The organism is Tolypothrix campylonemoides VB511288_2 (assembly GCF_045999855.1).
In the GTDB taxonomy this organism is placed as follows: Bacteria; Cyanobacteriota; Cyanobacteriia; order Cyanobacteriales; family Nostocaceae; genus Scytonema; species Scytonema bouteillei_A.
The window spans coordinates 1-115,343 of the sequence record NZ_JBFPMW010000004.1 but is presented as its reverse complement, the minus strand read 5'-3'; the positions used below and the strand labels follow the sequence as shown (position 1 = coordinate 115,343).

Here is a 115,343-nt window from a genome sequence, read left to right as displayed (position 1 = left end):
GATTCAAAATATTTTTGAGAGGGTTGAGGTGAGGGTTGATTATCCCATTCTTCCCCAAGTAGGGAACCTCGATGATTTGCCAAAGCTTCCAAATTTAAAACTTGAAACCCACTCAGGCGCATTTTGCGTAGGATATGAGTCTTACCACTACCAGTTAAACCACACAAGACTCGGTAGGTAAATTTTTCTGGTATTTTTTCTAACCGATCGCGAACGTAGGCGCGGTATGTCTTGTAACCGCCTTCAATAAGGGTGACACGCCAACCAATTTGGGTCAGTACCAAAGCCATACTGTTGGAACGCTGTCCGCCTCTCCAGCAGTAGATCAAGGGTTGGTAATCTTTTCCTTTTGTTTCAAAATGCTGGCTCAGATGCTGAGAAATGTTTTTGGAAACTAAAGCAGCACCAATTTTTCGAGCAGTGAAGGGAGAATCTTGTTTGTATACTGTTCCTACGCGAGCACGTTCTGCATCGTTGAGTACTGGTAAATTGATGGCACCAGGGATATGGTCTTCAGCATATTCACTAGGAGATCTGACATCAATTATTTCACTGTAAGTTTCTATCCAAGGTTGTTTGGTGTATGTAGGTAAGGGTGGCATTAAACAATCGTAATTGAGATTCGGTTCGGATCTGCAAAAACCCCGACTTCTTCAAGGATAGAGCTCGTCAATGGAGAAGAACACCTCTCATTTGCCACTCTCGTCTCTCGCTCTGGTACCTTTAACTGGGGATGCAGACAGTGAGAGCCTTGCGAGGACACCGAGTATCGAAAGCGGAGCTTCTCAAGAAGGCATTCCCAGGCGGAGCTACCGGAGCGAGGTGGGGGCTTAGATCCACCATTCGCTAACAGCGTCCTTAAAGAAGTCAGGAATCTGACTAACACTAGCTATCAAACACTATTTTTCTTAATTTTGACATTGGTCAGGGGAATGGTATTATTACAGCCGACACTCTCTTTTTCATTAAAGTACTTCTTTTGATAGATGCTAACTTTTTCAAAAATTAATAAGACTTCATGTGTTGCTTGCTATCCAACACTGTAAGCGCAAGGTTATGCAATGAAGTGTTGAAATTTATCCTTTTAACTAAAATACGGCAGGTATGAGATGAAAAAACTTGGATTACCTATATGGTTGCCTTACCCTAATGCATGGTTGAACGCTTTGATAATCTCAGTTTTTATGGCTGGGTTGGGGGCTTTTGTTAGGCGTAGCAGTTTGTTAGACTACCATCTAGATAAGTGGTCTCAACAGCCAGAACTGTCTTCTGTGGTGTTGATATTGTTGCTGATCTCTCCAATACCTGCGATCGCCTTTTTCCATCACTTTTTTCTCAGCCGCTTTATTTCTGTTATTCCTGGCGAACGAGCAAAAACACCTCAAGGATTCCTACCTGGGATTATGAGTTGGAGGGAAAGTTTGTATAGTTGGTTGGTGTTTGTTCTATCCACCCTGATAGCAACGTTAATTTGTATTCCCTTCCTGTCTCTATTTAAAGTTAATTATGAAAATCTTATTAACACCTACGATCGCGCTCATAGAACTGTACAAATTCTCTTTGCTGCTATCTGGATTATTAGTGCTGCTTTCCTATATCAGGTTGAATATCTTTTCAAAGATCGCTTGCTTTTTATGGACGACTTTCCAAGCGAAGAAACTAGTGTAGGTCAGGAACACACAGTAGAGATTCAACCAGAAAACCTACAAGCTGAAGCGATCGCCACTCCAACACCGATTACTGAAATTTCACCTCAGAAGAAAACTAGTATCACTGACGTAATTACAAAATATCGCAAATTATTGCAAAGATTTTTTATAATTTTATTGGTATCTATAGCAGGTTTATGGATGTATTTCTTTGCTAATTTACCAAAAGTGAAAAAAACTGTATCAGCAAATTTATCCTATATTGAAAAACAACTAGCAGTTCCCTCTGCAACTCCTGTTCCAGAAGATAGCACTTATCAAAAAGGTTTGAATAAAGCAAAGTCTGCAACCAGGCTAACAAAGTCAGCGCAGTCTGAAAATGAATGGCGAGTTGTTTCCCGTCGTTGGGAAGAAGCTATTAAACTTATGGAAAGTGTACCAACCTCCAGCCCCAATTACTCACTAGCACAACAAAAGATTTTACAGTACCAATTGCATCGAGAATTTGCCCAGCAAATGCATTCCAGTAACTAGCGATCGGCGGCTAAAGATCTAATTATCATGCATAAAAGTGTTGTATTTGAATAATTAATCAATTTTTTGGTTTCAATAAATTATTTAGTACTTAATACGGTATATGTAACTATTCATCAAGTGTGAGTTACCGATTGTCAGTTGCTGAATTAAGCGATTGCATCTCCATAGTGGAGCGCTGAAAAAACAGTGGATAAAGCAAAAATTGCCAAAAAGCAAAAATTTCTAAAATTTTTTGAATCTATTTTTGGGATTATTCGTCTCTCCTATTAAAGTTTATTTTGGTAAACTTTTTATTTGCTTTCCAACCTAGCAACAAGATTACAAGTGAGTTACTACGATTTTAATAATCATTTCTGGTCTCCCCAGATGGTTTGCTGTCAATCAGGATTAGCAAAGCCAAGGCAAAAAAATGCGAAATCTCGCAAATTATTGGGGGTACTGAGTCTGATGTGCGTTGCTGTTTGGGCTCCTTTACTAGTCCAACTCCTAGCGCCAACAAACAATCAAAATCAGGAAAATATTTCATTAAATAATAATGAAGTTGGTAGCGATCTCTTTATGAAAAGAGAACACTACTACTTTTTCTACCGATCGGTACAAAATCAATAACTGATAAAGCTACAATTTCGTTAAGATGCAATGGGGTGCAGTTACTAGACTATATGCACATTTAGATTTCAAAAAAGACTTCTTCATGAATCAAGAAATACAAACTCCATCGCCCAAACTGCAACGCGATCGCAACTCCCAATCCAAAATTCAAGTAGAACAGCATATTAGACTTTTAGATGTTGATAAACCGCAAGGACGTGTTATTTGCGAGTGCTGGAACTGCAAACAGGGGCTATTGATTCAGCATGAGAGAGAACCACAGCTCGATACTAAAGTGACTTGTCCAAATTGCGGTAGGGTAGCTGTCAAATTGCAAGTCGCAAAAGTTTTATCAGTCATTACTATTCCTTCGCCCTGGGAAGTTTAGAACCTAGAACGTAGGTTGGGGAGTCACTCGCGTGCGGAGAGCAGCACTGCTCTGGGTTCCCCTCGTTGAGCGATGTGGCGTTTGAGGAACGAAACCCAACATTTATCAGAATTCGTTAGATTTCGTTCTCTAACCCAACCTACAATTTCCTTATCCAAGTAGGCTTGTAAATGTTGGATTCAAGAACAAAACTAAACCTACACAATTTCACTTTTCAACCCTTTAGTTCTTCGTTCAATAGCACGCGGATCGACACCATAATAACGAGATGCGTGAGACATATCAAATGTCAAATTTTTTTTATTTCCCAGAGCTTGTATAATTTTAGGCTTCTCAGGACATAAACCGAGAACTTTGATAATTTCTGAGGCTACTGCTTTTGCTAATAAAGGTGGAACAGAGTTCCCTACTTGTCGAAATCCGTGCCATTTTGTTGTATGAAATCTAAACCAATCTGGATACGAGTGCAAACGTGCTGCTTCGCGTACAGTAATACATCTTGGGGTAAACGGGTGAATTGGTCGAGGAGAAGTAAACGCTCCTCTGTTACTTGGAGTTCCGGCTCTTAACGTATTACAAATTCCTTGGGGATCGAGTTTGAGAAAGCGGCTGATAGGTTCTGTTTTGCCATATGGAGTCGCTTCAAATCTTTTGATAGATTCTAAAGAATGTCTTGTCCTTAAACTTGAAGTCAGAATTCGAGGATCGTACTGGCGCGGATAGGAATAGTCATTGTTTGCAGGGGAAAAACCGCGAAGCTGTCTCCCATAATGGCTCGGTTTTCCAAAATTTGCGATCGCCCAATCTTGTTTAAACAGTTCTATATAGTTTTCTACTTCCGGTAAGTCCCCGATCGCATCCCAAACTGTAGGGCTGGTAGGGAGTTGATTGTTTGAATTAGCTTTTTTGGAGCCAACGGATTTAGCGATCGGCTTGGGATACTTTGGTAATTCTAACCCGTAACGGCTACCTAACAAAAATAACCTTTCACGATTTTGCGGCACTCCATATTCTGAAGCATTTAAGACTTTATAATCTTGACGAACTTGATATCCATTTTCTTCAAATTCATTTACGATCGTTGAAATAAATTCTTTATGTTTACCAACAGTCATTCCCTTAACATTTTCTAAAACAAAAAACTTGGGGTTTAACTCTAAAACTAATTTTATATAATGGCAGACTAAAGCGTTACGAGGATCGTCAAAAATACGTTTGCCTATTAAGGAAAATCCCTGACACGGAGGACCACCAAATACTACATCTATTTCGCGATCGCCAATACAGGAATTCTTTCTAATTTCTTCTGCTGTAATCTCAACAATACTTTTGCAAAAAATTTTCCAAAAAGGAAAATTAAATTCGTGTATTGCACAATGAATTGGATCGATTTCAACAGATGCAAGCACGTCAAATCCCGCTTGTTCAAAACCAAGTGTCATACCTCCAGCACCAGCAAATAAATCCACAGCAATGGGACGGCTGAGGATTTTAGAGTCCGGGCTTTGGGTTTGGGATGCTGAGAATAACAATCGTGGACTTGAGGTATAAAACACTAAGAGACATCGATCGTAGTGTCTCTAAAATAAAACATGAGTACTAGTTTACCCCAAAGCCTAAAATTAAATTTTAAAGATTTGGTAGCATTTGTAAAATTTCTTTAGCAGCGCGATCGCAAACGCCAATTTCACCTAAAGACTGCTGCATAACCTGATAATCTGCTTGCATTTGCTGCTTGCGTTCTGGATTGAGCAACAATTCCATGGCTGCTACAGTCAAATTTTCCGGAGTTGCAGTTTCTTGGATAAACTCTGGCACAATTGACCTCATGACTACCAAGTTTACAGGTGAAGCAAAGGGGACAGAAATTTTAAAGATGTTTCGAGCCACCCAATAAGTCAATGAATTGAGACGGTATAAAACGACTTGCGGTGTGTTCAATAAAGCCAATTCCAAGTTGACAGTACCGCACTTGGTAATTGCCAAGTCAGCAGCAGCTAGTACTTGTTGTTGTTGACCGGAGACTACAGTCGCTTGCAGACCAAACTGTTGTATCGCTTTTTCAATAAATTTTCGGTATATTTCCAAAGACAAAGGAATCCAAAAATGCACTTGTGGTAATTTAGATTGAATCTCTCGTGCTGCTTGAAACATCACTGGTAGCAGATACTTCAGTTCTTGGTAGCGAGAAGCAGGAATAAGAGCAACGTTTATGGTATCGCCTTTAACTCCCAACTCAGTCCTTGCAACTTCACGGCTTGGAAAATTTTTGATTCTATCTATAAGGGGATGACCGATCCACGTTACGTTTGCTCCTTTGTCTCGGAAGTAACGTGCTTCTTCTGGAAAAATTGCAAGCACCTTATTACTGACGTTCAGAATTCTTTCAGTGTCGCTTGGCGTAATTGAAGCTACCCATACTTGTGGTGCAATGTAATAAACGATAGGGACTTGTGGCAAATGACGGCGAATATAACTGCCGATGCCCAAATTAGGTCCCATATAATCGATAAGCACTACTAAATCGGGCGGATGTTGTTTGAGGTAAGCAATTGCCCGTCGCTGAATTTGTAGTGTTGGGACAACAAAGCGTAACGATTCTATAAGACCAAAGGAGCCAATGTGAGTGGTATTTCCCAGTAAAGTAGCTCCCTCAGATGCCATTTTTTCACCACCGAGTGCCACAATTTCTAGTGGGAACCCTGCGATCGCAGCTTGTTTTTTAAGTGCGGAGATGAGTAGCGACCCTTGTAAGTCACCAGATACTTCGCCAGTACTGATAAATATACGCATATGAGGATTGGGGATTGGGGATAAGGGAGAGGGGGTAGACAAGGGAGAGGGGGTAGACAAGGGAGAGGGACAAGGTAGACAAGGGAGAGGGGGTAGACAAGGTAACAACGGAGAAAATATACTTCGTCTCTCTTGTCCTCCTTGTCTTCTTTGTCCTCCTTGTCTCCCTTGTACTCCTTGTCCGCCTTGTCCCCAATCCCCTATTCCCTATCTCCATCACTGCTAGCAGCTTTCCCTTTACCTGGAACCAAACCGCGTCTCCCTGGCATTTGGGAAAGCAGGAGAAAGCGGCGCAAATGCTGTAGCTGTGAGGTTTCTCCCAGTTCTTCGAGATGTTCTATGGCTTCTTTAAATGTCAACTCCGAACGGTAAAGAATGCGAAAAGCTTTCTTAAGGATTTGGAATTCATTGAGATCCATTCCAGAACGTTTCAGCCCTACAAGGTTGAGAGTGCGTATCCGTGCTGGATTCCCCTCTACTAACATATATGGAGGCACATCTCTGTCAATCCGTGCCATACCTCCCACCATTGCGAGACTTCCAATATGCACAAATTGATGGACTCCCAACACTCCACTAAGTCTTGCACGTGACTCTATATGGACGTGTCCGGCTAAAGCAACGGAGTTGGCAATTATTACAGAATCTTCAATAATACAGTTATGACCTACATGGACATAAGCCATAAGCAGGTTACCGTTACCAATGCGAGTTTCTTCACCCGCACCAGTTGCTTTATTAATGGTGACGTATTCTCTTATTGAGTTATCGTTTCCTATTTTGACCCAGCTGTATTCGCCAGCATATTTTAAATCTTGAGGTTCCATGCCAATAACGGCACCGGGAAAAATTTGATTTCGCGCCCCAATTTCTAATGGTCCTTCTAATACGGCGTGAGCGCCGATTACGGTTTCAGGACCAACTTTGACATGCCCTCCAATCACAGCATACGCACCGACTTGCACCGTGGGGTGCAAATCTGAATTAGGATGAATGACAGCAGTAGGATGAATTAGCGTTTTCAAGGGTGCTCTCCAGAAAAGTCTTTGCTGTGTCCAAACACGCAATGCGCGTCTGCACGTAAGATTAGGTAGTTTTATCGGTAGCTAAAGTGTGAGAGTAGCTAGAGGAGAGTGTGAGGGCGTCAAAAGTTGAGCAGGATGCTGTTGTTGCTTGTTTCTTTTATTGATATCCTAAATTGGACTTGAAGAAAGGCACGTCACGGTCGTGCCCCCCACAAAAACAAGCGTTTAGGTCGATAGGGAAAACATAAGTTCGCCTTCAGCCGCAAGCTGACCGTCAACTTCAGCACGCGCTTGCATCTTACCGAAACGACGCTGTTTTACCCACAACAGTTCCACTGTCATGACTAGTTGATCTCCCGGTACAACTTGACGGCGGAAGCGTACTTTATCTATGCCAGCAAATAAAAAAAGCCCACCCTCCATTTCTGGAAGCTGAGTGAGAACAACACCACCAACTTGTGCCATGGCTTCTACTATAAGCACTCCTGGCATAATAGGTTGTCCTGGGAAATGCCCTTGAAACTGAGGTTCATTAAACGTGACGTTTTTTATACCTACAGCGCGTTTTCCTGGAAGATAGTCAATAATCCGATCGACAAGGGCAAATGGATATCTGTGGGGTAGAAGTTTGTGGATGTCTTCTACTGAAAAAATGACTTTGGAGTCATTTTTACTTGTAGCTGAATTATCCGATTGGTTATTAGATGCTGGTGCGGAAACATCAATGGTATTCGCTTGTTCGGTGACGATTGTCATTGCTCCTGCTGTTTATTTGATATTTTGATTATGTTAGTAGGTGTTTGATATGACCCTCCCTATAGATTTTGGATGCTAATAGCTGATGGCTAATGGCTAATAGCAATTAGCCATCAGCTAGCTCCAAAATTCTTTGTGCCAGTTGAATATGTAAATTATGGCTGGCTTTGTATGCTAAGACATGAGCACAAGGGAAGGTACCTAACAAACTCAAATCTCCTACTAAATCCAAGATTTTATGACGTACTGGCTCATTTGCAAATCTTAGTGGTGGATTTAACCAACCTTCAGGTCCGCAAACGAGAGCGTTATCTAAGCTTCCACCTTTAATTAAACCCGATTGTTGTAACTGTTCGATTTGATGTAGCAACCCAAAAGTGCGGGCTGGGGCAATTTCGGTTAAAAAACTTTCGGCAAAATTTGTGCGAGATGCGCCCCGCGCAGTAGCGAAGCTATCGCTCCCTGGCGACCAACTGTACCATTGGTTGCCAATAGCTTTTACGTCAAAATCAATACCATAAGTAAACCGTACTTCTTCAGATGGTAGGGCACAAACAAAAGCATCGCCCTGACGCACCCAAATTGGCTCTTCTAAAACACGAAGAACTCTATCCTCACTTGATGGCTGTGATACTAAGCCAACAGATGCGATCGCAGTTGCCCACTCCTTTGCCGAACCATCCAAAAGTGGAACCTCCGGACCATTGATTTCAATTCGAGCATTATCCACTCCCATAGTAGCTAGAGATGCAAGCAAATGTTCAACTGTACGTACATGAGCTTCACCCTTACCTAACTGCGTTGAGAGCACAGTTTGATTAACTGCTGCTACCTGTGCTGGAATTATCGGTGTATTTGGCAGATCCACGCGTACAAAGTAGCGTCCGCTACCAGCTTCCGATGGTCGGATGCGAACTTGAGTTGAGATACCGCTATGCAGTCCCACTCCAGTTTGGTTGATTTCACTTGCTAAAGTATGTTGCATTTTTTTAATTGCTAATTGTTAATTGCTAATTGCCAAGCTTCATTAGCCATTAGCTATTAGCTATTAGCCATTAGCCATTAGCCATTAGCCATTAGCTATTAGCCAAATCAGAACCTCTCTCCAATACCAAAGTTAATGCGGCTATCACCATCGTCGTTAACACCATAGTCAATACGAATTGGTCCTAAAGGAGATTGCACTCGCACCCCAATACCAAAGCCGTAGCCAGTACCATCTTTATTCAACAACTCAGCAGCCCGAGTACTTGTTCCCAAATCGCTACCAACATCAAAAAATAAAGCACCGCTCACAACAGAAAAGACGGGGAAGCGATACTCAACTGATGCTTGGACAAAACTGCGCCCGCTACCCAAACCTCCTTCTTCGTAACCCCGTACAGAGTTACTACCACCAAGAGAAAAGGCTTCATAAGGCGGGAGATCGCCTAGTATCGTTCCTGCTTGAACGTTAAAAGCAAGAGTTTCCGGTCCTTTAGTAAAGTTTGTAAAATCGATGGGTAAGTATGTGCTATAGCTACCACGCAATCTTGTCAGGAAAATATTTCCCAATCCTATAGGTACGGATTGGTCAACGCCAAAACGCAGGAAAGAACCACTTGTGGGTTGTAAGGGATTATTTCTCAAGTCCCGTGCGAGTCCCAATTGCAAGAGTAGTAAATCGTCTTTCCCTTTTCCAGATTCGCTGAGTTCCACAAACTCATTTGTACCTTCAAGGCGTCCCAGCCTAGCGGTCTCCCCATCACCTCTGATCGTCACTCTCTGATATTGCAAACCAGCTGAGGCTGTCCATTCTGCTCTTTCATAAGGATTTCTAGACAAAGGACGGGTGAAATTGACACCACCCCCCAAGCGTACAACGCGAGGGGTATCACCATCTTCGTTGGGGTCGTTCACGTTTTGAACAGTTTCAATATCTCTATCGTCGCCTTCAAAGATTAATGAAATGGATCTCCGACGGAAAATATTGGCTGTGTAAGAAGTGCGGTAAGGATCGCCAGCAATCCAAGGGTCTGTAAAGCGGAGGTCAAATAACAATTCTCTTTGTCCTACTTGTACCTCAGCACCCAGTTTTTGATTTCGTCCATTGAGGTTTTGCTGCTGATAGCTGACAGTACCAAACAAGCCACTTGCAGAACTAATACCAGCACCTGCTGCAATAGAACCGCTGTTACGTTCAACAACGTTGACGACTACATCCACTTTGCTAGGATCGCTACCGGGATCGAGGGAAACGTTTACATCTTCAAATAGTCCCAGCCCAAATACCCTTTGCAGGTCTCTTTGCACTGTGTTTCGGTTAAAAACATTTCCGGGCTTTAGTTGTAGTTCTCGTGTCACGATGTAGGGCTGTGTTCGTCCGCGAATTGGTTGTCCCTTGTCGTTTGTTGTTTGACCTTCTTTATTGCGGAACTGAACTCGAATATCTTCTACCACACCCTCTGCAACTTGCAGGGTAACAACTCCATTTTCAGAAACTTGAGGCGCACCAATAACGTTCGCTAGTGCATAACCTTTGTCTTGATAGCGTTTGGTGAGTTGTTTGATCCCTTCTTGTAGATCGCGCAGGTTAAGTATCTTACCATATTGTTCTTTAAATATCGTATCTGCAGTATCAGCTGGTAGTACGGAAGCAACATTTGTGCCGGGATTCGCTTGCACTTGCACTTTAGTTAAGACCGGATTGGGTTGTACCACAAAACTTACCCGTACACCTAATGGGGTATCTTCTGGTACTGCTTGAACATTAGAGAAGAACCCTGTAGCAAAAACGGCGTTAATATCTTCTTGCAATTGTGTACGAGTTGTGGTTCTCCCCGGTTGGGTACGAATTGCTCTATAGATTTGGTCTTCCAACTCTGGTGCGATCGCTTGTCCGGCTTCAGAGCGAATCAATACTTCAGAGACAAGCACCCGAGGTTCTGTTGCTGCGGGAGATTGTTCTGATGGAGTTTCTTGTTGAGTTGGCGGAGGTGTTTGTTCAAATGTAGGTGGATTTGTGTTCTCTGGTGCTGGTTGTTGATTTCCTGGGGCTGGTGTTTGTTGTTGGGTTTCTGGGGCTGGTGCTTGTTGCTGGGTTTCTGGGGCTGGTGCTTGTTGCTGGGTTTCTGGGGCTGGTGTTTGTTGTTGAGTCCCCGATGGTGAATTGTCAAAATTGGGCAGTTGTTGGTTATTTTGTACTGGTTCCTGAGTTGGCTGGGTTGTCTCCTCTGGTGTATTTGTACCCGGAGATGATGGGGCTTGTTGCTCAGTTCCCGCAGGCTGATTCTCAGGATTTGGAGTTTGTTGAAGGTTTTGTGCAATTGTTGGTGTTGAGATTGTTGGCACTATAACTTCTGGCTTGGTTACCGCTCCAGGCACAACTGCTGGGAATACCCCAACAACGACTTGCTCTGGATCTGTTGTAGGTGCTGTAACCGCTGCTGTTTTTGGTTCTGTTTTTAAATCTTTAGCGGTTTGTGCATTCACACTTAGCGAATTGCCCAATGGGGCTGCGATCGCTACAACTGTAAATATAAAGGGAGATAAGCGCATTTTATTTAGATTCCTCTTCACGTCCACACACCATCACAAGGCAGTCATGCTTATATGCGACCAGTAAAAGTAAAAACTTTATTTTTACTTTTGCCTTTCTAATTTATATGCCAAATTGCAAAAGGCAAAGGATAGGGGTTGGGGGACTGGGGCTGGGGGTTAGTTGGTATTAACTGAATTCCTATTGTTTTATTCCCTACTCCCTACTCCCTACTCCCTACTCCCTAATTCTTCCACCGCTTTTAGCACTCGTTGTAAAACCTCCTGATATGCATTTTCTATATTTCCCAAATCTCGACGAAAACGGTCTTTATCAAGAACTCGACGATTTGGATCGTCTCCGGCGGAATTATCCCACAATCGACACGTGTCAGGGCTGATTTCATCTGCCAACAGCAACTGCTGCTGTGAATCCAAACCAAACTCTAGTTTAAAATCTACTAAGGTAATGTCACACCTTTTAAAAAAGTTGATGAGAAAATCGTTGATTTGCAATGCTAGATGGGTAATACCATCTACTTGTTCCGGTGTTGCTAATTCTAATAACAGTAAGCGATCGCGTGTTAGCAACGGGTCACCCAAGGGATCGTTTTTGTAATAGAACTCTACCAATGGCTGTTTGAGCACGGTTCCTAAGGGTAATCCTGTTTGTTGACACAAACTTCCGGCTGCAATGTTCCTGACAACGACTTCGATAGGCACAATCTTGACTGCTCTTACCCTCATCTGATTGGGAGTGGGATTGTCAATATAGTGAGTTTTTATGCCGTGTGCTTCCAGTTGTTGAAAAAGTTTGCTGGAAATGCTACAATTAATAGCCCCTTTGCCTTGGATACTTCCACGCTTTTGGGCATTGAAAGCAGTCGCATCATCTTTAAAATCAGCTAGTAGAATATCAGATCGATCCGTTGTATATAGGACTTTTGCTTTGCCTTCGTATAATTTTGTTAGAGCAGACATGGCTTAAGGTTAAGTAATAGGCGATAGGTAGCTTTTATGCTTGCAGGCTAAACCATTTTATATCTAAAGGGACTAAGCAGTAGGGAATAGGAGCCAGAATCAAATGTTGCACTATAACCGATAGAAAAAGTCTAGTATTTGCTGATACTAAAACTTGTAATATTTTTTCATGGAACAAAATGCTAAAATAATGAAATTAATGTATAGAATCATACATTATTAATAACGTTTTTCAATCAAGTTGAATAAGATCGTACTTCTCACATGAAAGTGCAAACGATTAGTTCATATCACAAGTTTTTGATAGGTCGGTTTGCTTGAACCTCCAACTTCTTGAAGAAGTTGGAGATGTTGCAAGGGTTGATAAAATTTGAAATTTTAACAATGGAGAAAACAATGGTTAGCAGTAAAGAGAATTTTATATATCCACGAGGGCATTATTACGGTCAGGTAAAGCCAGAAAATTTAGTTTTTAACTCCAATTTACAGGAATTTGCCCAAAAAGTTAGTTATATTTGTAACTTAGAGACTGCTGGGAAAATATCTCCAGAGGATGCTTACGAACGAGTAAAAGAACTTTGGAAAACTTTGAAACGGTCAAAAAAAGAATTGGGGATAGGAGAAGACCCCTTCCGTACTGATGAAGGCGGGCACAGCGCTGAGTAAACTCGTTACTTGGAAGCCATTGTCCACACTCCATCCCATACACAATCTGGGGGATGGTTAAGATAATTACAAGCGCGTTCTAGATGCATATTGACAGCTTGGTCTGTAGGTCGGATATTTTTGGCAGATTGAAAAAAATCAATTGCTTTTTGAAAGTTGCGTTCCGTGTACGCAGTACGTCCTTGGTGGTAGAAAAACAAAAATTCTTGCGTGTTAGCATCCAGAGTCATGCTGCGATCGCCAATCAACTCGTAAATGTTAACGGCTTGATGTTTTCCTTTGACCCTGATTCTATCCAATTCACGTACCCAAATGCGATCGCTACACAATTGATAAGTAAATTCGCTTAAAATCATGTCGCAGCCGTATTCTTTTGTCACTCCTTCGAGACGCGAGCTTAAATTGACACCATCTCCAATCACGGTATAGTCCATCCGTTTTCGAGACCCAATATTCCCAGAAACAACTTCTCCAGAACTAATTCCAATACCGATGTGAATGAGGGGCTGTGCTTGGACGATACGTCGTCGGTTAAATTCAGCCAGCCTTTGTCGCATTTCCAAGGCTGATTGTACGGCTCTCCACGCATGATTTTCTGTAAGTGGGAGTGGCGCACCAAATACGGCCATTAAGGCATCACCAATAAATTTATCTAATGTGCCTTCGTGATTAAAAACCGCTTCAACCATCGTTTCAAAGTACTGATTCAGTAACGATACCACTTCAGCTGCTCCTAAATTTTCTGTCAGCGTGGTGTAACCTCTGATATCAGAAAATAATATAGTTACCTCTTTTCGTTCACCCACCATCAATGCATCTTCTCCGAGTACCATCACTTGTTCTGCAACACCAGGAGTTAAGTAGCGGTACATGGTTGTTTTCATCCGTTTTTCTTGGCTAATATCTTCTAACACTACCAAACCTCCTCGGACACCTCCTTCTGGATTGGTTAAAGGATTGACTGTAAGATTAATACTTCGGTCAATTTTTTGAATTAACGACTCGTGAAGTAAGGATGAACGAGGAGTAAGAGGTTGGTTCCAAGGAAGAAAAATTTGCGGGTTATTGCGATCGCGTATTGCTAAAATGCAATCCCCTATTTCTTGTACGGCTATGGTTGAATCTTGTATGGGTGTTGCGTATAAAGTCTCCACATACAACCCAACTGATAAACTTTGTTCTGGTACGTAATGCCTTGCGCCACATTTCAAGCTATCTTGCAGTCTGATTTGTAAATTTTCAATAGGTACAACTTCCCAAACCAAACGACCTATCAAATGTTGTTCCCAATCATACTTAATATTTTTCCCGTTAGACTCCGATAAAGGACAGCCCAATAACTGTAGCGCTGCATCGTTAATAGTTACTATTTTTCCTTCCATATCCGTAGAAATTACGGCGTCAGAAAGACTTTGTAAAATATCTTTTTGATACTGTTTTTCTAATAACACATTTTCAAACAAGCGTGCATTTTCCAAAGCAATTCCTGCTTGAATATTAAAAGCTCGCATAAATTCTTCATCAGAAGCAGTAAAGCTACCTTGCTGCTTGTTAATTAATTGTGTAACACCAATGAGTTCATTGGCTGAATTAAAGACTGGCAAACATAAAATATTGCGAGTTATATAACCTGTTTTTCGGTCTATACTTGGATCGAAACGCGGATCTTTATAAGCATCGGGAATATTTAGCGCTTCACCTGTAGACGCGACATAACCAGCAATACCTTTACTGGCAGATATACGAATTTCTATCATAGTTTTGCCATCAGCCGCTGCCACTTTAGTCCACAATTCCCCCATTTCTTTACGATATAAAAACAGCGTGCTGCGGTCTGCCTGCATTAAAATTCGGGCTTGTTCCATCACTATTTGCAAAGTTGCTTCCAAATCTAAACTTTGCCCCAGTGTTTGAGTCGCCCGTAAAAGAGCTGTTGCCCCTCGTTGATTGCGGGCAGCTACATAGAAAGATTGACAGCTTTCCAAGATAATACCAATTGATGCAGCGAAATCTCGAAACCGTTCTTCATCCTCGCCATCAAAAGGAATATCTCCTGCTTTATTTGCCAGTTGTACAACCGCTACAATTTGATTTTTGCTACTTAAGACGGGCATACATAAAATGTTATGCATTTTGTAGCCCATTTGTTTTTCTAATTCCGGACTAAAAAGGGGATGGGAATCCGTTTCTACGATATTTAGACATTCACCTGTACTTGCAACATGACCGGGAATACCAACATTAATAGGGGTGCGAATTTCTAAAGGTTTGTAAATATTTTCTTGCGGTACTTTTGACCATAATTGACCTTTGTCGCGATCTACAAGAAAAATTGTAGTATGCTGGGCTTGAAGAATTTGACCGATTTTTAGCGTAATTGCCTCTAGAACCTTTTCTAACATGGTTTCTAGGGCTTCGTTATTAATAAGTTCGATCGCTCTAAGGAACTGCTGAAATTCAGCAGTTATAAAATCTAGCAAGCAAACAAATTCGTTAACGGATAGATCTTTGACACGGCGCAATAGAGCGTTTGTGCGGTTGACTTGAGTAAGTTCTGTTAATGTAGCCAGGACGCTACCAGTATTTAGGAGTGTCATGGAATAGCTTGTTGATAGTAAGTTTGTAACTGGCGTGTTGCAGCTGCCCAGCCCCAACGTTCTGCTTCTTTTCGGGCATTTTGACGGATAGTTTCTCGTTCTTGTTGCTGTTGTAAAAGACGCATAGTGGCTGCAACAGCACTTTGAACATCTGCTTTGGGTTCAAAAAGATACCCATTAACTCCATCTGTGACTATGTCTGGAATGCCACCCGAACGTGCAGCGACAACCGGACACCCCGCAGCCATTGCTTCTAGAAGGACTAATCCTAATGTTTCTGTACGGGAAGGAAAAATAAAAGCATCAGCGCTCGCAAAAGCAGAAGCTAATTCTCTGCCAACAAGATAACCAACAAAATGTGTATTTGTTCCGGCAAAATGTTTCTCTAATGCTTGACGGTGAGGACCGTCCCCTACTAATGCTAACCGTGCTTCGGGTATAGCTTCTAGTATGGGTTTGATCCGCTCAATTTCCTTTTCAGCCGAAAGACGACCCACGTATAGTAATAATGGACTTTCTGGGTGATTTTGCGATAAGCGCGATCGCATTTTTTGGCATAAATTATCTGGATGAAATGATTCTGTATCTACTCCTCTTTGCCATAAATAAACCCTTTCGATACCGTGTGAGGTTAATTCCTCCATCATTGCTGTAGAAGTACACAGATTCAAAGATGCTTGATTGTGAGCTGTTTTAAGCAATTCCCAGAGTAATCCTTCTAACATTCCCAAACCATAATGTTGAAGATACTGTGGTAGATGTGTATGGTAAGACGCTACTAAAGGGATATTGAGGTATTTGCTATGGAATATACCAGCTAACCCCAAAACCGCTGGATTTACCACGTGAATTATATCTGGCTTGAATTCCTCTAGAGTATGACCGATTGCCGGACGAGGTAGTGCCATTTTTAACTCTGGATACAGTGGTAAGGGGAAACCTGAGACTCCATATACTCTAGCTCCTTTGTATTCAGTTATGCCACCATCAGGGGCAATCACTAGAACTTGGTTTCCATTACGCTGAAGATGGTCAATGGTATGACGCAAGCGCGTCACTATGCCGTCTACCTTAGGCAGAAAGGTTTCAGTGAAGAGAGCGATTCGCATATAAAATAATTTCAGTACAGCCAACACAACCCGTAACAAAAGGATGAAGGATAAAAGATGAAAAAGAAACACAATTGGTACACATAACCAAAATTGTGTTTTGACTAGATGTATACATCTATACTTTTTAATCTTCCCATCAATTGAGAAGTCTAATTTTAGACTTCATACTTTATACTTCATCCTTCAGATTGCCCTAATTTCTTCGCCAAGAGACTTTAGGCAAAATTTGTTGTTTGTCAACTCGATTTTGGTACTTAATGGAGAAATTCAGTAGAGAATCGAGCAAAGAGTCAGAAAGATAATGAGGTTGTAACCCAAGATCCAAAAGCTGGGTATTTTTGGCGTTGAAGTAATGCTCTTCTTTCTCAATTCTGGGATTTTCTAAGTGATTAATTTCTACATTCAGTCCGAGTGCATTACCAGCTTTCTTCACCATCATTGCTAAATCACCAACACTGAATAGTTCAGTGAATTGGTTAAAGACGCGGAATTCACCGGGTTGCGCTGGATTGGCTACAGCAATTTCGATACACCTTACTGTGTCTCGAATATCCAAAAATCCTCGGGTTTGACCGCCTTTGCCGTAAACTGTTAGGGGATGTCCGATAGCTGCTTGGATACAGAAGCGATTCAGTGCCGTACCGAATACACCGTCGTAATCCAGGCGGTTAATCAACAGTTCGTCCATGCCTGTTTCTTCAGTCAAAACACCGTAAACAACACCCTGATTCAGGTCTGTGGCTCGCAATCCCCAAATCCGACACGCAAAGTGAATGTTATGACTGTCATGAACTTTGCTCAAATGATACATCGAGCCGGGTTGTTTGGGATAGGGTAGAGTATCTTTCCTCCCGTTGTGCTCGATTGTGATATACCCTTCTTCGATGTCGATGTTGGGTGTTCCATATTCTCCCATTGTTCCCAGTTTGACTAAATGGCAGTCTGGGAAGTCTTCCCGCATGGCGTACAACAAGTTTAAAGTCCCAACTACGTTGTTAACTTGGGTAAAAACTGCGTGTTCGCGGTCAATCATTGAATAAGGCGCAGATCTTTGTTCGCCAAAGTGTACGATTGCTTCTGGCTGAAATTTGTGCAGTGCTTTACTCAAGAACTCGTAGTTAGTGATATCGCCAATCAACAGGTCAATAGATTTACCTGTCAAATCGTGCCAGCGTTGAATTCGATGTTGAATTGGTGCGATTGGAGTTAGAGTCTCCACTCCCAACTCGTTGTCCCAATGCCGTCGCACTAAACTATCTAAAATACCAACTTCATAACCTCGATTAGAAAGGTAAAGTGCGGTTGCCCAACCGCAATAACCATCGCCACCAATAACCAGGACTTTCATTTTCACCAAGTTTTTACTCGCTGATAGCTAAATCTATCAGGTTTATGGCACCTCTAATCATGAAAGATTGGGGATTGGGGATTGGGGATTGGGGACTAGAGGCTGGGGGACAAGGAAGACAAGGGAGACAAAGGAGAACAATTAACTACAGGGTGCGGTAGTCTTGCGCCCCTGCTTCTTTAAAATTAAGAAATGTTACAAAAATGCTGTCAAAACGTCTTAGTAGGTTGACAAGTAAAATGCCAGCCGATATCGTGAAATACATACCCGGGTAAGACCGCAAAACAGTAATATGCAAACTAAGCAAAAGGTTACTTTGTATTTGTCGCCGGAACTTCATAGGAAACTCAAAATTCGTTCAGCAGTTGACTCGGAACCAATGTCAGAGTTAGCGGAACGCGCTCTGGTTTTCTATCTGGCACATTCAGAATTAGTAGATGAAGCTTCTTATGGAAGATCTCATAGAGTGTATTCCTGCCCAACCTGTGAGAGTTCGCTAGTCCTTAGGGATGGGGAACTTGCAGCGCTTGGCAAGCAGCCAGGAATAATTGGACAAGAACGTATATCCATTGAAGAAATGGATGAAACAAATCAGAAAGGCGAGGAAGAGTTGGTTCCTTGCTAGGTGGGAATTGTGAGTAGTAGAGATATTTTTCATAATTCTCTCCCCCCTATTTTAATGTTGGCGATGTCTGTACTGTCTGTAAAGGTCTCAAGTAGGTCGAAGTATGAAAGAAGAGCTCAATATACTCATTCAAGCTCAATACCCTCTAATCTACCTTGTGACCTCCGAGGAAGAGCGGGCTGAGCAAGCAATTTCACATATTGCTCAATCATCAAAGCCGCAGCGAAAGGTCTATGTTTGGACAGTGACTCACGGCATCGTGGAGTACGGTCAACCCCGGAATGTCACCCAACACAACACTGTATCGCCAGAAGCAGCCATTGAATGGATTATTCGGCAGAAAGAAGCTAGTATATTTATTCTTAAAGATTTACACCCCTTTATAGATGCGCCCGCAACAACCAGATCGCTAAGAGATGCGATCGCGAGTTTCAAGGGTACGCAGAAAAATATTATTTTAATGTCTCCAATGCAACAAGTTCCTATTGAGTTGGAGAAGGAAGTTGTTGTTCTTGACTTCCCATTACCAGATATGGGAGACTTGAACAAAGTATTGACCCATCACATAGATCAAAACCGGGGACGGCGGTTAACGACTGAAGCCAGGGAAAAGCTTCTAAGAGCGGCTTTAGGATTAACCAAAGATGAAGCTGAAAAAGTTTACCGCAAGGCGCAGGTCACATCAGGGCGTCTGACAGAAGAAGAAGTCGATATAGTTTTATCTGAGAAAAAGCAACTCATTCGCCGAAATGGTATACTTGAGTACATAGAAGAAGATGAAACTATAGACGGTGTTGGTGGTTTGGAAGAGCTAAAAAAATGGCTCAAGCAACGTTCCAACGCTTTTACAGAAAGAGCGCGGGAGTATGGTTTGCCTCAACCTAAGGGAATGTTAATTTTAGGGGTTCCTGGTTGTGGGAAGTCGTTGATTGCTAAAACTACCTCTCGACTTTGGGGTTTACCGTTATTGCGGTTGGATATGGGACGTGTCTATGATGGTTCCATGGTAGGACGTTCGGAAGCCAACTTGCGGAACGCGTTAAAAACGGCTGAATCTATTTCCCCAGTCATCTTGTTTATAGATGAATTGGACAAGTCTTTTGCTGGAAGTGCGGGGTCTTCTGATTCTGATGGGGGTACTTCTAGCCGTATATTTGGCTCTTTCCTCACTTGGATGCAAGAGAAGAAATCTCCAGTGTTTGTGATGGCAACTGCTAATAGAGTTGAGCGCTTACCTGGGGAATTTTTGAGGAAAGGTCGATTTGATGAAATTTTCTTTGTTGATTTGCCCATAAATGAAGAACGTCAGGATATTTTCAAGATTCACCTGAACAAGCGCCGGAATGACATCTCGCGGTTTGACCTCGAACAGCTAGCTAAGATGTCAGATGGGTTCTCTGGGGCAGAAATTGAACAGGCGATCGTCGCGGCTATGTACGAAGCTTTTGCCCAAGATCGCGAGTTCACTCAACTAGATATTATTGCTGCACTGAAGGCAACACTGCCGCTGTCTCGAACGATGCAAGAACAGGTAACAGCCCTAAGAGATTGGGCTAGACAGCGAGCAAGACCTGCTGCAGCCTCCGTTGCTGAATACCAGCGAATGGAGTTCTAAAAGCTTTCTCCTGCTACCACAGGGGGAAAGGCTAGCATCAAAGGCTAGCAGTTAAAAAAAAGGCAGTGCCTTATAGGGGTTTTACTCCGCTATAGCTACTGCCACCCGCGTTCTGCCAAACGCGGCTTTGCAAAAAACCGTTGTCTTTCTCTACTTTCTCATTGGAGGAAACCCAAATGTCTCACTTTAGCACTCTGCGTACCAAAATCACCGATGCTGAAATCCTCAAGGCTTCCCTGCGCGACCTCGGCATCTCCGTGAAGACTGAAGCAGATGTTCGTGGTTACAACGGTCAGCGTGTTCGTGCTGACTTAGTTGCTGTTCTCGAAGGCGAATATGACCTCGGTTGGTCTCGCAACAGCGACGGTTCTTTTGACCTGATCGCAGACCTGTGGGGCGTTGCTAAGAAGCACAACCAAACCGAACTCATCAACTCTATCAACCAGAAGTATGCTGTTAACAAGACTCTGGCTGAAGTGAAGCAGCGCGGTTTGCAAAATGCCAACGTTAAGTTGGTATTGCAATAACCATTACTCTGCGCGTTCCCAAAGCTGCACGGGTTAACCAAGCTCCTTAAACGGTTAGCCCGCTTTTTTTACCGGGCTGGAACTGATTCCAGTCCGCTAATTTTTTATTGGGTTTGTGACCTTAGATTACCCTCTCTGAAATTAAACATAACAGAATTTTGGATCTTTTAACAAACTTTATAAATCAAGTTTTTATTTTTTTTAAGTTTTGTATCTATATTATACGTTTTAAGTTTTTTCTCAAGACTTAGTAGCTGGGCGGAAAACTTTTTCAATATGTAACGAAAAGCAAAATTTCTGTATTTGGCTCGCACTAGCCTTATTCCATCCCTACAGCAAGCAAGGGCGACGAGCGCACGCATCCCCGCTCAACACCAATGATAATTCTTTGCGCCCACCTAGCCTCAATAATATAGTTAAAAATGAGCAAATTAATCGTTTCCATGAGAAGCTGTTTGATTAATTGCTCTGAAGCATAAAAATGTCTGTAGTTTCTTGTGCCACTATTACTGTCCCTGCAACGACTGCTAACTTGGGACCGGGGTTTGACTGCATTGGTGCTGCTCTAACTCTATATAATGAGTTTAAGTTTACTCGCCACTCTCATGGGCGAGGGGTCATAACTGTGACGGGTGTTGAGGCTGAACGGGTTGTGACTGATGATAGTAATTTACTGTATCAGGCTTTTGTCAAGTTTTACGAGTCTATAGAGCAACCTCCACCATTTGTGCAGATAGATATTTCTCTTGGCGTACCGTTGGCCAGAGGTTTGGGGAGTTCGGCAACAGCAATAGTTGGTGGATTGATTGGTGCGAATGTATTGGCTGGTCAACCTCTGAGTCAGTCGCAGTTGTTAGAGTTGGCAATTGCTTTAGAAGATCATCCAGATAATGTTGTCCCTGCTTTTTTAGGTGGATGTCGTTTGGCAGCGACGGGAGTGGAAAATCAATCGCTAAGAGAAAAAGAAAGTTTGTGGGAGATTTGTGAGATTCCCTGGAGTCAGGAAATTGTTTCGGTGGTTGCAATTCCGGATTTTGAGCTTTCAACGAAGGAAGCCCGACAGGTGTTGCCATCTGAGGTGAGTCGTGGAGATGCTATTTTCAACACGGCGCATCTCGGCTTATTATTGCGTGGTTTGGAAACTGGGAGGGGCAGTTGGTTGAGGGCTGCATTACAGGATAGGCTACACCAGCCTTATCGAAAGGTTTTGATTCGAGGTTATGATGCAGTGAATTCTGCTGCTGTTGCGGCTGGTGCTTATGGAATGGTCATTAGTGGTGCCGGACCAACTCTTTTGGCTTTGACGGATAGGGTTTATGCTGATGCTGTAGTTGGAGCGATGGCAAATGCTTGGTTAAAAGAGGGCGTGAAGGCGGATGTGCGATCGCTTTGTGTTGATACTCAAGGAGCTAGAGTTGTCATTGAGTAGTTGGGGAACGCGAGCGAAAAATCAGCGTCTTTTAAATTGAAAATAATCTAATAGTGTACGGACAACCTGGGGTAGAAACTTTTTTCACAAAAGTTACCGGGTTTCTCAAACTACTAGAATACTATTTTGTTTCCTTTGTTCGTTTAAAAAGCAAAATAGTTTGCAATTTTGTCAACTGTATTGCAGAACAATAAAAAAGTTCTCATATGTACCTTTTTGCATAAGTAGATATCAGTCTGGCGAGAATAAGTCTATCTTAGGATGCAATTAATATTAAGTTTTGTAACGGTAGCAAAAGCTGCCGTTTTTTGTTGTCGTTGTAAAACTTTACAATTAGAATGTATCTAGTCAAAAAAATAAGTATTTATCTCTATGAATTCTAAAGATTTGGTTTTAACTGGAAGAATAACGTTTACAAAAGTAACGATAGCTTAATATAATGTAATTAAAAGCAAAAATAAAAACCGATTGTCAGTGATGAATGCTTTCGAGTTCCCTTGGCTAACAGCCATAATTACCCTGCCTCTGGTGGCTACCGCAGCCATCCCCTTCATTCCAGATAAAGAGGGCAAAACTGTCCGCTGGTACGGTTTGGGAGTAGCACTTGCAGATTTTGCGTTGATGATTTATGCCTTTTGGCAGCATTACGATTTTCAAAGTTCAGCATTCCAACTCGTTGAGAAGTACGCCTGGGTGCCTCAGTTGGGAATGAACTGGTCTGTAGCAGTCGATGGTTTATCAATGCCTTTGGTACTGCTTACAGGGTTAATTAATACTCTTGCAATATTCGCGGCTTGGAAAGTAACCAAAAAGCCGCGATTATTTCATGCTTTGATGCTGGTCATGTACAGCGCCCAGATCGGGGTGTTTGTTGCCCAGGATCTGCTGTTGTTCTTCCTCATGTGGGAAATTGAGTTGGTGCCAGTATACCTGCTGATTTCTATCTGGGGAGGAGAAAAGCGCCGTTACGCAGCCACAAAATTCATTCTTTACACTGCTGCTGCATCAATCTTTATCTTGGTAGCAGGTTTCGCAATGGCATTCTCTGGAGACACTGTCACTTTCGACATGACAACTCTGGGAATGAAAGAATATTCAAACACATTAGAATTACTCGTCTACGCTTGCTTCCTCATTGCCTTTGGCGTCAAACTACCAATTTTCCCCTTACATACCTGGCTTCCCGATGCTCATGGTGAAGCATCTGCACCTGGTTCAATGATTCTTGCTGGTGTGTTGTTGAAGATGGGTGGATATGCGCTCATCCGCATCAACATGGAGATGTTGACCAATGCTCATGTTGTCTTTGCCCCAGTTCTCGCGATTCTGGGTGTCGTAAACATTATCTACGGTGCTTGTTGTGCCTTTGCTCAAAACAACCTCAAGCGTCGTCTAGCGTACTCATCCATTGCCCACATGGGATTTGTCCTGATTGGTATTGCCTCCTATTCCGAAATGGGCATCAGTGGTGCAATGCTGCAGATGGTTTCCCACGGTTTGATTGCTGCTAGCTTGTTCTTCCTATCTGGTGTGACTTACGAGCGGACTCACACTTTAATGATGGATAAGATGGGTGGTATGGCAAAAGTTATGCCTAAAACCTTTGCTCTTTTCACAGCAGGTGCGATGGCTTCTCTAGCACTCCCTGGAATGAGCGGTTTTGTAGGTGAGTTGATGGTCTTCCTGGGACTTGCTACAAGCGATGTTTACAGTTCAAGCTTTAAAGTTGTTGTTGTGCTTCTCTCCGCTGTTGGTGTTATCTTGACTCCGATTTACTTGCTATCCATGTTACGTTCCGTCTTCTACGGCAAGCAAAATCAAGAGTTGGTTTTGGATGCGGTTGTACAAGATGTTAAACCCCGCGAACTGTTTATTACGGCTTGCTTGTTAATCCCCATCATCGGTATCGGCTTGTATCCCAAGCTAGCAACACAAGCTTATGATGTGAAAACAGTGGCAGTTGCAATGCATGCCCGTCAAGTTCTACCTGTTGTTGCCGAACAACAACCAACAAGCTTATATTCTCAAATTTTTACAGCCCCAACATTGGCTGATTCCGAAGTTTCAGGTTTGGTTAATATTGCTGAGTAATTATCTGTTCCCAGAGGCTGGTGCTATTAATTCATAAGAGAAAAATAAGGTGGGGGTGATGAGTGCAAGTTTTGCGATCGCTCCCATTACTATTAACTTAAGAAAGTCGCTGTTAAAAATTGCCGCCATGACAAGGTAGATAGAAGAGGACAGCTATGGTGAAGGGAAGAGGTTTTTAGGCAAATTTACTTTTCGTTACATACTTTTTTTTTGCGCCTCTCTACTTAGATGACTGTAAAAATGACTAATGAAGCTAGGAATGCGCTTATTAAGATTTAGTAAAATTACGTTGTTTGGCATTCAAAAAATAAAGTATACAATTATCAAAAATCTTGCTGAGAATAATAGCGTTCCATCAATTCAGATTAGTTATGCATCTACTTCAAAAATTAATGCAAGAATTCTATTTCACAAAAACAAGACTATCGATGAGCAATTTAATCAAATATATCCAGGCATAACTGCTTGGTAAGGGCGAGGGGTTTTGGCACAAAAGTCCTTGTTAGAGGAGAATTAATTATCAGATCCAAAAATTCCGTATAATCACCCTCTTTGGAATATTTATTATATAGAAAGTTTCACGTGATAATATTTTTGTAATATTAGTTTATCTGTTACTTAATTAAGACTTTAGGGAATCCTAGTGAAGTCAAAGCGCTCTTCCTAAACCAATGACTTCTCTAGCACGGCAATTTCCAAATATTTCTGGCTATACCTTGGTTGAGCAGCTGTATCTAGGTTCTAGGACGGCTGTCTATCGAGGAGTGCAAAAGTCACAGCAATGTCCGGTGGTGATCAAGACACTGCGGCACGACTATCCCAGCTTCAACGAATTGGTGCAGTTTCGCAATCAGTATGCGATCGCGAAAAGTCTCGACATCCCAGGTATTGTCCAACCGATGAGTCTAGAACCCTATGCCAATGGCTATGCTTTGGTAATGGCAGACATCGGTGGCATCTCCCTACGTCATTACATCCAGGCTTCTCCTCTAAGTATCGAACAATTCTGGCCAATTGCCCTACAAATTGTGGATGTCCTCCACCAACTCTATCAGCAACGGATTATTCACAAAGACATTAAACCAGCCAACATTCTGATCCAACCACAAACTCGGCAGATTAAGCTGATTGACTTTAGCATTGCCTCCCTGTTACCCCGTGAAACTCAAGAGATTCAAAATCGCAACGTTCTAGAAGGCACCCTGGCTTATATCTCACCGGAACAAACCGGGCGGATGAACCGGGGAATTGACTATCGCAGCGATTTCTATTCCTTAGGAATTACCTTTTTTGAACTGCTCGCGGGAAAGTTACCATTCCAAGCTGACGAGCCAATGGAAATGGTTCATGCCCATCTAGCTAAGCAACCACCCTCTGTCTGCGATCTCAACCCCGATCTGCCCATCATGCTCGGTGAAATTATTAGCAAACTCATGGCTAAGAATGCTGAAGACCGATATCAAAGTGCCCTCGGTCTCAAGCACGATCTCATGAAATGCCAGGAAGAGTATCGTGTTGCGGGCAAACATACCTGGTTTAAGTTAGGCCAACGGGATATCAGCGATCGCTTTTTGATCCCCGAAAAACTCTACGGACGAGAACAAGAAGTTCAAACCTTGCTCGATGCTTTTGGTCGAGTTGCCAATGGAGCCTCCGAATTGATGCTGGTGGCAGGTTTTTCCGGCATTGGCAAAACCGCCGTCGTCAATGAAGTACATAAGCCGATCGTGCGTTGGCATGGCTATTTCATCAAAGGCAAGTTTGACCAATTCAACCGCAATCTTCCTTTTAGCGCGTTTGTCCAAGCCTTCCGCGATCTTATGGATCAACTGCTGAGCAGTGACGACAAGCAGTTGCAAGAGTGGAAAGCGAAGATCCTGGCGGCAGTTGGTGACAATGGCCAGGTGCTTATCGAGATGATTCCCGAACTTGAACAGGTCATCGGCCAACAACCCCCCGTACCAGAACTCTCCGGCAGTGCTGCTCAGAACCGTTTCAATCTGCTGTTCCAGAAGTTCATCACGGAGTTCGCCAAGCCAGAGCATCCACTGGTTATTTTCCTGGATGACTTGCAGTGGGCTGATTCAGCTTCTCTGAACTTGCTGAAGCTACTGCTGACAGAACGCGATACTTACGGCGGCAAGCAACGTGGTTACCTGTTCATCATTGGAGCTTATCGGGATAACGAAGTGTTCCCGACTCACCCCTTGATGCTAATGCTCGACGAGATCAAAAAAGCCCAAACCCCGATCCATGCCCTTACCCTAGAACCCCTGAGCCAAACGGATGTGACTCAGTTAACGGCAGATACGCTAAGTTGTTCTGTTGAACTGGCTCAGCCGCTGACGGAGTTGCTCTATCAAAAAACCAAAGGTAATCCCTTCTTCCTCACCCAATTTCTCAAAGCACTGCATGAGGACGGCTATATTTCCTTTGACTTCCACTTGGGACATTGGCAGTGCGACCTGGTAACGGTGAAGTTACTTGCGCTCACCGATGATGTCGTCGAGTTTATGGCACTTCAGTTGCAAAAATTGCCTGCTGCAACCCAGACTGTTTTGAAACTAGCAGCTTGCATTGGCGCTCAGTTCGATTTGGCTACCCTGGCGATTGTCAATGAGCGATCGCCCGAAGATACCGCGATCGACCTCTGGAAAGCCTTGCAAGAAGGAGTGATTTTACCCATTACCGAGGTTTATAAGTTTTATCAGCCATCAGAGCTTAAGGTGGCAGAAGTCAACTCTTTAACAACGTTTAACTGTTCTTATCGCTTTCTCCACGATCGCGTTCAGCAAGCAGCTTATTCCCTCATCCCTGACGAGCGAAAACAGACGACTCATTATCAGATCGGACAACTTTTATTACAACAAGTTTCTTCAGCCGCTAGAGAAGAGCGCATTTTTGAAATCGTCAATCAGTTGAACTATGGAACAACGCTTGTTGAGGAACAACAGGAAAGGGACGAACTCGCCCAACTCAACCTCACTGCTTGCCGCAAAGCCAGACTGGCAACTGCCTATCAAGCAGCCCGTGAATATGCCACAGTGGGTCTGAAACTGCTGGGAACAGACGCTTGGCACCGACAGTACGAAATGACCCTATCCCTGCACGACTTAGCTGCCGAGGTCGCTTTCTTGGTTGGCGATTTTGAGCAGATGGATTGGTGGATTGAAGCGGTGATTCATTTTGCGAAAACGCCTTTAGAACAAGTGCAAGTCTATCAAGTCAGAATTCAGGCGTTGGTAGCCCGCAATCAATTTTTAGAAGCGATCGCGATCGGTCAATCAGTCTTCCAAATGTTGGGCGTGAACCTGCCAGACAGCCCAACGTTAGAGGATATTCGACCGATCAAGCTGGAAATCGATGCCTTAATTGAGGGTCGCTCGATTGAGTCATTCATTCATCTGCCGAAAATGACAGACCCCCAGCAGTTAGCCATTATGCAAAATGCGGCTCGGCTGACACCCGTCTGTTACATGACTGGCTCAATGCTCTATTTCCTAATTGTTGCGCTACAGGCCAAGTTGTCAATTCAATTTGGCAATAGTCCTGTTTCGGCGTATTGCTACGCCGGTTACGCCTTCCAACTTAGAACCCTGTGGGGAGAGATGACAAAGGTGCCTCAGTTCGGGCAATTAGGATACCAACTCGCCTCAGAACCAGATGCCAAAAATATTCTACCGGCAACAGCCCTGTTAATGGGAGGATATGTTGGTCATTGGACTACCCATTTACAAGAAACACTGCCAATTCTTCAAGAAGGATATCAAGCAGGATTGGAAACCGGCAATCTAGAATTTCTTGGCTACGATGCTCAGTTGTTCTGCTTGAATGCCTACTGGTGCGGTCAACCGCTCGCTGAACTCGAACCCCAAATTCATGCCTATTACCAACAGTTGTGCGACCTCCACCAATTCACGGCAGCAAACTGTGTTTTGGCTTACTGGCAGGCGGCTCTCATTCTGCTGGGTCAGTCAGAGAACGAGATTCCCTTACGCCAGAATTCCTATGAAGAAAAAATCCTTGCTGAAGCAAAAGTCTCCAATGATTTTTACCGATTATGCTACTTTTACCTGTATCGATTCACATTAAATTACTGGCTTGAAGACTTTGCTAAAGCGGAACACGATGCTGCTCAAACCCGACAGTATTTGGCTGGGGGTATGGGAAATATCGTTGAACCGATCTTATATTTCTATGATTCTCTCACCGTGCTTGCTACTCCGCCGGAATCGATGTCGGAATCGGAACCGCGATGGCAGCGATTGCAAGAAAATCAAGCAAAGTTAAAAGAATGGGCGCATTATGCTCCCATGAATTACTTGCATAAATATCATTTAGTTGAAGCGCAAAAACATCAACTCCTCAATTGTAAAACACAAGCTCTAGAACTTTATGACCTGGCGATCGCGGGTGCCAAAGCCAATGGCTACCCTCAGGAAGAAGCCGTTGCCAATGAACTGGCGGCAAAATTTTACCTGGATTGGAACAAAGAGCGGGTCGCACAAGCCTACATGATTGAAGCCTACTATGGCTATGCTCGTTGGGGGGCAAAAGCCAAACTCTCCGACTTAGAAACTCGCTATCCTCAACTGCTCGCTCCTATCCTCCAACAAGCGCAGATACCACTCTGTGTTGACGAAACTTTATTTGCCACTGGAACTTTCAGCTCGACTAGTGCTTCTTCCACTAGTCTTTCTGATACCCTGGATCTAGTTGCCATCCTTAAAGCGTCTCAAACCCTTTCCAGTGAAATTGAGATCGAGCGGTTAATTGGCACTCTCTTGCTGACAGTAATGCAAACCTCAGGTGCTACGCAGTGCGTTTTGATGTTAAGTGAGGGGCAAAATCTCACGGTTCAGGCTAGGGCAGCACTGACGGAATCTCGAAAAATCGAAACGCAGATTCTGCATCCAACGCAGTCGCTTGTCGATAGTGGTGTAGTGCCCATCAGTCTGGTCACAAAAGTCAAACGCAGCTTGCAACCAGCTGTGATTGCCAACGCCGCGCAAGATTCGGTATCGAGCGCTGATGTCTATATCCAAAACCAACAACCTAAGAGTCTGCTGTGCAGCCCCATTTTACAACAAGGCAAGTTGCTGGGCATGGTCTATCTGGAAAATAACCTGGCAATAGGAGCCTTTACCCGCGATCGCGTTGAGTTGCTGAATCTGCTCTGTGCCCAAGCTGCGATTTCACTGGAGAATGCTCGCCTCTATCAGCAAGCCCAAGCCTACGCTCAACAGCTTGAAGAATCTCAGCTTCAGATTGTGCAAAACGAAAAAATGGCTACTTTAGGTAACTTGGTGGCTGGAGTTGCTCACGAAATTAATAATCCAGTTGGCTTCCTTAACGGCAGTATTAACAATGCTAAAGATTACGTACAAGACCTGTGTGAGTATCTAGACACATATCAGCAGCACCAGCCCCCTACTGGTTCGGTGGCTGAATTGGCTGAAAAGATTGACCTGGAGTTTCTATTGGAGGATTTACCCAAGTTAATTGACTCGATGAAAGGCGCGACCGATCGCATTAAGGGCATTAGCACTAGCCTGCGTACTTTCTCTCGCGCCGATACGGAACACAAAGTTAGCGCCAACTTGCACGAAGGGTTAGATAGTACGCTGTTGATGCTCAAGTATCGACTCAAAGCGAATGAAAATCGACCTGCTATTAAAGTTATACGAAACTACGGTGACATCCCCGAAATTAATTGCTTCCCCGGTCAGCTTAACCAGGTGTTTATGAACATTCTGGCCAATGCGATTGATATGTTCGATGAAATGGCACAGCAAACAACCTTTAAAAAGTTAGAAAATCATCCCCAACAAATCACGATTCAAACTGTATTATTATCCAAACAAAATACGGTCGAAATTCGTATTGGTGACAACGGTAAAGGTATGAATGAGGAAGTCAAATCTAAGATTTTCGATCGCTTGTTTACCACTAAAGAGGTTGGCAAAGGAACGGGGTTAGGCTTAGCGATCGCCCGTCAGATTGTGGTCGAGAGACATGATGGACGGCTCGAAGTCCAGTCGGAATTAGGACAAGGCACTGAGTTCTTCATCTCGCTCCCAGTTCGGGGTTAAGTCATCTATCAAACTCCATCTAGAGTTTAGAGGAGGGAAATTTCTCTCCCTCGCGCCTTAGAAGTGCAATACGGTGACAATTTCAGGTTAAGCAATACAAAGCAACGTAGAGCGATCTTTTGATAAAATCGGCTGACAATCCAAAGATTTTTGCTTCTACTTGCAGTGTTTACTGACAGCAGGCAAAGTATTCACCAAACAAGTAGTGTTTAAAAACAATTCAAAATTACGCACGCCTATTGCAGTCACAGCAATCGACATGATAATTATCAAGATAGTAATATTCCCAGAGTTTTGCCTATACATAAATCACTTCCAAAGAACGGGTAGCCGTCTAGAGAGAGAATAATTAAAGCGAATAGAATTGGCTGCTATACAAACAAAGTCCGCCTAAGCGCAAAGCGCACGCTACGCAATGCCGCAGGCTATGCCCGTAAGGGCTATACGCGGACTAAGGTAAAAACGGGAGTTCAAATTTTCTTTGACGAAAGTGATAAAAGAGGGTTAATAAGGACAATTATTTTTTCTGTTTGTACTTCTTTCTAATTCTTTGTATCTGCTGTTGAAACTCAGCGCCTTTTTCAGGATTAACCATGACTACAAAATTAGCAAAACCACTGACTGCAGCCAGAACATCTGAAGAATTTCCCCAAGATTTACCTTCTAGTCCATCTTTCTCTATTTGATAAAGGGTTGCACGGAATTGCTTTAAGGTTTTCTTAGAGATATTGAGTTTGTCATTGACAACAACTCCGGTGACTTCCTGCTGACTGGATTTTCGTAAAATTCTGGTTTTCTCTTGGTTGATGGCAAAACCTTCATAAATGACTGCGGATTCTGTACGTTTGAGGAGATTACAGATATGACGCAAGCTATCTCCGGATGCTGAGAAGGTAAGGTCATCAGCATAACGGGTGTAACTGAAACCTAATTCTTGTGCGATCGCTGTTAAGCGTTTGTCGAGACGGCGACACAGCAAGTTAGTGATTGCTGGACTGGCGGGGGAACCTTGTGGGAGGTGGCGTTCTTCGAGTGCGACATAATATGTCTTGCCATCGAGTTCTAGTTCTTCAACCTCAGCAGCCGTACACAGCAAACTAAATATTGTTGCTGCTGCTTCAGAATAACCAAAGGAGCGGAAAAGCCCTTTAACTCGTTTGTAAGAAATAGAGGGGAAAAAATCTTTGAGGTCAAAGTTGATAATGACATCAGCACCAACATGGGGGGTGGCGTTGGTGACTATGGAACGATCGCACCGAAAACCGTGTGCAGCTTCGTGAACTTCTAACTTTTGCAAAATATTTCCTAAAATCCAATGCTGTGCCTGTTTTAAACTGGGTAGGGGGGCTGATATCAACCGTTCTCCTCCAGTTTTTTTGGGCATTTTGAAACGGATATAGTGGCTGACTGTGGAGGTTTTGCGATCGAAGGCTAAAAATCTCAATTTTCCTACGTTTATGCCCATTGCAGTAGCAATTTCATTGGCTGTGTTGCAGAGTGGTAAGCCATAGCTTTGGAGCCTTTCGCTATCACCTTCAGTCTCATTTAAGCCAGCTGAGACTCCCTCACCAAGATAAACAATCTCTTGCTGTTTTTTTTGCTTCCAGGCTTCCGCACGTTCTTGTCTTTCCCGTTCCCGCCGTTCCTTGGTTTCCTGGCGCTTGCGCCGCGACTCGGCTAAGCGCTGCTTGAGCATCTCTTTCCGCAGCTCCTTTTCGTTGTGGAGACGGCTGCTTTCCTGTCTGAGTTCTTCCAGTTCCCGCCGTATTTCTCCAACACGGCGAATTTCATCCGCAGGGTCTTGAGGTATTGTACCTTCAGCGGGCCAGAAACCGTAACGAATCATTTCTTCAAGGATAAATTCTTCTCTACCTATTTGACGGATACGTTCGTAGAGTTCTTGGCGGGTACGGGGTTGGTCAGTCATCCTGGTTATTCGTACTCTTTTGATTTTGGTAGAGGTAATTGGGGCTTACGCAACCTCAACCCATTTTGGAGATTTTACAGGTTGTCGATCCCCCCAAACCCTCTTAAAAAGAGCTACGGTGGTGTACACAAGTTTCTTAAAATGCCTTCTAGCAGTTTCGATCCCCCCTAACCCCCCTTAAAAAGGGGGGAAATTCTTCAATCGCCCAATTTATTGGGCGATTTAGGGGGATCTCTAAAGATGCGTACACCACCGTTTCCTTAAAAAGGGGGGTTATGTGTAAGTCTTTTGGTGTAAAAAAATAAAGGGGGCTATGCGTAAGTCTTTTGGTGTAAAAAAATCACGCAAGTTTAATAAGTTGGCTTTCCCTTCGTAAATCCCTCAGGACTAGACAACTCAACTCAGCGGTCACGGTACTACCTGGGTCATTCACTACATGGATGTCAACCCGGAATACCATGGTAGTACCGTAAGACCGCACAGTCAAGAGTGGGCTAGTGATGTATGGCTAAACTAAACGCACGGACGGCGATCCACCGCCCAGATTGCAAGGATTTTTTACCAACAATTAAGTGCGTGATTTTTTTTACTGACACTGACGAGCATATTGCATTCGCAATGCCAGAATGTGTTCGCAAGGACCTTTGTACAGCTTGTTTTGCTGATGCCATTTGCAGGTACACTCTGCATTAATTATACGCTCATCTCTATCGATCGTCAAAGATGGACTATAAGTTTTTTCCCAATCTTTTACAGTGCCTTCTAATACTAAGCTATCGTTACTGTTATTTACTGATGTCACTTGCACTGCTCTTTGACTCAAAAACCTTGTTGCATTTTCTTCCCGTTCGTTGGCAAACCGCAAACGTTCTACTGGTAAAGGTTCTCGGCTGAGTTCCCGCACCCGATAGACTTGTTTGTTTAGATCGTAAATAACACGTCCGGCTTGCGTATAAGCACTTAAAGCTCCTAGAACTGAAGTACGGCTTAAATTTAAGCGCTGTGCAAGGCGATCTGCAGTTTCTACCCAATTTTCTCGCAGCCCGTCAAATATAATTTTTTGCGTCCATTCGTCAACATCAGCACGGGGTGCCATTAAATCAAAGTTACCAGATTGCGACCAATCATTCGCCGTCCATCCCGATAAACCGAGGGTAAAGGACATATCTCCCAAGTCAGCAACGTAGAATGAAGGCATACCCGTACCTAACAGATGAACGGTAAACTTTTTGGCAACGGGAATGAGGCGTTCTAAGATGTGAAGGCGTCGGCGTCCCCAAACCCGAATGGTTTGCGGTTCGTTTCCCAAGTAGGGCGATCGCGGACAAACGACTTCTATCTCCCAGGGTTCAAACACAACCCGCACGGGTTCCCCCGGTTTTAGGTGATAGCGCATTCCTCGCGGTCCTTGTTTCTCTTTATGGCGACGCAAGACAAAACAAATATTGTGGATGTCCATTGGGTGTAAGTCAAAGCGTGTTGCGGGTAAAGACATCGCCGAACTCACTTGTAAAAACCCTCTCACCCAACTATCTGGTAGATCGATTTTGACTTCTTTGTAAGCTGCTTCATTGGTTGTTTGAACTTCAAAACCCGAAGGGTCAACTTGCAACTGGGTTGTTTTATAACTGCGGACTTTTTGGAACTCGTCATATAGTGCTGCTGAGTAATCAACATTTGTTGTACCGCAAGCAAATTCACTGATATTTTTAAAGACCTCGTAACTTGCACCCAGCCGCCCATAGCTAGATTCATCAACACTAAAGCATTCAAAAAAGACTTCATCAGGATGAACAGTAATCACTGGATCGAAAACAAAATAAAAATCTAGCCGATTTTCCCAAACATATCGCTGGAATTCTCCCCTAGCTTTATAATAAGGTCGCAATCGTTCGTAGCTTTGCCTGTTTAGCTCATTCAATTCCTCTCGCAATGTTTTGATTTGTGTTGCGACATCTTGCCGCCTTGCTGTTATTAAGTCCCAATTGATTTCTTCTTGTTTGGCACGCCATTCTTTGTATGCTGTTTTATCTTTAGGTTTGAACCGCATATCGGAAACAACGACATCGTGTAACGCACTTATTGCTTCGCGAAATGCCACGTTTTGCCGCAATTCCCCGATAAAGTATGTTGGTGGACGTTTGGTGTCTGGGGAAAAGGACATTTGCGTGCTTGTCCCATTTCCTGAAACTTCTGTACTGCCTTTATAGGTGTAGTTAAATTCCATGTTAAACTCCTTTTATTAATTTTTTAACCGCAGAGGCGCAGAGAGCGCTGAGAGTATTTTTTGAATATTATCTGGTTGTTTCAAAGCCTGATTTCTGATACGTCTTTGATCTGGATGGGGACAGACAAATGAGGATATTTTTTGTGGATTTTTAGGAGGATTTGTATGCTTTTTGCTTTGTCTCCTATTGCCATGGTAGCTGAGTGACGTGTCATAATTTCTGCAACTATTCTTGCTGTTTCTTCATTTTTTTGTGCTTCTGATTCTAAAAAATGAAAAATTCTTTGCTTGGCTACTCTTCCGCGATTGACAGTTGATAATACCGTGATAAAATAAGACGTCAACTCGCGCAAGTGTTTGGGCTGATTTCCTGCATACTCTTCTAAGTAGTTGGTGACAAACATTTGCATATCGCCTGATGGATGTTCGCTGAATTTCAACAAATATTCTTCACTGTCAGATATTTGGAAGTTGCGAGTTAATAGATCGCGCCCCAGTCTTCTCGCCTCTTCCCTCACACTATCGCAGATAGATACTAAAACTTGAGGGGTGAATTCACGAGCACCAAATTGTGTTGTAAAAATTTTGAAGGCAAATTCGCGTGAATCTTCCCACTTCGCCTCTAACATCCTCACAGCTGCTAACATTTCTTCAGAATGGGAGCGCACCCGCTCTAAGATTTGTGAAAACATTTGCTGTGCTGCTTTCCGCACCGATACAATTTCGTGGTTGGCTAATTTGACAATTTCGCTAGTGGTGATTTCTGAAATCCAACTTTGGCTGTTGGCTTCAAGTACCAAACCACCAAGTTCCTGTGTAGCAGAAGATTGCGCTCTCAATAACTGCAAAGCAGTGTCTTTACGAACGCTTGTCATCCATCCTGATAAATCTTCCCGGAGAAGACGCGCCAAGAAGTTGTGAACGCCTTCATGTTGTTCCGGAGTTAGCAAAATTTCGATAAAATCTGATGCTAGCTGTACGGCAAAATTGGGGGAAGATGTTCCCAATCGGCGAATAATAGGTTTGATTGCATTGCGAATCTCTTCTACAGGATTCACTGCGATCGCTACTATCAAAACACTCTCCTCGCCCATAAGTTTCTCATCTGGTAGCTGTCCAAACAATCTGATACCGAGAACCCTTAATGATTCATGCGGTGAAGCAAGGAGTGATTCAATGATTTGCGGCGGTAAATTTTCAGCCCTCGTTTCATGATTCAGTAAAATACGAACGCCTATTTCTTGAATTTCTACCAAAGGATGAGCGAGTAAATCATTAACAACACCCAAACCTAAAGTTCGTAATTGTGGTGTAAAACTCAAGAGAAGAGTCTCGCCAATTTCTTTCGCTAACTCGCCTCCCTTATCTGGTGTCAATGCTAACAACTCAGCAATAATACACCCAATCAAAACTCTAGTTCGATTGTCATTAAGAATGGAATAACCTAAAAGTCTACGAGCAAAGAGGCGTGTTTCTGTTTGTTTGCTAGCAATTAACGCTGCTATAAAATTGCTGTCTTCAAGAAAATATTCGCGGTTTTCCTCAACCCAACGATAAGCTTGGGTACGAGCGCTTGGTAACAAGCAATTTGCTACTGCAATTACCAATTCTTTGTTTGGTTGTTTGGAGTTGTAGTTAAGAAACGCCAATTCAAAACCCAATTGTACTGTGACTACGTAAGGTTTCTGAATCAGTTTTATTAGAGTATCTACTTCAATAGATAGACAAAAATGATAACAATGCCTTAAAGATTTGGTCGCAAAATGATGTACTGGAAGACATTGACTTTCTAGTAGAAGCTGGAGCAATGCTTGTGGGTTTTGTTCCCAAAGTTCTGGAAAAGCCTCGTCTCTCGTTGTTGGTTCTGCATCATCGTTATAATCTCCTTTCTGATACCTCCAAGTCCAAGTTCTAGAATTCGGAATTAACCGATAGCGGGAACTGTTTTCATAGAGGATATGATTGAAGGTTAAATACTCAGCATATTTAAACCAGTTACTTCTCCAAGAAAAGATTGTCTCCCTAACACATTCAACATCGGAATACTGAAGAAGAATGCTAACAGCCATTCTGATGTATTCAGCATCGCTCTCTTCTCCTAGTTTTTTGAGAGTGCGCCACACGCGGCGACATAGATATTGGCGAGTGTTGCTGCTGTAAGCAATTCTTGATTGAGGATTTTTGAGTTCTTCTTCTATTTCATTTTTTATAACTTCAAAGCGTCTCGTAACGCTGTTATAATTGCCATAAAATCTTTTTCTAAGATGGGTTTTGTCTGGCAACCTTACAGAGTCTTTTTGGCTAGAAAAGTTTGCTCTCACACAGTCAAAACGATAGGCAAGGATACCAAATACTTCCGCATCATGGCGGTATTCAGCTACTTTAAAAATGTGGCGCAATCTTTGGAAGTAATTTGGTTTTAAAGGTGCATGAGAGATAATATCGAGCAGTGCTGGGCGAACGTATTGGTTATCAATTTGATAAATTTTATCGAGAACTTCATAACGCCTGTAGTCGTGATGATTTAAATAGTGATTTAAAGCTGTTTTAAATTCTTCAGCCGCACCATTTCTCGCCAATACACGCAGTTCTACTGGCAAAAACTCAATTAATTCCATTTGCCAAGCTGCTTTTGCTTGTGGAGTTGAGAGTTTCGCGATCGCTTCAAACGCAATACGTTTGATAAATTCAGGAGTTGAAGGATTTTGATATAAATGCATGAGTGCGGGAATCGCTTCTCCATCGCCGCACCAACCTAATGCCCAAGCAATACAATAATCTCTCAGAGGTGCGCCAGTGCCAATCAGCTGGAGTAGTAAAGGGGTGGCTTCACGAATTCTCAGTTCTCCAGCACGCCAAATCGCCCTCTCTAGCTTCCACTTACTGGGCTGATTGTTTGCAAGACGGTTAAGAATTGCCTGCGTGCGCGGATCTTCGCTGGTAGGTGGTGCTGTATGTACTGGTTGAATCTGGGGAGTGGTGCTCGTTACTGGGATAGAAATATCGCGGTATCCTTTCTTTGTTTTTTCTTCAACGAGTTTATTAAATGCTTTTTCTGCTTCTGCTATGGATACAGGCTGAGTCGTTTTCGTACCTTCTTTAAGATTTGTACCGCGCCGCCCGTAGCGAAAATTGACGACATAACGCCCCTCATTGATTTGGCACAAATCCACTTCGTAAACTTTATCTGATGTCCCTTCTTGATACTGAAGGGTTGTACGTTTTATGAGTTTCATTTAACACCACTCACCCACTGACTCTTGTAACTTTCTATTGTCGCTTGCTTTTCTTAGAGTCGCCAGATCGTTGATGGATTTTGAGAAATAAAAAAAATCACGCGCTGTTTGCCATTGGTTCTCCCTTCGTAAATCCCTCAGGACTAAACGTCTCAACTCATGCAGCAGGAGTACTCCTATTTATCACTTCACGGAAGTCAAACCGGATAGTAGGAGTACTCGCGCCAAGTTACGAGACGGTTAGTGAAGTTGTTTCACAACTGAACGCAAGGACGGCGATCCACCGCCCGTATTGCAAGGATTGTATACCAACAGCGAGCGCGTGATTTACCGACACTAAGAAGCATATTGTATTTTTAGTGCCATCACATACTTGCAAAGAATCTTGTACTAATTGCAAGTAAACTCTTGCTCGATTATATGCGCGTATCTAGCGATCGTCAAAGATAAAGATAAGTTTTTTTTGAGGATGTTGTTAAGAATGGTGGTTGAGGTGTTCAAAAATTTAGATCCCCCTAAATCCCCCTTAAAAAGGGGGACTTTTTAAGTATTTTCCCCCCTTTTTAAGGGGGGCTAGGGGGGATCCAACGGTATGCTTTACAAATAGGGAGCACATTGCCCTCAGAATAGAATACTGGGTAGGTTTGCTGTGTTTGTACAGGCGCGATTTGCAATCGTCGGCGTTTTTTCACTCATTGGGATGCTCCCTACAAATATTCTGTCAGTCTTGACTCCTATCCTACCTGAAGATTACTTAATGAAATGAACCGCAAAGACGCAAAGTACACGAAGAAAGAGGAGAAGAACGTTAGTAATTTGATGGCGGAAAGGGAGTAGTTTTCTAATGTTCTTGGCGATATCCAAATCTTCTAACTTCTCACTCTTGAGACGGGTTTTACCTCAATAGGTAAAGACAAATAAGGATACTTTTTGTTAATTTTTAACATAATTTGTATAGCCTTTGCTTTATCTCCTATTGCCATGGTGCCTGAGTGCCGTGTCATAATTTCTGCTACTATTCTTGCTGCTTCTTCAGTTTTTTGTGCTTCTGATTCTAAAAAATGAAAAATTCTTTGCTTGGCTACTCGTCCGCGATTGACAGCTGATAATACAGTGATAAAGTAAGGGGTTAACTCGCGTAAGTGTTGGGGCTGATTGATTACATATTTTTCTAAAAAGTTTGTCACATATCTTTGCATATCGGCTGATGGATGTTCGCTGAATTTCAACAGATAGTCTTCCCTGTTAGCTGTTTGGAAGTTGCGAGTTAAGAGATCGCGTCCAAGTCTTCTCACATCTTCCCTCACACTATCGCATATAGAGACTAAAACCTGAGGTGTGAATTCACGAGCACTAAATTTTGTGGTAAAGATTTTGAAGGCAAATTCGCGTGAATCTTCCCATTTCGACTCTAACATCTTCACGGCTGCCAACATTTCTTCGGAATGAGAACGTACACGCTCTAATACTTGTGAAAACATCTGCAGGGCTGCTTTCCGCACCGAAACAATTTCGTGGTTGGCAAGTTTAACAATTTCGCAGGTAGAAAATTCCCTAGAGAAATCTTGGAAATTCGCTGTTAGCAATAACCCACCCAATTCTTGTATCACAGAAGACTTAGCGGCAAGTAGGTTTATGACTGTTTCTCGATTGATGCTTGTCATCCATCCATCTAATTCTTCTTTCAGCAAATGCACAATATAACTGTAAACACCTTCATGCTTTTCAGGCGCAAGCAAGGCTTTGATAAAATCAGATGCAATCTGAAGGTTTACAGTTGGGTTATCGGTTGCTAAATGCCGAACTTTGTGAAAGTAGCGAGCGATTAAATCTTTTCCTAATGTTCTAGCATCTTTGTTTGTGCTATCGCAAATACAAACTAAAGCTTTTGGTGTCAAATCTTCTACCTTTAACTCTTGCGTAAATATTCTGAAAGCAAAGTCCCAAGAGTCTACCCGTTCTGCATCTAGCAAACGGACTGCTGTTAACATTTCTTGTGAGTGCGATAAGCCGGGTACGGCGGCGCTACCATGCGATGCTGCAAAGGAGCCGCTTCGCGATCTCACTCGCTCTAGGATTTGTAAAAACATTTGCCGTGCAGCAACTCGCACTGATAAAATATCGTGATTCGCCAGTGAGACTATTTCACTAGTGGTAAATTCTGACGTCCAGGCTTGAGAATTTGCACTTAGCAATAAACCACCTAATTCCTGTCCAGCTAAAGATTGCGATTGCAGTAGCTTCAACGCGGTTTGCTTGTTAACACCAGCCATCCACTCTGCTAAATTTTCCCATAGCAACCGCACTAAATAACTCAGCCAGCCTTCGTGCTTTCTGGAAGTTAGCAAAATTTCTACAAACTCAGATAGTATTTGAGTGGCAAAAGCTGAATTATCCAAGCTCAAACGACGGATTTCTGGAATATAGCGAGTTAATAAATCTCGTCCCAATTTTCTAGCGTCTTCGTCTTTGCGATCGCAAATGCTAGCCAAAATCTTGGGAGTAAATTCCTCCAAATGGAACTTTGCTGTCAATACTTTATGAGCAAATTCCCGTGAATCAGACCATTGTGAATCTAACAAATCCACATATGCTAACATCTCTTGAGAACTTCTACGGTTACGCTCTAAGTTCTGTAAAAACATCTGTTGCGCTGCTTCTCGAATAGAATAAACTTGGTGATTCGCTAATATAAGAATTTCATCGGTAGTTAATTCGCTTGTCCAGATTTGGTAATTTGCTCCTAACATCAAACCACCTATTTCTTGTGCAGCAGAAGAATTGGCTGTTAGTAATCGAACAGCAGTTTCTTTATAGAGATCGGTCATCCACTCCTGCAAATCTTCCTGCAACACAGTGACTAAATAGCAGTGAACACCTTCATGATTTTCTGGATTCAATAGAATTTCAATAAAGTCCAATGCAAGCTGAAGGTTGAATTCTGGATACGCTTTTACCAAACGGCGAATAATGGGTTTGATTGCATTGCGGATTTCTAGAATAGGACTAACTGCAATCTGTAAAATTAAGTGTCTTTCTTGGGAAATTAGTTTTGTGTTATGTAATTCACCATATCTCTGAATAGCAATCAGTTGTACTAAGTCGTAAAGAGATGAAAGTTGTGGGGTAAGATTATTTTTATGATTTTGTATAACAATGAGAGCGCCTAATTCTTGAATTTCTAAAGTTGGATGTGCTAGTAAGCCCAGAATAACATTCAACTCTAATTGCAGTAACTGAGGTGTAAAATTAACAACTAAAGTATCTGCTATATCTTTTGCTAAATCGGGTTCAGTTTCTGGAAGTGATAACAATTCTGCAAGCAAACGTTCAAATAATAGCTTAGCCGTTGTCTCACTAAGAATATAAGAGCTAATAAATTTACAGGTAACAGACCGAATTTGAGTATCTGGACTGGTGGCTAAAGTGGCAATTAAACCACTATTCTTTAAAAAGATTTGGTGTCTCTCATCAGTGACCCACTGATATTTTTCCTCAGAAACAACTTGAAGAAAACGATTGGCAAGTATGAGAGTTAAATCTCGGTCAGGTGAAGTCGGATTGTAAGAACGCAAAGCAAGTTCAAACCCAAATCCTGCTGTTGTTTCGTAAGGTTTATTGACAAGTTGAACAATTGTATTAATATCAAGGCGATCGCAGAAGCTTTGATGTACGCGCAGTGCTTTAACAGCAAAATAATGAACGGGAAGACACTCGCTTTCTAAGAGTAGCTGTAGCAGTGCTTCTGGATTTTGCTCCCAAAGTTCGGGAAACGCTTCTTCCCGCATTTTTGGTTCGATCTCTCCAGATTCATAACTTTTCCGACGACACCACCCATTGGAATAGTAAATATAGCGCTGACTGTTGGTGTAAAGGATGTGGTTGAATGTGAGGTAGTCGGCATATCTGTCCCAAAAGCGATTGACTGTTCGGGTGTATTTATCCCATTTGTCGAACTTTGAGCGCCTGAGCGGTGGTTCATCTGCATCAGAATACTGAATTAGAATAGCTGTTGCCATTTTTGTATAGTCGCGATCGCCCTGTTCGCCCAATTTTTTCAGTGTACGCCACACCCGTCGCCGCAAATATTCTTGGGTTTGGTTGCTATATGCCAAAATTGGCTCTGGATGCTGAAGTTCTTCTGTGTAAACTCGTTTCCCAGAACTATGATATTTACCCGTGACTTCATTCCATAGTAGATCTGTCAGATCGTTATTAAACTGACCTATTTCTCGTTCAAATCTGTAAGCAAGAATTGCAAAAACTTCAGCATCCCGACGGTATTCTGCAATTTTGAAGATATGGCGCAGGGGTCGGAAGTAGTTGGGTTGGAAAGGCGCAGTACGTAAAATCTGAAGTATTGCGGGACGCAGAAATTTATTATCTATCTGGTAAATTTTATCAAGAAATGCAAAAAGATAACTCGGACGTGCTGCTGCAAATTCCTCAAAGGCTTCTACCGAAGTACTGCTGGCTAAATTTCTTAATTCTGGTGGTAAAAGCTCAATCTGTGTTGTCTGTAAAGCGGCTTGAGTTTCTGCATCGGAAAGTTTGAGCAATGCTTCAAAGGCTATACGCTGTACAAATTCTGGCGTTGATGGGTTTTGATACAAATCTGTGAGGCGTGGAACTGCATCATTATCCCCACACCAACCTAATGCCCAAGCAATACAGTAATCTCTCAGAGGCTCACCAGTATAAATAAGTTTTATTAACAAAGGTGTGGCTTCACGAATTTTGAGTTCTCCAGCACGCCAAATTGCCCTTTCTAAGTTCCATTTGCTCGGCTTGTTGTTAGCAAGGCGATGGAGAATTGCTTGCTTGCGTGCATCTTCATTGGTAACAAATTTCTTCTTCACAGGTTAGTCTCTTAGAGAGTACTCTCCATTGTCTTCTGCTTTTATCAGAGTTACCAGATGTACATGGCTTTGTTCGGCTGATTCCAACCAAGCAGCTTTAGCGATCGTGACTTCATATAAAGCTTCATCTGATGTAGCACCCCAAGCAGAACAAATATAACTAAAAATATTTGTATCCAATAAATAATCCACCATTTTATTTTCTTTCTACCGCTTCATCAAAAATTTTTATTTGCTCTGGAGTTAAATCATTTAGAGTACCTGAAACAGCTTCTAGAGTTAATAACTTCTTAATTCTACTTGTTAATTCCTCCTCTGAAATCGTCCGAAAATCTTCAGGTGATAATTCACCAAAAAGGTTGACTAAATCTGTAATTCTTTCCTGCTTTTTCAAGCGTACCGTATAAAAACTGCTACCTTGAAATAACTTTTCTACAATTGGCGAAATGCGGTTGGTAAGTTCTTGATTATAGTTAGATACTTCTTGCATAACATCGATCAATTCTCTATGTAAGGGTTATTCAAAGATTTTCATCAAAAACGCTAGGTTCTGTAAGTAAACGACGCAAACGGGGTTTGTCCTGTGGGGGACGCTCAAGAGCAGCTTGAAAAGCTTGCCATTGCTCATCATTGAGTACAAAAAGGTGGCGATTCGCTAATGTTTCTGATGCTGCAATCAAACCATGCTCTAGCAAGAACTCGCTCACATTTTTGTGAGATGCTGTTGCTGATTGTTGCAATAACTTTTTCACTGCTGGGCTTGTGCGTATATCTATCCGCTCAGATTTTGATTCAGAGAAGCTTTGCATACTCTGAGTGTGTTTGTGTAAATGGTTTATATAGAGTTGATTATGCACACATTGTCCTGACAAAGCAATCTAGTGGTCGGTTTCATGAGTTTTGATAAGTAAGAGTGCTCAGATATCCTACTTCCTTCAAGAAGCTGAGTATCTTGCAAGCCTTCACAATTAACGAAAATCGCTTTCTTGTGGTTCCAAATCATACCAGCCATACCAATGACGAACTGCAAGCCAAATTGCTGAAAGAAACCCAGCAAGACTGAGGGTGAGACCGCTATAGGGTACTAACAACCCAAAGATGGGAAAAATAGCACCGGAAATTGTGCAGATAATAGCAGCTAGGGAAGCATTACGGTTTGACCCCAAACCCCAAGTTAAAAATAGCAAAATGAGTGCAATGAAAGTCCAAGCAACTGGGGGGCTCATGAGGCGGCTGAGATAGGTCAAAGTTAGCAAACAAGCAAAGAAAATTCCACCTGCAATTGCGGCGTTTCTTAAACTTATTGGTAGCGATAAATATAGCAATAATATCCACCAGAGAAATATTGCTGGCGCTAATAAAAGCAAGCGGGGAAGGACACCTGTATCGCGAATGGGATTGGTGTTGGTAAAAACTCCAAATGGGTTTCTCACAGAAACGTTATCGTCAAAACTCCATGTAAATTTGGTGCTTCGTCCATCAGTTTCCATCTGACTTGGTACGATCCCACTGGCAAAATCGGCTCCAGCAAAGTTTGCGATCGCACTCAAGCGAAAGTTAGAAAGCAACTGTCCGTTGGAGTTATAAACCCAACGCGGTGCTCCTTGAGCTTTGTAGGTGACTCTCAGACTTGTTTCTTGACCGGGCTGTAGTTGGATCGGAAAGCTATAATTGTCTGTATTTGTCTGTTGCAAGCGAGTTCCATCACGTTCGACTTTATAGCTTTGCAACAAGGAATAACCAACGGGCGGTTGTGCTTCAAAGAAAAAATTATTAATATCTTTAAGAGAATTAACTATTTTATAGTCAGCAATATAATCGACTTTATAAATTGCACGGCGAGCTTGAACGTCTGCGCTTTGATCGATCTTGACTTGAATTTGCGAACCACTTAAGGTAAGGAAACGGTTGACTTTTTGCTTATCGTTGACTTTGATTATTTTGCCATTAACTTGAGTCGTGTACGTATACGGTTCTTCACTGATATAACGCACTTGCGGTGCCATTTGTTCTAGTCTTTCACCTGCAACACTTTCAGCTACTTGGGCGACTTTTGCCTGTTCCCAATGATGGTATCGATTGCCTAAAGTAGAACAGAGAAAAAATCCTCCTACAATCAGTATTAATATCAGGGTTAGATGTTGCAATCCTTTCAGGAGTTGGGAGTAACTAACAGCCCATTCTCCAATTAAAATGGCTTGTTGCTCTTGGTTTCGCCGCAGGGCAAAACTTAATAGGGCAAGTGCAATTCCTAGAGCGATCGCTAGAAATACTAGTAATAGCGAAGCTTTGAGGAGATGATTTCCGAATTGAATCAGTTCGGTAGGATGCGTTAAGTCAGGCAATCCTGGGATGCCTTTGGCAGATTCAAACATGGGCGAGTGCTTGAGTAGAGTATAGAAGAAGACTCAAGATATATCTCAAAAGTTTCTGGCTGTTGTAATTTTTTAAACCGCATCCTCAGTGCAAAGGAACGCAGATGAAAATTAGCCACCACTCGCTGATGTCGAATCGTTTTTAATTGATTTCAATCTTCTGATGTAATTATGTTTTTTGATTGTCTGATTTAAACCGACCGGCAACAAACTCTCGCTTTTGCGCGTGCTTGGTTTTTCGTCCGGTCACTCGTTCACGCCACATCCGAAAACTAGATGCTTTCATTTCACGGCGCATTAAAGCAATAACTTCTTTTTCTTGCAGTCCAAATTGTTCTTCTATTGCGTCAAATGGTGTTCTGTCTTCCCACGCCATTTCAATAATGCGATCGATTGTGTCGGAATTGAGTTCGGGTAATTTCATAAACAACTGTGAAGAGGGATTAGGGGTTAGGGAAGAACCGAATGTTTGTTGTATTTTGGTACGAGCAGTTTATGATGCTTGTCTGAATTATAGATTACAAAGGACACAATTGGAAATTATAGACTTCCAAGCGTGCCCTTGAGCTTTGTTTGGTAAATGAGGAAAAATATTCTTAGTGAAGGAAGCCGTAATAATACGCTGTTGCAAAAAGGAGAAGGGCTAACACTCCTAAGGAGATGTTGAGCGAAAGCTCTATAGGAAGGCTTTTTTCACGGTCGTTCTGTCCGTGGTCTTGAACGGTGGATATACTAGCGGGTCTTGGATCGTAATAGGGTGGTGCTGGACGATCTGGAGTGGGATTTTGGTGAGTTTGACGATCTTCAGTTCTCATAGCGCTCTTCATGGATGTTCATCATCCAATTTACTTGTGCTGTCGTAAACTTCATCTAGCGAAAGAATTATGCCGCATGTATACTTTTACCCAGCGCCAACAACCAAATCCAGATACAGTCGTGACTCTAACTCTGGCTTTAACTGCAGAGGAACGGACTCGCAGCCGTCACCGCTTTGAAACGGAGGACGGACAAACAGTCTTTGTTCGTTTACCGAGAGGGATGGTGTTGCGAGACGGAGATATTTTGCGAGATGAAACCAGTGAGAGTTTGGTGAGAATTGCTGCCAAACCAGAACCTGTTTTGACTGTGACTGCCCGCACGCTGTTAGACTTACTTAGAGCAGCTTACCATTTGGGCAACCGTCATGTACCTGTAGAGATAGCAACTACTTATCTACGGTTGTCTCCCGATCCAGTTTTACGCACTATGCTCGAACAACTTGGGCTAGAAATCCAAGAAGAAATCACTTCATTTCAACCTGAATTTGGGGCTTACGGACACCATCATGCTCGCTGAAAATCATCTTTTGTGTCTTTTACAATTGGCTAGCCCGACTTTGCCAGTGGGTGCTTACAGCTATTCTGAGGGGCTGGAAACGTTGGTAGAGAATGGCACTATTCAGGATCGCGCTACCTTGCAACATTGGTTGGAGTCAGAACTGCGTTATGGGGCTATTCGCTTAGAAGGTGCTGTGATGGTACGGGCTTACAGGTCTGTGAAAACAGGCGATTTAAAGGAGTTATCCTATTGGAATAGCTGGTTATCTGCGGCTCGTGAAACTGAGGAGCTTCGGGCTTCTAGCTGGCAAATGGGGCGATCGCTCATCCGACTTCTGGTACAATTGGTACCCCGAATTGCGCCGATTGCAAATGCTGTTGGTAATCCTTGCAATTACGCTGTTGCTTTTGGGATTGCGGCTGCATATTGGAACATTGACGTACAAGCAACACTGTTAGCTTATTTACAGAGTTGGACAAGCAATCTCATCACTGCTGGTGTAAAACTCATTCCTTTAGGACAAACAGCAGGACAGCAAACCTTGCTCTGTTTACAAGAATTACTTGTTGTTGCAGCAGGGGATATTGTGAAGTTGGAAGATGATAATCTTGGCTGTTGTAGTTGGGGCTTGTCTTTAGCAAGCATGGCTCACGAATCTCAGTATACAAGGTTGTTTAGAAGTTAGTGGTTAGTGGTATTTTTAGCTAATAACCACTAACTATCAACAACAATGAGCGCCTTTCGAGTCGGTGTTGCGGGACCTGTGGGGTCGGGAAAAACAGCTTTAGTTGATGCTTTGTGTAAGGCAATGCGGGATCGCTATCAAATTGCGGTGGTAACTAATGACATTTATACTCAAGAAGATGCTCAGTTTTTGGTTCGTTCTCAAGCTTTGGCGAGCGATCGCATTTTAGGGGTAGAAACGGGAGGGTGTCCTCACACCGCTATTCGAGAAGATGCTTCCATGAATTTGGCTGCGATCGAACAGTTGGAGATGCAGTTTTTGAACTTAGATTTGGTGTTTTTGGAAAGTGGCGGAGATAATTTGGCAGCTACCTTCAGCCCAGAATTGGTAGATTTAACGATTTACGTCATAGATGTTGCGGCTGGTGATAAAATTCCCCGTAAAGGTGGTCCTGGAATTACCAAATCCGATCTGTTGGTTATAAATAAAATTGATTTAGCTCCCTATGTTGGTGCAGATTTAAGCGTCATGGAAAGGGATGCTCAAAAAATGCGTGGCAACAAACCTTTTATTTTTACGAATTTGAAAACTAAAGAAGGGCTTGCAGAAGTTATTCAATTTGTCTCTGGAAATATGTGTTAAATAAATATTAATTTGTTTGGAATTTTTGACAGAGCCTAATAATTTCTAATAGCAATCCTATTTGAGATCTAAATAAGGGCGACAAGAAGTATTTGTAACTCCTGCACGGGCTGCTACATGAGTCAGTGAATATCATAATAACCTAAAAACAGTTAAACTACAAGCCTGAAAAGTACTGTATAAAATATCGGTTTAAGAAAACTTTATTGTTTTTTTTGATTTCTTTATGTAATTTTTTTAAAAAGTTTTCTAATGTACTTAAGTAAGTAATCTATCAACTGACTGCTAATTTCATAGAAAGTCAGATATTAAGAAAATTCTAATATTTTTTGGAGTTTTAAATGCAGGTATCGTTATCGGGTAAAGAGACCGAACAAAGGTTACATCTTCATTACTTAGACGGCTTGCGCGGACTAGCTGCCTTGTACGTCATGTTGCTTCACATACATAGATATATGGGACAAGACCTTCCAGTCTTGTTACTAGCATTGGGAAAAGTTTTGCGATATGGACATTTTGCTGTCGTAGTTTTCATTGTTCTTTCAGGCTACGTTTTAATGCTACCAGTAGTCCGTTCGCATAGTGGTTACTTGTCAGGAGGTTTGCTGAAATATCTTCAGAAGCGATCGCGAAGAATTTTACCACCTTACTATGTAACCCTTGCATTTAGCTTGCTGTTGGGAATTTTAATAGTACAGTTAGATAAGTTTTCGATTTTTCCATGGCATGAATCTGTTACTTATGGAGAGTTTCATCCCAACTTTTCTTTTAATGATGTATTGACTCATCTCCTACTCATTCATAATTTCAGTCGAAGTACACTTGGTTCTATTAATGCACCCATGTGGAGCGTTGCTGTTGAGTGGCAGATATATTTTTTATTTCCTCTATTATTGGTACCTATTTGGAGGCGTTTCAATTTATTCTCAGTCATTGCTTTTGCTTACTTCATTGGCTTAGTCCCATTCTATCTTGTGAAAGGATTTGATGCAGCGCACTCTTGGTTTTTAGGCTTATTTGCTCTAGGAATGGTAGCTGTAGATATTGGATTTTCTCAGAAACCTCAGTTAATTAAAATAAGAAAATCTTTACCTTGGAATTGGTTGGCAATAATATTTACTATTTTTGCCTTCATAACAGAGTGGCAAAAACTGGGATTGGATGAATGGATTGGCGATAGCTTCTGTGCGTTAGCAACTGCTTGTTTGCTGATTTACTGCACTCATTGCATTACGTTAGGAAACAAGAAGCGACCCATCGTTTTACGACTTCTTGAAACTCGCTGGCTAGTTGTACTCGGAGGTTTTTCCTACAGTCTCTACCTCACTCATGGAGTCACAGTCACAATAGTAGGCAATATTTTGCTGAATCTTCAATTATCCCCAGTTAGCTTTTTCACTATATTTTATTTAGTAGCTGTACCACTATCAGTACTAATAGCGTACTGTTTCTATTTAGCATTTGAGCGACCGTTCATGTCTAATTTTTTGAAGAAAAATGTTAGTACTTAGTAGTTAGTATCTCCGAACGGGAAAACAATGGCAACTTTTGAAGTTATAGAGAAGGAAGGCTTGCGGCTAGTCAAGGCTATTTTACAAAACGAAACAGTTCGGACGGAATCTGGCGCTTTGTACTATATGCGGGGTCAGATTACCATGCAGTCTAAAACACCTTCAGCAGGTGGTTTTCTGAAATCTTTAGCAACGGGCGAAAATATTTTTCGCCCTACTTATACAGGAACTGGAGAGTTATATTTGGAGCCTTCTTTATCTGGATTCCATATTATGCAATTGGACGGTACAGAGTGGATTTTGGATAGTGGAGCTTATTGGGCAAGTGATGGTAATGTAGAAGTCGGTGTTGAGCGCAATAAACTTCTATCTGGTTTGATTGGCGGTGAAGGCTTGTTTCAAACAAAAGTCAAAGGTAGGGGTCAAGTGGTTATGATGGCGCAAGGACCTGTAGAGGTGGTTCAATTGAAAAATGACCGTCTGGTGGTGGATGGTAATTTTGCGATCGCCCGCACAAATACGTTAAATTATCGTGTTGAGAAAGCGACCAGATCTCTTTTAGGTTCGATGACTTCTGGTGAGTTTTTGGTCAATACTTTTGAGGGAACGGGTACTATACTACTTGCTCCTGTACCTTACTGGCAAGTGAAATTGCTTCGTGAGATTACAGCAGCAATTCCTAAAACTTCAAGTTCATAATAAGCAAACCTAATTTAGTAACAAAAGGAATTAAAAATTAATATTTAATAACAACACTATATATTATTTCCAATTCAATTTTTAATTCCTTTGTTGAGTACAATACACGCACTACCATGGCTCACCACATTCTTCAAGCCACCAAGGAAACCGTACATTTAGGTGGATTCTCTCATCTTTTGCAACCAGTTCTAACAATTGATTCTGGTGATACGATTGACATAGAAACTTATTCTGGTTATTACGTTTGCGACAAAGCACCACCAGCATTTCTGACGCCAGCCTTCCTTGACATTTGTCAAAATCTTTCACAAGAACGCAAAATTGCAGCAGGACCTCATTTACTAACGGGACCAATATATGTACGAGATGCAGAACCTGGGGATGTGCTGGAAGTCAAGTTAGAAGCAATTACACCAAGTTTACCCGTAGGCTTTAATGCTATTCGTCCGGGTTGGGGGGCTTTACCACAACTCTTCCATCAATCTGCTTTAAGATTCATATCTCTTGACCTAGAGAACAAGATTGCAGAGTATCCTCTTGGTAGCGGTATTAAAATTCCCCTCAAACCCTTTTTTGGAATCCTCGGTGTCGCCACAACAGATTCATCTCGAAGTTCGGTTCCTCCTAGTTCCTATGGTGGTAACATCGATAATCGAGAACTCCAAACGGGTTCTAGATTGTTTTTACCCATTTTTGTTCCCGGTGCTTTATTTTCTATTGGGGATGGTCATTCAGCACAAGGTGATGGTGAAGTTAATGTTACGGCTATTGAAACTTCGATGAATGGGACTGTTCAATTAAACCTTTACAAAAATTTACAACTTACAACACCAATTGCTGAAACTCCCACAGATATTATTACGATGGGATTTGGTCCTACATTAGATGAAGCATTAGAACTGGCTTTAAAAAATATGATTCATTTCTTGCAATGCTTTGTAAATTTGACACCTGAAGATGCTTATGTCTTATGTAGTTTAGCTGTGAGTTTTCGGATTACTCAAGTAGTCAATCATCCACAAAAAGGTGTTCATGGAATGCTCCCTAAGTCAATTTTACCTAAAGATTTTTCGTTTCTTTAATCTGTTAGAGGATGTTTTAAAAGTAGTGGCTGAGGTATCCAAAACTTTAGATCCCCCCTAGCCCCCCTTAAAAAGGGGGGAAAATAGTCTTAAAGTCCCCTTTTTTAAGGTAAACCACTGCGTTAGGCGGGTTTTCCGCACTCTGGTGACTGGCATAACTTCGCATCGCGTAGCGCCTGCTGTCCACATTTCTAATGTGAGGAAATTTTAAGCGCAACCTCTACCAAAAACTCTAAAGTAAAAATTGGGTATTTTGATACTAAGGATGGATATAGTTGCAGTTATGATTAGAGTAATATAGGCAATCTACCAACCAGTTTTATGTCTAATATTGTCATTCAATTATTGGTCATTGGTTTTGCTGCTGGCGTTGCTGGTGGTATGTTTGGCATCGGTGGCGGTGCAATTATGGTGCCTGCAATGGTACTGTTGTTAGGTATGGATCAAAAATTTGCTACTGGTACTTCTATCGCTGCTCAAATATTACCAATTGGGATTTTAGCTGCATTGGTGTATTATCGGAATGGAAATTTAAATATCAAGTATTCAGTGCTTATAGCACTGGGTCTAATAATTGGGAATTTTTTTGGAGCTTTATTTGCCAATCAACCATATATCAGCAGTGAAACCATGAAGAAATTATATGGTATCTTTTTGTTGATCGTTGGTTTGCGCTATTTATTTGTACGCTAGCAATAATTTTCATTTGTATGCATTTGTAGGGTGAGAAAATTCACCCTATGGTTACAACAAAATGTATTTACATAGTTACCACTTTTAATAAAAATAAAATCTACTCATCTTTTTCATATTTTTCTATTATGTAAGACGCTGATTCCAACCAAGTGGGACGGTTTCGCTCTTTTGTGTTTTTTATGGTTAAAGTTGTATATACTTTTGGTACAACCAAGCCAATGAAAAGCAAAACGAATAATACACTAAAAGGCATTGCTAGTATCATAATTTATAGAGTGTGAAAGTAAACAGTCAGTTGTTATCAAAAACTCTTTCAAAGAATTACAGGTAGCGATGCAGATCCCATAAAGCTAGGCATAGCAGTTTTGTCTGAAAATATATTAAGTAAAAATAGATTATTTCTACTTATATAAGATAAATCTATCAAATTTTAGTCTGATATGCTTTTATATACACCTCGGCTAAAAAAGATTCCGGATGTAGGGAAGATTCATTTTAGCAAAAATTATTACAATTATCATAGAAAAGTTACTTAGTACGTGAAGGCGGAGGTATGCAGGCAGAGGAGCCACTGCGGTGGACGGGTTTCACAGGCTACAGCAAGTGGCGTGGCAGAAGGCGCAAACTCTTATGACTGAATCTTTTCTTTCAATTCTAATGGTCTAGTTATTTCCGCCATGATGTACTAGTTACAGAATTTTTTCTAAGTACAATCCTAGACCACTCTAGTATTGCATTTGTATAAAATAGCATTAATAAATACAATTAAGATAGGCACGACGTTGTCGTGCCTGCACTTCTCACACCTCACTCCATCCGGAGAAGGCTTTCCGTAACCACATAGAATCGCAATTGCTACAAGTAGAGCATCCTACCATACATTGGACGTTATTCACGCACAAATGTTTCTTTATATATAAAACTGGAAAAGGTTTATGGATGCACTGTCTTCCCGCCAGACCTACTACAAAACGGCAACGATCATAACCAGTTAGATTTAATACCTAATTCGCGGATCTACATAAGCATTCAATATGTCAATCACTATACTGGCAATGACGACAATTGCAGCAAAAAATACAAGAATCCCCTGTACTGTAGGATAATCTCGCAAGGCAATTGCTTCATATAGTTTCCCTGCCAATCCGGGCCAAGAAAATGTTACCTCAGTCAAAATAGCCCCACCTAACAGAGAAGCAAAGGTCAACCCCAAAACTGTAATCACGGGAATGAGTGCATTTTTTAAAGCATGGGAAACTAAAATTTTATTTTCAGGAATCCCTCTTGCCCTTGCAGCTTCTACGTAATCTGCTTGTAAGGTTTGCTTTAAATTCACGCGCACAATTCGCTCAAAAATACCGCTTAGCAAAACCCCCAAAGTAATACTGGGAAGGGCAAGATAATGTAAAGACGCAAAAAATTGACTGAGATTTCCAGTTAATAGACTATCGATAGTATACAAACCAGTGATAGGTGTTGGAGTGAGTAGAGCAGCAGGAAAACGAGTTCCAGAAGGAAACCATCCCAACTGGACTGCAAAAATCAATTGTAGAACCATACCAGCCCAGAACATGGGTAACGAGTAAGTGATAATACCAAACAATCTTCCTCCAGCGTCTAAAACTGTTCCGGGACGAGAAGCCGAAAGAGTGCCAACTCCAATTCCAACGACTAAGGCAACTGCCATGCTACAAACCGCTAATTCTACTGTTGCTGGGAAATGTTGCCGAATGACTTCCCATACAGATTGTCCGCCACTTGTCAGGGACGATCCCAAATCGAAACGCAACAATTGTCCCATATAGTTAAAGTACTGCAGCCATAGAGGAAGGTCTAAACCCAGTTGTTTGCGTAATTCCTCTTTAGCGCTTTCCGGAGCACGTCCACCAAGAATAGCATCTGCTACGTCTCCCGGAGTGGATCTCAGTAAAAGAAACACAACTGTCGTGACTGTCCACAGCATCAATGGAGCTAGGAGCAGACGGGCAATAATATAGTATTGTAAAGCTTTCGATCTAGACATGATGAGTTTGCTAATGGCTAATGGCTAATGGCTAATGGCTAATAGTACAATTAGCTATTAGCTACTAGCCATTAGCATTTATTTCTTAATTTTTTCGTAAACTAGAATTTGGTTGGGGTTGAGTTCTACGCCACTCACTCCTTTTCGGGCAAATGCATAGTCTTTGCTTTGCCATAATGGAACGTATGGAACATCAGTTGTTACCTGTGCTTGTATGTCTGCAAAGATTTTCTTGCGGGCTTCAGGGTTTTGCTCTTTACGTTGTTGTTCGATAAGTTTGTTGATCTTTTCGCTGTAGTAGAACGATCCCTGAGTCTGACTTCCCCCTTGTTTGCATCCCTCGGTATCCGATCCCTTAGGACATTCTAGAAAAGGTTGAATGTAATTGTCTGCATCCATAAAATCTGGATACCAGTCAAGTAATGCTGCTGGATAGAGCCCTTTGGATATAGATTTAAAGAAGGTTGCTCCTTCTACGGTGTTGATTTCAAATTGCAGCAATCCATCCATTTTTTCTTCAGCATAACCTTTCAAAATCTCTGCTGCTAAACTCCGAGTTGGGGAACTTGAAGGATACCAAAGGGCTACCCGTAAGGGATTTTGCGGGGAAAATCCGGCTGCTGTTATCAATTGTTTTGCTTTCTCTATATTACCGTCACCGTATTTATCTTTAAACAATGGTTGAGAAACATCGAATGTTGTCGGTACCATACTGTAAAGCGGCTCGGCTTGATTAAACAAAACTCGCTCGTTAATAACAGGGCGGTCAATGACCGATGCGATCGCTTGTCTGACTTCGGGTCGATCTAAGGGTTTTTGATTGCGATTTAACACCATGTAACTAACAACACTGCCTTGATTTTGGATAGATTGCCAATCTCCTTTTTTAGCACTATCATCTAAACTCCGAATTTGATCTGGTTCTAATGATAAATATGCGACATCTACTGCACCAGTCCGGAAGGAGTTAAATAAGTTAGCGGGACTTGTAAGAATTTGTAAATTAATGCCTTTATTAACTGGTTTTTCTCCCCAATATTTATCAAACACATCAAATCTTAGGGAATCTGTACCGTATTGCGCTAATTTGTAAGGACCAGTACTAACAAATATATTTGGCTTAAATTTTCCCGGACCAACTTCATAAGCTTTTGGTGAGAGAGGACACACTCCAGGAAATGCTAGCAGTGATGGAAAAGCTGCAAATGGTTTTTTCAGTTTTATAGTTAATTCATACTCACCTGTCGCTTTTACCGTGTCTACCACATCAGCAAGTAAAAATGAAGGCTTACCTCCATTTTTGATAAAGCGTTCTATACTAAACGCCATTGCTTGTGCGTTAAACGGTGTGTCGTCGTGAAATACGACTCCCTGACGCAGGGGAATTGTGTATGTCAATCCGTCTTGGCTGACTGTAGGTAATGCAGTGGCTAACTGCGGTGTAATTTTGGTGGTTCCTGGTTGGTAATAGTAGAGGCGATCGCTCATGTTATAGACTAATCCAAGGGATGCTAGTTCATAGGCATCAGCTGGATCGAGGGTACGTGGTTTTAGACTTGTACCGACAGTAATGCGACCATCTCCACTTGGGGTACTTCCGGAACCAGATGAAGTTGTTGTTTGCTGACCCCTAGCGCAACTGACAACTAAAAGCAAACATACACAAAACAGAGAAACAAATTTAGCTATTCGAGTCCACTGTCTTGCTGAGAAAGAAAACCAGGTCATAGCATTGGTCTTTTTGAACTTAGTGGTCAGACATTCTACTACATATTCAGCAAATTGCCCTAAAGAAAATAGGAGGCTGTTAGCTCTCCGACTGCTTGCAAAAGTTGGGGAGCAGGTTTGCACGAGCGAATTTAGCAGAAATAAAGATGGTTAGACCAAAGGGTAACGTTTGATGTTCCCAATGTAACTGCATCTTTGAGCAATATTGCAATCAGTTTACGAAATTACAGTATCAGTTAGTGGCTGTTGCGCTCGTATTAGAGTTAGTTATCAATGGGTTCATTAACTCAGTTATACACCTAACATACAAATTAGGCATACAGTTTGTACAATTTCAGCCAATATTTCAATACCATTAATGCAGAGATGAACAATTCGATCGGGACAGAAAATGATGATATCCACCCATATGTACGCGAGTTACAAGCAAATTTTTGGTGCGATCGCGAAGCTAATGGCACCCATCCGAATCGCTTGTCTTGTATTATCCATTCCTGAAAATTGTGCAATAAAAAAACATGAATTTTTTATAGAAAAATTATCTAAATATGTATGAAATTAACAAATCTTATCATAAAAGTTTGCTAACCTTGTCCCGTAGTCAATACAGTACTCATCCAAATATATTGGTCTGGTGCATTCCAAATACAGGGAAAATACCTAGTCTACGGAAAATATCCGCTACACTTAATCTCTACACATACTTCAAGGATTAGGTTGGTATGGTGCGATCGCAAATCTTAAGATTTGTACAGTACTGACTGGTGCTACCGAAATATTCAGCAACAAGCAAATTAGAGTCCAAGAGTGAGAGAGTAAAAATTGTGAAGTACTTCTTTTTATCTGAAGGTTGGACGGTTGGCAGAGTGTGGGCATCTGATGGACAGTGGCAGGTGTCGGCATGGCGTCGTCAGCCAGAGATTCACCGATTGAATATCAGTTTATTAGAACAAAACGAGGTCATGTGGCTTTATCAGGTAGAGGACACGGTTCTCATGGTAGAAGTTAAGCCAACAGCACAAGTACAAGTTGGAAAATCAGGTCAAGCTATTGGTCAAGTTGTGCTTAAGCGATTAATTAGTGCCGAACAAGTTATAGAACGCTTGGGAACAGCATCTGCTCGCTGTCAGCTACAAAGTCTTGAAGCTGTGGTTTAGGAGGGACTGGGGATTGGGGACAAGGGAGACACGGGAGATAAGGGAGAATGACTAATGCCCAATGCCCAACGCTCAACTCCCAATCTCCAATCCACAATCTCCAACCCCCAATACGCTTGCAAACAGCTCCATCAAAAGTTACACTTTTTTAAACATTCTCATTTTTCTCTTGGCAATTGTAGCCTTACGGAGTCATACTCCAAAAGTAGTGGTTACACAATTGTCAGGCACCGCACTGTCTGACTTATAAGACAAGGTGGTGAGTCAGTGTCCGCTTGGCGATAACAAAAACTGAAAACTTGACTTTGTAAACAAAAATCATCGAGGAGGAGCGTAGTCGATGGGACTACCCTGGTACCGAGTACACACAGTCGTTCTGAACGATCCAGGGCGACTGATTTCTGTACACCTGATGCATACAGCTTTGGTGGCAGGCTGGGCAGGTTCAATGGCATTGTACGAATTAGCCATTTACGATCCCAGCGATCCAGTTCTTAACCCCATGTGGCGTCAAGGCATGTTCGTGCTGCCCTTCATGGCACGCTTGGGTGTAGTTGGCTCTTGGGGCGGTTGGAACGTTATTGGCGCTCCTAGCTACGACCCTGGGTTCTGGTCATTTGAAGGCGTCGCTGCGGCTCACATCGTTCTTTCTGGTTTGCTATTCTTAGCAGCCGTTTGGCACTGGGTTTACTGGGATTTGGAATTATTCCAAGACCCGCGTACAGGTGAACCTGCTCTTGACTTGCCAAAAATGTTTGGCATTCACTTGTTCTTATCCGGTCTGCTTTGCTTTGGTTTTGGTGCTTTCCACCTGACCGGCTTATTTGGACCCGGAATGTGGGTTTCTGATGCTTACGGTTTGACGGGGCATGTCCAACCGGTAGCACCGGAATGGGGACCCGACGGGTTTAACCCATTTAACCCTGGGGGTGTAGTCGCTCACCATATTGCGGCTGGTATTGTCGGTGTTATTGCTGGTTTGTTCCACTTGACAGTTAGACCTCCTGAAAGGCTCTACAAAGCCCTGCGGATGGGTAACATTGAGACTGTACTTTCTAGCAGTATCGCTGCTGTATTCTTTGCAGCATTCGTCGTTGCTGGTACCATGTGGTACGGTAACGCTACAACCCCAATCGAATTGTTCGGTCCTACCCGCTATCAGTGGGATCAGGGCTACTTCAGACAAGAGATCGATCGCCGGGTACAAGCAGACCTAGCACAAGGTGCAGGCCTTTCTGAAGCTTGGGCGCAAATTCCTGAAAAACTGGCGTTTTACGATTATGTCGGTAATAGCCCAGCCAAAGGCGGTCTATTCCGTACAGGTCCAATGGTCAAGGGTGATGGTATTGCCCAGTCTTGGCAAGGTCACGCTGTATTCAAAGACGCAGAAGGTAGAGAGCTGACAGTACGTCGCCTCCCCAACTTCTTTGAAACCTTCCCTGTCATATTGACCGATCGAGATGGCATTGTTCGCGCCGACATTCCATTCCGTCGGGCAGAATCACAAAATAGCTTCGAGCAATCTGGCGTTACCGTTAGCTTCTACGGTGGTGATTTAGATGGACAAACATTTGATGACCCAGCAGAAGTGAAGAAATGGGCGCGTAAGGCTCAAGGTGGAGAAATTTTTGAATTCGACAGAGAAACCTTAAACTCTGACGGTGTCTTCCGTACTAGCCCCAGAGGTTGGTTTACATTTGGACACGCTGTCTTTGCTCTGTTGTTCTTCTTTGGTCATATTTGGCACGGTTCTCGGACAATTTACCGAGACGTATTCGCTGGTATCGACCCAGACATCGAAGAGCAAGTCGAATTTGGTGTCTTCGCTAAAGTGGGTGACTTGTCAACCCGTAAGAAGGAAGCTTAGGCAAGCAACGGTGAAGTGTGAAGTATGAAGTATGAAAAAGAACTTGGTTTTACAAGAAGTCAGGCAAACTCGTTTTTTCATCTTTCGTGCTTTCACCTTCATCTTTTTTACCAAGTCTTGTTACACTAGAACTAGTAATCGGTGGGTAAGTAGGCAGGAATTTGACTTATGGAAAGCGTTGCTTACATTCTAATTTTGACATTGGCTATAGGAACTCTCTTTTTTGCGATCGCTTTTCGCGAACCTCCTCGCATTGAAACCAAAGAGAAGAAGTAAACAGAAGTATAAAGTGTGAAGGATGAAGGATAGAGGCTCATAGCTCTACCCTTCATCCTTTTCACTTTTAACAGCCATTAGTCAAGATTCATACTTAAAATCTCTAAACCCTAATTTCTAAAACACGAGCGAACATTTGTTGGTAAAATAGGTAGTCGTAAAGATAGTAAAAATTAATTTCCTTATTTTCTCCGGAAGATTGACAGATATCAAAAAAATATCTGGTATAATGTTTGATCTGGAAGTGAATGTGTTCAGATCGGCTCTTTTGCGCTAATATGAACAGGGATGTAGGTGTGGAATGCCTGAAAGTGGGCGCTTGCATATACATCGCTAGGAGGCAAAACATTTACGGAGAAAAATAACTGGGAAACAATTAGCATGGTCAATCAGAAATTAACCGCTCCTGAAATTGGGTTTACGCATGACGATTTCGCTGCTCTACTAGACAAATATGATTATCACTTTAGCCCAGGTGATATAGTGCCTGGTACAGTATTCAGCATAGAGCCGCGCGGCGCTCTGATTGACATAGGTGCAAAAACGGCAGCATACATACCTATACAAGAAATGTCTATCAACCGGGTAGATAGCCCGGAAGAAGTATTACAGTCTAATGAAACGCGGGAATTTTTCATCCTCACTGATGAAAATGAAGACGGTCAATTAACACTTTCCATTCGCCGTATAGAGTATATGCGAGCGTGGGAACGAGTGCGGCAGTTACAAGCAGAAGATGCAACTGTCCGTTCTGGTGTGTTTGCTACCAATCGCGGAGGTGCGCTGGTTCGGATTGAGGGATTGCGCGGGTTCATCCCCGGATCTCACATCAGCACTCGCAAACCAAAAGAAGAGTTGGTAGGTGAAGAATTGCCGTTAAAGTTCTTAGAGGTAGATGAAGAACGCAATCGCCTTGTTCTCTCTCACCGTCGAGCGCTAGTTGAGCGTAAGATGAACCGTCTGGAAGTTGGTGAGGTGGTTATTGGTACTGTGCGCGGTATTAAACCTTACGGTGCATTTATTGATATTGGCGGTGTTAGCGGTCTACTGCATATCTCTGAAATCTCCCACGAACATATAGATACACCACACAGCGTGTTCAATGTTAATGATGAAGTAAAAGTCATGATCATTGACTTGGATGCAGAACGCGGTCGTATTTCACTATCTACCAAGCAGTTGGAACCAGAACCAGGTGACATGATCAAAAATCGTCAGTTGGTATATGATAAAGCAGAAGAAATGGCTGCCAAGTATAGGGAACAATTGTTGGCGAAACAACAAGGTCAAGCTGCAGCACCCGCCGTTGAAGATATTGCTGTTGTTGCTGAGGAAATACCATCAGCAATTGAAGAGGAAATACCAGCAGCAATTGAAGAGTAATCCGTTTGTCGTTGCGATCGCGATCGCAGCGTTAAAAAAAATTTTTTATGAAAGAGGGGTTAACCCTCTTTTTTTGCACTTAAAGCTTCACGCCCCGAATCGAATAATCCAACAACTCAATTGGGTGAGCGATCGCAATATCCTTACCTTGAGATTGCAACGCCTTACGAATTTGCAAAGTACAACCGGGATTTGCAGAAGCAATCAACTCCGCACCCGTGTCAAGCAAATTCTGTGCCTTTTGTCTACCCAATTCCTCAGCCACCTCTGGCTGCAACATATTATAAACACCCGCACTACCACAACAAATAGCAGCATCAAGCGGCTCGCGTAACTTCACCCCAGGAATTTGCCGTAACAACTGACGCGGTTGGACGCTAATCTTTTGACCGTGCAATAAATGACAAGCATCTTGATAAACTAAAGTCAGAGGTCGGTCTGTCAGAGGAGACAATTTTGCACTCAAACCAACACTCATCAAAAACTCCTGAACATCTCTCACCTTAGCCGCAAACTCTTTAGCTTTGTCGCGATACTCTAAGTCATCCTCCAAGATGTGACCGTACTCCTTCAAAGTATGACCGCACCCTGCAGCATTAATGATAATGAAATCTACACCAGTATCAGCAAAACTATCAATCATTTGCCTTGCTAAGGCTTTCGCCTGTTCCGTTTGTCCCTGATGTTCCGGAAGCGCCGCACAACACCCCTGACTTTTAGGAATAACCACCTCACAACCATTAGCCGTTAAAACTCGCACGGTCGCCTCATTCACCGGAGAGAAAAACAGCCTTTGCACGCACCCCAAAATCATTCCCACTCGGTAGCGTTTTGCACCTCGAGCAGGAATAATACTCGGCAAATGACTTTGAAACGATTTTAGAGTAATTTCCGGCAAAATTGACTCCATCGCAGCCAACCGAGGAGACACCCGTTTCAACAACCCAACATTCCGCACCAGTTTTTGCAAACCTAACTTCTGATAAACAAACAATGGAACCAGCAACACCCTTAAAACATTAGGATAAGGAAACAAAGAAAAAATCAGTTTCCTAAAAAATTGCTCCGACAAACTGCGAGGATAATTCCGTTCCACCTGGTGACGCGTCGCAGAAATTAACTTGTCATACTGCACCCCAGAAGGACAAGTCGTCACGCAAGCAAGACATCCCAAACAACTATCAAAATGCTGAGCCGTCGCTTCATTCAAAGGAATCTCACCCTCATTAATCCCATCCATCAAATAGATACGTCCTCGTGGAGAATCCATCTCCTTCCCAAGCACTCTATAACTGGGACAAGTCGAAAGACAAAACCCACAGTGAACACAAGTATCAATCAACTTTGGTTCGGGAGGATGGTTCCCATCAAACCCAACCTTCTTATCCAAAAAACCTTCCGAAACTTCCACGATCTTATGACCCTCCCCTCTCTTTCTTCGCGAACTTTGCGACACCAGGTGCTTTAACAGGGGGAACCCCCCTCCGGGTTCACTAGTCCCGGTGGTCGCGGGAAACCCGCCTCCAGGGCTGGATTCACCACGCCGCACTGGCTCGTCTTTGCAGTTCAAATTTCCTAAATCCCACCCACAAAACGACCGGGACTAAAAATATACCCAGAATCAAACTGTTCTTTAATTCGACGCATTAACGCCAAAGCATTACCACCATAACCCCACACATCCAAACTTTCCTTCACCCTCGCTGGTGCTACCAAAACAGTCACAAACCCGCCATTCCTTTGACACAGATTCCGCATCTCCAAAACCTTCTCAATCTTTTCACCCTCAAACCGCAATACCCCCAAACCACTTGCAACATGAATCCAACCCAACTCCGAGCGAGTCAAAACCTCAACAGATGAAGTCGGTAATACTCCTATTTTGCAGGTAATTGCAGGCGTATGAGAAACATCATGAATTTGTTCTCGCAATCTCAGCCATAAATCCGCTTCATCCGTCCCCGAATAAAGCATCCCCCGCAGACCCAGTTGCTTTCCAACTTCCAAAAGTTGATTGGACTGTTCTTTCACACTCTCAGCGATACTTTGAAAACGAACCATCAAGCCCAATCCTTGACCCAAACCCAACCCAGACACCAATTGAAGCGACAGTAAATCGGACTGAGTTGGTGTGAGCGCAGAACCCCGCAAAGTATCAGCGGCTTGAGATACAGCCGATGCATCCCCAACTAAGACGACCGTAGCTGATGCTTCCAAAAAAGGATACAAGCGAAACGTAACTTGAGCGATCGCACCTAAAGTACCAAACGAGCCAGCGAACAACTTCATCAAGTCGTACCCGGCAACATTTTTCACCACTCGTCCCCCAGCTTTAGCAATCTTACCATCAGAGCGAACAAAAGTTATACCCAGTATTTGATCCCGCACGCTGCCATAACGCTGTCTTAAAGAACCCGTATCAGCAGTAGCAACAATACCACCAATAGTTGCTGACTCTTGTGAAGTCGGGTCAATTGCCAGAAATTGTTTGGAGTTTGCCAAAATTTTTTGCAGGTGAGAAAATTTCATTCCTGCTTCCACTGTAACAGTCAAATCACCAACTGCGTGTTCGAGCAGTTGGTTTATCCGTTCGGTACTGATTACGACATCTATACCCTTAGCTAACCCACCCCAGTTGAGTTTGCTACCACTCCCGCAAAGTAAAATGCGCTGCTTCTTACTGTGTGCTTCTGCAATGACTGCTGCTAGTTCTTCAATTGTGTTGGGAGAAATGAGACAACCAGGAGGGCTAGAGGATGCGATCGCTTCCAAGATAGAATTTTGCCTCTCGACTGGTAGACTTTCCCAAAGTTTGTTCATTGTTACTAGTTAGTAGTTAGTGGTTAGTAGTTAAAAAGTACCACTAACCACCAACCACTAACCACTAACCAACTGTCTGTTATCCGCAGGTGCGTAGTACCCGCTCTCAGTAGCTTGCATGACTTCCTTCCCGGTAATCAATCTAGCTCCACGCTTGCGGGTGAAATAGTTCCAGCCCCACTGAATCATCACCAAGAGCTTGTTGTCAAACTCAATCAAGAAATAAATGTGAACAACCAGCCAGAATAACCACGCTATAAAACCTGTAAATTTGGCAAAACCTAAGTCTACAACCGCAGCATTTTGTCCGATCACCGCTAGGCTACCCATGTCAGTATAGGAAAACTGTGGCAGTGTCTTACCTTTCATGCGCTGTTGAATTAATTGAGCAACGTATTGTCCTTCCTGCATGGCGACAGGAGCAACACCAGGTAGGGGTTTGCCATTCTGATGGGCAAAATGTGCTAAGTCACCAACCACAAAAATATTGGAAAACCCTTTGAGACTCAAATCTGGCTCAACAATCACTCTTCCAGCGCGATCGCACTCAGATCCTGTCCGCTCTGCTAGCAACTTACCCAGAGGAGAAGCTTTGACACCAGCCGCCCACAACACTGTTTTGGCTGCAATCTGTTGGAACTCATCTCCTTGCTTTAGAGTAATCAGATCGCCTTCTATATTCGTCACCAGCGTTTTTGTCTGTACGCTCACACCTAACCGTGTAAGAGACGCTTCTGCTTCTTTGGATAATTCTGATGCAAAAGGAGGAAGAACGCGATCCATTCCTTCTAGAAGAAGAACTTGTGCTTCAGACGTATCGATATTGCGGAAATCCTCTTTCATCGTGTGGTAAGCCAGTTCTGCGATCGCACCTGCTAGTTCAACACCTGTAGGACCACCACCAACAATAACAAAAGTTAACCAAGCTCGGCGTTTTTCAGGGTCAGTTTCCTTTTCAGCCGCTTCAAACGCCATAAAAATCCGACGGCGCATTTCAATCGCATCTTCCACTGTTTTTAAACCAGGTGCAAATTCTTCCCATTGATCTTTCCCAAAGTAAGAGTGTTTTGCACCTGTAGCAAGGATCAGGGAATCGTAGTGTATTGCTTCTTCGCCCAAAGTCACTTCTTGTGCTTGAGGATCGATGTCGGTCACTTCTCCAAGCAGCACTTTTGTATTTTTGCTCTTACTGAGAATCGAACGTAGGGGTGAGGAGATATCAGCAGGGGAGACAGTACCAGTAGCCACTTGGTATAACAATGGTTGAAATAGGTGAAAATTGCGCTTATCAATTAAAGTAACTTTTACATCAGCACGTCCCAGTGCTTTTGCGGCATATAAACCCCCAAATCCTCCGCCTACTATAACTACATGATGGGGTGGCTGGCTATCAACGGTGTTCATCATAAGATTTACTTCCTAGGGTAATCCTTTGTAATCCTTCTTAACAAATTTTCAACATTGTTGTTAGAGTAGTTCTGCTTACCGCAAACATATTAAGAAATGTAAAAGTTTTTTACGATACAGTCAATTGGTAAACAGAATAATATTGGTCACAAAAATAACACCATTAGGCACTTATCCTGTGAGTGTACGAGCCAAACCCCAAGCCAATCTCTATAGTTACCACTACACTGCCTAAATGAACTTTTCCAGATTTGTTAGTGATAATCTTTTTATACACTATGCACCCTCAAAACTACTGTAGCCAATGGATCGGCAAGCATAAAAAATTCCAGAATTAAATTATTAATATTTGTAACAGTCTCTTCAAGCAGAGAGCATCTATCTTAGGGTGTTAGAAATAAGACTTAAGTTGGTATAAAAACTGCTTTTGTTACCTAGATCGTGGCTAAGTAAAAAGTATTTCATCTACTTCTTGTAAATAGACATTGAGTGAACATTCCCAGCCTATCCAATGTAAGGACGGGCTAGGAGTGACACTTTATGCAGACAAAGAAGTTTTGACTTGACCAAAACGACGATCGCGTCTTTGGTAACTGAGTAAAGCCTGATGAAATGCCGAGCGATCGAAATCGGGCCAAAAAATATCAGTAAAATACAATTCTGTATAAGCCATTTGCCAGAGGAGAAAATTACTCAATCGCATTTCACCACTTGTGCGAATCAATAAATCGGGTTCGGGAGTCCCTGCGGTGTAAAGCGTTTGTTCGATTAAATTTTCTTCAACATCTTCCAGGTTAACTTCCCCCTGTTGCACGAGTTGTGCTATTCGACGACAAGCTCTTGCGATCTCACTGCGACTGCCATAATTGACTGCAACAGTAAAATGAAGTGCTTGATTGTGCAAAGTCTCTGCCATTGAACGCTCAATCTCAGCTTGTAAAGAGGTAGGTAGAATTGACAAATCCCCAATAAATGAGATTCGCACCCCTTCGCGATGCATTTGAGCTAATTCTTGGCGCAACAATTTTTCAAACAGAAGCATGAGAAAATCTACTTCTTCAAGGGGTCGCCGCCAGTTTTCAGTAGAAAAGGCATAAGCTGTTAGCGCTTTTATTCCCCAATCTTTACAACAGCGCAACAATTCTTTCAGGGTTTTTGCACCCTGACGGTGTCCGGCGATGCGGGGTAATCCTCGTTGGTTTGCCCATCGACCATTGCCATCCATAATAACAGCGACATGTTGGGGTAAGCGATGGGGATCTAAATCTAAAGGTAGTGTTGAAGTCATGGTTAGTTGTTAAGGGTTAGGAGTTAGTAACGTTGTATGGTCGAACAAGCCTTGTAAATACTTTGGCGTTAAGCGATCGTTCCAAATCCACAAACGACGCATTGCATAGCTGAAAGCAAACAAGAGAGTTATTCTGTTGGTCAAAGACCAAGAACTCCAGTTCAGTGTACCCATCATGCGTTTTAAAGTACGCATCAGGCTGTTGCGTTTGTAGTCTTTATGGCGTGTTTTCAGAAGCGTGTGTCCTACCTTTATTAAAGAAGTATCTGGAAAAGCCCAGACACCAAACCCCCAGAATTTACTCATGTGATTGATTTCATCCTGAACCAATTCCTCCAAAACATCTTGAAGTGCGCCTGTTGTATGCGCCATCAACCATAAATAGAGACAAGTTGCGCCGTATTCAGTGGCAACACGATGCAATCCATGGCGATATAAGTCTTCATGTGGGTCGTCAGTAGGGAGATAATCTCTAACCGTGCGGAAAGTTGCGGTAATCTTCTCACCCGTTAATTGGTAATAGACTTTCATCAAAGCGGGAGTGTGCTGGCGCTCTTCTTTTTCCCACAATCCAGGTTCGATTAACTTTCCCGTTTCATCGACTGTTCCGCCCACAAATCGCGCTAGCTGGGGGTGTAAGTTTTCCAAATATTGTCGGCTGGTTTGAGTATATGCCCGAATGGGAGCTTCCGTGTCCATTGCACCTCTCAAGATGGACAAAAAGACTTCTCTGTCTAAGCCTATAATTTGATTTGAAGAAATAGCTTGCCAGTCAATTTGTTTCCAGGGACGGGGTTGTGGATTTTCAAACTGAATGGGTAAATCTTGCAAGCGATCGCACAGTTTCTCAATGGAAAGATAATTATCTGCAAGAGAACGAATTCGGTGTAGAAGTTGAAAGTAGTGCGTGGGAGAAGAAGCCAGTCCTACCTGAGACATTGGGCTGAGGGTGTTAATCATCCGTTTTCACCTTGATTTTTACCTCTTTGCTCAATAGCTTAAGCAACTGTAAGATTCCTTGTCAGTCGGTTGAAGTCGGGAAAAAAGTCGGGTACTCACAGAAGATACAATCGGAGAAAAGCTCAATTTGTGAATGAGTTGCCATGCAGCCAACTAACTTCTTCATCCTGCCAGCAAATCCACCCCTACCGCCAAAACTGACACTACCAACGATGTACGATCTACCCAGTGAAGATGCGGAGGAACCTGGTTTGCCTGATGAATTTCACGATTTGCAGCCGCAGCTGCTCAGTCGAACAATCCGATTGACAAATTATTCTTACGAGCGAATATTTACGGGGTCGGATTTAAATCTGTACTATGATGTACGTCATACTCAGTGGTACAAACGCCCGGATTGGTTTTTAGTGCTAGATGTACCGAGATTGTATGAAGAAAAAGACTTGCGTTCTAGCTATGTAGTTTGGCAAGAAGGAGTCAATCCTTTTGTAGTGGTAGAACTGCTATCACCAGGTACACAAAAAGAAGATTTGGGCGATTATGCAGAATTGGAACCAATGTTCGGAGAAAGGAGTACAGAAGATGTCAGCACAATGAGTTTGGCATCAGAGTCCAGCAATGGGCAAACTCTGAAACAAGTGCCGCCGAGAAAATGGGATGTATACGAACGTATCTTGCGAGTACCATACTATGCAGTGTTTAGTCGCTATAGCAATCGCTTGCGTGGGTTCAAACTGGAGGGAGGACACTACCAAGAGCAAACTATAGATGCTGAGAATCCTCGGTTTTGGATTTCAGAGTTAAATTTAGGATTGGGAGTGTGGCAAGGAGAGTTTGAAGGAATTATTCGTCAGTGGTTGCGCTGGTATGATTCAGAAGGCAACTGGATACTCACAGATACAGAACAAGCTGTGAAAGAAGCAGAACGAGAACGTCAAATGAAGGAACAAGAACAGCAAAAACGGCTGAAATTGGCTGAAAAACTGAAAGCGCTTACTCCAGAGCAGTTAGGAGCTTTGGGGATTAACCTGGAGGAATTAGAATCATGAGAGATGCTAGCGGCTGAACGAGCAGGCGAAAAAATTGCAGTTGAAATTAAGAGCTTTGTTGGGGGGTCAAATGTCTCCTAATTTCACACTGCTCTTGGGCAAGTTCTGAACTACCAATTTGCTCTTGAAGAATTCGAGACACAAGCTGTTTTAGATATCTCTCGCGATCGCTACATTTTATGACACGCAAGTTGACGCGATAATAATCAAACGCATGCATGCACCATGCACCTTGAGATCAAAGACAGTAAAATTTGGATACAGCATGATGGTACTGAAGTCGGTATCGCTACACTACTGCTTGAACAAGGCGTGCCTAAAGAAGATATAGTTTTGGGCTTTCACTGAATTTGCTACCCATTCAATTTCTTAAAAGATTTACAGAAACTTATCAGAAATTGCCAAGAGTAGAGGTGTAGACTAGACAAGAACTGACGCAACAATTTGAATATATATCACCTCGTCGTAAGGCAATGGACGCCGAAGCAGTACTGTCTTGGTTAGAAACTGTAATTCCTGCTCAAACCGGCGAACGGTTGAGCGAGCTGCAAAAAGTTATTCTTCAGCAAGTTTGGCAAGGTCGAAAATACCTGGAAATCGCTAATTCTTACGGTTGTACGGAAGGACATGCCAAAGATGTTGGCTCTCATTTGTGGAAACTTCTTTCCAAAGCGTTGAGACAGAAGATTACTAAAAGTAATTGTCGCGCTACCTTGGAGCGATATTGGAAGAAAACTAGCGTTATCTCGAATCTACTGGATACCTCACGCTTTGCTGAAAACTTCACTATAGGGAAAGAGCAACCTAGAGCAGAATTCATCACAAAACAAGAAAATGTAAATTTTCTCGGTCGAACAGAAGCAATTTCTCACCTCAATACCTTAGTCAATCGAGGTGTAAAAGTCATTGTTATCCAAGGTGAGGGAGGAGTAGGTAAAACAACTCTAGCCCAGGAATACTTACAAACCCAAGGATTTGATTTGGTCTTGGAACTCCTTATGGCAAAGGAGACGCAAAATATCACGGCGGCGGAACACGTCATTGAAGAGTGGTTGAAACAGGATTTTGATGAAGAACCGGGAATTGAATTTGGGGTGACGTTGGGACGATTGAAGCGGAAACTCCATACCTGTCGGGTTGGAGTTTTGATTGATAATTTGGAACCCGCACTAGACAGACAAGGACGGTTTATTGCCAAGCACCGAAATTATGTAGAATTCTTACGCGTTTTAGCAGACGCGAGAGTGCAATCTGTGACATTAATTACAAGTCGCGATCGCCTTTGCGAACCTGAAGTGAACGTGGAGCACTATCGTCTCCCCGGACTGGATCTAACCGCTTGGCAGCAATTTTTTACCAAAAGAGAATTACCTATTGACTTCGCTACTTTACAAAGTATGCACCGTGCTTATGGAGGAAATGCCAAAGCAATGGGTATTCTATGCGGTTCAATTCGGCAGGATTTTGATGGTGATACCATTGCCTACTGGCGAGAACATCAAGCTGAACCACTGGCTGTAGTTGATTTAAAAAATTTAGTTGTCAGCCAAATTAACCGTTTGCAAGCTTTAGATCCTCTAGCATATCGCCTGCTTTCCCGTTTGGGATGTTACCGCTATCAAGATGTTCCCAGAATTCCCAAAGAAGGAGTTTTTAGTTTATTATGGGATGTTTTACCTTGCCAGCACCAACAAATTTTAACTTCCTTAAAAAATCGGTCTTTAGTAGAGTGTAGTAAAGATGAGTACTGGCTTCATCCAGCGATCCGTTCTGAGGTTATTTCTCACTTGCGGATAAGTGATGAATGGGAAATAACTAACCGTAAAGCAGCAGAATTTTGGACGGAGAGCATACAAAAAATCACTACATTTAAAGATGCTTTGCAAGCCTTAGAAGCTTACTATCACTATGTAGAAATTCACGAATTTGAATGGGCTGGTACAGTCATTCTTAAAAGTAGAAATAACCAATGGCAACAATTTTTACCATTAGGAAGTACGTTATATCGAATGGGATGGCTGCAACCTTTAATTGCAGCTATTACAATCATTATTAAAAATGTTCCGTCAGATAAAAATCTCAGCGAACTTTATAATATTTTAGGCGATCTCTACTGGATTATTGGGAAAGTACACGCAGCAATAGAATGTCAGGAAAAATCTATTAACATAGCATATCGGGCAATAAATTCTCTATCAAGAATACGGGAAAACAAACACAAATTCTACTATTACAAAATGTTAGAAGTAGATGCTCTACTGAGCATTGGTCTTTATAAAATTGATTTGTGGGAACTAGATGCATCTGCCCAATTATTTCAACAGGTTATTGACTTAGCTCAGGATACCGACCATCATCGGTGGGCAGAAAAAGCAACTGTATGTTTGGCTCTAGTGAATTCTTATTTGGGAATTTTAGAAGAAGCACGTGTACTGGCTGATAAAGCTTATCAAGCGATCGCAACACAACAACTTGTTAAACCTAGTGGCAGATTTGCTTATTTCATGCAAATTTTAGGACAAACATATGTTAATTTGAAGGACTTTGCTAAAGCGGAGGAAATGTTCCGTATGGCTTTAACTTTTGCTGAAGAAAGCCACTACACGCAAGTCCAAGCAAAAACGCTTTGCGGTATAGCAGAAATTTATCGACAACAAGCAAAATTTGAATTGGCAATTGACAATCATTTAGAAGCTATCGAACTTTTGAATAGAATCGGAGCCAAATGCGATCTGGCGATCGCTGACTTTCAATTAGGATTAACTTTTTCTAAAATAGGTAAGAAACAAGAAAGCAGAATTCATTTCGATCGAGCCATCCGACTGTTTACCGAGATGCAAGCCCCAAAACAAATTGAAAAAATTTTTAAGTATTTGCAAATATGAAACGTAAAATTTTTAACTTTGTTTAGAGGATGTTTGTAAAGTTTATCGCTGTATCAAGAGACCCCTTAAAAAAGGGGATTTAAGAGTATTTCCCCCCCTTTTTAGGGGGGCTAGGGGGGATCTAAAGTTTTGGAGACATCAGCCACTACTTTTAAAACATCCTCATAGCAAGTTATTCAGTTTCAGAAGCCATACGAGTGCCAAGATGCTTTTCGGCTAGAGTTCCAAAAAGTACAGAAAGCAATAATGCACTGAATCCGAACAACTACAGAACGAAACAAGGGACGTGCAATTATTCCCACGGGTTTCTATTTAAAATAGTATTGGTCTAAATGATTTCATTTTAGCAATGCAATTACGGCAAGCAAACATAGATGATATAGATTTTATACTCTCACAAGAAAGGAGGGATGAATATGCAACTTTTATCACCCTTTGGAGTCGAGATGAACACAACAAAAATATTACCAATCCTGACAAAAGATACTTCATCATTGAAAATGAATCGGGACAGCCAAGTGGTTATGTTATCTTGTCTGGTTTACAGTCGCTCAATCGTAGTATTGAGTTAACTCGAATCGTCGTTACTAAACCAGGATCAGGATACGGTAAAAGGGTTTTACCCATACTCATCAAAATGATTTTTGATGAGTATAAAGCTCATCGTCTTTGGTTGGACGTTTTTGAACACAACCAACGCGCCAGATACGTTTATCAAACCTGCGGCTTTAAGGAAGAAGGCGTTTTACGAGAAGCTGTCAAGCAAGGAGACAACTATTCGTCTTTAGTCATTATGTCAATACTTGAAAGTGAATATTATACTGCAAATACTTAAGTTTAGGAAGAAACATTAAGCACGGGTTTACAGAAAAATAGTATCAGTTGTTTAAAAAATAATTCTAGAAACTCTATTTTTGCAAGAAAGTTGTACAGTATTGAATGTTATATGTCCAGTACATAAATTTAGATAATATTATGTTTTATAAACCAATGTTTAAACCTCACTACCACGTTAGAGTGATAGAACCCGATATTGTGTACCTTCTGAGCGAGCAAGGGCAATGTGCCCTCGGTGGTCGTTTATACGTCCTTTTAGCTCCGTTTTTAAATGGTCGTTATACTGTCCAAGAGATCTTTCAGCAGTTAAATGAAGAAGTTTCCCTGTTTGAAATTCAAAATGCTCTAGTTCGTTTAAACAGTGAAGGATATCTTTCTGAAGCTTCAGTAAATCTCCCTCCACAAGTTGCTGCGTTCTGGAATGGCTTAGGTGCAGAATCTGAAAATGCTTTTCGCAAACTACAAGATAGTAGGGTTTCGATAATCAGCTTTGGGAGAGTGGGAGTTGAAGCATTTGTTCGAGCTTTGGAATCCCTTTCCATTCCAGTAGGTGAGGGGGGAGAGTTTACGGTTGTTCTGACCGATAACTACTTACAACTGGGTTTAGACGAATTTAATCGAGAAGCAGAAGAAACTAGAAAACCATGGCTGCTAGCTAAACCTGTAGGTACGGAGATTTGGTTGGGACCTCTGTTTGTTCCGGGGCGAACGGGTTGTTGGGAATGTCTTGCTCAAGATTTGCGAAATAAACGTGAAACTGAAACGATACATAGGGAAGGAATGTCACCATCATTACTCTCTTCTTTTGCAGTTCTTCCAGTTAGCTTTCAGTTAGGGCTGAATTTGATAGCGATGGAAACAGCGAAATGGATTATTTGGGGAGAGCATCAACAATTAACGGGTAAGTTAATTTCTTTCAATTTGGCATCTCTATCGATGCAGCATCAAATTTTAAATAAGCTTTTAGAATGTCCGGTTTGTGGAGGAAGTCAGTACTAGCGATTGGATGAATACCACAATTAACTACAGTTCAACTTCAAAAATTATCAAATCTATTACTCCATCTATAGCAATCCTAAATCATTTGTAAAATCTCTTCTTTCCTTTCTTTACGCTCTTTGCGTCTTTGCGGTTAATAACTTTTATAACTCAAATAAGACTGCTACATAACCTAAGTTAACATAGTGCATAATTTCTATGGGTTATGAGAATTGCCATATCATGAGCCAGAAACTAACAACCGAGCAACTCACACAGATCGTCGCTGAAGTAGAAAGGCTGCAAACACGTCGGGAAGCAGAAATTGAACCCGAACAAGTTAAGGAAATTTTACAAGAATTGGGTCTCGCCCCAGATTTGCTTGATGAAGCGCTTGTTCAAGTAAGGCGTCGCCAAGCTTTGGAAGTACAGCAAAAACGCCAACGCACGATCGCTATCGGGGCGATCGCAGCTGTAATAGTAGTCATTGCTGGTACCTTGTTTGCTATGCAACAGCAGAATTCCGTGCTTGCGAGGGTTTTTGCCCAAACAGATCGCATTACCCTCACCCAAGATAATGGCGGTGACTTGACAGATATCGCCCGCCAGAACAACCCAGAAATCTTTTACCGCGTCACGTTAAAAGATGCACCTTTAAATCAAAAGTTGGATTTGTCCTGCAATTGGATCGACCCTAACGGTCAAGTTGTCAAACAAAACCGCTATCAAACCCGTGAAATTGACAAATCCATCTGGAATACCCAGTGTCGTTATAATCTAAGTTCTGCATCTACTCCAGGTCAATGGAAGGTGCAGATGTTTCTCCAAAATCGCCAACTCAGCGAAGCCGAATTTCAAGTCAAATAGTATGGTTAACGTTGAGCAGGGCGATCGCATCATTCAACCCAAGCATTTTATTGGATATTGGGGTTACGGTGAAAGACGAGAATTAGAAACAAGCCTTGGTGCTGTCAAAAAAACGGGTCATAATTCTTATCAGTTATCTTCTCTCGATTCCCCAAGCGAGAGCCATTATCCTATTTGGAATGTTGCTTGCATCGGTTTTTCAAAAGATTTTATCCCATCAATTTATTTTCAGCGTCATGGCATAGAAAGAATAGCTGCTCTATCAGCATCGGGAATATTGACTGATTTACAAGACAACTCATTTTTACCCGATATTTGGGTACATTTACAGGGAAAAAATCGTTTAATTTTAGGACGAGAACCTTTTGGGCGAGTCCCGTTATACTGGGCTCAACAAGGACAAGTTATTTGGTTTGCATCCCGTCTGCAACTCTTGCTAGCGGTTGTTGACGAGCCAGAAGTGAGCATTCCTGCTTTATACGGTTATAGTTGTTTTTCGTATATTCCCAATCCCCTCACACCCATTACTCAAGTCTTTGCAGTTCCTGCGGGAACTGAGTTAGTTTGGCAAAGCCAACCTGACGATCGCAAGCTCAGCACCCCGATTTCTCAACGCTTATTGGAATGGTGTGAAGCAAGCGTTCAACTCCAAGATGAAACAACCGCTGTCAAACAATTGCAAACTCTGTTAAAACAAGGCATTGAGCGTCAAATTTCTGACTTAAAAGATGAGCCAGTCGGAGTTTTTCTCTCTGGGGGGTTGGATTCCTCTGTTGTAGCGGCGTTGCTAGTACAAGCAGGAGTCAATGCGATCGCTTATACTCTAGATTTTGGCGGTGCAGGTGTTCCAGAATATCCCTATGCCGAAATTGTTGCCCAGCACTTGCAAATTCCTTTGGTAAAAGTTGATGCCAGCCCGCGTCAAATTCAGAAAGCTATTCTACCGACTGTACGAGCGCTCGATTTACCTTTCGGGGATGGGGTAACGGTTCCCTTGTTTCTTTTAGCACAAAGAGCCAGTCAGGAAACTCAGGTGATTTTTAACGGCGAAGGTGGCGACCAGTTATTTGCAGGTTGGACGAATAAGCCTTTAATAGCAGCAAGCGTTTACCAAACAGAAAATCCATCAGGACAAGAAACATTTATACAACAATATCTCCGAACTTTCCACCGTCTTTGGGGTTATGAAGCACAAATTTACCAGCCGCATGTTTACAAGCAGATACAAAATCTACACCCAGAAGACTGGATTGCAGAAGCCCTCGATCCTACCTACTGTAAAACCATCCTGCATCGACTCCGGCGTGCCAGCCTGATGTTAAAAGGAGCACAAAATATCCATCCGCGTGCAACAGCTTTAGGATTTGCTCACAAGTTGTTTGTGCGATCGCCTTTCTGCGATTTACCCCTAGCAGAATGGACATTCCAGGTTTCTGGAGAACTCTGCTTGCAAGGAGCGTGCGAGAAATATATCCTCAAGCGAGCCGTGGAAAATTGGCTACCGCCAGAAATTGTTTGGCGACAAAAGCGGGGTATGGGGGTTCCCTTAACCTCTTGGTGTTTAAATGAGTTCTGGTATGAGCTTGGCAAATGGTTGAATCCAGGCAAACTTCGTGCCGAAAATTGCTTTTCTCCTTATATCGCATCGCAAATTGCTGCGGGTCAATTGGGTGCTACGATTCAAGGTCGTTTGATTGGTGAAAGTTTGTGGTTGTTGATTGTGTGGGAACTTTGGCGAGAACAGGTTTTTGGTGAAGAATCCAGCAAACAATCTTTTGACCATCCGTTTTGGCTTCCAAAACAGCTGTGGAGACTTCAAAAAAAATGGCAAGCGTAAAATCAGCTCATCTTCCTTTTCCCCTAGAACTAGCTCAAGAGTTGCTAAATACTTATGGTTCGCCGCTTTACGTTTACCAAGCTGATATCTTAGAGCAAACCATCAGGCACATCACCCAGGCTTTTTCCTATCCTCGCACCCAATTTCGCTTTGCTAGCGTCACCAATGGAAATATTTCTCTGCTGCAAATTTTCCGCGCCAAAAGTTGGGGACTGCATGCCAATACTCCTGGAGACATTTATCTCGGATTGCAAGCAGGTTTTGCGCCCGAACAAATTGTTTACAGTGGGAGTAATTTGAATTCCGAGGAGATGAAACAGGTCTTAAATTGGGGTGTAACAACTCTCAATTTAGATAGCGTTGCTCAATTGCAACTGTGCTGCGAAGTCTATCACTCCCTTACTCCCTCACTCCCTCACTTCCTCACTCCTTCACTCCGCCTTGGCTTGCGTCTCAACCTACCCGAAATAACTGGTGATAGCCGCATTGGCGTGCGTCCAGAAGAATTTCCCCATGCGATCGCTCTTACCCGTCAGGTAGGATTAAAACTGAGCGGTTTACATTTTTACCGAGGTACGGGTACGAATGCGACAGAAGCTTTTACTAACGTCATTGATAAGGTTATAACAACGGCAGAACTTTTACCGGATTGGGAATATCTAGATTTTGGGGGTGGTTTTGGTTACTCATATCATCATAGCAGCGCAGCTTTTAACTGGGAAACGTTCGGTACAGACTTAAGCAATAGAATAAGTCATTTAGGAAAAGATATTGAGTTAGTCATCGAACCCGGACGTGCAGCAATTGCTGGATGCGCCACTTTATTAGCCAAAGTTGTTTCCGTGAAATGGCATTCAGAAAAACAAATTGTTGGGGTAGATACCACCGTTGCTAATCTCTCCGTTCCTACAGTACATGGCGGATATCGGGAAATTGTCGCGTGGAAAAATCGGGACAATCCCGCACATCTCGCAAGTTCTAAAATTTACCTTACAGATATATGTGGAAACACTACTTATTCACGGGATTATTTAGGCAAAAACTGTTCTTTACCAGCATTAGAAATTGGGGATATTATCGGTGTTTTAGATGTCGGTGCTTATGGTTATGCCATGTCCTCACACTTTTTACATCGTCCTAAACCTGCAGAGGTGTTGTTAGAAAAAGATACGCATCGTTTAATTCGCAAACGCGAAGACTACAGCGTATTACTGAACAATCAGCTCTTTCATAAATAAAAATTAAAACTTTAGGAGCAAAAATCTACCATGAAATGCGTTCAATGTGGCACTGATAATAAACTGAAAGACAGGACAGCCAATTACGGGCGTTGTAAAAACTGCTCTCATCCGTTTACTTTTGAACCTACCAGTATGACTGGAGTGAGATTTACCGATCCTTTTTTTGCTAAAGCCATTGCAGATATTTCTGCAAATGATACACTTTTTTTTACACAAAAGCAGTTTTTTTATAGTCTTAATAAAAAACTGCAAAATAAAAATCAAGGCTCATGGGTATTTTTGTGGATAGTTTTTGTAATAGCAAGTTTTTATTTCTTTGAGTATTTGGGATTGTCCGCATTGCTCTTAGTCATTTTCTTCGCTCAAATACAAGCAATTAAAAATTCTTATTCACAACGTAAGAAATTAGCAAAAACTTTAATAATCTTGGGAGCTATCACTTTGATAGCAGGCATCTTTTTTAGTTTAGGTGTCAATTCCTTTCGTACATTTGTAGGGAGTGTATTCTTAGGAATGTTAGCTATTTACCTAGGAACTGGCGAAATAGGGCGATCGACAACTATCAGTCAAAAACTTCTGATTAACAATAACCAACTTGAGGAGTGGCTGACATCTTGGAGACGGGTTAACAATTCAATTGATAAGATTTTACCTGCTCCCCAACAACAAAATACACCTGTGACTATCAATCCTGATGTGACTGCATATAGTTTTGATAGATTAGTGGTGTGCGATAGTGCAGAAATTGCCCAAATGTTAATTGCCAACAACTTTCATTTTGAAAATAACTGTGCCATTCTCAGTATCACTGGCTATCCTCAAAATATCTTTGATACTACCATGCAAATGCTGCGGCGCAATTCTGACTTAAAAGTGTATGCGTTGCACGATTGTAGCCCCACTGGTATAGCTTTGTTGAATCAGATCCGTACCAGACCGGAATGGTTTGGAGAGAGTGATGTCATAATTATTGATGTGGGATTGCTACCCCGTCAAATTATTGCTGCAAATCGCAGAATGTTCGTTCAAACTTCTCCTGAATCGGCTGAGGCTGCCAAACAACTTTTACCAGAAATTCGTGCTACTTTATCAACGGATGAATTGGACTGGTTGGAAGCTGGTAACTTTGTGGAGTTGGAATCCTTTAGTCCGCAAAAATTAATTCAAATTCTTAACCAGAGTATAGCCAACAGTCGAACTTTAAACAGTGATGATAGTAGCTTGATTCTTACTAGTGAGGGTGGTTCAATAAATGACAATTCCATATATATTAATCAAAGTTTTGGTTAATGCAAACTTTGAAACAACTTAATACTACTCCGGATTAAAGTCTCGGTCATTTGTTTTAAACTAGAACTACCGTCATAAAAACTTGATAATGACACAAACTACATTTAAGGTTCAAGCCTTTTGGGATGCAGAAGCAAAAGTATGGGTTGCCACTAGTGAGGATATACCTGGGTTGGTAACAGAGGCTTCTACAATTGAAGCTCTTACACAAAAGCTCAGAGAAATGATACCAGAACTTATTCTTCTCAATAATATTGTATCTTCTGGGTTTGCGGGTTCTATCAGCTTTGAATTAATCAGCCACCGTCAAGAGTTGATAGAGGTGGCTTCATAGATGGGTGCATCGTTTACTGCTCAATTAAAAAAGATTCTTTCAGAAGGTAGTTGCTATTTTGAACGGCAAGGCAAGGGCGACCATGAGATTTGGTACAGCCCAATTACAGATAGGCGGTTTGTAGTAGATGCTTCTATCAAGTCTCGCCACACAGCAAATGCAATTTTGAAACAAGCAGGACTGCCAAAAGCTTTCTAATTTTTTAATCTTCTTTTTGACCCTTATGACTGAAAAAAAATCAAACTTCTCAAGATTTTTTTATTTTTGATTCACCTGCAACCAAATTTCTAAACTCACAAGCAACCAAAGTTTGACGCCATAACGACTCCAAGTATCTCCTTGATAGTTTAACCAATTCCGGATTGGCAACTGGTTTAAATAAGGAGCGATCGCAGCATTACGACTGAGCAATAAATTTTTGGCTTCTCGCTGCCAATATTTACGAAATCCTAACTGTACTGGAACCATCATCCCACTTTTAGGACGATGAACAATTGCAGGAGGCAAAAGCTCTGCGATCGCCCCTTTAAGAACGGCTTTTTCTTCCACTCCAGAAAGCTTGTATTCTGGGGGAATTTCCATGCTTAATTCTACAACACGCTGGTCAAAAAGAGGAGAACGCGCTTGCAAAAGAGCAGCTTGAGTCAAGTTACTGACTTTAGTGAGAATTTGGTCAGCGCCTTTAAATTTGATGTTCATTGCCATCAAACGATTGAGATAGCTGGCTTGAGAATATAAATCTTCTTCAAAAACCCAAGGTGTTTTTTGTACTGCTGTCCAAATTTCTGGTTTTAAAAGCTGTGGCAAATCAGCCGCGCATTTTTGAAAGGAAATTAAATAAGCTTGTAATGAATCTTGATTGGTGACGGAGCCATATAAACTATTAATAAGCATGGGCTGATTTTTTGGACCACCAAAACAGGGATCGCCACCCTCTCCATTTAACAGCACCTGCACGCTTTCTCGCGCCAGTCGTCCTAGCAAAAGGTTGGGAACAGTCAGCGGATCGCCGATGGGGTCATCTAAATACGCCATTGTTTCCGGTAGGCGTTCCCACATATCTCGAAAGGTAATTTCCAGAATGTGATGTTGTGTCTGGCAATATTTTGCAACAAGGCTGGAAAATTCCAACTCATTGGGACATTCCGAGCCAAAATGAATGGAGAAGGTGTGGACTGGGGAATGATGGAATTTTGCGGCTATTGCAGTGATGCTGCTAGAGTCCAAACCACCAGAAAGAAAAACGCCAACAGGTTCATTTTCTGCTGGTAAATATTCTCGAACAACTTGGTCTAGCAGTTGTCGCAGGCGATCGCTATGCCATGCTAGAGATTTATCTATTGCTGTAATCTTTTCTTGAAGTTGCCAATACGCTTGAACCTTACACTCAGGCAATTGTAAAACAGTTCCGGGGCGCAGTTCGCGTACCTGTTGCCAAAGCGTTCTCTCGCCGGGAACAAAGGCGCAACAGAGATAATCTCGTAACGCAACCAAATCCAAATCCGATGAACGATGGAGTGCTAAAGTTCTCAATTTAGGCGCAATCCAACGAACCGAACCAGTGGTGGTGTAGTAGAGAGTACGAGCACCAACGCGATCGCGTATTGACCACAAAACCTGTTTTTCTCTATCCCAAATAACTAGAGCAAACATCCCCTCAAGTTGGTTGAGACATTTCATACCCCATCGTTCCCAAAGATTAGCAACCAGTTGCAGGGGACTTAGCGCAAAGCTATTTGGTTCAACTCCTAAATTTTCTAATAATTGTACTTGGTTGGTTAACCAAACATCACCAACAACAACAAATTGTTCTCCACGAGCGATCGCTAATTTCTCCGTTATGACTCCAGAAGCTGTACGCGGTACAATGACAGTAACTTGGTCGTCTCGCCAAGCTATATCTTCATAATTTGCATCAACGGCTCCCCAAGCTACGCGCCAGCTTGGATCGGGGTTGAAAAATGGTATTTTAGATTTGCGACTTTTATACATTTGGGATGCTCCCAAGTAGAGGTAGTAAGCGAACCTGTCATAAACCTTTTTGATACACTTTATGCCGTAGGGTGATTTTTGTATATTAACGCCTTGTACCACTTTATATAATTTGGCGTTACGACGTGCTGAATATATGGAGCGGGTTTGAACACCCTAGGCGGAGCCTTTAGAGGAGGCATTCCCAGGCGGAGCCTGGGAACGAGGTAATATGCGGAGCCACCAGATCGAGATGGGGATCTGGCAGTACTTGGATTAGAAGCGCAAGCCTACACCTGATTGAATGCTAAGGGCATCAGCAGAACTGTTTTCATAAGCATCAATACCCCACTTAGCGTCACCGTATAAGACGAAGTTTTTAGCGATTTCTCTCTCAGCTCCAATTGTGACAACAGGTGAATTTTTATTTCCTAAGGGAGTGCTTTTACCTTCATCCGTCACAAAGGAGTAACCACCACCAACATAAACGTTTGTATCTTTAGCAACTGGTACATCATAAGTGACTATTGGCATAGCAGCAGTTGCATCGCCACCGAACAGAACAGAACCGCGAACTGATACAGGGGCTTTTGGAACAGCAAATCGTCCTTGAATATTACCACCCAATGTAGCTGCGTCATTATCTTGTCCGCCGTTAGTTACACCAGCCGCAACACCAGCACCCAAGTAGTTAGCACTTGTACCGCGTGTTGGAACTGACTGTGCTGAGGCAATTCCAGCAGAAAAAATAACAGAAGCAAAAACAAGTGCAGAAGTTGCTAATTTTGTAAATTTCATAGGTCTTTCGTAACTAGAGTTGATTAAATATCAATGCTTTCTAGTACTAGAGTCCCCTTTTTAACAAGATATGCCCTCGTACACTTAGGTTACCCAAGTAGGTGAAGTTTTTTCCACCCAGTTCGGTGAACATATCGTCTGTAAATTTCGCTAAAATAGTAGTCACTAGCAGACAAATGCCGATCCAAATAAAAAATAATATCCCTAAATTTCTAGTACAGGTTGGCGTAAATAAGGTAACCATTTGTCAGCAACAAAAAGCTTATCTTAAAAGCTGTTGCGCCTTCTGCCATCTGCCTACGTACTTCTGCCTTCATGTACTAGTGGTACTGGCAACTTGCCGCACCACCTTTAGTAGATAATTTATTACGAGCGGCGCTTTAGAAAGCGCTGTTGCAACCGAGATACAAAGACGTTCACCTCAGGGATTTTCAGACAAGCTGCGATCGCGGCAAAAATCCCCAAGCCAACTAACCCAGCAACAGATAGCTGCAATAACTGAATTGGCAATCCATCCTTACCCAAAAGCCTTTGAGAAAACTCAAGAGTTCCATAGCTAGCCGCACCAGCCAGCACGCTACCAAAAGTCATGCCCAGAATGGGTACACTCCATTCCAACCAAGGCAATCCACGAAGCTTGCGATGTAGCAAAAATAACAACATTACAGTAGAACTGAAATTGACTCCGACGGTAGTTAACACCAAACCGGGAGCACCTAGTTTTAGAATATTGATAAAAATGTAAGCTAAGACAACGTTCAGAAAGATATTAAAACTGCTGACGCGAAATGGTGTATCTCCATCACCCAAAGCATAAAAGACTCTGACCAAAACATCGCGTGCTAAATAGACAAACATTCCGCTACCATATGCAATCAGTAGAGAAGCTACCAATTGAGATTCATCCTTTTGGAAAGCCCCCCGTTCGTAAATAACACGCACAATGGGTACAGCCAAAGCGATCATCAAAGCCCCTAAAGGCAGCATAGTAAAAGCAGACAAGATAATTCCTTGGCGAATGCGTAATTTGAGATCGTGCCAATCTTTAGGATCTGCCAGTCGGGAGAAGACTGGTAGTAGGGGAACCAAAATCATACTAGAAATGATTCCCAATGGTGTTTGTACCAAAAGATTGGCATTTGCTAGCGCCGCCGCCGCCGATGGAATATTAGAAGCAAAAAATAAAATAACCCAAAGATTAATTTGCAGCATACCAGAGGAAATGGTGGCTGGTCCCATGATTTTCATCACCTCACCCACCCCAGGCTGATTGATATTAAATCGCAGGCGAAAACCACCCATTCCGGCTTGCGCTTGAGCAACAAGTTGTACTACCCATTGCAATATAGCTCCTGCTAAGGTTCCTCCAGCTAAAACCATTCCACCCAGCACAGCATACTCAGGAGAAGTAATTTTACTCCCCAACTGCAGCCATAAAACACCCAAACCGATAATAACGGTAATACTGGAAAATAATGGGCTGATAGAAGGGAGCCAGAATAGATTAGCAGCGTTGAGGGTGCCAAAGCCAATACCAATCAACCCCGCAAGCATTGCCATTGGTGCCATAATCTGAAGTTGTTGGATGGCGATCGCTTTTACAGCACCTCCCTGTGGTAATTGATTTAAGCCTGGTGCGACCAAATCGATTAAATTTCCCGAAAAAAGAACCAAAACAATCGTAAGGACGAGCAGTACGGAACCGACAAGGGTTGTAATAGTTTCCACCAAAGGCGCTGCTTCTTCTTTACTGCGCTTAGCTAAGACACTGACAATAGCACTATGGAACGGTCCGTTGATCCCACCAAGTAAAATCAACAGAAAGCCGGGTATCACGTAAGCGTATTGATAAGCATCAGCGACAACACCTAAACCAAAAGCAGCAGCAATGACTTGCTGCCGGACTAAACCTACAACTTTACTGATTAAAGTACCGGCGGCAACAATACCCGCAATTCCCGCAATAGAACGAGAAACCTTTTTTTCTTGTGTCACAAATAATACCTGGCAACTGAACTTGGTTAGTGGATAGTGGTTAGCAGATAGTAGTAAATCAATAACTACTCGCAACTAAGGATTAACCACTCACTATCCACTATCTACTCCCAATCCTTCCCAATCCGGATAGTAATATCAGATTCTAGGTCACCAGTGCCAGATACTTCAATCTGACCTTTACCAAACATTTCCTGTATTTTTTGTCCTGCTTGTCGATTCCCTTTCTGAACAATAATTTTAGATTCGCTGCGGGTATCGGACCAATCAGGTACTGCATAAACCCTAGCAAAACCTTTGTCTTTAAGATATTTAATCGCTTTTTCAGCTAGTTGGGGTTTTGTAGAAGCATTTTGAATAGCAATTTTTAATTGTGATGTAGGTTTTACCGTGGGCGACATTCCAGAGATAGTGACCCCAGCATACTCATCAAGCAAGTCAACTCGTCCGGTAAGATCTAGCCAGTAGCTATTTGGGTCTGCACTCAAACGGCTAAAGATACCAGGCAATATGGTCATCTGGAACTTATCTCGCTCGATATTTAAGGTATAGTTAACCAGTGCCATCATTTCTTCTATCTTCAGGTTGGTATCAAAGTGCCTCCGCATCAGACGAATAAGTTGAGGTAACTTAGGCTTTACGGTAGGACTGTAAAGGCGTTCTTTTAATCCCAGTAAAAATGCTTGCTGTCGTTGGACTCTTTCCAAATCCCCCAGACCGTCTTCCCGGAATCGTACAAACTGTTCTGCTTGTTCGCCGTTAAGAGTTTGCCAACCACTTACCAAATTACTTGATGAGCGTCCGGTAGAGCCTTTTTGTAACATTGGTTTGGGTACAAATACTTCAACCCCATCAAACTGCTCCACCAAATGTCGCAAACCCGATGAAGAAAGGCGGATATAGCGATCGATTGGGGCATTATTTAAGGTACGACTGACTACCCGTGCTGCTAAAACATGACCTCCTTTTGCATTCGCCTCAGACACCTTATTCAACCCCTTTTCTGGAATTGCTATCATGGTGTCTTTGGGAATCGAAAGCACTCGAATTGTTTTGTTTTCTGGATTAAACCTAACTAGCAAAACTGTGTCGCTTTTTCCAGAAAAACTTTCCGGAGAACCATCTACACTACCGGGAACAGGTTCAATACCCATGATTAAAATGTTCATGGGTCGCGTAAGCTGATATTGGGAGATATTGCTCCACAATTCTCCTGGCAACGGTCCTTTATGAGTATCTTGACTGCCAGTACTTAGCTCTTCATCTGTTCGATCCATATCACTCCATAACGGAGTCCAAAGTGCCAAAGTCGATACTAATAACCCCGATAAAGTGATCCCCACAACTCCTGTCAGTATCCAGAAAAGCCATCGAGGCATTGCCAACCCCAACCTGTAATACAGTTGGCTAGGAATGGAACCTGTAGACTTCACTTGAGCACGGGAATCTGTTTGGTGCTCTTTGAGTTTCACCTCAATTGGTGACTGTTCTTCTGCTTCAGATGTGCCCTGATTTGCCTTTGCTACTTGTTTAACCACGGATATCTCCCCACTCAACCACTCCCTAAACGTCATGTTAATGCAAGCTATCAAACTTGCGAGTGAACGAAATCACTTTGTAAAGGATGAAGTATGAAGGATAAAGGATTCAGTCAGTGATTTTCATCCTTCATCCTTAAAACTTTATCCTTGCTTAGCATTCCCTCTTATTTCATCAGAACAACTTTATACTTCTTCATTCTTCTGTAGGGTCACAGTACACTTGTAGTGTTCTTCAGTAACCTCGTATAAAACAATGACTCAATCCCTAATTCCTGTCATTCTTGCCGGTGGTAAAGGCGAACGTTTTTGGCCGTTGAGTCGCCAAAACCGTCCCAAGCAATTTTTAAGTTTAGATGGCAGCGATCGAAGTTTGCTACAAGCAACTGCCGACCGACTGCTACCACTAGCAGGCGGTTGGGAAGACTTGTGGGTAATCACTTCCAGTCAGATTGCTCAAGGTGTTCGAGAACAACTACCCGAACTGCCATCCGACAATTTACTTGTTGAGTTAGAGGGAAGGGACACTGCTGCTGCAGTTGCCTGGACAAGTTTGGAAATTAAAAACCGCTACGGTGAAGATGCCATTATCGGCTTTTTCCCCGCCGACCACTGGATTGCCGACAAAGAAGCGTTTGCAAACACCATAGATGCAGCTTCGCAGCTAGCGACTAGCTATTCAGCAATTGTAACTATGGGGATCAAGCCAACCTTTCCATCAACTGGTTACGGCTACATAGAACAAGGTGAAATAATTGATAGCTTTCAGGATTTGCCAGCATATCACGTTAACCGCTTTACTGAAAAGCCCGACCGTCAAACGGCAGAAAATTTCCTTTCTACGGGACGTTTTAGCTGGAATAGCGGTATGTTTGTTTTTCGAGCGGGTGTTGTTCTCAAGGAACTGCATATCCACTCGCCGGAAATCATCGAACCGTTAGAAAAGCACGGTCCCAACATCTACCCCCAGCTACCTAAGAAGAGTATAGACTATGCATTAATGGAAAAGACAGGTCTAGCTTACGTAATTCCTGCAGAATTTGGTTGGGACGATCTGGGCGATTGGAATGCTATCGAACGTTTACTGAAAAAAGAAGGTATTCCCAATGTAGAACTGGCTACTCATGTTGGTCTAGATACGCAGGGGGCAATTCTCTACTCTTCAAACCCTGAGGACGTTATTGTTACCATTGGTTTAGACGATGTTGTCATTGTGCGCGATCGCAACGTTACCCTAATTGTCAACAAAGACCGGACTCAAGAAATTAAACAAGTACTCAAAACTTTACAAAACGATCCTCGATTTACCAATTTACTGTAAAAACTAGACCAGGGCAAGAAGTTACAGGAGTGCATTCTTGAGTATACCTTGTATATCAGGAGAAGGAGAGGATAAGAGGAATCAGGGGACAAGGAAGACAAGGAAGATGAGGAAGATGAGGAAGACAAGGAAGACAAGGAAGACAGGGAAGAAAATTTCCCTTGTCTACCCCCTCTCCTTTGTCTACCCCCTCTCCTTTGTCTACCCTCTGTCCCTTGTCTACCCCCTTTCCCTTGTCTACCCCCTCTCCCCAATCCCTATTCCCTATTGCCTATAAAAATGTTCCTAACTCAAACTGTTCCCCGTCAAAGAGAAATTATTGAAGTTTTGCTTCGCAATGGCTGGGACTATATGCGGCGACTCATTACACTTGGTAAAGCTGATGAACCCCAGCTACCTACACCGGCTGTTTTAAAAAACATTTTGGTAGATTTAGGACCTGTCTACGTTAAGCTAGGTCAGCTGATGTCTACACGTCCCGATTTGCTGAGCGGAGCTTACATAGAGGAGCTATCAACTCTGCAAGACGAAGTTCCACCTGTTCCTTGGGCAGACGTAGAAGTTCTTATTCGCCAACAACTGAAACAGCCCTTAGAAGAAACTTTCAGTACAATCAACGCTATTGCAGTTGCAGCGGGTTCTATTGCTCAAACCCACCGTGCTACTTTGGTCAATGGTCGGGAGGTCGCACTCAAAGTACAAAGACCGGGAATCGATCTGACTGTTGCTCAAGATATTGCCTTAATTCAAGGGATTGCTGATTTAGTAGCGCGTACTGAGTTTGGGCAGACTTATGAAATTAAGTCTATTGCTGAAGAATTTACCAAAGCGCTGGAAGCGGAGTTAGATTTTACACGGGAAGCTGAGTTCACAGACCAACTGCGACGCAATTTATCAAATAGTCGGTGGTTCGATCCCGAACAATTGGTTGTTGCTGAAATCTTTTGGGATTTAACCACGCCAAAGTTACTTGTTATGGAGTGGCTTGACGGCGTTCCCCTGCTTATGGCAGATCTGGAGACTCAACAGAATGGCACCGATCCTGCTGTTAAAAGACAAGCAATTACCAGCATTTTATTTCGTGCTTTCTTCCAACAACTCTATATTGATGGCTTCTTTCATGCCGATCCCCATCCTGGGAATTTGTTTTATCTCAGAGATGGTCGGGTTGCTTTGTTAGATTGCGGTATGGTCGGACGGCTCGATCCCCGCACCCAACAGATATTAACAGAAATGTTGCTGGCAATTGTGGATTTGGATGCTCAACGTTGTGCTCAATTAACTCTGCAGCTAGCGGATTCTGCTGAACCAGTGATTTTGAGACGGTTGGAAAATGACTATGACCGGATGCTGCGAAAGTACTACAACTTGAGCTTGTCTCAAATGAATTTTAGTCAAATTATTTATGAACTTTTGCAAGTTGCCCGTAACAATAAGATTCGCTTGCCCAGCAATATGGGGTTGTATGCGAAAACACTGGCTAACTTGGAAGGGGTAGCGCGAGGATTTAATCCAGAAATAAACTTTATCGACGAAATTCAGCCACTGCTGACAGATTTGTTCCGCCGACAGCTTGTTGGAGATAGCCCCGTGCGATCGCTCCTCAGAACTGCGCTGGATCTGAAAAGTCTCTCGTTACAATCTCCCCGCCAGATAGAATTGCTACTAGACCGAATCACCTCGGAAACTCTACAGTGGAATTTATCAGTGCGGGGACTCGATGGTTTGCGACGCACCACAGACGACGCTGCTAATCGTCTTTCTTTCAGTATCCTAGTAGGTTCCCTGATTATGGGTGCAGCAATTATTTCTAGTAACGCACGGACATCACAGCTATCATTTTTAAGTAATGTGCTGTTCGCGTTTGCTAGCTTGCTAGGACTGTGGTTGATTGTCAGTATTCTGCGATCTGGGCGTTTGCGTTAAAAATATACCGTCACTCGATCTAACTCAGCATCACTAGTGGTCTGGCAAGTCAACTTTGCGGAGTAGGTCTGAGTTGTAACTGAATTTCTAGGGCGAAGACAGTGCAAATACAAACAAACTTTTGCGACAAACCACTAGTTCGTTGCTGAAATGTTAAAACAGATTCTTTTGAATCTCAAGCCGAGGTGCGTAACCTATGGATGAAATTGTCAAAAAAGTTGCGGCTTTAGGATTGCCTGGTATTGTTTTAGCGATCGTAATGGCTACCACTGGTTTAACAGGTGCAGCAGCTATAACTACAGCTTTAGCAATACTCGGTGGTCCGGCGGGAATGCTCGGTGGAATTACTGTGCTGGGACTAACCGCATTGATTACTGATGTACTAGCAAAGGTGGGTCTTGAAGAATTTCTGAGTGCAGTCTACTGTCAACGGAGGCTATCTGAACCACATGGCAAGCTTCTAGAAGAGATTGACTCTCTAATACTATTTGATGGCGATATAAAAGATAGGTTGAAGATTACCGTAACAGACGGTTGTGGTTGTTCAACCATAGCCGAGGCTTGCACAACGGATTTCACAAAGGAAGTTATAGCTATTTTAGAAAGCATTCCTGGCATAACTCCAGCACACCATCGAGACTTTAAAAGTTCGTGTCCGGTGATGAGATTGAGAGACGGAACAGCCCTGAGAACTTGGAAAAATTTAGCAGGAGTTGACCACGTTTTTTTAGCAAGTAGGGATGAGAAAATGATCTATGGCGGTTACGTGGGTTGGATACATAGTGAGGGATTACACACTACAATTGCTCGTATTAGAAAAGAATACACCTAAAAACTGAGCGACTTACAAGGGGAGCGTGTCAACACGCTAAACTTAAGATCTATTGTTGCGTGCATACAAAAACAACACTATCTTAAAACGTGTCAGTAGGTCAGCAAGAAAAGATAAAACTGTGTCATGAAATGGAAAAGTTCTCAATTCCGTTGGTAGTAGCGCTTTAGTGCTAAAGTACTGCTACCAACTCTTGACAATGATTTGCATCAGCTTACTTAGTCTTTGCCGCTTAGCCCATTGTTGTAGTATTCCCTTATATGTCCCCAGAACCACTTACATCTGATACTTATCACGCATCTAACTCTAGCGATCGCAGTATAATATCAGTTCAAAACCTCACTAAGGTTTACCCTGTTGCTGTTAAAGAACCAGGTCTTGCAGGAACAATTACTCATTTTTTCCGCCGTACTTACCGAGACATTAAAGCAGTACAAGATGTTTCCTTTGAAATTGCACCAGGTGAAGTCGTAGGATTTTTAGGACCGAATGGTGCAGGTAAAACCACAACCCTGAAAATGCTGACAGGATTGATTCATCCTTCAAGCGGTCAAGTGAGAGTTGCTCGATACGTACCATTTTGCCGTCAAGATGGGTTTTTGCAGAAAATTACTTTGGTGATGGGGCAAAAACAACAGTTAATTTGGGATTTACCAGCGCTTGATTCTTTAAAAATTAATGCTGCTGTCTATAACATCCCAGATCGAGAATTCCGACATCGGGTAGGGGAATTAACGGAGATGCTTTCGTTACAAGGCAAACTGAACCAACCCGTGCGAAAACTATCTTTAGGCGAACGGATGAAAGCAGAATTACTCGCCGCGCTTTTACACCGTCCCCAAGTCTTGTTTTTGGATGAACCAACTCTAGGGCTAGACGTAAACGCTCAGATAGGAGTGCGCGATTTCTTGCGGGAATACAATCGGCGCTACCAAGCAACAGTGTTGTTAACAAGTCATTATATGGCTGATATCACTGCTCTGTGTCAAAGAGTTCTGCTGATTCACCAAGGAAAGTTGATGTATGATGGCAGTTTGGATGGGCTGCTAGAAAGTTTTGCTCCTTATAAAGAAATTCATTTGGAATTAATGAATCCTGTTCCTAAAGAAAAACTCACATATTACGGCGATCTACGACATATAGAGGGACGATCTGTGTGTTTTATGGTGCAGCAAGAGTTGCTTACGCGCACGGTTTCCCGCATATTAGCCGATCTAGATGTCGTTGATTTAACAGTTACAGAACCACCTGTAGAAGAAGTGATTGGTCGAGTTTTTCAAGCAGGAGTGGTTAGTGGTTAGTGGCTAGTAGTGACAAGAAAAACCAATAACCAACACCTAACAACTAACAAAATCTATGCTAAAACAAATTTTAAGAAAAAGCCGGACGTTTCTTTCTGTTTACTATGCCTATATGCTTGAATATCGGTCAGAACTCCTGTTATGGGTACTGGCAAACTCTTTGCCAATTATTCTTATGGGAGTTTGGATACAAGCAGCGCAAGGAGGACAGTTTAGTTTACAACCAATAGATTTTGCTCGTTATTTTATTACAGTTTTCCTAGTGCGACAAATCACAATTGTATGGGTGGTTTGGGAATTTGAAAGGGAAATAGTAGAAGGTAAACTTTCACCGCGATTGCTACAACCAATAGATCCAGTTTGGCATCATATTGCTTCTCATCTTTCAGAGAGATCCGCTCGGTTACCCTTTACAATACTGCTGTTAATTATCTTTTTTATTATCTATCCTCAAGCTTTTTGGGTACCTAGTTTAACAAATTTTTTGCTCTTTTTAATATCCTTAACACTAGCTTTTGCTTTGCGCTTTATTACCCAATACACTTTTGCAATGTTTGCTTTTTGGACAGAACGCGCCAGTGCTATAGAAAGTTTATGGTTTTTGTTTTACTTGTTTTTGTCTGGAATGATTGCACCTTTAGAGGTTTTTCCCGAACCTGTCAGGGCGATCGTTCTTTGCACCCCATTCCCTTATATGGTTAATTTTCCTGCAAGTCTTTTGATAGGTTTACCTACAGATGTAGGGCGTGGATTTTGGTTAATGATAGGTTGGATTTTGCTATTCTTGGGCTTAAACCGTATGCTGTGGCGGCGTGGATTGAAGCGTTATTCTGGGATGGGAGCTTAGAGGATATCATCTGATAAATTTTGGTGAATAGGATTCACGGCTAAACAGGCAAAACTGACCTAAGTGAGTTTTAGAATTTTGATTTTTTCATATCTAAAATAAATCCAGGCAAAACTGAATCGCCGCTAACAGTTGCAGGATTATCCAAACACTCTTCTGGCTTTCCCGGACGATAAATATAAACTTTGCGATTTTTTCTGTCAATCAACCAGCCCAATTGTATCCCTGGTTCTCTCATATATTCTTCCATCTTTTCTTTTAATGGTTTGAGATTATCGGAAGGCGACCGCAACTCCACCACAAAATCCGGGCAAATGGGGGCAAATTTTTCTTGCTGTTCTTCCGATAAACTATTCCATCCTTCTAGCTTCATCCAAGAAACATCAGGAGATCTCTCTGCACCTGTGGATAGCTTAAATCCAGTGCTAGAGTCAAAACAAAGACCTGTTCCATCTTGATTGGACCAAATATAAAGCTCTCCAAATATGCTACCGCTACGATTGCCTGTAGTTCCACCCGCTGGAGACATAATAGATATTTCTCCAAATTGATTTCGCTCTATACGTAAGTCCCGATTAACCCGACAGAACTCGAAAAATTGCTCGTCTGTCATGTGCAAATCTGAGGGCATTTGTAAAATAATAGGAGATGAAAGCATCTTTTTTTCCTCTTAACTGCACTTTCATAAATTTTAGATCAAACGCTCGCACAGCCATAAAGCCAGCAAAGGTAGCGCAAATCGATAACCTTTTTCCTGACCGTAAATTAAGCCTTTGTGCTGCAATCCCAACAATGCACCTTGAAGGCTTCCACCTCGAGACAAACCATGTTTCTGAATATACTCTTTACTCTGAGGTTTTTCTGTAGGATCGGTTGCCAAGCATTCTAAAAGATGCACTTGATTGGCTGGAAGTAGCATCAGCAAAGACTCAAAAACGATAGATAAATCTTTGAGTAACCCTTCAATGGCTAGCTTTACTTCGTGTTCGGTGATTAAACCATCCGGGCGGCGAAAGGTTTGCAGGCGGCGAATGAGGGACACAGCATCACCAATGTGTCCTTGTACCGCATCCAGAAATAACTGCAATGCTGACGATCGCGCATCAAATGTCAAGCCCGAAGCGTGCAGCATCTCTCTCGCCCAAATAGCCATGACATCTTTTGCTAAAGGCGGTAACTGCACAACCTCTAATGGATAGTCGCTTTCTTCTGGGTGATTGCTAATTTCAGCAATAGTTGCAATTAAAATGTAACTGACGCGATCGTGCTGATTAATTTCTCGTCTGAGAGTAGTTTCCCACAAACCATTTCGATCCCAGGAACGGATGTGGGGGAAACTTTGCAATATTAACACCACTTGCTTGCCTGTATTTTCTACCAACTTTTGTGGTAAGGCAATCAGCATTTCAAATGCTTGCCATAGCTGCTTCTGATTTAGAGAACGCAGGGGTTTGAGCTTACCGCCATTGCCTTCAGGATGAAAAGCAAATAATTCACCCCCAGTTGTCGCTAACCATTGCCGAATGGGGACAGGTTCAAAGTTTTGACTAATTGCCTCTGCTAACAATTGTAAAAATCTCTGCCCATCAGTAGCGCGAATGCAGTCTACCTCTAATATAATTGCTCCTACTTCTTGGGCTGCACCTCGCACGAGAGTACGCCGTCCGCTTCCCGGTACTCCCGCTATTAACAAATCTCCATCCCGTGCCAGAATTTCCACTATCTGTTGGAATTCTGCCGAACGCCCAATTAATTCTAAAGGTGTAGACAAGTTCACATTCACGCGCTTACGAGTTGCCACTCTCTTACTGACACGGCAAGCATACTCGCTTCCGTAGTTTTCATGCAACTATTGAGGAACACAATAGTCTTTATTGAAATTTTATAGTGTCATTTTACTTTTAGCACTATTTGTTCGTGCTATATAAATAACAACACTAATTATTTTGAAATATGGTTCGGGTTATATCTCCTGTTGGACTGTCCGAGAAGCAGCCCCAAGTTTGGCATGCTTTGGAAATTGATGATGCGATCGCACTTCTAGAAACTCATCCAGAGAAGGGGTTGAGTAGCCCCCAAGTCAAACAAAAATTGGCAAAGTTCGGGACAAACGAACTGACGGCAAAGAAAACCAAACCTTGGTGGTTAAAGTTTCTCTTGCAATTTAACCAACCACTGCTGATTATTTTGCTGTGTGCGGGTTTAGTGAAAGCGCTGTCGGGAAGTTTGGTAAACGCAGGAGTGATTTGGGGCGTTACTACAACTAACGCCATCATTGGTTTTGTGCAGGAATCCAAAGCAGAAGGTGCGATCGCAGCCCTCGCCAAAGCCATTACCACAGAAACCACCGTCATCCGTAACGGTGAAAAAATACGTATTCCTTCACAAGAATTAGTACCGGGGGATGTCGTTTTAATAGCTTCTGGTGATAAAGTTCCAGCAGATTTACGATTAATAGAAGCAAAAAATTTACAAATTGATGAATCCGGGCTTACGGGTGAATCCGTCGCCGTCGAAAAAATCACCTCTGTCTTAAACAGCGAAACCCCCCTAGCAGAACGCAAGAACATGGCATATGCGGGAGGCTTCGTCACCTTTGGACAGGCAAAGGGAATCGTAGTTGCCACAGGGAATAATACCGAAACAGGTCATATTTCCCAATTAATGGAACAACATACGGATATTTCCACTCCTTTAACTAGAAAATTTGATAAATTCAGCCAAAATTGGTTGCGGGTAGTTTTGGGCTTAGCAACTCTCACCTTTGTTGTAGGGCTGAGTTACAAAGGCTTGCAAGATGCTTTAGAAGCAGCAGTCGCGCTGACTGTCAGTGCTATTCCTGAAGGGTTGCCAGCTGTTGTGACAGTGACACTGGCAATTGGTGTGTCGCGAATGGCAAAACGAAATGCGATTATTCGCAAATTACCAGCTGTGGAAACATTGGGTAGTGCGACTGTTGTTTGTTCTGATAAAACAGGCACCCTTACAGAAAACCAGATGACAGTACAAGCTATTTACGCTGGAGGGCATCAATATACAGTAAGTGGTGTGGGTTACGCACCAGAAGGAGAAATTCTCAAGGATAATAAACCAGTTAATTTAAACAGCGATAAAAGCTTGCAAGAGTGTTTGTTGGCAGGAATTTTGTGTAATGACTCCCACATAGAAAAGAAAGACGGAAAGTGGGTAGTTGTGGGAGATCCAACAGAGGGAGCATTAATTACTTCTGCTCGTAAAGCGGGATTTAATGAATCTTCCCTAGCCAACCAGATGCGAAAGCTCGATGCCATTCCCTTTGAATCTGACTATCAGTACATGGCGACATTGCATGAATCTCAGCTAGGTAGAACTATCTACGTGAAAGGTTCCGTAGAGGCTATTCTCAAGCGCTGCACCCTGATGTTAAATACTGAAGGACAGACTCGTCCAATGGACTGTGTAGAAACTCTACGCCAAACTACTATTGAACGAGAAGTGAATATCATGGCACGACAAGGCTTGCGGGTACTGGCTTTAGCAAAGAAACCCGTACCGGATATGCAATTTACAGTCAATCATCCCGACATTGACACTGGGTTAATTTTCCTGGGCTTGCAAGGGATGATCGATCCGCCTCGTGAGAGTGCTATCAAGGCGGTGCAAGCCTGCCAAGAAGCAGGAATTCAAGTCAAGATGATCACTGGTGACCATGCAGTTACGGCACAAGCTATAGCCAGACGCATGGGAATCAACAAAAATGGTTCAGTTCTGGCATTTACTGGTGCTGAACTAGCAAAAATGGATAAAGCAGAACTCGCACAAGTTGCGGAAGAGGGTGTGGTCTTTGCTCGTGTTGCGCCAGAACAGAAGTTGCGATTGGTACAAGCACTGCAATCTAAAGGCGAGATAGTAGCAATGACGGGCGATGGTGTTAATGATGCACCCGCATTAAAGCAAGCGGATATCGGCATTGCCATGGGTGGTGCGGGTACGGAAGTTGCCAAAGAAGCCTCAGATATGCTGCTCACCGATGATAACTTTGCTTCCATTGAAGCCGCAGTTGAGGAAGGGCAGGCTGTTTATAAAAATCTCTTAAAAGCTATTTGCTTTATTCTCCCTGTTAATGGAGGGGAATCGATGACAATTTTATTAAGCACGTTGTTGTCAAGAGATTTGCCTATCCTGTCACTACAAGTTCTCTGGCTTAATATGTTGAATTCCATTACCATGACAGTGCCATTGGCATTTGAACCGAAAGCACAAAATGTCATGAAGCAATCTCCACGCAATCCCAATGAACCAATTCTTTCTAGTAGTAGATTAAAGCGTATTTTAGCAGTTTCTTTGTTTAATTGGGTTGTGATATTTGGGGTTTTTGAATATATTCGAGCTACAACAGGCGATCTAAATTTGGCTAGAACAATGGCAATTAATTCGTTGATTGCAGGTAGGATATTTTATTTGTTGAGTATTAGTCAGTTAGTTCCAAATTTGATTGCTAAGATGGATGGTACAATTCAAGAAAATGTTGATATTCCGGCAATTGGTTTGGGAATTTTGGGAGCCATTCTTCTACAAATTGTCTTTGCTCACGTACCTTTGATTAATGAAGTCTTTTCTACATCACCATTAACATTTGGGCAGTGGTTGTTCTGTTTGGCTGTAGGTTCACCAATGATTTTGTGGGCTGCGGTTGTGAATAAGTTAGATCCGCCAAATTGATGATTGTTTCTCACGCAAAGGCGCAAAGTAGGGTGGGATTTAGCCCACCTTATTTTATCCAAAACGTGTCAGCAACTGTTCCCGTGAGAGAGTCGAGAGCGATAACAGTAGACTACTAAATTCAGACGTAGGTAATTCTGTTAATGCCTTGACGAGCGCTTCTAACTGTTCGTCAATCGTCCCAAACCGACTGACTAAAAATATCTTGACGCTCTTCAAGTCGTCCCTCTTGTCGTCCAATACGCTCAATGCTGGTAATGTAGGGTATTTGGTTTTCCTCCTCTATTTTTCTCTTTTTACAGAGTCAGAAATAACGGCTACATTTGGATCGCGAGCATCACCCGTGCGATATACATAATCAGATGCGCCTTTGTCTTTAAGAACGCTAGCACGTAAGAAGAGACCGCTCCAACGGGCGATTGTTTCTACTGCTATATTTTGAGCAAGGGTAGAGTTTTTTGAGTCTGGTATTGCCCCCGCAGGGTTACTTGTATTGGTTATGCCAAAGTGATTTACACCTAAAATGGTAATCAATGCTTTGGGAGGGGTTTGAATATTGTCGTAGGTTCTTTTAGCTCTAAAAGGAAGCGCTCTATTGTCAAGGCTACCTTGTAACAGGGCAATAGGAATTCCAGAATTGTTGATGGGGATAAACTCATCTTTTGTATCGCGTAAATTTGCGCCAAAAAACGCTCCTGCTACAAGTTCCTTAGGCCGATTGAAGGAGCCTTTACAGAATGAAAGGGACTCCAAACATAAGTTGGCAATTGCAGATAGTCCTACAGCACCTCCAAAAGAGTGACCGAGCAAAGCTAATTTTTGTGTATTAACAATTGCGAAAACAGGTGAAGCAGAATTGGAGTTTTCAGCAACCATATATTTTAAAACATCTGTAATATCTGAAGTTTGAGGTGCTAGGGCTCGACCACGTGATGGCACTAAACGATCGCTATTTGGTACAACTACCACAAATCCATAACGGGCTACTATACTGGCGTAATTTGAGTAATTTGATTTATCTACAAGCGCACCTTGCAATAGAAGAACTATAGGAAAAGAGTAATTACCAGTTTTTAAGTCTTTTGGGTTGGGAAAATAAATATCAGCTAAGCGATCGCCCGCAGAGATTGTGGTTTTGTAGCTAGCCACATCTTTGAATAAAGGAGCAGGATTGAAAGCTGTAGCAGTGACTGTTTTGCCTATACTTAACACAGCAAATACTAAAAATGTAGAAGCTACAGATAAAGTTTTTAGACCAGCCACAGTTATTGCCCCTCGATCGCTATCCTCAATGCCAGTCAGAATATCTTATCTTACTCTAGCAGTACGGATATAAAGATACAGGAGAGACGCGCCATGACGCGTCTCTACATAGTTTTTTACCAGATGTCATGTGACATCCGGTCTCAATCCGTTACCAATTACTTATTGGGTTGAGGTGTCATCCGCAAGTAGGGTTTGATTTCTTGATATCCTTTGGGGAATTTCTCCTTAAGAACTTCAGGATCTTTTAATGAAGGGACGATCACGCAATCATCACCGTCTTTCCAGTCGGCTGGTGTCGCCACACTGTAGTTGTCAGTGAGTTGCAGTGAATCAATCACTCGCAGAATTTCATCAAAGTTACGTCCGGTACTTGGAGGATAAGTTAAGGTCAGACGCAGCTTTTTATTAGGGTCAATGATGAAGACTGTACGCACTGTTAACGAGGCGTTGGCATTGGGGTGAATCATGTCGTAAAGATCGGAGACTTTACGATCGCCATCTGCCAAAATTGGATAATTGAGGGTTGCTTTTTGGGTTTCTTCAATATCCCCAATCCATCCTTTATGAGATTCAACATCATCAACGCTGAGGGCGATAGCTTTGACGTTGCGCTTGTCGAATTCAGGCTTCAACTTAGCAACGGTTCCCAGTTCGGTGGTACAAACTGGTGTAAAGTCTGCGGGGTGGGAGAACAGCACAACCCAGCTGTCTCCAGCCCATTGGTAAAAGTCTATATCGCCAGTTGAGGAGGCTTGAGTGAAGTTAGGTACTGTATCGCCTAGACGGAGAGCCATGTGACATTCCCTGTTGTACAAAGAGGCATATGTATTCTATCTTGCATGATGACACAAAACCCGGTTTTCCGATTGGAGTCTAGGGTTTGAAATAAAATTTCAAATTGTGTCATGACACGCAGGTTTACAGACCTAAGATTCTACAACTTAATTAGGACAGAATTTGATTGTAAGCAAGAATGATTTGACGGGCGATCGCATCCCAACTGTAATGTTGCAGTGCATACTCTCTCGCAAGTAGCCCCCGTCTTTGGCATTCTGATGGATTTTCTAGCGCTGTACGAAGTGATTTAACAATCTCTTTCACATCCAACGAACTTACCCAACCCGACTCACTATCACGCACCTCCTGACAAATGTGAACTTGGTCTGATATCAAAACAGGCGTTCCTGCAACCATTGCTTCAGCCACAGCAATACCGAAATTCTCATAGTATGAGGGTAAGACGAATAAATCAGCAGCTTGGAGAAGGGCTGTTTTTAAATGACCCGTGACAAAACCAGTGATTGTTGTGTGCGATCGCAATGGAGAGTTTTGGATTTGAGATTTTATCTTTTCCACATAATCTTCGTCTTGAGGATTCCCTCCAGCTAAAACAAAGTGAAAATTGAAACCCTCAGCTAGAAGCGCCTCCAATGCTGGAAACAGCAAATCCAATCCCTTTTTTGGATCGATACGAGACATAAACAGCACTAGAGGAATATCAGTAGGAATACTGTACTGCTGACGCAATAAACGCCCCCCCTCTCCCTCTCTTCCCTTCTCCCCCTCCCACTGCACGGGGATCGCACCCAACGGGATTGTCAAATCCCGTGTAGCAACGCCAAAACGTTCCGAGACTTTTGCTTCTTGAACGCTAGTAAAATGAATAGCAGCAGAACCCGCTATATTTGGACGTTCTAAAATTGCTGTATAAAGTTGTTTGAGTATCTTTTTCTTCCGTAAATCTGCTGGATCGAGAGTTCCTAAAGGACGTAAAATATAGGGTACTTTTTGTTGGCGACATACTGCTGCAGCCAAACTGCTGACAGGAGAAAATAAGGCGTGAATGTGAGCTAAGTCATACTCCCGGACGTGTTTATTTAACCATCCCAGTAAGTCTAGGGAGAATTTGTATCGACGAAACGGGGAACAACGAAAGTAGATAATTTGATAACCATCTTGCTCTATAGGGCGATTCAAAGGAACATCTAAGGGTGTTTCTTGACCGGTATCGCCATTACTATCAGTTGTAATCACTGTCACTTTTACCCCTTGCTTTGCCAGTGCAGGAGCTAGCCCCAAAACCATTTGACTCGGACCACCATAGACTAGGGAAATTGAGGGAACAATTTGTAAGATTTGCATATTTTTGTTAATTGTTAATAGCTAATGGCTAATAGCTATTAGCTAATTGTTAATCACTAATGATGTTTGCCAACTTTTACTCTTCCATCAGCCATCAGCCATCAGCCATTAGCCATTAGCCATTAGCCATTAGCCATTAGCCGTCAGCCAATTCCTTATAAAACTCTAATTGCTGTTTTGCCAAAGCGGTATTGGTATATTGAGCCATAGCTTTTTGATAGCCCATACTAGCCAAATTTTCAGTCAATTCAGGATTTTCCATTAATTGAACTATACAGTGGGCTAATGCTTGGGCGTCACCCTCAGGAAATATTAATCCAGCCTCACCAATGACATGAGGAATCTCACCCGAATTTGAACCAATAACAGGAACTTGACACGCCATGGCTTCAATTAGCACGTGACCAAATTGTTCTTTCCAACCAATAGAAGTAAGATTTTTAAGATTGTAATTTGTTTCCGATGGCAGTACTAAAGTACTCATTAAATTAATATATTTAGGAACTGCGTCATGAGCAACGCTTTCCACTAAAATAACCCTATCTTTGATGGCATTTTCCTCGGCTTTGCTTAAGAGTTCCGATTGTAACGGTCCCCGTCCGAGAAGCAGTAATTTCCAAGGTCTATCTTTTAAACCTATCAAAGCTTCTAGAAGAGTAAACAATCCCTTCTCTTGAACAAAACGTCCCACAAATCCAACGACAAAATCATTTTGCTCTATACCTAACTGAGCAGCTAGTTCGGGTTGAGGTGCAGGTGCAAACAAACGTTCATCTACACCTAGCTGAGGCATGACTTTAATAGGTCCCTTATACCCCTGTTGTCGTAAAACTTCTGCACCATCTTGATTTCCTGAAATGATGCCGTGACTGTTATCAAGGTTATACTTCTCTAATAAAGAAACTGGAAACTTGAGTTGATAGGGTAAATTCCACCAAGTAAAAAATAAGTTTTTTGCCTTGAGTCCCAATAATTTATTGAGAGCAATCATCTCCGCATAAGCAAGACCTCGAGACCCTTGTTCTACCTGAATAACATTGGGACGAAATTTTTGCAATAAAGATATTAAATCTCCTCCAAATGTCAGTAACCCTTGATGATTTTGACTGAAATTAGAAATGGGCACTATGCGAAATTTTCCTTCATCTCGGTATTGAGTTTCAATAATTTTATTTTGAACTCCACCTGGTTTCCATTTTTTAGGAACAACAATTGTGACCTCAACTTCTGGTTCTAACTGAGATAAAATGCGGAGTTTTTCACAGTTAAGATCTACAATATAAGTATGACTGGCTACAAGAATTTTCATAAATTGCTAATTGCTAATTGCTAATTGCTAATTGCTAATTGCTAATTGGCGATTTACTATTAGCTATTAGCCATTAGCCATTAACTAAATTTGTTCATCTAAACGAGTATAAATTTGACCGTCATTCCATGCTGATTGGATAACAGTGCTTAAGGCTTTGAAGAAACCCAGAGTATAGAAAACACCACGAGTCAAAATTTTAATAGGAGAACCACTTTTGTGACAGGGAGGATGTCCCAGAACATGACAGTCAAATAAACGGGCAAAAAGACGTGTGGCTTGAGTGAGGGAGAGGTTTTTTAAACCCATTAAGAAGTGGTTGTGGTAGAAGGTCAGTTGGTACTGAAGAGAACGCATGCTAATGTCATGACAACCGCCTGTCTCTTCTCCTAAATGCACTAAATGAGCGTTGGGATCGTACCAAATTTTATACCCTGTTTGCCGCAATCTCAAACAAAAATCAGATTCTTCTCTAACAGCACTACCACGAAATCTTTCATCAAATTTCAGCCCGTACTTTGTGAAAATTTCACGACGGAAGGACATATTACAACCCCTTGCTGTTAGAACTTGTTGGGGTTTAACTGTATGTACTAAGTCAATGTGGTACCAAGCAATACCTGGGTCCATGGCTTGGGGAGGAAGATATTCAATCTGCAAATTTCCTCCAGAGTCACCCAATTTCATTCTGTCAAAAACTCGTCCGGCAACTGCACCCACTTCTGGTTGTTCTACATAATTTTTGGCATGGGCTGCTAAAAATCCAGACTGTAGCTGCACGTCGTCGTCAATAAACAAAATGATGTCACCAGTTGCTCTGCGTACAGCGTAATTTCTCGCTCCTGGTAAACTTGCCCATTTCAGGCGAAACCACTTGATTTTACCTGCGGTTGATAATTCTTCTAAATAAGCTTCTATTTCTGGTTTGTGTTCTGGTGTTTGATCGACAACCAAAACTTCAAAGTTTGGATAATCTTGCTTGAGGACATCGGCTATACTATCGCGCAGTGGTTCTTCACGACCATAGGTTGGAATAATAACGGAAATCAAGGGATAAGAATTCACTTTTTGTATATCCTATTGAATATTTAACTATGCAATATGAAATTTATAGTGGGTTCAAGAGGTTTTTCGCTGTTTTGGTTTTTTTCTTTGGTTGTTCTTCAGAATTTTCATCATTCTCTTTTTGCCTTTCCTGTTTGTCTATAATTGGTAGTTTCAAGATAACTCCAGCTACAAACCAGTAATAGACTGCTACTGGATCGACATCAAGAGGATAGTAATAGGTGTTGTAACTAATAAACAATATAAACACCCATAAAGCCGATCCGTAACTGCGGAAATTACGGTTTTTTATTAACCGATTTGATTGGTAACAAGCAATGGTCAGAGTTGTGACAAGTGCCAAGAAAGCCAACGTTCCAAAGGGACCAACTTCAAAAAGAACTTTAGGATAATATGTTTCAATCAGCCTTGTCTCACCCATTGCACGAGCGGAATTGGTCGCACGACCCAATCCATTGCCCAAAATCCCTCTTTGTTCTTTCCACGATTCCTCAAATTGTTGCACTATGAATTCTTGAGGTGGTGAAGCTTCCCAGCGATCGCTCAAACTGGATGTTCTCTCTTCTAAAAGGGCTGGATTGCTTGCTATAGCAATTCCCAGGATCAGAGCCAGACCAACTCCCATAGGAATAAACCGTTTAAGGTTGCGAAGTTGACCGGTTAGCAACAGCAAAATCACAAAGCAGACAGGGACTAATGCCAAGGCTATTCTCTGACCGGAAATGACTGCGTTAATAAATACCGCTACAATGGAGCCCAAGCTAACTACCCGCCAGAGAATTGAAGGATCGCTGAAGCCAGAAGCGAAGCTAAAAAAGGTACTTGAAATCAAGAACCATGCCCATTGCCAAGGTGCAACAAAGGTTCCCGGTAACCGAATCACACCTTGTTGGGGACTGTAGAGTAGAGCACCACCGAAATAGCAACGGGCTTCAATTGAGGTCTTAAATAAGGCAGCACCTTCTAAATGTCTTGTACCTTGGCATATCCCAGTTAGCAGTAACATATACTGGATGAACCCCATTGCACAGCAGATGAGGATCAGAACAACTTGCATTCGCGAGAAAAATAAAAAATCTTTTTTATCCCGAATTAAATAGTAAGCACAAGTTATCAGAGGTAAGTAACCCAGAAATACTTTCAGACCCAAAATTCCCATAAAAATTGGCTTGTTACCACCACCGCTTCCCAAACCGCGTAGTGGTGGGCTAAATTGCTGCATACCATTGACAAATAACAATGTCAGCACGCATAGCGCCAGCAAAATAAATAACGGAGTTTTAATAGCTTTGGGAACAATGAAAGGTAAACGTTTCTTACTGCAAATTTGCCAAAGAGCGATCGCGGCTGGAATATAAAAGGAATCTTTAGCAAGTTGGAGTATGGGACTGTTACCGATATAGTAAGTGATAGTGCCGCTAAAAGGCAGATATATCATGAAGCCAAAAAGCGCTTGACGGGGATATTTGTAACACAACGCTATTGTGATGACTCCCAATACACCCGGAACTGCTGCCTTAATGCCTCCTATAAAAGCTAAGAGAATACCAACAAAGAAACCCACAGCACCAGCAGAAGACAACATACTGGAAAATTCTTTTCGTGCTTGTGCGGCTTTTCGCTTCTGCAATAAACGTTCTTGAAGACTGAGAGTTGGAGTTTCCTTTTCCTCCTGCTTCTTTCTTTTTTTAGATTTCTTGCCTTTTGACTTTAATGTCAGCATGATATCGCTGTAAGTCTGCCCTTAACAGTTATCGGTTACCAGTAGACAGTTATCAATACAACACAGTTTGTTAACTGTTTACTGATGCGGTCATCTCGAATACATTGTTTCAGTTATAACTGAATTTGGCTCTAATGGGTAGAGATAAAATTCGTCTCGCATTGATTGGGTTAACAATTTGCGGTTAAGAATATTGAAAGTTAATTTTGTAGTTCCATAATAAAGATTTTCTCCCGTGGCAACAATATAAATAGCACCCGGAAACGGTAGTGGTTTTAGAGGATTTCCTTCTTGAGCCAGCATTCCTCTAATTTTTTCATGATCTACGTAAAATTTGTAGTACCCGTATCCTCTATTATATTCTGGATATTTAGGTAACCGATTTAGGTCATACCTAATAATATTGCAAGTGCCACACATCTTGTAAAAATTTCTTCTTTTGAAAAAAATAAAGTCATCACCGTTCTGATATTTGTAACCTTTGTTTATAAACCAGCCATTGCCTTGAGGATTTTGATTGACAAACTCTGCTAAGTGCTTGCTGATACAGTCGTCAGCATCGACAGTCATAGTGTATGTTGGTAAAAATTCTTGAGCAAGGACTAATCCTTTCAAAATTTTGCGCCCTTTATCTGTATGTCCCGCACAGAAGGGATCTCGTTCATTGGCTGGTGGAAAATCGACTTCAACGTATGTAATCTTGGGGTGTTGGAATTCAAGACGGGGGCGTTCGTGACAAACAACAATCACTCTGTATTCCTGTGAAGTCTGATTGCAGATCGATCTGACGCATCTTTCAAATAACTGCGTTACGAGTTCCCAAGACTTGGAAACTTGTGGGCTTTTTAGCGGTACCACAAAAACTAGCATAACCTGAGACCGCGAAACTACTTTTTCTCAACTTAGAGAGCGAAAATTTTTAATTGCATAAATTGCCACACAGACACAAGAGTTGTACGGACAAACTGCTTTTGAAATTCTTATCAAAATTTTAACCTTAGATATACAGAACTCAACTACAAAAACTTTATCTAAATTTTACAAAATTTTTGCATTTTTAAGCACAAGACAAGATACCCGACTTCTTTAAGAAGTCGGGTATTTAAGTAGCTAAAATATTTGCTCGATGACTGTTAAACCAAGTGTTGTTTGACTTGTGCGACTAATTCATTTGTCCAGTAGTTTGCAAGCTCGGCATCTTCGGCTTCTACCATAACTCGGATGAGTGGCTCCGTACCAGAAGCCCGGACTAGAATTCTACCTGCATCACCCATTGCAGCTTCAGCACGGTCAACAGCTTGTTGTAAAGGTTGGCAATCTTTCCAGTTAACACGCTTTAACCTGTCTTCTACTCGCACGTTCCGTAGGAGTTGCGGATATGTATGGAAACTGGAATCTATCATTTCAGATAGAGGAACGCCCGCCTCTTTGACTAAAGCTGCTAGGTGTAAAGCCGTGAGCAAACCATCTCCAGTGATGCCATAGTGACGGCAAAGGATGTGACCGGATTGTTCGCCCCCTAACATTCCCCCAGTCCGTAACATTTCTGCTTGGACGTATTGGTCGCCTACTGCTGTGCGAATCAACTGACCCCCTGCTTGTTTCCAAGCTCTCTCAAAACCTAAATTTGCCATCACTGTGGAAACAATTAAGTTATCTGGGAGTTGTTGCTTCTGCTGTAAGCCGAGACCCCATATGTAAAGGATATAATCGCCATTCACTTGCCTTCCAGTATTGTCTACAGCCAAAACACGGTCAGCATCACCATCAAAGGCGAAACCTATGTCGGCTTGGTGTTCGCGAACAGCTGCTTGTAATACATCTAAGTGAGTGGAACCGCAGTTGACGTTGATGCGATCGCCATCTGCTAAGCTGTGAAAACAGATAACTTCTGCCCCTAGTTCTTCAAATACTTGCGGTGCTAGATCGACTGCTGCTCCCCATGCCAAATCTAAAATAATCTTCATGCCTTGAAAATTCACAGTGCCATGCAGTGGTTCTTTCAAAGCACTAGTATATCTTTTTACTAAATCTAAACGAGAATAGTGTCGCCCGCAATCACTTCTTACCTCAGGATATGATGATAGACCGCGCAGACCTGCCTCAATTTCTGCTTGTAATGCTTGGGGTAACTTCAACCCATTTGCACCAAAAATTTTAATGCCGTTATCTTCAGGTGGATTGTGGCTTGCAGAAATCATCACTCCACCAATAGCATCGCTGTTACTGGTTAGAAACGCAACGCAAGGAGTAGGACATAAACCCAAATGCCAGACTTCTACGCCAGCTGCTGTTAACCCCGCACTTAAAGCCATTGCTAGCATATCGCTAGAGTTACGAGAATCTTGACCGAGGATCACAGGTCCTAGATTGGAAGCGCCGCCCCGTAAAACAACTCCCGCCCAAAAACCAATTTGTAATGCTAGGGGTGCGTTGAGCAAATCCCCAACTTTTCCCCGAATTCCATCCGTCCCAAACAAGGGAGTTGTTGGTAGAGACATTAAGTCCAGACCAAAACTCATCCTACTATGACTGTCATTGGCTTCAGAAGCAGACACTCCCGTATTGCCATTTTGATTTCGGGCTATAAATGATACCATATTTTTCTACACTCCACACCGTTACAATGGAGAATAACACTTTAAACTTTATTCAACAATTCCCCGTTGGTGGCTTTTGTTCGGGATAATTTACTAGTTTTTACGTTTTTAACTTTATTCTAATTTGCCTGCTTTTTCAGAAAAAATACTTATAGAGCCGATGATGTTTTTGTAAAGATTCAGTAAAACAGTAATATGACTGAAATATGAAGTAAGTATAATTTTTTTTAAGAAAGCAGCGCTGCTGAAGGCAGTGATATTTCCCGTATCGTTCTGTACTGGATGTAAGAAAGGTGTTACGCGTTTATTTGTCTTCGTGTATTTGGAGTGTTAGCCTTTCAACTGTTTGACAAATATACTAAAATTAAATTGTTATATTTTTTACTCTATTCTCACGGCTGTGTTCTACTCCATATCCTCTGCCTTAGTTTTGGTCAAAAAAAATACCAAGCAGGAAAACTTAAAAAATATTAATAGAAATTCTCATCAAATGGTTCTACTGTAACGTTTTAGTGGCTTTTGTAGCCGTTCTGATATCACAACTCCGGCAATTGATTTTTTTAAAGTTGAGCAATTTAGTATGAGCAGTCATTTAGCAACAAAATTGCGTGTAGGAACAAAAAAAGCCCACACGATGGCAGAAAACGTTGGTTTTGTCAAGTGTTTTTTAAAGGGAGTCGTTGAGAAAAACTCCTACCGGAAACTAGTAGCTAACTTCTATTTCATCTACTCAGCAATTGAAGAGGAGATGGAAAAGCACCATAACCATCCAATTCTTTCTAAAATCAATTTTCAAGAGCTTTACCGCAAGCAGTCCCTGGAAAAAGACCTCAGCTATTACTACGGAACAAACTGGCGGGAGCAAATTCAATTATCTTCAGCAGGTGAAGCCTACGTGCAGCGCATCCGGGAATTATCAGCAAATGAACCGGAATTGTTAGTCGCTCACTCATACACCCGTTATCTGGGAGACTTATCAGGCGGACAAATTCTCAAAGGCATTGCCCAAACAGCAATGAACCTTTCTGACGGACAAGGGACTGCCTTTTATGAATTTGAAGATATTGCTGATGAGAAGGCATTTAAAGTTAGATACCGTCAGGCTTTAGATGAACTGCCAGTAGATGAAGCAACAGGCGATCGCATTGTCGATGAAGCCAACGCAGCTTTTGGTATGAACATGAAAATGTTCCAAGAGTTAGAAGGAAATCTCATCAAAGCCATTGGTCAAATGCTGTACAACACCCTTACACGCCGTCGCACCCGTGGTAGCACCGAACTAGCAACAGCTGAATAAATGTTATTTGGTTAGTGGTTGGTGGTTGGTAGTTGGTAGTTAAATATCTGACGGAGCAAAGTTTTACTACTAACAACTAACAACTAACAACTAACCACTTGCAACTAACAACTAAAAACGTAATAAATGGCAGCAAAAATTCCCGTTACTATCATCACTGGATTTTTAGGGAGTGGAAAAACTACCCTCATTCGCCACCTGTTACAAAATAACCAAGGACGGCGTATTGCTGTGTTAGTCAATGAATTTGGTGAACTTGGTATTGATGGCGAATTATTGAAATCCTGTCAAATTTGTCCTGACACAGATGTGACAACTTGCGTTTCCACAGCCCCCACTCCCAACATTTTTGAATTAACAAATGGCTGCTTGTGCTGTACGGTACAGGAAGAATTTTTACCGACAATGCAACAGTTAATCAAGCGACGAGAGAGCCTTGATTGTATTTTGATTGAAACTTCAGGTCTAGCATTGCCAAAACCTTTGATAAAAGCTTTTCGCTGGCAAGAAATTCGCAATGCAGCTACAGTGGATGCTGTCATTACAGTGGTAGATTGTGCAGCAGTTGCAGCCGGAACATTTGCCAGCAATCCAGAGGCGGTAGAAGCACAGAGACAAGCAGATGATAGTTTAGAACATGAAACACCACTGCAAGAACTTTTTGAAGATCAACTTGCTTGTGCGGATTTAGTAGTGTTGAATAAAACGGACTTGGTGGATAAGCAGTCTAAAGCAAATGTTGAGCAGTTAGTTAAACAAGAATTACCCAGAGAGGTAAAAATTGTAGAGAGCAATTACGGTCAACTTGACCCATCGGTATTCATGGGATTTCAAGCTGCAGTTGAAAACGACCTAGATAATCGCCCCAGTCACCACGATATAGAAGAAGATCACGACCACGATGACGAAATTACTTCTACTTACTTGGTTTTAGACCGTACTTTCGATCCACAAACACTTTTAGCCCGGTTACAAACGCTAGCACGCGAGCAAGAAATTTACAGGATTAAGGGGTTTGTAGCAGTTCCCAATAAATCTATGCGCTTGGTCATGCAAGGAGTAGGAAATCGGTTCGATCAATTTTACGATCGCCCTTGGAAACCAGAAGAAATCAGGCAAACTAGCCTAGTTTTCATCGGTCGCGATTTAGACTCTTCTGAAATAGAATCCCAGTTATTAACAGCGATCGGCGATCGTTAATCCTCTGCCATACTAAAGCGATAATCCCTGACTTCCCAACTAATAACTAACAATTTCTATGAGCGTCCAAATTTTCCAGGTTGCCAATTTTTTTGTTCTGCCCTTTTGGATTTTAATGATTTTCCTACCCAAATGGAACATTACAAAAAGGGTTATGGAATCCTATATTCCTTTCGTTCCACTAGCAGCAACTTATTTGTATTTATTTATTAACAGTATCACGCCAGAAACTGCCCAGTCCTTTTCCAACCCTCAGCTGTCAGATATTGCCCGATTGTTTGCAGATGAAAAAGTCGCTGTGACTGGTTGGCTTCATTTTTTAACTTTGGATTTATTTACGGGGCGTTATGTTTATCTGGAAGGGCAAAAAACAGGTATGTGGACGGTTCATTCTCTGATACTTTGTTTTTTTGCCGGTCCATTGGGATTGCTATCTCACATTTTGACCGATTGGATTGCAAAAGCCTTTTTCCCATCGGAGAAAGTGGAAAATCTTTCTGAGAAACCTTCTTAAAGTATGAAGGATAAAGGATGAAGTCTAAAAAATGCCATTTCATCCTTTATCCTTTATCCTTCTCAGTTAGAACCATTTCTATAATTAGCATCCACCCAACAGCGTGGAAGACTTTCTCCAGAAGGAAAAGCCAGATTTTGTTTGTTATAGGAATCTGGTTGTTGTTCTTCTTGACCTTCTTGTTCTTGTGCGTGAATAGTATTAGTATTGGGATCGATCAATTCTTGAACATCAAGAACTTTAACCAATTCACCGCTTTCTTTAATTTGTAAAAGCATCGAATTTGCCTCCTTAAGTTTGCGTCAAAAATGAGGGCAAGATTAAACTCACCCTTAATAACTTTCTCATTTAAACATTTAGCAGCTCGAATTTCTTTCCACTCCAAAAATACCAAGTCTTCTAGGAGAGGTATTGCTATCTATCAATTTTCTTGGCAATACCCTTCCTACTCATATAGGTAATTTTCTGGTGGTAAGAGAGCCGTTAAATTTCTCGTTGATATTTTTCTAAAATATCTACTAAATTCACTTGGCATTGTAGGGGTAGTAAATCGATGAGGGGAAGTTCCCTTCTACCGCCTCCAATCTTAACTGGAATAGATTCTAAAATTTGTATAACGTCATTTTCTTCAACGGTTTTCTTAGCAGTAATGAGAGGATAGACTTTTTCTGCTACTACCGTATGGAGTTTGGCATTAGATAAATAAAGATGCCATTTGGCAATATCAATGTATACGTTGTCACCAATTTCCGCAGCTAGGGCTTCTAGTAATTCTGTGGTGTTTGCTTTAGCCATAAATATAACCCTATATAATGAGTTTTAACTCTCATCCTAGATCCTATTATGGATCGTTTCTCAAGACTAAATCTACCACCACAAGTAACAATCACCCTAGCTTCTTCAGTCCATCTTCAGGTGGATGTTGGTGGCGTTTCTGAGTAATTAGCGATCGCAGAAATATATATCAGGTGAACTAACAGCACAACGAACCAACCTGTAGTTAACCAAGGTAACCATTCCCAAGTTATTAAATTAAGGTTATGGAAAAACCACAAACCAGAATTAGAGACTGCAAAGAGTGCAACATGAACCGCAAAATTCATGCGATCGTCTAATTTTCGGTAAGCGGGGTCTTTGCGATCGGGTTTACGGGGCCAACGAGGAGGCATAAATATTTGTTACATAGGTATATACATCTAATTTATCAAAGAAAGGCAGATGGCAAATGGCAGATGGCAGAGGGGAGATTTCAAGGTTTGTATTAAAAAAGAAAGGCAGAGGGCAGATGGCAGAGGGCAGAAGGGAGATTTCAAGGTTTGTATTAAAGATTAATTGAAAAAGAAAAAATGGGTTTCATCAGCCTAGTGGATGAGGTAACGATTGAATTATCTGTAACTCTTCGGTAGATGTAGTCAATATACCCGCTTGTAAAGATAGAAATGTTCTTTAGAGGTGGATAACAATGGCTAAACTTAATCCCATCCAACTGCAAAAACACTTAAAAGGCGTTGACTATCCTGCTAACAAGGAAGAATTAATTAAACGCGCCCAGCAAAACGGTGCTGATGACAATGCTATTTCTGTATTGCAACAAATCCCAGATCAAGAGTATCAAGCACCTACTGATGTTAGCGAAGCAGTAGGCGGTATTGTATAAATGAATCCGTGTAGGTTAGCAAGAAACAGCACTACTTTGTAAAGAGATGTCAAATCTCGCTTGTTTTGTTTGTAGAGGGGCTTTAGTGCTAAAGCCCCTCTACAAATAGCTATGATTCTTCGTACCAAGTTACTTATTTTGTATCCTTTTGAGGGATACGCTCAATTTCAGCATAGCCGCTAAAAATTAGCCGTTGACCTTCAGTTTCCAATCGATTCAGACGCATTTTAACGCCATCAAGGTCAAAGCGATCCAAATCGACCATATTATCTAAAATTTCTACTAGTGCTAGGCAAAGGGTCTTTGAGATTTCCTTTTGAGCTTCCGGTATTTGCTCGAGTTCTACTGTAGGGTTTTTAAAAGAAATACGACGACGCCGTTCAACAGCGATAGTCACAACCATATTTAAGGGTATTGGTTCCCCATTGCCTAAATCAGCTTTGGCAAAAATCCGCAACTGATTTTCAGGTAAGAGCTGTACTTGAATTTCAGGAAACGAAACTGGCTTACCGTCCGATAATGCGGTCAATGCAGGTACGGTAAGGTTCATTAAACGCCTTGTCACCAATTCTGCTTTAAAAGCGTGGTTAATACCTGTTTCTGATAAGACAACTTGAGCAATGGCTTGAGTTGGTTGCTTGAGGCTTAATTTGCCACTTAAAACGGAGCTAAAGTCAATGGCGACAGCATCAGTTTCAAAAGACATTTCTTCTACAGCAAAGTCTTTGCGAATAACCAAACCACGACCGCTCATTTTGAAGCTGTCAATGCTTCCTTGTAACAATTTGCTGGAGGGATAGCAACGGACAAAGACTTCTACTGACTCGCTCTTAGTAAACATGTGGCGAATCGTTTGGCTGGCTACGGTATTGAGCATGCGCTCACCCCAGTCAGTGCCTTTGGGATCTGTTAAACCTGTAAGTCCGCCTAGCATTTGTGTAAGTGTAGGTGAGTTGAAGTCCTAGAAGTTCTTTGTACTTTTGTAACAAATCGTGAAGAATACAGCAAGCCTTTGGTGATTGATTATTCTGATGGAAAGACCTGGGATCTTTAATAGCAGAGAGTTCTAGGACGTAAAAATTCTTTTTAATGGACTCGTGCGATCGCGCCATATGAGCCACATAACAAGTTTCTGCTATTGCTTCTACCGAGCGTTCCCTTGAGGAACGTCTTGTAGAATTCTTCCCCGCCCGCCCATACTCGGAGACGGGCTGGATTTAGAGATAGCAAATTATTTTTTTGTATCTACTGTCACAACAGCCGATAGCCCAGGAGTCATTTTAGTCTCGTAACCCCGAAGACTTTCAGGCTCAAATAGAATTCTTACAGGAATTCTTTGCTCGCTTGAAGTCCTTGTGGTGTTACCTGTAGTGTTTTCTCCTTTTAAAGGAGAAACTTTGCCAAAAGAAGTGGGAGACATACTCTCTACCGTACCTCGAAATGTCTTGCCGGGAAAAGCAATCATTTTAATATCTGCTTTTTGACCTAGTTGTATTTTTGCTAACTGGGTTTCCTTAAAATTCGCTACAATCCAGGGATTTGGTTGTACGACTCTCAAAAGAGTTTGTCCTGCTTTTACTTGCTGTCCTACTTGGACGTTTTTTTGACTCACTTTACCAGCTACTAGAGCAGTTATGTTGGTGTAGGAGAGATGAAGCTGTGCTTTTTTAAGCTCCGCTTCTTTTTGGGCGATCGCAGCCACTGCTGTTTTATACTGTTGCTGATTTATATCCCTTTGCCGATTGAGAGCTTCCGGCTGCGATTGAGGATTAGTATTTATAGGTACGGGTAACGGGACATAATTATTATCCGCAATCAGTTTGACATTTTCTTGTGCCAATGCTGCTTGCTGTTTAGCTAATTCTAAAGATGCTTTTGCCTGTATCAAAGATGCTTGGTACTCGCGGGGATCGATCTTCACCAACAGAGTTCCGGGCGATACTATTTGATTATCGTTAACTGCTACTTGGGTGACTATACCCGATACACGAGATGTAACGGAGTAAATATTAGCATTGACATAAGCATTATCTGTTTGCTGATGTGTTTGACCGTATTGCCACCATCGATAGCTAAAAATTCCAGCAGCAACCGCCCCTGCAAATAACAGTGTTCCCAGTAAGACTTTAGGTAGCAGATGACGGTGAGAGGGTGATGCAGGTTGAGCATCGCTACTTGCGTCAGGTGGGACTAGACTCGTTTCTTCCTCTAAAGTTGTACCGGGCTGAGTCTGTTGTGAAGAATTGAAACTTTCCATAAACGACCCCGATTAAGGCAACGAACTTAGGAATAGTGGTATTTGAGAGAGCAGTCAATATATCCAAAGTAGGGAATTGGAAATTAAGGATTGGGATTGGGCATTGGCTACTGTGGTAGCATAGATACCAAAAACCTTTGGCAGAAATATGTTGGGGGAAATATTAGATAGGCGTTATCAAATTAAGCATGTTTTAAGTGCTGGAGGTTTTGGTCAAACTTACCTTGCAGATGATACTAAACTGCCGGGAAACCCTCAATGTGTTGTCAAGCAATTGAAACCTACATCTAGTGACCCCAACACTTTGCAAATAGCAAGACGCTTGTTTGCTTCAGAAGCACAAGTCTTACAGCAATTGGGCAATCACGACCAAATTCCCAGGCTTCTAGCTTATTTTGAGGAAAATGAGGAATTCTTCCTCGTTCAAGAGTTTATTGACGGTCAATCCTTAAGTGCAGAACTCAGTTCGGGGAACTATTTCAGCGAATCAGATGTTACTAACCTGCTAAAAGGCATTTTAGAACCCCTTGCTTTTGTCCATCAGCGTCAAATTATCCATCGCGATATTAAACCAGCAAATTTAATTCGACGCCGTCAAGATGGCAAAATTGTTCTGATTGATTTTGGTGCAGTCAAAGAAATAACTGTAACTCAAGTCAATCTTCAAGGACACACAACGCCAACAGTAGCTATTGGGACTGCTGGCTATATGCCAAGCGAACAAACTAAAGGAAGCCCCAGATTAAGCAGTGATGTTTATGCGGTGGGAATGATAGGTATTCAAGCCTTAACGGGTATCATGCCCCATAAACTGACTGAAGATCCCGTGACAGGAGAAATTTCCTGGCGTCAGCACGCACAAGTCAGCCCAATATTGGCAGATATTTTAGATAAAATGGTGCGTTATGATTTTCGACAGCGCTATCAGTCAGCAGAGGAAGCATTACAAGCGCTACAATACCAACAAAATTTTTCCCAAGATGTCTCACCGACTCTCATTCCCACTCGGAGCACGGAGTTACACGAACTAACTTTGGAGTGGTTTGAAGACGGGCAAATCAGAACTCAAAAAATTCTCGAAAATCAACCCACCAAACATCCTGAGGTATTTCGCATTGGACGCGATCCTGCTGTTTGCGATCTGGTTTTGTCAGAACCAACAGTATCAAGACTGCACGTAGAAATCTTTTTTAGAACTCAACAAAGGTGTTTTTACGTGCGTCCGATGAATCAGAACAATCCGCCTGCGATCGACGGACAATTTTTCATCACAGGAGAAGCCTTACTTCATCAAGGTACTATTCTGCGGTTGGGGCAAATGGAATTCCGGGTATCTACATCCTTCAACCAGTACCCAGCAGGATACGTACCGCATCCACCTTCAGCACCGTATGTTGCACCACAACCACTACCCCCAACACGGCGACCCCCCGCTAGCAATCCCCCGCAACCGGAATATTATCCACCATCCGTTCCACCGCAATATCGTCAAGAAATTCCTGCTGAATCACCTCAGGTGCGACCGTCTTATTCTGCTTCCACACAGAATATACGCCCGCGATTGGGATGGAAGTTTTGGCTGAAGTGGTTTTCAATCAATCTTGTTGGCTTTGTCTTGAGTATTCCGGTTGGAATATTCATTTTCAAATTATTTTTCAACTCCTTACTCACCCGCATAGCATTTGGTTTTATGCTGGGTTTGTCCCAATGGGTGGCTGTACAGGGGGTTGTGAGTAAAGCTTGGTTGTGGGGCTTGTTGACTGGTGGGGCTATTACTCTTTTTAGCAGGCTGTTTTTGACAAACTTAGTCATGTTTGATACTCTGTTTGCCTGGGTAATTATTTTGCTTTTTAGTGGGGGGATACTCTTTTGGAATTTGCAACGCAAAAATTCATAAAAATTTATAATATCTATAACAATTTACGGCGTAAATTATCCAAAGCAGTACACGCGCTAAGATGACGGATTAAAGATCGACCCCGCATTGCACCAAAACGATACTCAAAACTTTCTACTTCTTCATTGGGTCCTGCTAATCCAATATAGACCAAACCAACAGGCTTGGTTTCTGTCCCACCTGTTGGTCCTGCAATACCTGTGATACTCAATCCCCAGGTTGTTGCAAGGTGCGATCGCACTCCCACTGCCATTTGCTCGGCGACAATAGAACTGACCGCCCCAAATTTTGCCAAATCTTCCGACTTTACACCCAAAATTCTCTCTTTAACAGAGTTATCGTAAGAAATGACTCCACCCCAAAAGTAATCGGAACTGCCAGAAATCTCTGTCAACATCTGCCCCAAACCACCGCCAGTACACGATTCAGCAACCGAAAGAGTTTGCCCTGCGCTACGCAATAGCTCTCCCACAACTGAAGCCAGGGTATCATCATCAGCACCGTAATAATCCAACCCCGCAATCCCCTTAATTTGTTGTTCAACAGGGGTAATAAGTTCTCTTGCTTGCTCATCCGTTGCAGCCTTAGCAGAAACCCTTAACTTCACCTCCCCCCTACTAGCATAAGGGGCGACTGTGGGGTTTGGTAAATTGAGATAACCTGCGACTTTTTCTGCTAACGCTGATTCCGAAATACCCCAAAACCTTAACATTCGACTGTAAATGATTTCTTGACCCCAACCGAGGCTCTTAAGGTAAGGTACAGCAGTGACTTCCCACATCCGTTGCATTTCACTGGGTACACCGGGAAAAGTCAGTATAGTTAAATCGGTGCGGGGTTGCCAAATAATACCTGGCGCTGTCCCCGTAGGATTGGGTAAAATCTCCGCCCCTTGAGGGATCAAAGCTTGCTTGCGATTGCTAGGAGTCATAATCCGCCCGCGTTGAGCGTATTTCCGAGTTATCTCTTCAATCACCTCCGGGCGTTCGACCAAAGGAGAGTTAAAAAAAGCAGCGATGGTTTCACAGGTTAAATCATCAGGTGTGGGACCCAAACCTCCCGTAAAAATCAAAATTTGTGCTCTTTGAGTAGCAATTTCTATAACCTGCTTTAACCTTTCTGAGTTATCACCTACAACTGTTTGATAGTAGTGGGGTATACCCAGTTTGGCTAACTGCTGTGCCAAATATTGAGCATTACTGTTAAGAATATCTCCTAACAGTAGTTCTGTTCCAACACAAATGATTTCCGCAGTCATAATGGCGTTAGTTGTTAGTTGTTAGTTGTCAGTTGTTGGTTGTTAGGTGCTTAGCCATTAGCCATTAGCCATTAGCCATTAGCCATTAGCCATTAGCCATTAGC

Annotated in this window: 93 protein-coding genes and 2 pseudogenes (1 of these 95 running past the window's edge); 45 read left to right on the top strand and 50 right to left on the bottom strand. The window is 42.3% G+C overall.

The window, feature by feature from the left end; all coding sequences use genetic code 11:
* Positions 1–602: the 5' portion of a tRNA 2-selenouridine(34) synthase MnmH gene (mnmH, locus tag AB0756_RS13275; RefSeq protein ID WP_038080223.1), read on the bottom strand. Its footprint begins 454 nt before the window's first position; only the first 602 of its 1,056 coding nucleotides appear in the window; the start codon lies at positions 600–602; its stop codon lies beyond the left edge, outside the window.
* Positions 603–1,109: 507 nt separating this feature from the next.
* Between mnmH and AB0756_RS13270 the strand changes: the two genes are divergently transcribed.
* The 3 genes from AB0756_RS13270 (at position 1,110) to AB0756_RS13260 (ending at position 3,165) form a co-directional block, all read left to right on the top strand.
* Positions 1,110–2,183: a hypothetical protein gene (locus AB0756_RS13270; RefSeq protein WP_038080220.1), complete on the top strand. Its 1,074-nt coding sequence runs from the start codon at positions 1,110–1,112 to the stop codon at positions 2,181–2,183.
* 327 nt (positions 2,184–2,510) lie between these two features.
* On the top strand, positions 2,511–2,795 hold the full coding sequence (locus AB0756_RS13265; protein WP_063779547.1) for a hypothetical protein: 285 nt from the start codon (positions 2,511–2,513) through the stop codon (positions 2,793–2,795).
* A gap of 85 nt (positions 2,796–2,880) precedes the next feature.
* The gene (locus tag AB0756_RS13260) at positions 2,881–3,165 is read left to right on the top strand and encodes a hypothetical protein (protein ID WP_063779548.1); all 285 of its coding nucleotides are present in this window, start codon (positions 2,881–2,883) and stop codon (positions 3,163–3,165) included.
* Positions 3,166–3,362: 197 nt separating this feature from the next.
* Here AB0756_RS13260 and AB0756_RS13255 read toward each other — a convergent pair whose 3' ends face one another.
* From AB0756_RS13255 to purC, 7 genes are all read right to left on the bottom strand, one after another.
* A complete protein-coding gene (locus tag AB0756_RS13255) occupies positions 3,363–4,697 on the bottom strand; it encodes a DNA cytosine methyltransferase (RefSeq protein WP_272899728.1) in 1,335 nt (444 codons plus the stop codon).
* Between the two features lie 97 nt (positions 4,698–4,794).
* Positions 4,795–5,958: a lipid-A-disaccharide synthase gene (gene lpxB, locus AB0756_RS13250; RefSeq protein WP_038080217.1), complete on the bottom strand. Its 1,164-nt coding sequence runs from the start codon at positions 5,956–5,958 to the stop codon at positions 4,795–4,797.
* Positions 5,959–6,158: 200 nt separating this feature from the next.
* A complete protein-coding gene (lpxA, locus tag AB0756_RS13245; protein WP_038080311.1) occupies positions 6,159–6,983 on the bottom strand; it encodes an acyl-ACP--UDP-N-acetylglucosamine O-acyltransferase in 825 nt (274 codons plus the stop codon).
* Positions 6,984–7,208: 225 nt separating this feature from the next.
* Entirely contained in the window at positions 7,209–7,739 is a 531-nt protein-coding gene (fabZ, locus tag AB0756_RS13240; RefSeq protein ID WP_038080207.1) for a 3-hydroxyacyl-ACP dehydratase FabZ, read from the bottom strand.
* 106 nt (positions 7,740–7,845) lie between these two features.
* Positions 7,846–8,724, bottom strand: coding sequence for a UDP-3-O-acyl-N-acetylglucosamine deacetylase (gene lpxC, locus AB0756_RS13235; RefSeq protein ID WP_050046248.1), 879 nt, complete (start codon positions 8,722–8,724; stop codon positions 7,846–7,848).
* Between the two features lie 107 nt (positions 8,725–8,831).
* Positions 8,832–11,276: a BamA/TamA family outer membrane protein gene (locus tag AB0756_RS13230; protein WP_038088604.1), complete on the bottom strand. Its 2,445-nt coding sequence runs from the start codon at positions 11,274–11,276 to the stop codon at positions 8,832–8,834.
* Positions 11,277–11,486: 210 nt separating this feature from the next.
* Positions 11,487–12,236, bottom strand: coding sequence for a phosphoribosylaminoimidazolesuccinocarboxamide synthase (purC, locus tag AB0756_RS13225; RefSeq protein ID WP_038088607.1), 750 nt, complete (start codon positions 12,234–12,236; stop codon positions 11,487–11,489).
* A gap of 396 nt (positions 12,237–12,632) precedes the next feature.
* Between purC and AB0756_RS13220 the strand changes: the two genes are divergently transcribed.
* The gene (locus tag AB0756_RS13220; protein ID WP_038088641.1) at positions 12,633–12,902 is read left to right on the top strand and encodes a DUF7219 family protein; all 270 of its coding nucleotides are present in this window, start codon (positions 12,633–12,635) and stop codon (positions 12,900–12,902) included.
* A gap of 5 nt (positions 12,903–12,907) precedes the next feature.
* Here AB0756_RS13220 and AB0756_RS13215 read toward each other — a convergent pair whose 3' ends face one another.
* The 3 genes from AB0756_RS13215 to AB0756_RS13205 form a co-directional block, all read right to left on the bottom strand.
* Positions 12,908–15,499: a GAF domain-containing protein gene (locus AB0756_RS13215; RefSeq protein ID WP_038088610.1), complete on the bottom strand. Its 2,592-nt coding sequence runs from the start codon at positions 15,497–15,499 to the stop codon at positions 12,908–12,910.
* Positions 15,496–16,608, bottom strand: a complete 1,113-nt coding sequence (locus AB0756_RS13210) for a glycosyltransferase family 4 protein (RefSeq protein ID WP_038088644.1) — start codon at positions 16,606–16,608, stop codon at positions 15,496–15,498. The genes AB0756_RS13215 and AB0756_RS13210 overlap by 4 nt, the downstream gene beginning before the upstream one ends.
* Before the next feature lie 196 nt (positions 16,609–16,804).
* Positions 16,805–17,959, bottom strand: a complete 1,155-nt coding sequence (locus AB0756_RS13205; RefSeq protein WP_038088614.1) for an NAD-dependent epimerase/dehydratase family protein — start codon at positions 17,957–17,959, stop codon at positions 16,805–16,807.
* A 292-nt stretch (positions 17,960–18,251) separates the two neighbouring features.
* Between AB0756_RS13205 and AB0756_RS13200 the strand changes: the two genes are divergently transcribed.
* The 3 genes from AB0756_RS13200 (at position 18,252) to AB0756_RS13190 (ending at position 20,726) form a co-directional block, all read left to right on the top strand.
* Positions 18,252–18,584 (top strand): hypothetical protein, encoded by a 333-nt coding sequence (locus tag AB0756_RS13200; RefSeq protein ID WP_038088616.1) that lies wholly within the window; start codon positions 18,252–18,254, stop codon positions 18,582–18,584.
* Between the two features lie 103 nt (positions 18,585–18,687).
* A complete protein-coding gene (gene ycf46, locus AB0756_RS13195) occupies positions 18,688–20,199 on the top strand; it encodes a stress-responsive protein Ycf46 (protein ID WP_038088619.1) in 1,512 nt (503 codons plus the stop codon).
* A gap of 176 nt (positions 20,200–20,375) precedes the next feature.
* Positions 20,376–20,726: a DUF1257 domain-containing protein gene (locus AB0756_RS13190; RefSeq protein WP_038088622.1), complete on the top strand. Its 351-nt coding sequence runs from the start codon at positions 20,376–20,378 to the stop codon at positions 20,724–20,726.
* Positions 20,727–21,045: 319 nt separating this feature from the next.
* Here the strand turns inward: AB0756_RS13190 and AB0756_RS13185 are convergent, their stop codons facing one another.
* The gene (locus tag AB0756_RS13185; protein WP_272899727.1) at positions 21,046–21,171 is read right to left on the bottom strand and encodes a hypothetical protein; all 126 of its coding nucleotides are present in this window, start codon (positions 21,169–21,171) and stop codon (positions 21,046–21,048) included.
* 36 nt (positions 21,172–21,207) lie between these two features.
* Between AB0756_RS13185 and thrB the strand changes: the two genes are divergently transcribed.
* From thrB to AB0756_RS13170, 3 genes are all read left to right on the top strand, one after another.
* Positions 21,208–22,155, top strand: a complete 948-nt coding sequence (gene thrB, locus AB0756_RS13180; RefSeq protein WP_038088628.1) for a homoserine kinase — start codon at positions 21,208–21,210, stop codon at positions 22,153–22,155.
* 477 nt (positions 22,156–22,632) lie between these two features.
* A complete protein-coding gene (locus AB0756_RS13175) occupies positions 22,633–24,246 on the top strand; it encodes an NAD(P)H-quinone oxidoreductase subunit 4 (RefSeq protein ID WP_038088632.1) in 1,614 nt (537 codons plus the stop codon).
* A gap of 671 nt (positions 24,247–24,917) precedes the next feature.
* Entirely contained in the window at positions 24,918–30,338 is a 5,421-nt protein-coding gene (locus AB0756_RS13170; protein ID WP_050046250.1) for a trifunctional serine/threonine-protein kinase/ATP-binding protein/sensor histidine kinase, read from the top strand.
* 517 nt (positions 30,339–30,855) lie between these two features.
* On the opposite strand, the gene AB0756_RS13165 is transcribed toward AB0756_RS13170, so the two are convergent.
* The 10 genes from AB0756_RS13165 to AB0756_RS13120 form a co-directional block, all read right to left on the bottom strand.
* Positions 30,856–32,265: a reverse transcriptase family protein gene (locus AB0756_RS13165; protein WP_038091553.1), complete on the bottom strand. Its 1,410-nt coding sequence runs from the start codon at positions 32,263–32,265 to the stop codon at positions 30,856–30,858.
* A gap of 586 nt (positions 32,266–32,851) precedes the next feature.
* Positions 32,852–34,492 (bottom strand): SWIM zinc finger family protein, encoded by a 1,641-nt coding sequence (locus tag AB0756_RS13160; protein ID WP_038091551.1) that lies wholly within the window; start codon positions 34,490–34,492, stop codon positions 32,852–32,854.
* Positions 34,493–34,572: 80 nt separating this feature from the next.
* Positions 34,573–37,728 carry a HEAT repeat domain-containing protein gene (locus AB0756_RS13155; protein ID WP_038091548.1) on the bottom strand — a complete coding sequence of 1,052 codons (3,156 nt, stop codon included), beginning with the start codon at positions 37,726–37,728 and terminating at the stop codon, positions 34,573–34,575.
* Positions 37,729–38,597: 869 nt separating this feature from the next.
* A complete protein-coding gene (locus tag AB0756_RS13150; protein ID WP_050046251.1) occupies positions 38,598–42,587 on the bottom strand; it encodes a HEAT repeat domain-containing protein in 3,990 nt (1,329 codons plus the stop codon).
* Positions 42,588–42,590: 3 nt separating this feature from the next.
* Positions 42,591–42,782, bottom strand: a complete 192-nt coding sequence (locus tag AB0756_RS13145; RefSeq protein ID WP_050046252.1) for a hypothetical protein — start codon at positions 42,780–42,782, stop codon at positions 42,591–42,593.
* 1 nt (position 42,783) lies between these two features.
* Positions 42,784–43,077, bottom strand: a complete 294-nt coding sequence (locus AB0756_RS13140; protein ID WP_038091545.1) for a hypothetical protein — start codon at positions 43,075–43,077, stop codon at positions 42,784–42,786.
* A gap of 31 nt (positions 43,078–43,108) precedes the next feature.
* On the bottom strand, positions 43,109–43,396 hold the full coding sequence (locus tag AB0756_RS13135) for a type II toxin-antitoxin system TacA family antitoxin (RefSeq protein WP_038091543.1): 288 nt from the start codon (positions 43,394–43,396) through the stop codon (positions 43,109–43,111).
* 159 nt (positions 43,397–43,555) lie between these two features.
* A complete protein-coding gene (locus tag AB0756_RS13130; protein WP_038091540.1) occupies positions 43,556–44,962 on the bottom strand; it encodes a hypothetical protein in 1,407 nt (468 codons plus the stop codon).
* A 169-nt stretch (positions 44,963–45,131) separates the two neighbouring features.
* A complete protein-coding gene (locus AB0756_RS13125; RefSeq protein ID WP_038091538.1) occupies positions 45,132–45,386 on the bottom strand; it encodes a TIGR03643 family protein in 255 nt (84 codons plus the stop codon).
* A gap of 172 nt (positions 45,387–45,558) precedes the next feature.
* Complete coding sequence (locus tag AB0756_RS13120) at positions 45,559–45,777, bottom strand: hypothetical protein (RefSeq protein ID WP_050046253.1); 219 nt, start codon at positions 45,775–45,777, stop codon at positions 45,559–45,561.
* A 76-nt stretch (positions 45,778–45,853) separates the two neighbouring features.
* Between AB0756_RS13120 and ureE the strand changes: the two genes are divergently transcribed.
* The 7 genes from ureE to AB0756_RS13085 all read left to right on the top strand — a co-directional run bounded on the left by ureE (position 45,854) and on the right by AB0756_RS13085 (position 51,594).
* Positions 45,854–46,297: an urease accessory protein UreE gene (gene ureE, locus AB0756_RS13115; RefSeq protein WP_038091537.1), complete on the top strand. Its 444-nt coding sequence runs from the start codon at positions 45,854–45,856 to the stop codon at positions 46,295–46,297.
* A complete protein-coding gene (locus AB0756_RS13110; RefSeq protein WP_038091534.1) occupies positions 46,287–46,964 on the top strand; it encodes an urease accessory protein UreF in 678 nt (225 codons plus the stop codon). The genes ureE and AB0756_RS13110 overlap by 11 nt, the downstream gene beginning before the upstream one ends.
* Positions 46,965–47,009: 45 nt before the next feature.
* Positions 47,010–47,606 carry an urease accessory protein UreG gene (ureG, locus tag AB0756_RS13105; RefSeq protein ID WP_038091525.1) on the top strand — a complete coding sequence of 199 codons (597 nt, stop codon included), beginning with the start codon at positions 47,010–47,012 and terminating at the stop codon, positions 47,604–47,606.
* A gap of 341 nt (positions 47,607–47,947) precedes the next feature.
* On the top strand, positions 47,948–49,117 hold the full coding sequence (locus AB0756_RS13100) for an acyltransferase family protein (protein ID WP_038091512.1): 1,170 nt from the start codon (positions 47,948–47,950) through the stop codon (positions 49,115–49,117).
* Positions 49,118–49,144: 27 nt separating this feature from the next.
* Positions 49,145–49,816 carry an AIM24 family protein gene (locus AB0756_RS13095; protein ID WP_038091510.1) on the top strand — a complete coding sequence of 224 codons (672 nt, stop codon included), beginning with the start codon at positions 49,145–49,147 and terminating at the stop codon, positions 49,814–49,816.
* A gap of 116 nt (positions 49,817–49,932) precedes the next feature.
* The gene (locus tag AB0756_RS13090; protein ID WP_038091508.1) at positions 49,933–50,901 is read left to right on the top strand and encodes an acetamidase/formamidase family protein; all 969 of its coding nucleotides are present in this window, start codon (positions 49,933–49,935) and stop codon (positions 50,899–50,901) included.
* 321 nt (positions 50,902–51,222) lie between these two features.
* A complete protein-coding gene (locus AB0756_RS13085) occupies positions 51,223–51,594 on the top strand; it encodes a sulfite exporter TauE/SafE family protein (protein WP_038091506.1) in 372 nt (123 codons plus the stop codon).
* Between the two features lie 1,000 nt (positions 51,595–52,594).
* On the opposite strand, the gene AB0756_RS13080 is transcribed toward AB0756_RS13085, so the two are convergent.
* The gene (locus AB0756_RS13080; protein ID WP_038091504.1) at positions 52,595–53,620 is read right to left on the bottom strand and encodes an ABC transporter permease; all 1,026 of its coding nucleotides are present in this window, start codon (positions 53,618–53,620) and stop codon (positions 52,595–52,597) included.
* Positions 53,621–53,698: 78 nt separating this feature from the next.
* Complete coding sequence (locus tag AB0756_RS13075; protein WP_038091501.1) at positions 53,699–55,348, bottom strand: ABC transporter substrate-binding protein; 1,650 nt, start codon at positions 55,346–55,348, stop codon at positions 53,699–53,701.
* 366 nt (positions 55,349–55,714) lie between these two features.
* On the opposite strand from AB0756_RS13075, the gene AB0756_RS13070 reads away from it, so the two are divergent.
* The 5 genes from AB0756_RS13070 to AB0756_RS13050 all read left to right on the top strand — a co-directional run bounded on the left by AB0756_RS13070 (position 55,715) and on the right by AB0756_RS13050 (position 60,031).
* Positions 55,715–55,846, top strand: a complete 132-nt coding sequence (locus AB0756_RS13070) for a hypothetical protein (RefSeq protein ID WP_272899726.1) — start codon at positions 55,715–55,717, stop codon at positions 55,844–55,846.
* 326 nt (positions 55,847–56,172) lie between these two features.
* Positions 56,173–56,505: a hypothetical protein gene (locus tag AB0756_RS13065; protein ID WP_038091606.1), complete on the top strand. Its 333-nt coding sequence runs from the start codon at positions 56,173–56,175 to the stop codon at positions 56,503–56,505.
* A gap of 340 nt (positions 56,506–56,845) precedes the next feature.
* The gene (gene psbB, locus AB0756_RS13060) at positions 56,846–58,372 is read left to right on the top strand and encodes a photosystem II chlorophyll-binding protein CP47 (RefSeq protein ID WP_038091499.1); all 1,527 of its coding nucleotides are present in this window, start codon (positions 56,846–56,848) and stop codon (positions 58,370–58,372) included.
* A 168-nt stretch (positions 58,373–58,540) separates the two neighbouring features.
* The gene (locus AB0756_RS13055) at positions 58,541–58,648 is read left to right on the top strand and encodes a photosystem II reaction center protein T (protein WP_050046255.1); all 108 of its coding nucleotides are present in this window, start codon (positions 58,541–58,543) and stop codon (positions 58,646–58,648) included.
* 381 nt (positions 58,649–59,029) lie between these two features.
* Positions 59,030–60,031, top strand: coding sequence for a 30S ribosomal protein S1 (locus AB0756_RS13050; protein WP_038091497.1), 1,002 nt, complete (start codon positions 59,030–59,032; stop codon positions 60,029–60,031).
* Between the two features lie 79 nt (positions 60,032–60,110).
* Here AB0756_RS13050 and AB0756_RS13045 read toward each other — a convergent pair whose 3' ends face one another.
* The 5 genes from AB0756_RS13045 to AB0756_RS13025 form a co-directional block, all read right to left on the bottom strand.
* A complete protein-coding gene (locus AB0756_RS13045) occupies positions 60,111–61,442 on the bottom strand; it encodes a (Fe-S)-binding protein (RefSeq protein WP_038091603.1) in 1,332 nt (443 codons plus the stop codon).
* A 164-nt stretch (positions 61,443–61,606) separates the two neighbouring features.
* Positions 61,607–62,851: an FAD-binding oxidoreductase gene (locus AB0756_RS13040; protein WP_038091495.1), complete on the bottom strand. Its 1,245-nt coding sequence runs from the start codon at positions 62,849–62,851 to the stop codon at positions 61,607–61,609.
* Between the two features lie 57 nt (positions 62,852–62,908).
* On the bottom strand, positions 62,909–64,258 hold the full coding sequence (locus AB0756_RS13035) for an NAD(P)/FAD-dependent oxidoreductase (protein ID WP_038091493.1): 1,350 nt from the start codon (positions 64,256–64,258) through the stop codon (positions 62,909–62,911).
* 538 nt (positions 64,259–64,796) lie between these two features.
* Positions 64,797–65,546 carry an isoprenyl transferase gene (locus AB0756_RS13030; RefSeq protein WP_038091482.1) on the bottom strand — a complete coding sequence of 250 codons (750 nt, stop codon included), beginning with the start codon at positions 65,544–65,546 and terminating at the stop codon, positions 64,797–64,799.
* 9 nt (positions 65,547–65,555) lie between these two features.
* Positions 65,556–66,506 (bottom strand): hypothetical protein, encoded by a 951-nt coding sequence (locus tag AB0756_RS13025; RefSeq protein WP_038091470.1) that lies wholly within the window; start codon positions 66,504–66,506, stop codon positions 65,556–65,558.
* A 164-nt stretch (positions 66,507–66,670) separates the two neighbouring features.
* Here AB0756_RS13025 and AB0756_RS13020 point away from each other — a divergent pair, with 164 nt between their 5' ends.
* The 12 genes and pseudogenes from AB0756_RS13020 (at position 66,671) to AB0756_RS12965 (ending at position 78,022) form a co-directional block, all read left to right on the top strand.
* Positions 66,671–67,555, top strand: a complete 885-nt coding sequence (locus AB0756_RS13020) for a Uma2 family endonuclease (RefSeq protein WP_202048706.1) — start codon at positions 66,671–66,673, stop codon at positions 67,553–67,555.
* A gap of 3 nt (positions 67,556–67,558) precedes the next feature.
* Positions 67,559–67,708: pseudogene (locus AB0756_RS13015) on the top strand (element excision factor XisH family protein); the annotation flags it as partial.
* 66 nt (positions 67,709–67,774) lie between these two features.
* Positions 67,775–67,903 (top strand): annotated as a pseudogene (locus AB0756_RS13010) (element excision factor XisI family protein); the annotation flags it as partial.
* A gap of 125 nt (positions 67,904–68,028) precedes the next feature.
* On the top strand, positions 68,029–70,440 hold the full coding sequence (locus AB0756_RS13005) for a tetratricopeptide repeat protein (protein ID WP_038091467.1): 2,412 nt from the start codon (positions 68,029–68,031) through the stop codon (positions 70,438–70,440).
* A gap of 349 nt (positions 70,441–70,789) precedes the next feature.
* On the top strand, positions 70,790–71,275 hold the full coding sequence (locus AB0756_RS13000) for a GNAT family N-acetyltransferase (protein WP_038091465.1): 486 nt from the start codon (positions 70,790–70,792) through the stop codon (positions 71,273–71,275).
* 155 nt (positions 71,276–71,430) lie between these two features.
* On the top strand, positions 71,431–72,276 hold the full coding sequence (locus tag AB0756_RS12995) for a TOMM precursor leader peptide-binding protein (RefSeq protein WP_167844639.1): 846 nt from the start codon (positions 71,431–71,433) through the stop codon (positions 72,274–72,276).
* A gap of 222 nt (positions 72,277–72,498) precedes the next feature.
* On the top strand, positions 72,499–73,122 hold the full coding sequence (locus AB0756_RS12990; RefSeq protein ID WP_038091593.1) for a hypothetical protein: 624 nt from the start codon (positions 72,499–72,501) through the stop codon (positions 73,120–73,122).
* Position 73,123: 1 nt separating this feature from the next.
* Positions 73,124–74,959, top strand: coding sequence for an asparagine synthetase B family protein (locus tag AB0756_RS12985; protein WP_050046258.1), 1,836 nt, complete (start codon positions 73,124–73,126; stop codon positions 74,957–74,959).
* On the top strand, positions 74,947–76,197 hold the full coding sequence (locus tag AB0756_RS12980; protein WP_038091463.1) for a diaminopimelate decarboxylase family protein: 1,251 nt from the start codon (positions 74,947–74,949) through the stop codon (positions 76,195–76,197). Before AB0756_RS12985 ends, AB0756_RS12980 begins: the two co-directional genes overlap by 13 nt.
* A gap of 30 nt (positions 76,198–76,227) precedes the next feature.
* On the top strand, positions 76,228–77,490 hold the full coding sequence (locus AB0756_RS12975) for a toprim domain-containing protein (protein WP_038091460.1): 1,263 nt from the start codon (positions 76,228–76,230) through the stop codon (positions 77,488–77,490).
* An 88-nt stretch (positions 77,491–77,578) separates the two neighbouring features.
* Positions 77,579–77,824 carry a DUF1902 domain-containing protein gene (locus AB0756_RS12970; protein ID WP_038091457.1) on the top strand — a complete coding sequence of 82 codons (246 nt, stop codon included), beginning with the start codon at positions 77,579–77,581 and terminating at the stop codon, positions 77,822–77,824.
* A complete protein-coding gene (locus AB0756_RS12965; RefSeq protein ID WP_038091454.1) occupies positions 77,825–78,022 on the top strand; it encodes a type II toxin-antitoxin system HicA family toxin in 198 nt (65 codons plus the stop codon).
* 60 nt (positions 78,023–78,082) lie between these two features.
* Here the strand turns inward: AB0756_RS12965 and AB0756_RS12960 are convergent, their stop codons facing one another.
* From AB0756_RS12960 to AB0756_RS12945, 4 genes are all read right to left on the bottom strand, one after another.
* Positions 78,083–79,816, bottom strand: a complete 1,734-nt coding sequence (locus AB0756_RS12960) for an asparagine synthetase B family protein (protein ID WP_038091580.1) — start codon at positions 79,814–79,816, stop codon at positions 78,083–78,085.
* Between the two features lie 255 nt (positions 79,817–80,071).
* Positions 80,072–80,593 (bottom strand): histidine kinase, encoded by a 522-nt coding sequence (locus AB0756_RS12955; RefSeq protein WP_038091453.1) that lies wholly within the window; start codon positions 80,591–80,593, stop codon positions 80,072–80,074.
* A 366-nt stretch (positions 80,594–80,959) separates the two neighbouring features.
* Positions 80,960–82,588, bottom strand: a complete 1,629-nt coding sequence (murJ, locus tag AB0756_RS12950) for a murein biosynthesis integral membrane protein MurJ (protein ID WP_038091452.1) — start codon at positions 82,586–82,588, stop codon at positions 80,960–80,962.
* Positions 82,589–82,692: 104 nt separating this feature from the next.
* Positions 82,693–84,162, bottom strand: coding sequence for an LCP family protein (locus AB0756_RS12945; RefSeq protein ID WP_408019868.1), 1,470 nt, complete (start codon positions 84,160–84,162; stop codon positions 82,693–82,695).
* A gap of 220 nt (positions 84,163–84,382) precedes the next feature.
* Between AB0756_RS12945 and AB0756_RS12940 the strand changes: the two genes are divergently transcribed.
* The 5 genes from AB0756_RS12940 (at position 84,383) to AB0756_RS12920 (ending at position 90,353) form a co-directional block, all read left to right on the top strand.
* Positions 84,383–85,447 (top strand): mannose-1-phosphate guanylyltransferase, encoded by a 1,065-nt coding sequence (locus AB0756_RS12940; protein WP_038091447.1) that lies wholly within the window; start codon positions 84,383–84,385, stop codon positions 85,445–85,447.
* 279 nt (positions 85,448–85,726) lie between these two features.
* Complete coding sequence (locus AB0756_RS12935) at positions 85,727–87,373, top strand: ABC1 kinase family protein (protein ID WP_038091444.1); 1,647 nt, start codon at positions 85,727–85,729, stop codon at positions 87,371–87,373.
* Between the two features lie 196 nt (positions 87,374–87,569).
* Positions 87,570–88,205, top strand: a complete 636-nt coding sequence (locus AB0756_RS12930) for a hypothetical protein (protein WP_038091441.1) — start codon at positions 87,570–87,572, stop codon at positions 88,203–88,205.
* Between the two features lie 260 nt (positions 88,206–88,465).
* On the top strand, positions 88,466–89,506 hold the full coding sequence (locus tag AB0756_RS12925) for an ABC transporter ATP-binding protein (RefSeq protein ID WP_050046261.1): 1,041 nt from the start codon (positions 88,466–88,468) through the stop codon (positions 89,504–89,506).
* A 55-nt stretch (positions 89,507–89,561) separates the two neighbouring features.
* A complete protein-coding gene (locus tag AB0756_RS12920) occupies positions 89,562–90,353 on the top strand; it encodes an ABC transporter permease (RefSeq protein ID WP_038091436.1) in 792 nt (263 codons plus the stop codon).
* A gap of 70 nt (positions 90,354–90,423) precedes the next feature.
* Here AB0756_RS12920 and AB0756_RS12915 read toward each other — a convergent pair whose 3' ends face one another.
* Together AB0756_RS12915 and AB0756_RS12910 are read right to left on the bottom strand one after the other, a co-directional pair.
* Positions 90,424–91,011, bottom strand: a complete 588-nt coding sequence (locus tag AB0756_RS12915) for a Uma2 family endonuclease (RefSeq protein WP_038091435.1) — start codon at positions 91,009–91,011, stop codon at positions 90,424–90,426.
* A gap of 33 nt (positions 91,012–91,044) precedes the next feature.
* A complete protein-coding gene (locus AB0756_RS12910; RefSeq protein ID WP_038091433.1) occupies positions 91,045–92,136 on the bottom strand; it encodes an ATP-binding protein in 1,092 nt (363 codons plus the stop codon).
* Positions 92,137–92,306: 170 nt separating this feature from the next.
* Between AB0756_RS12910 and AB0756_RS12905 the strand changes: the two genes are divergently transcribed.
* Positions 92,307–95,054 carry a cation-transporting P-type ATPase gene (locus AB0756_RS12905; RefSeq protein ID WP_038091425.1) on the top strand — a complete coding sequence of 916 codons (2,748 nt, stop codon included), beginning with the start codon at positions 92,307–92,309 and terminating at the stop codon, positions 95,052–95,054.
* 54 nt (positions 95,055–95,108) lie between these two features.
* Here AB0756_RS12905 and AB0756_RS12900 read toward each other — a convergent pair whose 3' ends face one another.
* The 9 genes from AB0756_RS12900 to glmM all read right to left on the bottom strand — a co-directional run bounded on the left by AB0756_RS12900 (position 95,109) and on the right by glmM (position 105,159).
* Positions 95,109–95,294 carry a hypothetical protein gene (locus AB0756_RS12900; protein WP_137986454.1) on the bottom strand — a complete coding sequence of 62 codons (186 nt, stop codon included), beginning with the start codon at positions 95,292–95,294 and terminating at the stop codon, positions 95,109–95,111.
* A 42-nt stretch (positions 95,295–95,336) separates the two neighbouring features.
* A complete protein-coding gene (locus AB0756_RS12895; RefSeq protein ID WP_167844638.1) occupies positions 95,337–96,317 on the bottom strand; it encodes an alpha/beta hydrolase family protein in 981 nt (326 codons plus the stop codon).
* Positions 96,318–96,475: 158 nt separating this feature from the next.
* Positions 96,476–97,114, bottom strand: coding sequence for a peroxiredoxin (locus tag AB0756_RS12890; RefSeq protein WP_038091419.1), 639 nt, complete (start codon positions 97,112–97,114; stop codon positions 96,476–96,478).
* 151 nt (positions 97,115–97,265) lie between these two features.
* Entirely contained in the window at positions 97,266–98,462 is a 1,197-nt protein-coding gene (gene hpsP / locus AB0756_RS12885) for a hormogonium polysaccharide biosynthesis glycosyltransferase HpsP (RefSeq protein ID WP_038091417.1), read from the bottom strand.
* 136 nt (positions 98,463–98,598) lie between these two features.
* Positions 98,599–99,771, bottom strand: coding sequence for a hormogonium polysaccharide biosynthesis glycosyltransferase HpsO (gene hpsO, locus AB0756_RS12880; protein ID WP_038108401.1), 1,173 nt, complete (start codon positions 99,769–99,771; stop codon positions 98,599–98,601).
* Between the two features lie 84 nt (positions 99,772–99,855).
* On the bottom strand, positions 99,856–100,836 hold the full coding sequence (gene hpsN / locus AB0756_RS12875) for a hormogonium polysaccharide biosynthesis glycosyltransferase HpsN (RefSeq protein WP_038108399.1): 981 nt from the start codon (positions 100,834–100,836) through the stop codon (positions 99,856–99,858).
* 43 nt (positions 100,837–100,879) lie between these two features.
* The gene (gene hpsL / locus AB0756_RS12870) at positions 100,880–102,559 is read right to left on the bottom strand and encodes a hormogonium polysaccharide biosynthesis protein HpsL (RefSeq protein WP_050046266.1); all 1,680 of its coding nucleotides are present in this window, start codon (positions 102,557–102,559) and stop codon (positions 100,880–100,882) included.
* A gap of 90 nt (positions 102,560–102,649) precedes the next feature.
* Complete coding sequence (locus AB0756_RS12865; protein WP_038101855.1) at positions 102,650–103,429, bottom strand: hypothetical protein; 780 nt, start codon at positions 103,427–103,429, stop codon at positions 102,650–102,652.
* 263 nt (positions 103,430–103,692) lie between these two features.
* Entirely contained in the window at positions 103,693–105,159 is a 1,467-nt protein-coding gene (gene glmM, locus AB0756_RS12860) for a phosphoglucosamine mutase (RefSeq protein WP_038101852.1), read from the bottom strand.
* 580 nt (positions 105,160–105,739) lie between these two features.
* On the opposite strand from glmM, the gene AB0756_RS12855 reads away from it, so the two are divergent.
* From AB0756_RS12855 to AB0756_RS12845, 3 genes are all read left to right on the top strand, one after another.
* Positions 105,740–106,456, top strand: coding sequence for a biliverdin-producing heme oxygenase (locus AB0756_RS12855; protein WP_038101850.1), 717 nt, complete (start codon positions 105,740–105,742; stop codon positions 106,454–106,456).
* Between the two features lie 126 nt (positions 106,457–106,582).
* Positions 106,583–107,656, top strand: coding sequence for a cobalamin biosynthesis protein CobW (cobW, locus tag AB0756_RS12850; RefSeq protein ID WP_038101847.1), 1,074 nt, complete (start codon positions 106,583–106,585; stop codon positions 107,654–107,656).
* A gap of 58 nt (positions 107,657–107,714) precedes the next feature.
* Positions 107,715–108,170 (top strand): ABA4-like family protein, encoded by a 456-nt coding sequence (locus AB0756_RS12845; RefSeq protein ID WP_038101845.1) that lies wholly within the window; start codon positions 107,715–107,717, stop codon positions 108,168–108,170.
* Between the two features lie 62 nt (positions 108,171–108,232).
* Here AB0756_RS12845 and AB0756_RS12840 read toward each other — a convergent pair whose 3' ends face one another.
* From AB0756_RS12840 to AB0756_RS12830, 3 genes are all read right to left on the bottom strand, one after another.
* Positions 108,233–108,448, bottom strand: coding sequence for a hypothetical protein (locus tag AB0756_RS12840; protein ID WP_038101843.1), 216 nt, complete (start codon positions 108,446–108,448; stop codon positions 108,233–108,235).
* A gap of 205 nt (positions 108,449–108,653) precedes the next feature.
* Positions 108,654–108,965 carry a DUF3181 family protein gene (locus AB0756_RS12835; RefSeq protein WP_038101841.1) on the bottom strand — a complete coding sequence of 104 codons (312 nt, stop codon included), beginning with the start codon at positions 108,963–108,965 and terminating at the stop codon, positions 108,654–108,656.
* Positions 108,966–109,081: 116 nt separating this feature from the next.
* On the bottom strand, positions 109,082–109,339 hold the full coding sequence (locus AB0756_RS12830; RefSeq protein ID WP_038101839.1) for a 2TM domain-containing protein: 258 nt from the start codon (positions 109,337–109,339) through the stop codon (positions 109,082–109,084).
* A gap of 293 nt (positions 109,340–109,632) precedes the next feature.
* Between AB0756_RS12830 and AB0756_RS12825 the strand changes: the two genes are divergently transcribed.
* Positions 109,633–109,827, top strand: a complete 195-nt coding sequence (locus AB0756_RS12825) for a DUF2795 domain-containing protein (RefSeq protein WP_038101836.1) — start codon at positions 109,633–109,635, stop codon at positions 109,825–109,827.
* A 133-nt stretch (positions 109,828–109,960) separates the two neighbouring features.
* Here the strand turns inward: AB0756_RS12825 and AB0756_RS12820 are convergent, their stop codons facing one another.
* Together AB0756_RS12820 and AB0756_RS12815 are read right to left on the bottom strand one after the other, a co-directional pair.
* Positions 109,961–110,761, bottom strand: coding sequence for an LmeA family phospholipid-binding protein (locus AB0756_RS12820; RefSeq protein WP_038101834.1), 801 nt, complete (start codon positions 110,759–110,761; stop codon positions 109,961–109,963).
* A gap of 297 nt (positions 110,762–111,058) precedes the next feature.
* Entirely contained in the window at positions 111,059–112,084 is a 1,026-nt protein-coding gene (locus AB0756_RS12815; protein WP_050046267.1) for an HlyD family secretion protein, read from the bottom strand.
* 148 nt (positions 112,085–112,232) lie between these two features.
* Here AB0756_RS12815 and AB0756_RS12810 point away from each other — a divergent pair, with 148 nt between their 5' ends.
* The gene (locus tag AB0756_RS12810) at positions 112,233–113,981 is read left to right on the top strand and encodes a protein kinase domain-containing protein (RefSeq protein ID WP_050046268.1); all 1,749 of its coding nucleotides are present in this window, start codon (positions 112,233–112,235) and stop codon (positions 113,979–113,981) included.
* A 13-nt stretch (positions 113,982–113,994) separates the two neighbouring features.
* Here AB0756_RS12810 and AB0756_RS12805 read toward each other — a convergent pair whose 3' ends face one another.
* Positions 113,995–115,239, bottom strand: coding sequence for a competence/damage-inducible protein A (locus tag AB0756_RS12805; RefSeq protein ID WP_038101833.1), 1,245 nt, complete (start codon positions 115,237–115,239; stop codon positions 113,995–113,997).
* Positions 115,240–115,343 lie beyond the last annotated feature (104 nt).

Bases quoted from the DNA above. Each gene is read 5' to 3' on its own strand.
- AB0756_RS13270 (WP_038080220.1), top strand. From the start codon at position 1,110: ATGAAAAAACTTGGATTACCTATATGGTTGCCTTACCCTAATGCATGG.
- AB0756_RS13260 (WP_063779548.1), top strand. From the start codon at position 2,881: ATGAATCAAGAAATACAAACTCCATCGCCCAAACTGCAACGCGATCGC.
- lpxB (WP_038080217.1), bottom strand. From the start codon at position 5,958: ATGCGTATATTTATCAGTACTGGCGAAGTATCTGGTGACTTACAAGGG.
- fabZ (WP_038080207.1), bottom strand. From the start codon at position 7,739: ATGACAATCGTCACCGAACAAGCGAATACCATTGATGTTTCCGCACCA.
- lpxC (WP_050046248.1), bottom strand. From the start codon at position 8,724: ATGCAACATACTTTAGCAAGTGAAATCAACCAAACTGGAGTGGGACTG.
- AB0756_RS13230 (WP_038088604.1), bottom strand. From the start codon at position 11,276: ATGCGCTTATCTCCCTTTATATTTACAGTTGTAGCGATCGCAGCCCCA.
- purC (WP_038088607.1), bottom strand. From the start codon at position 12,236: ATGTCTGCTCTAACAAAATTATACGAAGGCAAAGCAAAAGTCCTATAT.
- AB0756_RS13220 (WP_038088641.1), top strand. From the start codon at position 12,633: ATGGTTAGCAGTAAAGAGAATTTTATATATCCACGAGGGCATTATTAC.
- AB0756_RS13215 (WP_038088610.1), bottom strand. From the start codon at position 15,499: ATGACACTCCTAAATACTGGTAGCGTCCTGGCTACATTAACAGAACTT.
- AB0756_RS13210 (WP_038088644.1), bottom strand. From the start codon at position 16,608: ATGCGAATCGCTCTCTTCACTGAAACCTTTCTGCCTAAGGTAGACGGC.
- AB0756_RS13205 (WP_038088614.1), bottom strand. From the start codon at position 17,959: ATGAAAGTCCTGGTTATTGGTGGCGATGGTTATTGCGGTTGGGCAACC.
- AB0756_RS13200 (WP_038088616.1), top strand. From the start codon at position 18,252: ATGCAAACTAAGCAAAAGGTTACTTTGTATTTGTCGCCGGAACTTCAT.
- ycf46 (WP_038088619.1), top strand. From the start codon at position 18,688: ATGAAAGAAGAGCTCAATATACTCATTCAAGCTCAATACCCTCTAATC.
- AB0756_RS13190 (WP_038088622.1), top strand. From the start codon at position 20,376: ATGTCTCACTTTAGCACTCTGCGTACCAAAATCACCGATGCTGAAATC.
- AB0756_RS13185 (WP_272899727.1), bottom strand. From the start codon at position 21,171: ATGGAAACGATTAATTTGCTCATTTTTAACTATATTATTGAGGCTAGG.
- thrB (WP_038088628.1), top strand. From the start codon at position 21,208: ATGTCTGTAGTTTCTTGTGCCACTATTACTGTCCCTGCAACGACTGCT.
- AB0756_RS13175 (WP_038088632.1), top strand. From the start codon at position 22,633: ATGAATGCTTTCGAGTTCCCTTGGCTAACAGCCATAATTACCCTGCCT.
- AB0756_RS13170 (WP_050046250.1), top strand. From the start codon at position 24,918: ATGACTTCTCTAGCACGGCAATTTCCAAATATTTCTGGCTATACCTTG.
- AB0756_RS13165 (WP_038091553.1), bottom strand. From the start codon at position 32,265: ATGACTGACCAACCCCGTACCCGCCAAGAACTCTACGAACGTATCCGT.
- AB0756_RS13160 (WP_038091551.1), bottom strand. From the start codon at position 34,492: ATGGAATTTAACTACACCTATAAAGGCAGTACAGAAGTTTCAGGAAAT.
- AB0756_RS13155 (WP_038091548.1), bottom strand. From the start codon at position 37,728: ATGAAACTCATAAAACGTACAACCCTTCAGTATCAAGAAGGGACATCA.
- AB0756_RS13145 (WP_050046252.1), bottom strand. From the start codon at position 42,782: ATGGTGGATTATTTATTGGATACAAATATTTTTAGTTATATTTGTTCT.
- AB0756_RS13140 (WP_038091545.1), bottom strand. From the start codon at position 43,077: ATGCAAGAAGTATCTAACTATAATCAAGAACTTACCAACCGCATTTCG.
- AB0756_RS13135 (WP_038091543.1), bottom strand. From the start codon at position 43,396: ATGCAAAGCTTCTCTGAATCAAAATCTGAGCGGATAGATATACGCACA.
- AB0756_RS13130 (WP_038091540.1), bottom strand. From the start codon at position 44,962: ATGTTTGAATCTGCCAAAGGCATCCCAGGATTGCCTGACTTAACGCAT.
- AB0756_RS13125 (WP_038091538.1), bottom strand. From the start codon at position 45,386: ATGAAATTACCCGAACTCAATTCCGACACAATCGATCGCATTATTGAA.
- AB0756_RS13120 (WP_050046253.1), bottom strand. From the start codon at position 45,777: ATGAGAACTGAAGATCGTCAAACTCACCAAAATCCCACTCCAGATCGT.
- ureE (WP_038091537.1), top strand. From the start codon at position 45,854: ATGTATACTTTTACCCAGCGCCAACAACCAAATCCAGATACAGTCGTG.
- AB0756_RS13110 (WP_038091534.1), top strand. From the start codon at position 46,287: ATGCTCGCTGAAAATCATCTTTTGTGTCTTTTACAATTGGCTAGCCCG.
- ureG (WP_038091525.1), top strand. From the start codon at position 47,010: ATGAGCGCCTTTCGAGTCGGTGTTGCGGGACCTGTGGGGTCGGGAAAA.
- AB0756_RS13100 (WP_038091512.1), top strand. From the start codon at position 47,948: ATGCAGGTATCGTTATCGGGTAAAGAGACCGAACAAAGGTTACATCTT.
- AB0756_RS13095 (WP_038091510.1), top strand. From the start codon at position 49,145: ATGGCAACTTTTGAAGTTATAGAGAAGGAAGGCTTGCGGCTAGTCAAG.
- AB0756_RS13090 (WP_038091508.1), top strand. From the start codon at position 49,933: ATGGCTCACCACATTCTTCAAGCCACCAAGGAAACCGTACATTTAGGT.
- AB0756_RS13085 (WP_038091506.1), top strand. From the start codon at position 51,223: ATGTCTAATATTGTCATTCAATTATTGGTCATTGGTTTTGCTGCTGGC.
- AB0756_RS13080 (WP_038091504.1), bottom strand. From the start codon at position 53,620: ATGTCTAGATCGAAAGCTTTACAATACTATATTATTGCCCGTCTGCTC.
- AB0756_RS13075 (WP_038091501.1), bottom strand. From the start codon at position 55,348: ATGACCTGGTTTTCTTTCTCAGCAAGACAGTGGACTCGAATAGCTAAA.
- AB0756_RS13070 (WP_272899726.1), top strand. From the start codon at position 55,715: ATGAACAATTCGATCGGGACAGAAAATGATGATATCCACCCATATGTA.
- psbB (WP_038091499.1), top strand. From the start codon at position 56,846: ATGGGACTACCCTGGTACCGAGTACACACAGTCGTTCTGAACGATCCA.
- AB0756_RS13055 (WP_050046255.1), top strand. From the start codon at position 58,541: ATGGAAAGCGTTGCTTACATTCTAATTTTGACATTGGCTATAGGAACT.
- AB0756_RS13050 (WP_038091497.1), top strand. From the start codon at position 59,030: ATGGTCAATCAGAAATTAACCGCTCCTGAAATTGGGTTTACGCATGAC.
- AB0756_RS13040 (WP_038091495.1), bottom strand. From the start codon at position 62,851: ATGAACAAACTTTGGGAAAGTCTACCAGTCGAGAGGCAAAATTCTATC.
- AB0756_RS13035 (WP_038091493.1), bottom strand. From the start codon at position 64,258: ATGATGAACACCGTTGATAGCCAGCCACCCCATCATGTAGTTATAGTA.
- AB0756_RS13030 (WP_038091482.1), bottom strand. From the start codon at position 65,546: ATGACTTCAACACTACCTTTAGATTTAGATCCCCATCGCTTACCCCAA.
- AB0756_RS13025 (WP_038091470.1), bottom strand. From the start codon at position 66,506: ATGATTAACACCCTCAGCCCAATGTCTCAGGTAGGACTGGCTTCTTCT.
- AB0756_RS13005 (WP_038091467.1), top strand. From the start codon at position 68,029: ATGGACGCCGAAGCAGTACTGTCTTGGTTAGAAACTGTAATTCCTGCT.
- AB0756_RS13000 (WP_038091465.1), top strand. From the start codon at position 70,790: ATGCAATTACGGCAAGCAAACATAGATGATATAGATTTTATACTCTCA.
- AB0756_RS12995 (WP_167844639.1), top strand. From the start codon at position 71,431: ATGTTTAAACCTCACTACCACGTTAGAGTGATAGAACCCGATATTGTG.
- AB0756_RS12990 (WP_038091593.1), top strand. From the start codon at position 72,499: ATGAGCCAGAAACTAACAACCGAGCAACTCACACAGATCGTCGCTGAA.
- AB0756_RS12985 (WP_050046258.1), top strand. From the start codon at position 73,124: ATGGTTAACGTTGAGCAGGGCGATCGCATCATTCAACCCAAGCATTTT.
- AB0756_RS12980 (WP_038091463.1), top strand. From the start codon at position 74,947: ATGGCAAGCGTAAAATCAGCTCATCTTCCTTTTCCCCTAGAACTAGCT.
- AB0756_RS12975 (WP_038091460.1), top strand. From the start codon at position 76,228: ATGAAATGCGTTCAATGTGGCACTGATAATAAACTGAAAGACAGGACA.
- AB0756_RS12970 (WP_038091457.1), top strand. From the start codon at position 77,579: ATGACACAAACTACATTTAAGGTTCAAGCCTTTTGGGATGCAGAAGCA.
- AB0756_RS12965 (WP_038091454.1), top strand. From the start codon at position 77,825: ATGGGTGCATCGTTTACTGCTCAATTAAAAAAGATTCTTTCAGAAGGT.
- AB0756_RS12960 (WP_038091580.1), bottom strand. From the start codon at position 79,816: ATGTATAAAAGTCGCAAATCTAAAATACCATTTTTCAACCCCGATCCA.
- AB0756_RS12955 (WP_038091453.1), bottom strand. From the start codon at position 80,593: ATGAAATTTACAAAATTAGCAACTTCTGCACTTGTTTTTGCTTCTGTT.
- AB0756_RS12945 (WP_408019868.1), bottom strand. From the start codon at position 84,162: ATGACGTTTAGGGAGTGGTTGAGTGGGGAGATATCCGTGGTTAAACAA.
- AB0756_RS12940 (WP_038091447.1), top strand. From the start codon at position 84,383: ATGACTCAATCCCTAATTCCTGTCATTCTTGCCGGTGGTAAAGGCGAA.
- AB0756_RS12935 (WP_038091444.1), top strand. From the start codon at position 85,727: ATGTTCCTAACTCAAACTGTTCCCCGTCAAAGAGAAATTATTGAAGTT.
- AB0756_RS12930 (WP_038091441.1), top strand. From the start codon at position 87,570: ATGGATGAAATTGTCAAAAAAGTTGCGGCTTTAGGATTGCCTGGTATT.
- AB0756_RS12925 (WP_050046261.1), top strand. From the start codon at position 88,466: ATGTCCCCAGAACCACTTACATCTGATACTTATCACGCATCTAACTCT.
- AB0756_RS12920 (WP_038091436.1), top strand. From the start codon at position 89,562: ATGCTAAAACAAATTTTAAGAAAAAGCCGGACGTTTCTTTCTGTTTAC.
- AB0756_RS12915 (WP_038091435.1), bottom strand. From the start codon at position 91,011: ATGCTTTCATCTCCTATTATTTTACAAATGCCCTCAGATTTGCACATG.
- AB0756_RS12905 (WP_038091425.1), top strand. From the start codon at position 92,307: ATGGTTCGGGTTATATCTCCTGTTGGACTGTCCGAGAAGCAGCCCCAA.
- AB0756_RS12890 (WP_038091419.1), bottom strand. From the start codon at position 97,114: ATGGCTCTCCGTCTAGGCGATACAGTACCTAACTTCACTCAAGCCTCC.
- hpsP (WP_038091417.1), bottom strand. From the start codon at position 98,462: ATGCAAATCTTACAAATTGTTCCCTCAATTTCCCTAGTCTATGGTGGT.
- hpsO (WP_038108401.1), bottom strand. From the start codon at position 99,771: ATGAAAATTCTTGTAGCCAGTCATACTTATATTGTAGATCTTAACTGT.
- hpsL (WP_050046266.1), bottom strand. From the start codon at position 102,559: ATGCTGACATTAAAGTCAAAAGGCAAGAAATCTAAAAAAAGAAAGAAG.
- AB0756_RS12865 (WP_038101855.1), bottom strand. From the start codon at position 103,429: ATGCTAGTTTTTGTGGTACCGCTAAAAAGCCCACAAGTTTCCAAGTCT.
- glmM (WP_038101852.1), bottom strand. From the start codon at position 105,159: ATGGTATCATTTATAGCCCGAAATCAAAATGGCAATACGGGAGTGTCT.
- AB0756_RS12855 (WP_038101850.1), top strand. From the start codon at position 105,740: ATGAGCAGTCATTTAGCAACAAAATTGCGTGTAGGAACAAAAAAAGCC.
- cobW (WP_038101847.1), top strand. From the start codon at position 106,583: ATGGCAGCAAAAATTCCCGTTACTATCATCACTGGATTTTTAGGGAGT.
- AB0756_RS12845 (WP_038101845.1), top strand. From the start codon at position 107,715: ATGAGCGTCCAAATTTTCCAGGTTGCCAATTTTTTTGTTCTGCCCTTT.
- AB0756_RS12840 (WP_038101843.1), bottom strand. From the start codon at position 108,448: ATGCTTTTACAAATTAAAGAAAGCGGTGAATTGGTTAAAGTTCTTGAT.
- AB0756_RS12835 (WP_038101841.1), bottom strand. From the start codon at position 108,965: ATGGCTAAAGCAAACACCACAGAATTACTAGAAGCCCTAGCTGCGGAA.
- AB0756_RS12830 (WP_038101839.1), bottom strand. From the start codon at position 109,339: ATGCCTCCTCGTTGGCCCCGTAAACCCGATCGCAAAGACCCCGCTTAC.
- AB0756_RS12825 (WP_038101836.1), top strand. From the start codon at position 109,633: ATGGCTAAACTTAATCCCATCCAACTGCAAAAACACTTAAAAGGCGTT.
- AB0756_RS12820 (WP_038101834.1), bottom strand. From the start codon at position 110,761: ATGCTAGGCGGACTTACAGGTTTAACAGATCCCAAAGGCACTGACTGG.
- AB0756_RS12815 (WP_050046267.1), bottom strand. From the start codon at position 112,084: ATGGAAAGTTTCAATTCTTCACAACAGACTCAGCCCGGTACAACTTTA.
- AB0756_RS12810 (WP_050046268.1), top strand. From the start codon at position 112,233: ATGTTGGGGGAAATATTAGATAGGCGTTATCAAATTAAGCATGTTTTA.
- AB0756_RS12805 (WP_038101833.1), bottom strand. From the start codon at position 115,239: ATGACTGCGGAAATCATTTGTGTTGGAACAGAACTACTGTTAGGAGAT.